At 63.1% G+C, this 81,365-nt stretch carries 74 protein-coding genes and 6 pseudogenes (1 of these 80 running past the window's edge); 54 read left to right on the top strand and 26 right to left on the bottom strand.

Features of this window, described 5'->3' with window-relative positions:
* Both ACSQ89_RS43120 and ACSQ89_RS43115 read left to right on the top strand, forming a co-directional pair.
* Nucleotides 1–1,534 (top strand): sialidase family protein (locus ACSQ89_RS43120; RefSeq protein ID WP_436298231.1); only part of this gene is annotated, 1,534 nt, incomplete at its 5' end.
* 79 nt (nucleotides 1,535–1,613) lie between these two features.
* Nucleotides 1,614–1,751 carry a hypothetical protein gene (locus tag ACSQ89_RS43115; RefSeq protein ID WP_436298230.1) on the top strand — a complete coding sequence of 46 codons (138 nt, stop codon included), beginning with the start codon at nucleotides 1,614–1,616 and terminating at the stop codon, nucleotides 1,749–1,751.
* A 212-nt stretch (nucleotides 1,752–1,963) separates the two neighbouring features.
* Here the strand turns inward: ACSQ89_RS43115 and ACSQ89_RS43110 are convergent, their stop codons facing one another.
* Together ACSQ89_RS43110 and ACSQ89_RS43105 are read right to left on the bottom strand one after the other, a co-directional pair.
* The gene (locus ACSQ89_RS43110) at nucleotides 1,964–3,151 is read right to left on the bottom strand and encodes a hypothetical protein (protein ID WP_436291898.1); all 1,188 of its coding nucleotides are present in this window, start codon (nucleotides 3,149–3,151) and stop codon (nucleotides 1,964–1,966) included.
* A gap of 165 nt (nucleotides 3,152–3,316) precedes the next feature.
* Nucleotides 3,317–3,712, bottom strand: coding sequence for a hypothetical protein (locus ACSQ89_RS43105; RefSeq protein ID WP_436298229.1), 396 nt, complete (start codon nucleotides 3,710–3,712; stop codon nucleotides 3,317–3,319).
* A gap of 585 nt (nucleotides 3,713–4,297) precedes the next feature.
* On the opposite strand from ACSQ89_RS43105, the gene ACSQ89_RS43100 reads away from it, so the two are divergent.
* From ACSQ89_RS43100 to ACSQ89_RS43080, 5 genes are all read left to right on the top strand, one after another.
* Entirely contained in the window at nucleotides 4,298–4,510 is a 213-nt protein-coding gene (locus ACSQ89_RS43100) for a hypothetical protein (RefSeq protein WP_436298228.1), read from the top strand.
* Nucleotides 4,507–4,995 carry a hypothetical protein gene (locus tag ACSQ89_RS43095; RefSeq protein WP_436298227.1) on the top strand — a complete coding sequence of 163 codons (489 nt, stop codon included), beginning with the start codon at nucleotides 4,507–4,509 and terminating at the stop codon, nucleotides 4,993–4,995. Before ACSQ89_RS43100 ends, ACSQ89_RS43095 begins: the two co-directional genes overlap by 4 nt.
* A gap of 26 nt (nucleotides 4,996–5,021) precedes the next feature.
* Nucleotides 5,022–5,285, top strand: coding sequence for a hypothetical protein (locus ACSQ89_RS43090; protein WP_436298226.1), 264 nt, complete (start codon nucleotides 5,022–5,024; stop codon nucleotides 5,283–5,285).
* A gap of 179 nt (nucleotides 5,286–5,464) precedes the next feature.
* Entirely contained in the window at nucleotides 5,465–5,893 is a 429-nt protein-coding gene (locus ACSQ89_RS43085; RefSeq protein ID WP_436298225.1) for a hypothetical protein, read from the top strand.
* 28 nt (nucleotides 5,894–5,921) lie between these two features.
* Nucleotides 5,922–6,212, top strand: coding sequence for a helix-turn-helix domain-containing protein (locus tag ACSQ89_RS43080; protein WP_436298223.1), 291 nt, complete (start codon nucleotides 5,922–5,924; stop codon nucleotides 6,210–6,212).
* Nucleotides 6,213–6,463: 251 nt separating this feature from the next.
* On the opposite strand, the gene ACSQ89_RS43075 is transcribed toward ACSQ89_RS43080, so the two are convergent.
* Complete coding sequence (locus tag ACSQ89_RS43075) at nucleotides 6,464–7,066, bottom strand: hypothetical protein (RefSeq protein ID WP_436298222.1); 603 nt, start codon at nucleotides 7,064–7,066, stop codon at nucleotides 6,464–6,466.
* 1,130 nt (nucleotides 7,067–8,196) lie between these two features.
* Between ACSQ89_RS43075 and ACSQ89_RS43070 the strand changes: the two genes are divergently transcribed.
* On the top strand, nucleotides 8,197–9,291 hold the full coding sequence (locus ACSQ89_RS43070) for a hypothetical protein (RefSeq protein ID WP_436298220.1): 1,095 nt from the start codon (nucleotides 8,197–8,199) through the stop codon (nucleotides 9,289–9,291).
* 55 nt (nucleotides 9,292–9,346) lie between these two features.
* Nucleotides 9,347–9,985: a hypothetical protein gene (locus tag ACSQ89_RS43065; RefSeq protein WP_436298219.1), complete on the top strand. Its 639-nt coding sequence runs from the start codon at nucleotides 9,347–9,349 to the stop codon at nucleotides 9,983–9,985.
* A 477-nt stretch (nucleotides 9,986–10,462) separates the two neighbouring features.
* Here ACSQ89_RS43065 and ACSQ89_RS43060 read toward each other — a convergent pair whose 3' ends face one another.
* The 5 genes from ACSQ89_RS43060 to ACSQ89_RS43040 all read right to left on the bottom strand — a co-directional run bounded on the left by ACSQ89_RS43060 (nucleotide 10,463) and on the right by ACSQ89_RS43040 (nucleotide 17,503).
* A complete protein-coding gene (locus tag ACSQ89_RS43060; protein WP_436298218.1) occupies nucleotides 10,463–11,827 on the bottom strand; it encodes an IS1380 family transposase in 1,365 nt (454 codons plus the stop codon).
* 79 nt (nucleotides 11,828–11,906) lie between these two features.
* Nucleotides 11,907–13,019 (bottom strand): hypothetical protein, encoded by a 1,113-nt coding sequence (locus tag ACSQ89_RS43055; RefSeq protein ID WP_436298217.1) that lies wholly within the window; start codon nucleotides 13,017–13,019, stop codon nucleotides 11,907–11,909.
* 194 nt (nucleotides 13,020–13,213) lie between these two features.
* Nucleotides 13,214–15,232, bottom strand: coding sequence for a hypothetical protein (locus ACSQ89_RS43050; RefSeq protein ID WP_436291913.1), 2,019 nt, complete (start codon nucleotides 15,230–15,232; stop codon nucleotides 13,214–13,216).
* 3 nt (nucleotides 15,233–15,235) lie between these two features.
* Entirely contained in the window at nucleotides 15,236–16,186 is a 951-nt protein-coding gene (locus tag ACSQ89_RS43045; protein WP_436291914.1) for a hypothetical protein, read from the bottom strand.
* 351 nt (nucleotides 16,187–16,537) lie between these two features.
* A complete protein-coding gene (locus ACSQ89_RS43040) occupies nucleotides 16,538–17,503 on the bottom strand; it encodes a TniQ family protein (protein WP_436298235.1) in 966 nt (321 codons plus the stop codon).
* A 1,259-nt stretch (nucleotides 17,504–18,762) separates the two neighbouring features.
* Between ACSQ89_RS43040 and ACSQ89_RS43035 the strand changes: the two genes are divergently transcribed.
* The 4 genes and pseudogenes from ACSQ89_RS43035 (at nucleotide 18,763) to ACSQ89_RS43020 (ending at nucleotide 22,265) form a co-directional block, all read left to right on the top strand.
* Complete coding sequence (locus ACSQ89_RS43035; protein WP_436291916.1) at nucleotides 18,763–19,059, top strand: helix-turn-helix domain-containing protein; 297 nt, start codon at nucleotides 18,763–18,765, stop codon at nucleotides 19,057–19,059.
* Nucleotides 19,032–19,508 (top strand): annotated as a pseudogene (locus ACSQ89_RS43030) (TniQ family protein); the annotation flags it as partial. The gene ACSQ89_RS43035 and the pseudogene ACSQ89_RS43030, both read left to right, overlap by 28 nt.
* 456 nt (nucleotides 19,509–19,964) lie before the next feature.
* Nucleotides 19,965–20,561 carry a hypothetical protein gene (locus ACSQ89_RS43025; RefSeq protein ID WP_436291974.1) on the top strand — a complete coding sequence of 199 codons (597 nt, stop codon included), beginning with the start codon at nucleotides 19,965–19,967 and terminating at the stop codon, nucleotides 20,559–20,561.
* 444 nt (nucleotides 20,562–21,005) lie between these two features.
* Nucleotides 21,006–22,265, top strand: a complete 1,260-nt coding sequence (locus ACSQ89_RS43020; protein ID WP_436298216.1) for an AAA family ATPase — start codon at nucleotides 21,006–21,008, stop codon at nucleotides 22,263–22,265.
* 346 nt (nucleotides 22,266–22,611) lie between these two features.
* Here ACSQ89_RS43020 and ACSQ89_RS43015 read toward each other — a convergent pair.
* A pseudogene (locus ACSQ89_RS43015) lies at nucleotides 22,612–23,067 on the bottom strand (ATP-binding protein); the annotation flags it as partial.
* A 94-nt stretch (nucleotides 23,068–23,161) separates the two neighbouring features.
* Between ACSQ89_RS43015 and ACSQ89_RS43010 the strand changes: the two are divergent.
* The gene (locus tag ACSQ89_RS43010; RefSeq protein WP_436291918.1) at nucleotides 23,162–23,785 is read left to right on the top strand and encodes a substrate binding domain-containing protein; all 624 of its coding nucleotides are present in this window, start codon (nucleotides 23,162–23,164) and stop codon (nucleotides 23,783–23,785) included.
* On the opposite strand, the gene ACSQ89_RS43005 is transcribed toward ACSQ89_RS43010, so the two are convergent.
* Both ACSQ89_RS43005 and ACSQ89_RS43000 read right to left on the bottom strand, forming a co-directional pair.
* Complete coding sequence (locus tag ACSQ89_RS43005; RefSeq protein WP_436291919.1) at nucleotides 23,782–24,504, bottom strand: SDR family oxidoreductase; 723 nt, start codon at nucleotides 24,502–24,504, stop codon at nucleotides 23,782–23,784. The two genes, ACSQ89_RS43010 and ACSQ89_RS43005, sit on opposite strands and share 4 nt — an antisense overlap.
* 85 nt (nucleotides 24,505–24,589) lie before the next feature.
* Complete coding sequence (locus ACSQ89_RS43000; protein ID WP_436291920.1) at nucleotides 24,590–25,261, bottom strand: peroxiredoxin-like family protein; 672 nt, start codon at nucleotides 25,259–25,261, stop codon at nucleotides 24,590–24,592.
* Nucleotides 25,262–25,599: 338 nt separating this feature from the next.
* Between ACSQ89_RS43000 and ACSQ89_RS42995 the strand changes: the two genes are divergently transcribed.
* The 5 genes from ACSQ89_RS42995 (at nucleotide 25,600) to ACSQ89_RS42975 (ending at nucleotide 30,538) form a co-directional block, all read left to right on the top strand.
* Nucleotides 25,600–26,709, top strand: coding sequence for an alkene reductase (locus ACSQ89_RS42995; protein WP_436291921.1), 1,110 nt, complete (start codon nucleotides 25,600–25,602; stop codon nucleotides 26,707–26,709).
* A 157-nt stretch (nucleotides 26,710–26,866) separates the two neighbouring features.
* Complete coding sequence (locus ACSQ89_RS42990; RefSeq protein WP_436291922.1) at nucleotides 26,867–27,484, top strand: TetR/AcrR family transcriptional regulator; 618 nt, start codon at nucleotides 26,867–26,869, stop codon at nucleotides 27,482–27,484.
* A gap of 96 nt (nucleotides 27,485–27,580) precedes the next feature.
* On the top strand, nucleotides 27,581–28,504 hold the full coding sequence (locus tag ACSQ89_RS42985) for a ketopantoate reductase family protein (RefSeq protein ID WP_436291923.1): 924 nt from the start codon (nucleotides 27,581–27,583) through the stop codon (nucleotides 28,502–28,504).
* An 83-nt stretch (nucleotides 28,505–28,587) separates the two neighbouring features.
* A protein-coding gene (locus ACSQ89_RS42980; RefSeq protein ID WP_436298215.1) for an IS5 family transposase occupies nucleotides 28,588–29,452 on the top strand; the annotation gives its coding sequence in 2 pieces (ribosomal slippage) (nucleotides 28,588–29,006 and nucleotides 29,005–29,452; 867 coding nt in all).
* A 36-nt stretch (nucleotides 29,453–29,488) separates the two neighbouring features.
* Entirely contained in the window at nucleotides 29,489–30,538 is a 1,050-nt protein-coding gene (locus tag ACSQ89_RS42975; protein WP_436291924.1) for an enolase C-terminal domain-like protein, read from the top strand.
* Nucleotides 30,539–31,017: 479 nt separating this feature from the next.
* On the opposite strand, the gene ACSQ89_RS42970 is transcribed toward ACSQ89_RS42975, so the two are convergent.
* Entirely contained in the window at nucleotides 31,018–31,938 is a 921-nt protein-coding gene (locus ACSQ89_RS42970; RefSeq protein WP_436291925.1) for a LysR family transcriptional regulator, read from the bottom strand.
* 122 nt (nucleotides 31,939–32,060) lie between these two features.
* Here ACSQ89_RS42970 and ACSQ89_RS42965 point away from each other — a divergent pair, with 122 nt between their 5' ends.
* The 4 genes from ACSQ89_RS42965 to ACSQ89_RS42950 all read left to right on the top strand — a co-directional run bounded on the left by ACSQ89_RS42965 (nucleotide 32,061) and on the right by ACSQ89_RS42950 (nucleotide 35,556).
* Nucleotides 32,061–32,813 carry an SDR family NAD(P)-dependent oxidoreductase gene (locus ACSQ89_RS42965; RefSeq protein ID WP_436291926.1) on the top strand — a complete coding sequence of 251 codons (753 nt, stop codon included), beginning with the start codon at nucleotides 32,061–32,063 and terminating at the stop codon, nucleotides 32,811–32,813.
* Nucleotides 32,814–32,864: 51 nt separating this feature from the next.
* Nucleotides 32,865–33,404 (top strand): carboxymuconolactone decarboxylase family protein, encoded by a 540-nt coding sequence (locus tag ACSQ89_RS42960; RefSeq protein WP_436291927.1) that lies wholly within the window; start codon nucleotides 32,865–32,867, stop codon nucleotides 33,402–33,404.
* Between the two features lie 25 nt (nucleotides 33,405–33,429).
* On the top strand, nucleotides 33,430–34,365 hold the full coding sequence (locus tag ACSQ89_RS42955) for a DMT family transporter (protein ID WP_436291928.1): 936 nt from the start codon (nucleotides 33,430–33,432) through the stop codon (nucleotides 34,363–34,365).
* A 96-nt stretch (nucleotides 34,366–34,461) separates the two neighbouring features.
* Nucleotides 34,462–35,556: a cupin domain-containing protein gene (locus tag ACSQ89_RS42950; RefSeq protein WP_436298214.1), complete on the top strand. Its 1,095-nt coding sequence runs from the start codon at nucleotides 34,462–34,464 to the stop codon at nucleotides 35,554–35,556.
* A 91-nt stretch (nucleotides 35,557–35,647) separates the two neighbouring features.
* Here the strand turns inward: ACSQ89_RS42950 and ACSQ89_RS42945 are convergent, their stop codons facing one another.
* Nucleotides 35,648–36,883: an IS4 family transposase gene (locus ACSQ89_RS42945; RefSeq protein WP_436291930.1), complete on the bottom strand. Its 1,236-nt coding sequence runs from the start codon at nucleotides 36,881–36,883 to the stop codon at nucleotides 35,648–35,650.
* Between the two features lie 147 nt (nucleotides 36,884–37,030).
* On the opposite strand from ACSQ89_RS42945, the gene ACSQ89_RS42940 reads away from it, so the two are divergent.
* The 3 genes from ACSQ89_RS42940 to ACSQ89_RS42930 all read left to right on the top strand — a co-directional run bounded on the left by ACSQ89_RS42940 (nucleotide 37,031) and on the right by ACSQ89_RS42930 (nucleotide 40,421).
* Nucleotides 37,031–37,543, top strand: coding sequence for a winged helix-turn-helix transcriptional regulator (locus tag ACSQ89_RS42940; protein WP_436298213.1), 513 nt, complete (start codon nucleotides 37,031–37,033; stop codon nucleotides 37,541–37,543).
* Between the two features lie 146 nt (nucleotides 37,544–37,689).
* Complete coding sequence (locus tag ACSQ89_RS42935; protein WP_436291931.1) at nucleotides 37,690–39,084, top strand: mercuric reductase; 1,395 nt, start codon at nucleotides 37,690–37,692, stop codon at nucleotides 39,082–39,084.
* 23 nt (nucleotides 39,085–39,107) lie between these two features.
* Nucleotides 39,108–40,421: a class I SAM-dependent methyltransferase gene (locus ACSQ89_RS42930; protein ID WP_436291932.1), complete on the top strand. Its 1,314-nt coding sequence runs from the start codon at nucleotides 39,108–39,110 to the stop codon at nucleotides 40,419–40,421.
* Between the two features lie 90 nt (nucleotides 40,422–40,511).
* On the opposite strand, the pseudogene ACSQ89_RS42925 reads toward ACSQ89_RS42930, so the two are convergent.
* Nucleotides 40,512–40,905 (bottom strand): annotated as a pseudogene (locus tag ACSQ89_RS42925) (peroxiredoxin-like family protein); the annotation flags it as partial.
* A gap of 285 nt (nucleotides 40,906–41,190) precedes the next feature.
* On the opposite strand from ACSQ89_RS42925, the gene ACSQ89_RS42920 reads away from it, so the two are divergent.
* Together ACSQ89_RS42920 and ACSQ89_RS42915 are read left to right on the top strand one after the other, a co-directional pair.
* On the top strand, nucleotides 41,191–41,940 hold the full coding sequence (locus ACSQ89_RS42920) for an SDR family NAD(P)-dependent oxidoreductase (protein ID WP_436291933.1): 750 nt from the start codon (nucleotides 41,191–41,193) through the stop codon (nucleotides 41,938–41,940).
* A gap of 20 nt (nucleotides 41,941–41,960) precedes the next feature.
* Nucleotides 41,961–42,256: pseudogene (locus tag ACSQ89_RS42915) on the top strand (SDR family NAD(P)-dependent oxidoreductase); the annotation flags it as partial.
* A 256-nt stretch (nucleotides 42,257–42,512) separates the two neighbouring features.
* On the opposite strand, the gene ACSQ89_RS42910 reads toward ACSQ89_RS42915, so the two are convergent.
* Both ACSQ89_RS42910 and ACSQ89_RS42905 read right to left on the bottom strand, forming a co-directional pair.
* A complete protein-coding gene (locus ACSQ89_RS42910; protein WP_436291934.1) occupies nucleotides 42,513–43,415 on the bottom strand; it encodes a LysR family transcriptional regulator in 903 nt (300 codons plus the stop codon).
* 112 nt (nucleotides 43,416–43,527) lie between these two features.
* A complete protein-coding gene (locus ACSQ89_RS42905; protein ID WP_436291935.1) occupies nucleotides 43,528–44,700 on the bottom strand; it encodes an MFS transporter in 1,173 nt (390 codons plus the stop codon).
* 497 nt (nucleotides 44,701–45,197) lie between these two features.
* Here ACSQ89_RS42905 and ACSQ89_RS42900 point away from each other — a divergent pair, with 497 nt between their 5' ends.
* From ACSQ89_RS42900 to ACSQ89_RS42880, 5 genes and pseudogenes are all read left to right on the top strand, one after another.
* Nucleotides 45,198–46,148 carry a DMT family transporter gene (locus ACSQ89_RS42900; RefSeq protein ID WP_436291936.1) on the top strand — a complete coding sequence of 317 codons (951 nt, stop codon included), beginning with the start codon at nucleotides 45,198–45,200 and terminating at the stop codon, nucleotides 46,146–46,148.
* A gap of 52 nt (nucleotides 46,149–46,200) precedes the next feature.
* Nucleotides 46,201–47,226 carry an IS30 family transposase gene (locus tag ACSQ89_RS42895; protein ID WP_436291937.1) on the top strand — a complete coding sequence of 342 codons (1,026 nt, stop codon included), beginning with the start codon at nucleotides 46,201–46,203 and terminating at the stop codon, nucleotides 47,224–47,226.
* A gap of 73 nt (nucleotides 47,227–47,299) precedes the next feature.
* Nucleotides 47,300–47,962, top strand: a complete 663-nt coding sequence (locus tag ACSQ89_RS42890; RefSeq protein WP_436298212.1) for a peroxiredoxin-like family protein — start codon at nucleotides 47,300–47,302, stop codon at nucleotides 47,960–47,962.
* 180 nt (nucleotides 47,963–48,142) lie between these two features.
* Nucleotides 48,143–48,907 (top strand): enoyl-CoA hydratase/isomerase family protein, encoded by a 765-nt coding sequence (locus ACSQ89_RS42885; protein WP_436291939.1) that lies wholly within the window; start codon nucleotides 48,143–48,145, stop codon nucleotides 48,905–48,907.
* Nucleotides 48,908–48,946: 39 nt separating this feature from the next.
* Nucleotides 48,947–49,699, top strand: a pseudogene (locus ACSQ89_RS42880) (IS1380 family transposase); the annotation flags it as partial.
* 171 nt (nucleotides 49,700–49,870) lie between these two features.
* On the opposite strand, the gene ACSQ89_RS42875 reads toward ACSQ89_RS42880, so the two are convergent.
* Nucleotides 49,871–50,827 (bottom strand): cupin domain-containing protein, encoded by a 957-nt coding sequence (locus tag ACSQ89_RS42875; protein WP_436291940.1) that lies wholly within the window; start codon nucleotides 50,825–50,827, stop codon nucleotides 49,871–49,873.
* 128 nt (nucleotides 50,828–50,955) lie between these two features.
* On the opposite strand from ACSQ89_RS42875, the gene ACSQ89_RS42870 reads away from it, so the two are divergent.
* The 12 genes from ACSQ89_RS42870 (at nucleotide 50,956) to ACSQ89_RS42815 (ending at nucleotide 62,762) form a co-directional block, all read left to right on the top strand.
* Entirely contained in the window at nucleotides 50,956–51,492 is a 537-nt protein-coding gene (locus ACSQ89_RS42870) for a carboxymuconolactone decarboxylase family protein (RefSeq protein ID WP_436291941.1), read from the top strand.
* Nucleotides 51,493–51,771: 279 nt separating this feature from the next.
* A complete protein-coding gene (gene arsS / locus ACSQ89_RS42865; protein ID WP_436291942.1) occupies nucleotides 51,772–52,770 on the top strand; it encodes an arsenosugar biosynthesis radical SAM (seleno)protein ArsS in 999 nt (332 codons plus the stop codon).
* Nucleotides 52,770–54,935, top strand: coding sequence for an FAD-dependent oxidoreductase (locus tag ACSQ89_RS42860; protein ID WP_436291943.1), 2,166 nt, complete (start codon nucleotides 52,770–52,772; stop codon nucleotides 54,933–54,935). Before arsS ends, ACSQ89_RS42860 begins: the two co-directional genes overlap by 1 nt.
* Nucleotides 54,932–55,759 carry a DUF547 domain-containing protein gene (locus tag ACSQ89_RS42855; RefSeq protein ID WP_436291944.1) on the top strand — a complete coding sequence of 276 codons (828 nt, stop codon included), beginning with the start codon at nucleotides 54,932–54,934 and terminating at the stop codon, nucleotides 55,757–55,759. The genes ACSQ89_RS42860 and ACSQ89_RS42855 overlap by 4 nt, the downstream gene beginning before the upstream one ends.
* Nucleotides 55,756–56,433 carry a TIGR04283 family arsenosugar biosynthesis glycosyltransferase gene (locus ACSQ89_RS42850; RefSeq protein WP_436291945.1) on the top strand — a complete coding sequence of 226 codons (678 nt, stop codon included), beginning with the start codon at nucleotides 55,756–55,758 and terminating at the stop codon, nucleotides 56,431–56,433. Before ACSQ89_RS42855 ends, ACSQ89_RS42850 begins: the two co-directional genes overlap by 4 nt.
* Entirely contained in the window at nucleotides 56,430–57,038 is a 609-nt protein-coding gene (locus tag ACSQ89_RS42845) for a TIGR04282 family arsenosugar biosynthesis glycosyltransferase (RefSeq protein WP_436291946.1), read from the top strand. Before ACSQ89_RS42850 ends, ACSQ89_RS42845 begins: the two co-directional genes overlap by 4 nt.
* Nucleotides 57,035–58,204 carry an FAD-dependent oxidoreductase gene (locus ACSQ89_RS42840; protein ID WP_436291947.1) on the top strand — a complete coding sequence of 390 codons (1,170 nt, stop codon included), beginning with the start codon at nucleotides 57,035–57,037 and terminating at the stop codon, nucleotides 58,202–58,204. Before ACSQ89_RS42845 ends, ACSQ89_RS42840 begins: the two co-directional genes overlap by 4 nt.
* Nucleotides 58,201–59,112 (top strand): phosphate/phosphite/phosphonate ABC transporter substrate-binding protein, encoded by a 912-nt coding sequence (locus ACSQ89_RS42835; protein ID WP_436291948.1) that lies wholly within the window; start codon nucleotides 58,201–58,203, stop codon nucleotides 59,110–59,112. Before ACSQ89_RS42840 ends, ACSQ89_RS42835 begins: the two co-directional genes overlap by 4 nt.
* 13 nt (nucleotides 59,113–59,125) lie before the next feature.
* Complete coding sequence (gene phnE / locus ACSQ89_RS42830; RefSeq protein WP_436291949.1) at nucleotides 59,126–60,016, top strand: phosphonate ABC transporter, permease protein PhnE; 891 nt, start codon at nucleotides 59,126–59,128, stop codon at nucleotides 60,014–60,016.
* Nucleotides 60,013–60,873: a phosphonate ABC transporter ATP-binding protein gene (locus ACSQ89_RS42825; RefSeq protein WP_436291950.1), complete on the top strand. Its 861-nt coding sequence runs from the start codon at nucleotides 60,013–60,015 to the stop codon at nucleotides 60,871–60,873. Before phnE ends, ACSQ89_RS42825 begins: the two co-directional genes overlap by 4 nt.
* Nucleotides 60,874–60,899: 26 nt before the next feature.
* Nucleotides 60,900–61,913, top strand: coding sequence for a hypothetical protein (locus ACSQ89_RS42820; protein WP_436291951.1), 1,014 nt, complete (start codon nucleotides 60,900–60,902; stop codon nucleotides 61,911–61,913).
* A 3-nt stretch (nucleotides 61,914–61,916) separates the two neighbouring features.
* A complete protein-coding gene (locus ACSQ89_RS42815; RefSeq protein WP_436291952.1) occupies nucleotides 61,917–62,762 on the top strand; it encodes an MTAP family purine nucleoside phosphorylase in 846 nt (281 codons plus the stop codon).
* A 160-nt stretch (nucleotides 62,763–62,922) separates the two neighbouring features.
* Here ACSQ89_RS42815 and ACSQ89_RS42810 read toward each other — a convergent pair.
* The 3 genes and pseudogenes from ACSQ89_RS42810 to ACSQ89_RS42800 form a co-directional block, all read right to left on the bottom strand.
* Nucleotides 62,923–63,370, bottom strand: a pseudogene (locus ACSQ89_RS42810) (transposase); the annotation flags it as partial.
* Between the two features lie 3 nt (nucleotides 63,371–63,373).
* A complete protein-coding gene (locus tag ACSQ89_RS42805) occupies nucleotides 63,374–64,183 on the bottom strand; it encodes an FRG domain-containing protein (protein ID WP_436291953.1) in 810 nt (269 codons plus the stop codon).
* A 55-nt stretch (nucleotides 64,184–64,238) separates the two neighbouring features.
* Nucleotides 64,239–64,790, bottom strand: a complete 552-nt coding sequence (locus tag ACSQ89_RS42800) for a MarR family winged helix-turn-helix transcriptional regulator (protein ID WP_436291972.1) — start codon at nucleotides 64,788–64,790, stop codon at nucleotides 64,239–64,241.
* Nucleotides 64,791–65,125: 335 nt separating this feature from the next.
* Here ACSQ89_RS42800 and nadC point away from each other — a divergent pair, with 335 nt between their 5' ends.
* The 4 genes from nadC to ACSQ89_RS42780 all read left to right on the top strand — a co-directional run bounded on the left by nadC (nucleotide 65,126) and on the right by ACSQ89_RS42780 (nucleotide 70,231).
* Nucleotides 65,126–65,893: a carboxylating nicotinate-nucleotide diphosphorylase gene (gene nadC, locus ACSQ89_RS42795; RefSeq protein ID WP_436291954.1), complete on the top strand. Its 768-nt coding sequence runs from the start codon at nucleotides 65,126–65,128 to the stop codon at nucleotides 65,891–65,893.
* Between the two features lie 5 nt (nucleotides 65,894–65,898).
* The gene (gene phnN, locus ACSQ89_RS42790; protein ID WP_436291955.1) at nucleotides 65,899–68,037 is read left to right on the top strand and encodes a phosphonate metabolism protein/1,5-bisphosphokinase (PRPP-forming) PhnN; all 2,139 of its coding nucleotides are present in this window, start codon (nucleotides 65,899–65,901) and stop codon (nucleotides 68,035–68,037) included.
* Nucleotides 68,038–68,102: 65 nt separating this feature from the next.
* The gene (locus ACSQ89_RS42785; protein WP_436291973.1) at nucleotides 68,103–69,017 is read left to right on the top strand and encodes a Bug family tripartite tricarboxylate transporter substrate binding protein; all 915 of its coding nucleotides are present in this window, start codon (nucleotides 68,103–68,105) and stop codon (nucleotides 69,015–69,017) included.
* A gap of 26 nt (nucleotides 69,018–69,043) precedes the next feature.
* Nucleotides 69,044–70,231 carry a porin gene (locus ACSQ89_RS42780; RefSeq protein WP_436298210.1) on the top strand — a complete coding sequence of 396 codons (1,188 nt, stop codon included), beginning with the start codon at nucleotides 69,044–69,046 and terminating at the stop codon, nucleotides 70,229–70,231.
* Between the two features lie 178 nt (nucleotides 70,232–70,409).
* Here ACSQ89_RS42780 and ACSQ89_RS42775 read toward each other — a convergent pair whose 3' ends face one another.
* Nucleotides 70,410–70,799 carry a hypothetical protein gene (locus tag ACSQ89_RS42775; RefSeq protein ID WP_436291957.1) on the bottom strand — a complete coding sequence of 130 codons (390 nt, stop codon included), beginning with the start codon at nucleotides 70,797–70,799 and terminating at the stop codon, nucleotides 70,410–70,412.
* A 16-nt stretch (nucleotides 70,800–70,815) separates the two neighbouring features.
* A complete protein-coding gene (locus tag ACSQ89_RS42770) occupies nucleotides 70,816–72,138 on the bottom strand; it encodes a vanadium-dependent haloperoxidase (RefSeq protein WP_436291958.1) in 1,323 nt (440 codons plus the stop codon).
* A gap of 221 nt (nucleotides 72,139–72,359) precedes the next feature.
* Between ACSQ89_RS42770 and ACSQ89_RS42765 the strand changes: the two genes are divergently transcribed.
* Nucleotides 72,360–74,096, top strand: coding sequence for a winged helix-turn-helix domain-containing protein (locus tag ACSQ89_RS42765; protein WP_436291959.1), 1,737 nt, complete (start codon nucleotides 72,360–72,362; stop codon nucleotides 74,094–74,096).
* Nucleotides 74,097–74,145: 49 nt separating this feature from the next.
* Here the strand turns inward: ACSQ89_RS42765 and ACSQ89_RS42760 are convergent, their stop codons facing one another.
* The gene (locus ACSQ89_RS42760; protein WP_436291960.1) at nucleotides 74,146–75,231 is read right to left on the bottom strand and encodes an IS630 family transposase; all 1,086 of its coding nucleotides are present in this window, start codon (nucleotides 75,229–75,231) and stop codon (nucleotides 74,146–74,148) included.
* Between the two features lie 454 nt (nucleotides 75,232–75,685).
* On the opposite strand from ACSQ89_RS42760, the gene ACSQ89_RS42755 reads away from it, so the two are divergent.
* Nucleotides 75,686–76,252, top strand: a complete 567-nt coding sequence (locus ACSQ89_RS42755) for a hypothetical protein (protein ID WP_436291961.1) — start codon at nucleotides 75,686–75,688, stop codon at nucleotides 76,250–76,252.
* A 378-nt stretch (nucleotides 76,253–76,630) separates the two neighbouring features.
* Here the strand turns inward: ACSQ89_RS42755 and ACSQ89_RS42750 are convergent, their stop codons facing one another.
* On the bottom strand, nucleotides 76,631–77,134 hold the full coding sequence (locus ACSQ89_RS42750; protein ID WP_436291962.1) for a hypothetical protein: 504 nt from the start codon (nucleotides 77,132–77,134) through the stop codon (nucleotides 76,631–76,633).
* A gap of 603 nt (nucleotides 77,135–77,737) precedes the next feature.
* On the opposite strand from ACSQ89_RS42750, the gene ACSQ89_RS42745 reads away from it, so the two are divergent.
* The gene (locus tag ACSQ89_RS42745; RefSeq protein ID WP_436291963.1) at nucleotides 77,738–77,953 is read left to right on the top strand and encodes a hypothetical protein; all 216 of its coding nucleotides are present in this window, start codon (nucleotides 77,738–77,740) and stop codon (nucleotides 77,951–77,953) included.
* A gap of 175 nt (nucleotides 77,954–78,128) precedes the next feature.
* Here ACSQ89_RS42745 and ACSQ89_RS42740 read toward each other — a convergent pair whose 3' ends face one another.
* Nucleotides 78,129–78,392 carry a hypothetical protein gene (locus ACSQ89_RS42740; RefSeq protein WP_436291964.1) on the bottom strand — a complete coding sequence of 88 codons (264 nt, stop codon included), beginning with the start codon at nucleotides 78,390–78,392 and terminating at the stop codon, nucleotides 78,129–78,131.
* A 242-nt stretch (nucleotides 78,393–78,634) separates the two neighbouring features.
* On the opposite strand from ACSQ89_RS42740, the gene ACSQ89_RS42735 reads away from it, so the two are divergent.
* Complete coding sequence (locus ACSQ89_RS42735) at nucleotides 78,635–80,008, top strand: amidohydrolase family protein (protein WP_436298209.1); 1,374 nt, start codon at nucleotides 78,635–78,637, stop codon at nucleotides 80,006–80,008.
* Between the two features lie 621 nt (nucleotides 80,009–80,629).
* Here the strand turns inward: ACSQ89_RS42735 and ACSQ89_RS42730 are convergent.
* Nucleotides 80,630–81,076, bottom strand: coding sequence for a hypothetical protein (locus ACSQ89_RS42730; RefSeq protein WP_436298208.1), 447 nt, complete (start codon nucleotides 81,074–81,076; stop codon nucleotides 80,630–80,632).
* A gap of 129 nt (nucleotides 81,077–81,205) precedes the next feature.
* On the opposite strand from ACSQ89_RS42730, the gene ACSQ89_RS42725 reads away from it, so the two are divergent.
* On the top strand, nucleotides 81,206–81,365 hold the 5' portion of the coding sequence (locus tag ACSQ89_RS42725) for a hypothetical protein (protein ID WP_436298207.1). 140 nt of this gene lie beyond the right edge of the window; 160 of the gene's 300 nt are visible here — the first part of the coding sequence; the start codon lies at nucleotides 81,206–81,208; the stop codon falls past the right edge of the window.

The following is an 81,365-nucleotide window of genomic DNA, read 5'->3' as shown; positions in this document are numbered from 1 at the left end:
GCGCGGATCGGCATTCCTCGGCGCGGCGGTGCTCGGCCTGATGCTCGCCGGCGCGCCCGATGCGGCGCGCGCGCAGGTGGCGATCAGCGGGTTGAGTCTCAACCCCGACGGCGGCAACCCGAACGACCCGCTCGCTGTCACCGCGTGCAACGGCGCGCCGCAGCTCGGCGTCGTCTATCGCAACAGCGAGACCGAACCCTACCTGGCGGTCAACCCGCACAATCCGAGCAACATGATTGCCGGCTGGCACCAGGACCGCTGGAGCACGGGCGGTGCACAAAGCCTCGGCGCCGCGTACACGTTCAACGGCGGGGCGACCTGGCAACAGGTGACCATCCCGTTCACGCGCTGCTCCGGAGCGGCGCGCGGCTCGGCCGGCGATTACGAGCGCGGCAGCGATCCGTGGATCAGCTTCAGTCCGAACGGCACCGCGCATTACATGGCGCTGGTCGAGGATACGTCGGTCAATGAGAACGCGATGATCGTGGCCCGTTCGACCAACGGCGGCGTGACGTGGTCTTCGCCCGTCGTCATTGCGCGCAATCCGGCCCGGGATCCGGTGTTGCGCTCGCTGTTCCACGACAAGAACACGCTCACCGCGGATCCCTTCGATTCCCAGCTCGTATACGCGACGTGGACGCTGTTCAGAACCGGGATCACCTCGCTCGTTTTCGCGCGCTCGGCCGACGGCGGGCAGAGGTGGTCGCCGGCGATCCCGATTGCCACGATGGGTAATGCAGCGCCTGCCGAGCAGGCCGTGTTCCGCCAGGGCGCGCAGATCGTCGTGCTGCCGGACCGCACGCTCGTGAACGCGTTCTTCCGCCTCCTTTTCGACGAGACCACGGGTCGCGTCACGTACGAGCAGGCGATTCTTCGTTCGACGGATCAGGGCCGGCATTGGACACGTGTCGACACGCGGGTCGCTTCATTCGCAAGCGTCACAGCGGTTGACCCCGAACTGGGCATTCCGGTGCGCGACGCGCAGGAGCTGCCGATCATCGCCGTCAACCGGGCGACCGGTCAGCTCTACATGACCTGGCAGGACGGCAACGCCAACAGCGGCGGCGGCGCCGGCATCGTCGTCGCGCGCTCGAACGACGGCGGCGCCACGTGGTCGACGCCGGTGCGCGTCAACCAGGGGACGGCCGCCGGCGTGCAGGCGTTCCTGCCGGTCGTTGCGGTCGATGCGCAAGGGCGGGTCGGCGTGCTCTTCTACGACTGGCGCAACGACGTGCTCGGCGACCCGGGGTTGAGCACCGACGTGTGGTTGTCGCTGTTCGACGCCGACCTGAACTACCTCGGCGAGCGCCGGCTCACGCCGCAATCGTTCGACATGCGGCAGATGGTCATCACCGGTCCGCGCGGCTTCTTCCCCGGCGACTACGTCGGGCTTTCGACCGTCGGCACCGATTTCGTCGCCGCCTTCACCGTTGCCAACAACCTAGGCCTGCCGGTCGTCTTCCCTCAGAACAACAACGGCGTGTTCGTCGACAGCCACGACCGCCAGAGCATCGTTTTCGTCCGGCAGCCCTGACGATGGCCGTGTGCGAACGGTTCGGGCTGTGCTTGCGATTGGGGCGTCGCGACAGCGGACCCGATCGTGAATCGGGCGCATGCATGGCGACGCGTTCGAGATGGACGATCTGCGCGCACAGGCCCTTCGCGGCGCTGAACAGGCCAAGCTGGGTGTCGATGAGGGCCTCTCTGCGTCGAGCGCGCGGATGGCATCCGTTGCAGGGCTGCAGAGCTGACGATCGACCCGCTTTCGTGTTGTCGCCCACGGCCCACGATGCAGGTCCGGCCTGGAGAAATTCCCACGCCCTACGTTGACGTATGTCTGCTGCACTCGGGCAGCGGTCGTTGCCTGCGGCGCCTTTGGAGCACACGGATGTCTCCTGATGGCCGACTGTAGCCTGTCGACAAACCACGTGCTCCTACAACATGGCCCACACCGTGCCCTTGTTCATTGGCTGTCGTCGATGAGTTCGCGCAACTCAGTGGGGAAGTACTCGATGCGGCCGTCCGTCATCTCATTGATGTAGAGAGAGCGCTGGTCCCACCGACCGATGGTCTCGACCTCGGCGATGAAGCCTTTGAAAGGACCACGCTTTCCTGGTGCAAACGGCGCGTAGATGTGAGGCGCTTGCACGTACTCGTCGCCAAGGTCATCGATGTCCAAGACATCTTCGAACGGCACCAGACCGACAACTTCGAGCCACGCTCGGTTCGCCTCCGGAATCTCGTTCCAGAACTCGTAGATGGTCTGCCGCCTATCGTCGTGCCGGTCGTCGCCCAGCCAAGGGTCGTCGTGTGTACGGCTTCTAGCGTCGTTCGCAGCCATCGCGGCATCCCACGATTTGCCGTCGTCCGATAGGTACGCGAAGTAGCGTTCTACGCAGAACTTAAGCCCGTCGTGCGACATGCCCCGATACGGCCACACCATCCACAGCGGGCTTTTCCTGAAATCAGCGAGGTCGCCCGGATCCGGGTACTCCGTGGCATCGGGCGAGCGCAGCAATAACGAGGCGTGGGACTGGTCTTTCAGCATGCGGTTCGCCTTCCTCTTCATCACCAAACGGGCCCGCAGGTCGGCTCGTTGTGAGCGCCGGCGGATGGTCAGTGAAAAGCCGAAGTAGGCGAACAAAAGGTGGTCGTTCTCAGGGCGGAAGAGCCGGTCCTCGAGCTCAGCCTTGCCCCAGAGGTGCCACTCCTCCAAATTCATCTCGCGGCACTTTTTGGCGAAGTCGTCGCGGGCTTTCTTCGAGAAATCGCAGGCCGCCGTGAACACAAGTCCGTGAAGCTTCTCATCCGGGCCGAGCACGGTGTCGTCCAAGTACTTGACCAAGGCCTTCGGCCCAATGGCCCGCTCGCGCTTGCACTGGATGAGCCAGAGCCTGTCATCGATGCCCTCGTTGAGGGTCGATGGCTCCTCGACCGCTTCGCCTTCTTCCGTTGAAGCAGAGGGCTGAGCCTCCTTGGCGACGATTTCGTAACCTCGGGCATCGAACCCATCGTCGCTGCCTGCGCGCCCCGTGGCCTCGAGTCGCCGCCAGGGCTTGAACTCGTACGCCAGCTGTCGCACGAGGTCTTCGAATCTCTTCGGGTCCAGGTCTTCGAAGTGCAGGGGTCCAATGGTGCGAGTGGTGGCCATGCAGCACGATAGCAGTTGCTCAATCCGGCTGAGGCGGTGCCGGCCTGCGCGGAAGCTGAGATTGGCCACCGACTTGTTGTGGCCGATTGTTCATGGCCACGAACGTCCGCCATCCCGAGAATGCTGAGGCGCTGCCGACCCGCTGCTTTTGGCAGCCGACTGTAGTCATCTTGGCAGCACTGGTTCAAATTTCTTCTCGTGCTGCCCCTTCTTGTCGCGCCATCTCAAAGTGAAGGATGGCTCGTGCGTATGCTCGAGGAAGCGAACGTAGGCATAAGTCAGCTTTTTTCCCGGCTCGATAACGGCATGAGGGAAGTGAGTGAGGGGACTCACGGCTCCCATGCCCTTTGCGAACTCGTTATCTGGGCCTTCAGACGTAAAGAACACGTCGACGGCGGGCGCCGCGCCCACGTTCTCAATTGAGAGCGAGTACTGCGGCGCCGCCCCCTCAATTTCTACCTGGAAGACGGCCCTCTTCGCGTCCTCTTGCTCGGCTTGCTTCTCCCTGATAAGCATCTCGTTCAGCCGCTGCTGCGTCCGGCTGAATCTGTAGGTGTACACGGCGGTACCTCCCGACACGAATAGAGAGATGAGGGAAATCCATGCTGAACCGTCCATGCGTCATCAACTCCAGTTGTGGTGATTCTTCTCGGATGCCCCAAGGGCCGGTCTTGGCCGCAAGCCGAGCTACGCATTTTCGGCCAAGTAGGAGTCATGGTACCGGCCCAAAGTACACGTCGATGGACAAGCTCATATCCGCCCCGAAGCGCACAAAAGGTGCCTTTGCCGCCGCCGCCCGAAACGCGTCGAAGTTTTCGCGGCAATGAACGCCCGGCGTGGCCTGCCGCTCCTCATCTGGCAGCGACGAACTTTCCGGCATTGTTGACCATCGATCGCGGGGCGCCGTGCGCAGGTTTCGACGAACTTTCGGTCGAGGTACTTGTCGGGACGGCTCGCGACGATCTTTATTCCAAGCCCTCATTGCGAAACCTTGCGCGTTTTTATTTGTCTGTGCGATAGTATCGGCACAAACTAAAGCGGCTCAAGGATGTTTTTTGAGTCCGCCGCACAGAACCCGGTGCGCCGCATCACCTCGAAACGGTGTGAGGCGCGACCGAACGAGTACGAGGGCTCCGATAGAGAACCATGCTTGCTGGACTGATTCACCTGGTCGCATGCCGCGCTGCAGCAGCATTGCGCGCACGCGCTTCCGCGCCGGGGGAATGGCCCGAGCTGCTGTTCCTGGTGCTCGTCGGCTGCTCCCTCCTGGTGCTCGCTGCGTTCGTGCTCTGGCCACTGGCCGCCGTGGCCATGCTCGTCCTGGCCGGGCTCATTGGTCGGGAGCTTCTGCGCAAATGACCGCGCCCACCCGACGCGTGCGCAAGCCCGTGCCCTCTATCCAGGACGCGCCGGTCTCCACGCGCCACCTCATCGCCGACGAGGACGAGTCGGTCGAGGACCGGGATGCCCGACGCCTCCGCAAGAGGCCGGCCCCTCACGGGGAGCCCGAACTGGACCTGGGCCATCACCAAGCCCCCATCGAGCGCTCTTTTCACGTCACGGCAGAGATCAACCAGGGGTGCGTTGATTTCAGGGTCTCAGGCAAGAGCGAACCGATCACCTTCGAAGAACTGGCCGCTGTCTGCGCCGAGCAGTTGCCGGGCGTCGTACTCGAGCGCCGGACGAAGTGGCTTCAGTACACGTTCGACCTCTGGTCGCACGCGGGCCAGTGCCTCTACTCGATCCCGATCGCGAGCCTGCCCGCGCCCGCGCCGGCGTCGCCTCCCTCCCGCAAGGCTCGCCGCCATCCATCCGAGCTGGCGGCCCATCACCCGCGGGGCTAGCCCGTCGGAAGGAAAGTCCGTCCCTCATGAAGAAGTTCATCGCCCTCCTCGCCCTCTGCCCGTGGATCGCCTATTTCCTACTGTCCTTCGTGGCCAGCCACGAGGACGCCAAGCAGTTCGTGAGCGCGAGCCTCTGGTTCGCAACCCCCGTCCTCGTCCTTGTCGCTGCGCTGCGCGCCTACGACGAAGGCATCCAGCGCGGCCGCAGCGGCGCGCGCGGACCTTCCGCCTCGGCCAACACGATTGACCACCCGGCCTTCCAAACAACCCAACTTGGACAACTGAATTGAGCTCCAGCGCCGCCACTCTCCTCTCGCGCCACCTATTCGGACGCTCACCCGTCGCGCCGTCAACCGCCTCCAGCACAGCCGGCTCTGAATGCACCATCCACAGCGCGGACGGGCTGCCAACGATAAGGCGCGAGCGTCCGGGCCTGCACCGCCACCCGGCCACCGAGATCACCCCAGCGATGCGCTCGTTGAACTGCGCGAGCGTGCGCAACGCCGGCGTCCCCGAGGCCGGTACCCAGATGAAGGTCGAGATCGCCCGGCTCTGGGCCGATGCTCTCGAATCCGGAAAGTACAAGCGCGGCGCGCGGCGCCTGAAGGACCGAACTGGCCGCCACTCGGCGCTGGGCATCCTGTGCGAGCTGCATCGCGAGCTGCATTCAGGCATGGCGCCTCTTCAGACGGAGGGCGCCAGCTACATGGGCGAGGGCCTGCTGCTGCCGCGCACGGTGCTCGCCTGGGCAGGCATGGATCTGTTCGCGAGCCAGGGTCCGCTGATTGCCGTCAAATCGAAGCTCACCCGCCAGTGGCGCGCCTACGCCGTCGACGTGCACGACTTCATGGGCGCGTCCTGGACTGAGATGGCCCGCGCGCTGCGCAGCCAGATCTGAACAGTCAAGCCCCTCCCCTCTCCCAGTCATGTCACGCCCGACCGATCGGCGCTCCTCCGGCGCCTTCAACTCCGCGCAGCTCGGCGCTTCACTGAAGCTGCGTCGCCTCTCGCGGAAGCTAACCCTGCGCGAACTCTCCGAGCAGACCGGCTTCTCCATATCGTCGCTCTCGGAACTGGAGCAGGGGGAGAAGCTGACTTTCCAAAAGGTCGCTCGCGTTTGCGCGACACTCGGCGTGCGGCTTTCGACCATCGTGCTCGAGGCCGAGCGAGTCGATCCCGCCCGCCGCGCTTCCACAGATTCCTCCACCAGGTTGTAGAGGCCCCGATGAATCGCGAATCTGAGGGATGTCCAAGGCCCTCCCTTCCTGAGTCCACGGAGCGCCACACCGGCCTGCTCAACGAGCGCGAACTAAAATCGCTCGCGTGGGCCGTCCGGCGCGCCGCCAGGTTCGGCGACGGATACGGCCAGAACATCAGAAGTGCAGAGCGTGCTCTGGCCAAGATCCGCGGGGCGGCCGCAGGCGAACAACCGACGTAGTCAGCAGATTGACGGGCGCGGCAATTTTCCCTATGACCCCCTCAGCTGAGCGCCCGGCATCCTGATACTCGGCGGCTTGTACGTGGAGGTGCTGATGTCGAGCTCTCGCTTGCAAGCGGCGACCTCTCGCCCCTCAACCTTAAGTGACACGCTGCCGACTGGGTTCCCGAACGTCACACCAGTCAACGAACCGTCGTAAAACACAAAGTCTGCCGCCTGCACGCGCAGCCGCAGGACTATGCTTAGCCGTACGGAGCACCAGTCAACCCCGTCTATCGTTAGAACGAGCCGCGGCTCAAGTGAGGCTTCCAGGTCGTGCTGAGCCAAGTGCGCGAGTTCGGGCTTTGCAGGGTTCCGGCTCTTGGCCACTGCCTCTCGAATCAGCCTGATCTGGCCCCAGCCGCGCGCCAGCAGCTCGAATGGATTGCCTGAGAGCGCCTCCGCGAGCTTCTGCTGGACGTCAACGGAAGGCAACTCGCGCACCTTCTTCCCCATGATCTTTGCGTCCTCGAAGTCGACGTCCTGCACGCATAGCTTTGCCCGGTTGTGCAGCTGCTCCAGGCCAACTTGGGTGGAATCGAAGCCGAGTATCTGGTAGATCGATCCATTCTCCTTGAGCTCAATCGATTTCATGATCGCGCTCCTCCTTGGCGTGTTCCTGGTCCGTGCACGGTCACCTCTGCTTCGGCTGGCACAACACGCCAGCCGGCAGCGAACGACCGACTGTCCTTGGCAGATCCCTTTTGGTTCGAGACGTGCACCGTCACCCCTGGCGCCGGGTCGCGTTCCAAGCGCCAGGCCGCAGTACTGTCCTTCGCCGCTGCGAGATTCCGCTTTGCCTCTCCCTTTTCACCCTTCCCACGTCTGATTAGCTTCGCCAGCAGGAATGAAATGACAAGCAATCCCAGTACTGCCGGCCATAGCGGGTTCGCGGACGACCGGGGATGCGATGGGGCTGGCGCCGAACTCTCGGGCGGCGCGCTCGGGGGTGTCCGCGTGGCCATAGTGAGGGTCACTGCTGACCCGATTGGAACCAAGTTGCCGGGGGGCGGCTCCTGCATTGCGACATACCGACGTTGATCGTCGAAATCGGCCGGAAGGTCGGGTTCAAATATCGGCTTGAGCTTTCTCCCTTCAATGCCGATCGCCGCCTCACGCCGGCCGCTGTCCCGCACGTCTGGCACTTCCACCATCCGGACCTGGTCGGGCTCTGGTGGGGCCACCGGCGGCAAAGGCTGAACTGTCGGAGGACGCTCCAGCTGAGGAGGCGCGGGATCCGGCGAAACAGGGGGCTGATCCGCCGGAGGTGGTGACGGGGGGCGGCGCGCCTGCCTCATTCGGCGCGCGGCGTCCTCGAGCGCGTCCCGAAGCTGCTGCTTTGCCTGCTCGACTTCTGGCGTCTCCTGGTTTTGGTCCCTTGGATTCGGCGGGGGCACTCTCTGTTGGCCCAGCGCTGGGGCGTTCAGGCAGACCACGACGAACCACGCAAGTGTGTGGCGGAAGAGGCGCCGGGCGTCAGTTCGGCATTCCATGCTGGGTATCTCTCCGGCAGCCTTAGATCGTGAAGGTCCCTCGGTCAGGATGGTCGACCGCTGCGCCGGGTCTGTACATCCACCAATGGTGAAGGGCACCATCGAACAGATGGCCGATCAACCGGCGTCGCGGTGGCGAGGTCGGACGCCTCATTGATGCGCGCAGGCAACGTCGCGGAGGGGTCTCCCGGCCGTCACGCATTGACGCGCAGTTATCCTCAAGACACCCCCATGTCCCGCACGATCGCCATCGCCGCCCCCGGCAGCCTCCCCTGGCTGTCAAACCCGCTGCAGGCCCACAAGCAGTGGCGCTCGACGCTGAGCTGGAAACGCGTGGAGGACGAGAACGACGCGAACGCGCCGCTCTATACGGACCACAGCAACAAGCTATACCAGTCGTTCTGGGGGAAGTTCTGCCGCTGGCTCGCTGGCCAGTCGCTTCGGCTCGACCAGGTCAAGCAGGCCCACATCGAGGCGTTCCTCTCATCACTGCGCGGGCGCAAGAACGCACCGGCCAGCGTCCGCACCATGCGTACCTACCTGGCAGAGATCAACCGCGTGTTCACGCACCTCCAGGCAATCGGTGTCCTTGGCACCAATCCGGCAGCGGTCGTGCTCGAGCACATGCGCAGTAAACACGAGACGCGGCTGGAAACCGATCCGCCGCTCCCTCCGGGCCCGACCTTCCTGGTCGCGTACGAGACGATGGCCGCCAAGATGTACGTGGAAGAGCGTGCCGTCCTCCGCCGCGGCTGGACGCCAGCACGCAATCTCGCGCTGCGGCTGATCGTCGCAGAATGCGGCCTGAAGCTGTCCGAGGTCTGCAAGCTCATCCCGCGGAACGTGTCGATCAAGGACGACGGCACTGTCGTGATTCGCTCACCCGGGCATCGGCAGGTCGCAGCTCGAGTTCTTGTGGGGAAGCGGGACCTGGCCGCGGCGCTGAAGCGCTGGATCGAGAAGCGATCCGGGTTGCAGATCGTCCGCTCGCGGCGCGCGATCGCCGAAGGCACCCGGACGTCGAATCGCCTATTCCTTGGCCAGGCCGACGTCGCGCCGTCGTCGGACCTGATCGGCGGCGGCCTGGGCGCAGCACGCAGCCCGATCGCGCCCGACCTGGCCGAACGGGTGGTCACCAGCTGCGTGAAGCGGACCTTGGAGGAGCTGGGGCACCAAGCCGCGTTCCACGGCCCGCAGTTCGTGCGCAACGCCTACGCGGCGCGCCTGATCTTGGGCGGGATGAATGACGCCGACTTGTCCGACCAGCTCGGGATGAAGACGACGTTCACCGCGCGCGCGATCAGGGAGAAACTGGGAACCCCATAGCAGCTGCTGGCCGCCATCGCTTGCCGAAGAGCGTCCTGGTGTGTAGGGTTCTCAAATGCAAGAGCAAACCCCATTTTTCGACGCATCCGTGGCGACACAGCAGGTGACCCTGGCCGGAGAGTTTCTTTTCGAGTCTGAGCTGAAGCGGGATTTTCTGTCTTTCAGAGTGGCTGTTCACCGGCGCACTCCGCCCAGCCCCATTGAATGGGGCGCCAAGATGGCCCAGCCCCTGGTTCATTCACGGCCCTTTGCTGAATTTGCAAGAGGCTACGTGCGTCTCGCCCATGCGGCCATGTGGAAAGACGATCCGGAGGACGTTCGCAAACGCTTCCTTGCGCGAGGAATAGAGGCGCATGCCGACAGCGCCGAAATGCTTGCCAGACTTCATCGTCGACTAGCGGCAGATCTAGAGTTCCCCGGCTGGCCGGCGGTCCTGTACGTATCGCTTGGAAGGGCGCTGTCGACGACCGCGTCCAAGACGTTCGACGCCAACGAGTGGACGGAGGGCGGCATGGAGATGATGAAGGCAGAGAGTCAATTCGTCGATGGCGAGGCGAAAGCTTTTGCCAGGCAGATATGTTCAAGCAAGGGCATTGACGTGAAGATTCTTCAGGAGCGGCTGGCGGCGGGAGCGCCGCTTGCATTGGCAACGATGGTGCTAGTGAATCCGGGCAGCGCGTTCTTCCAGCAGTGATAAAGATAAATCTAGAAACAGAATAAGGTTCGCCGCGCCACCCGCCACTAATTGCTTGCCGTACATGGGTTTTCTGGACGCTCTTCGACACATGAAAGTTAGCCCCGATTCTTAGCCCCTGGCGAAGAGAGGCCATCGGGCTTGGGGCGCCTCTTCGGCGCAAGCACACGTCTTGCACTTGCCAACAATTCTGCGGTGCTAGGCGTGGCACCTCTACTGCGAGCACGAAGCTGCTGCTTCTTACCTGAATCCGTGAGCTCAGTGACGAGCTGAGCGAGTCTGCTCGACTGTGATGCCCACTGCCACGAGATCGCGACCGATGATGCCCGCGCACACGGACGACGCCGGCAAGTTGGCTCCACGGGGCAAGCGGTTTGTGCCGTCGAACTTGGTTGGCGGCACATCACCGACGCCGCAACGTGCGTTGGACGCACGATTTTGGAATCCGTGGGGAGTAACAGGCGTCTTTGCGTCGCGCTATCCGCACGCGGCAAACAACTCGCCGTGTACGCGCGCGAAGGCCCTTGCTGCACGGTCATTGGCCCCCAGCCCGAGGATCAATTGCCGACCATGTTCGATGAGTCGCCCGGCGCGGTAAACGAGTTCCTGCATCACGGTCTTGATGCGCCGGCGCTTGGCCGCATGGCGCACCGGCGCATCCGGCCCATGCAGGCCGGCCTGGCCCATCAGGCGCAGGATGTTCATCGCCAACGCAGCCAGCTCGCACACGACGTAATTGGTGTCGAACTTGCCCGAGGGCAGCCGCTCCAGATCGAGGTCGGTCTTGAATTCGGAGTGGAACTGCTCATGCGTGCCGTGGTCGGCGTACAGCGCGATGACGGCTTTCGCATCGAACTGTTTGGCGCTCAGGCTCGTGCTCCAGCCCTCCAGCGTGAGCTTGGGCTCGATCAACAACTGGCCCTGCGCATCGATGGTGCGCTCGGTCAGGCGCAGCACGCGGCGCAGGGGCCGCTCGATGCCTTCGATCTCCAGCGCCTGTTCCCACAGCGTCACGCGTTTGCCCGCGCGGGGATGCTCCCAGAGCGTGGTGGCGTCGGCCTCAAGCCGCTCGGCCAGCGCCGCCACGTCGCTCGTGCGCGGGTTCCACTTGATCAGCCAGTTCAGCTGCGGCACGCCTGCGCGGTTGTACGACTCGATCTCGCGCATCAGCGCTGTGGAGTCGAAGCCCGCGTCCAGCCGCGCCAGGATCGGCGCCTTCGGACCGGCCGCACTCAGGCGCTGCGCCATCGGGATCACACGCTCGAAGTTGAATTGCGTCTCCGACGCCGAGTGCTGCACGCCCGGGCGCAGCGCCAGCTCCAGGCAGAACCCGTGCGAGCCGAGGTACGCCGCCAGCGGACAGTAGCCATCGACGCCTGCATAGGTACGGCCCACGCCGTCCTTGACAGTGCCGCCGTTGTCCATCGCGAAGGTGTCCACGTCCAGCGCCAGCCAGCCGCAAGGCAAGACGCCATAGTCGAGCCGCACGTCGGACAGCAGCGTCTCGATCAGCACTGGCAGGAAGTCAAACAGCTCGACAGCGCGGGCGTCCATGCGCTGGCGCAGCGTCGGGCTGGAGGGCAGCAGCTTGATGCCCAGCGCCTGCTTGAAGAAGGCATCGCCGCGGAAGTTCTCGATCGCATCGAAGTCCGACTTGCCTTGCACCAGCAGGCCCAGGTAGCTGCGCAGGATGTCGCTGTTGGCAACGCCACTTCTCACGGGCAATGCGGCATCGAGTTGCTTGAACACCGGTGCGAGTCGATTCAGATAATGACCCACCAGCGCCAGGCCGGCCACCGGCGTAAGGTCGTAGTCGAGTTGCTTGACGATGAAGGGGCGCATTCGAAAGATTCAGGGACTGCGTTTGCAACAGCAGCATGAACGCGCCGCACCTGTCTCGCGTTTACCAAACTACCTCGAATCACCCGCACCCGCACCCGCACCCGCAGGGTGAACCACTTTCGCTCGTGAGCTCACGGATCCAGGTCTTAGCTTCCTTCTTTACACTACCAAGAGCCCGAGTTTCATTTGGGGACAAACTCGCGAGGGTCACGATCTCCCCCAGCTGCTTGCGGTACGCCTCCGCGAGTGACTCCCTATACGCAACTTCTCGATCGGACTCAAAGGGACATAGCAAGTCCTTGAAGTCCTTGGAAGGCTCTTTACCGGTTGCTGAATACACGATCAGCTCTTCAACGACCTCGCGCGTCGTCGAGAACTTTGCGGAGTGATATGCCTCCACCACCGTCTCCCATGAGACCACTTTCCGTCTCCGGCGGTGCTCACGTTCGAACGACGTCAAGAGCAGCTCTTGAACATACGCCTTCACACCCGCGGAGAGAATCCAAAGTTCACGCGCCTTATCTACGAACTCGAAGCCAAACACACCAGGCACAGCGCGCTCCAACTCTTGCAAGTACCCCTCCCAGTCCGCTGAATCCGGAAGGTCCGGGACAATTACGACTAGCGACGTCAGAAGTCGCCTCTTGAGTTCCGGGCTTAAACGACGCTTGAGACGGCTACACAAACTGAAGTTCGCTCCGTACGCGCACGGCTTTCCCAGGTATGTCATGGCGAGCAGCGCCTTGCTGATCATTGAGATGGCACTGTCACTTTGCGTTATGAACTGAACCTCATCGATCATCGCAAGGCAACGCCCGGTCACATAGAAATGACGCGCCGAGGCGATCTGTGCTTTCCCGAACCCCGCACCGCTCTCATAAAGACCGGGTCCTGCCAATCCTCTGAGAATCTCTCCCGGGCTGCTCTGTCCCTCCACTCGGAAAAGGGAGCTTGACATCATGGGAAACGGCATGTACTCCGGCCCCATTGAAACAGTTCCGTCCGACGGAAAGACTCGACTAATCGCCTTGAAGAGGGCGCTCTTTCCAACCCCGGGCAGGCCAGTAACGCACATTGGGACGTACCGATCTTCAGCTTCGAAACTCTCCGCGAGGCAGCGGGTCAACACGAATGCTTTGCTCGGATAGGCCTTTCTAGCATGTGCCAAGGCCAAGCCTACAAGGTCCTGCATCGCATGGCATTCCTGCTCTCCGGGATAGTAGAACCTGGCCCACTCGTCACGAATCAGATGGCATGCCTCTTGTACTGAGACATTTTGCAGTCCAGTTAAAGGGCGAGCGGGGATCCTTGACCTCTTTCTGATTACATCGATTGAGGTTAACCCTCTGAACCTGCTGACCCAGATACTGGATGATGGCATCCCCTTTACTTTCCCCGCAGAATTTTTTTCAATGCAATCCCCTCACTCCGGCTCACACCCTTTCGCCGCTTGGGTGCGCCCTTCCTGCGACGCCCCGTACCTAACTTGACGCCGGTCGCAGCCTCAGCATCAATTGAGAGTTGTGCTGACGTTGCAAGCTTGTGCTCCTCCACCCTGCTGGTAGATTGAGAGATGAACCTCTCCCTCTCCTTCAGTTCTTCCAGCGAGACGTACAGTTCCTCGTCTCCGCAGCGATAGGGAACTTGCATGTCGAGCTGGATGACCTTTCCGTGAACATCAATCCATATGTGCCTCACACAGGTCTCTAGTACATAGACGTCGACCTTGGGAGACTGCTCGCGCGACACCCGATCTCGAACTCCCGAGGCATCGAACGCCCGAGACCCAAAGACTCTTCCATGAAGAACGATTCCATGTCGATCGAACTTCGCGTCGTCGACCTTCGTCAGAAACGACCGGAGGGCCTCGTCGAAAGTTATCGGGATCGCATCATTCCTTTCTAGCCGGTCCAGCTCGCGCCAGAGATTGATTGATGTCGGCGGATTGACTCTCGCGAGCAGGTCGTCAGGGACCCGGCTCTGGACGTCCATTTTTTCGTTGTCACTAACTGCACGGAGGATTTCCTCCTTGATCAGCTGACAGACGTTCTTCTTGCTCGGGATGTAAGTTGGCCCTTCACGGTCTTTGGATGACCTTGGGTGAGATGCCTCAATCACAGCCTTTGACTGAGCTGCCCCAGACGGTGCAATCGCGTTGAACACGGGTTGAAACTCCGGATCGCGCGAGAAAGCTTCATCGGATGAGCCAGGACCGCGATCCTGCACATCGTTTGGAGAAATCCCGCCCGGTACGCAACGCCCTTTGACGTCCAGACCGAAGAGCGCACCAAACGCGCCGATTCCAACGGCCTCACAGAATCGGGCGGTTCGATAGGCCGACGCGGTTTCTGAACCTAGAGAGAATCCGAGACCTGTGCACGTGCCGGATCTAACGTCCCTGCGCCGGACGACTCGAATCGGTTTCAATGGAAGTCCCTCGTTGAGAAAATCTATCGGTGCCTCTTTCATCACGTAGGCGTCAGTTTCCACTCGCTCCATGAGGTTGCTCACGTTTGCTGTGAAACTCCCGCGGAACGGCGCGTTCTCTGCCCGCTCTTTGGTCTTGCCGATCTTGTCCTCTCTCACACTGGCCTTTCCGCGAGATTTGTTGACGTGATACCAAAACTCATTGCGACTGGGAAAAGCGTGGCCGTCAGGATGAAAGAACTCTCGATATCCGCCTCGCAGGCGAGTATGGCACCCGAAATATTGGACGGCAGCATTTGTGTATATCTGGTTCTGTCCGACACCAAGTCCCTTCAGCTCTTCATACGCAACCATCATGTCCGGCGCCATTGGGTTTGCATTGAAGCCGTGGCCCTTTCCCTTTTTGCCAGGTGTGCCACGCTTGACCGCTGAGGTATTTTCATCCCTACTCCACTTGCCGAGATTTCCGGTTCGGTAGTGGAGCGCGAGTTCATTCTTTCCAAATGCGAGGTATGCATAGAACCACAGCCTGAACCTCACAGCCTTCACGCGTGGCTTGCATGCACGTGCAAACTTGTTGAGCAGGTGATCCGGATCCTCGCTGCGCAGGATCTCCTTCAGAATCTGAATTGCAGGACCAATCGAAGCCAACTTCGCCTCAATCCTGCCCCTATGCGCCTTCTTGGGCGCTCTTCGATGGGAATCGCTGGCTTTCAGATCTCCCTCCTCCCGCGGCGACAACCACGACGGAAGCCTCGCCTGTGGATGCTCTTTCACAAGCTCCCCGGTGTCGACTCCCTGCTCGAAGTAGGACCTCGTCATGAAATGTGGAAACGCCCTCGGTTCAGAGGAGTTCGTCTCGAAGCACACCAACGCGACCCTTTCAGTGGCCGCATCGTTCATCAACACGTGATATGTACACCCCTGCTGCAGATCCCGATACCCATTGGGGGCAACGTACTGAGTACCCAGTGACATGACTCAATTCCGGCTCAACCAAGATCTGTACCTATGAAGGACATCCTCATGCTGAGGCCGTAGCGGCCGGTCGACGAGGACGGGCTGAAAGAGGTCGACACGAAGCTGCCGATTCCAAATAGCGCGGTGCAACGCGAGCTTCAGTTGGTGTGTGTCGAGGCCGATTCCGCTCTTCTTCATCCGATAGATAGCATCAAGGGCCGACTCACCGCGGGCCATCGCCGCCTGATAGTTGCAGATGATCTCTGCGTTCTGTGCTTCGGTGTATTCCACGCGTCGCTTCTGCCAAGACAAAATCTGGCGAAGGTTCTCAACGACGTGCCAATCCAGTTCGTCTTCAGCCGCCACCTGAATGGTCTTGATGGCCCCTGCGGAGTATCTGACCTCTTCGATGAGATGCCTGGCTTGCGTTTTCGCGTCGGCCAGCATCTGATCAGCTGGGCTAAATCGCCGGCGGTCACGAGCGAAGTCTTCCAAACTTGGCTTGACATCCAGGTTTGTACAGAACGCTCCATCCACGTCCTCAAGGAACAGTAGGAAGTCTGCGTACCAAGCGGAGGGAATGACAACGAAATTGCCTTGACGATCTCTACAACTGACCAAAGGGTATTGCTCGATCAAGCCCAGCCACTCGGCCACCTGAAGTGCACCCGGAAGGGGTGGCAACCGAACCTGGCTCGCCTTTGCGTGGCCGCTTAGAGGATGAGGGCGTTCGTCAAAATGCAAAAGCCGCTGCTCTTGGATGTCAAACAGCCAAGGGCAGTAGAGAACTATGACCAAGATGCCAAGTTCGAGCTTAGAGAGCACATGGATGTATCTACCAATCTTGGGCCAGAACACCTTCAGCGCCCAGGAGCCCGTTGGCGCCTCCGCCGTAGTGGCAAGGATCGACGGGATGTAGTCTCGCCCAAAGGACGGAGGGTCCTGCCTTGAAAGGACCTTTTTGAGCCTCATCAGATTCAGAGGGTCAGATCTCCTCATCGCGACCTCGCTTAGCCGAAGTACGACATTGCTTCTGCAGCACTAGCGCCCTCGCAGGTCACGACACGCGAACCCTCCGCGTTAACGAACGCCACGCCCGCGCAACGGGGCGGCGAGCCAGATGTGCACGCTAGCACACTTCCACCACTCTCGCAAGTTAGGAGCGATTGCCCAATTTTAGCGACTGTTGCGCGCTATTTTTCGGCTCTTTCTCTCTGATATCTATTACCGCGCCAATAGTCCGACACGGATGTTTGCCGCTCAATGTTTGAACGCCAGAGGCAATTCGGCGAAGCTCTAGTTCTAACCTCCTAGCGCGTCAGTTCACTCCGATTGATGCCGCCCAGCGGGCGATATGGTACGAAGCACCGTACGACACGCGCTCCTAAGTTGCGGCCAGGATTCAAATGCCCACGCGATCAGCGGGATGTGCCAGAGCGGGTTGGTCGGAACGCGACCCATCGACAGCAGCGCGATCGCCACGGAAAGCGCGTGTTCACGCGCGCACCACAGATCTTTGAAGTCATGGAACTCAGAGAGGAGCGCAATGAATCGACCCAACTCTGTATCGACGTCCGATCGACGCAAGCGCATCGAGTGCGGACTCAACAGGCCCCGTTCGTTGAAGGCCCTCGCATAGGCGCGACTAAGGAGCCAGGGCTGCAGTCGGGCGCGTGCTCCGCACACCCCTATGGACCTCGCAAGCTCGGATGCCATTGAGCCGGCCTTGGCTACTTGGACGCTCACCTCCTGTCCGAAGTCCACCGTCTCTGGAGTCGGCAAGTACCACCAGGGGCCATTACCCTTGGGCCACGCATTTCGCGAACGTCCAAGCACCGTGCCATGTCGCACGCACATCACCGATCCCGGAAACTGGTGCGATAAATGCCAGTAGCCAGTCCCGAAGGTCCGCCGGTCATGTTGAATGCACGTCGCACAAGCTTTCAGCGAATGCGATGAACTCAACCGCCTCGATGTCAGACCTATCAGTGGGCGAAGCCCCAGACGCGAACCACGGCAGAGGATCTCCATCGCAGCAGTTGCCCTTCCCCTCGGAAGAAGCCAGAAGTAGAAGGGGACAAGGGTGTGAGCCAGAATGATCTCGTCCGCGGCTCCCAATATCCCGACCGATTGCTCTACAAACAAGTCCATCTGTGCTGGGAAGTCGTCCACCCTCGCACGGCCTGGGCGGCCAAACAGTTCAATGTATGTATCGAGAGAGCGACTATTCCCGGACAAGCGGTGATGTCGGCTGCACAGGCTAAAGAACGTCTCATCAGGCAGCCACATGCGGGGAATGATCATCTCGCCCCGGCGATTCACAGATGCGGCACGCGCCAAGCCTTGGGGCGCGGCGCGCACCATTCGATCGCTGTTCGCCACAGACCTTCGAGCCCCTCCTCTCCATGTACATTAAGGCTCTGTGGCTGGTGCAGACCACACAAGGGCAGCCTGCGCCCGAAATGCAGGTTGCTCTCTGTGGTCCGACCACATACTAGGCAAGACTCGGACATCACACGCTCGGCATCGACAACGATTGGGTCGATTTGCCTACTAAGCGCCTGAATCTCGGCTACAGGGCTGGTCACCACCTGTGCACACCTGGTCTCGCGCCCAACTTCGAGAGCGTAATGAGATCGCCCTTGCAGGAAGTAGATCAGATGCGCCGCCCCTTGCTCTTCCACAATCTGAACCCATTGGAAATATAGCGCCCTGTTCGGGACCAGCTCATGAATGGACTCGCACGTCCTAGCAAGTGCGGGCGCCCATCCACGGAAGACTGTCATCTCAAGGTGTGGCCCACCGAACATGTACGAAAGCCGCCGCCTCGTTGCAGAGAAGGAGCTGGGCCGGTCCGAGCGCTCCGACAATGGCAACTCTGGCACGGACGAATCAATCCGCGTCCTGGTCCGTCTGTGGGAAAGGCTATCGCTGGACTGCTCAGGCACGTCCAGCGAGTAAACGGCGGGAACGAAGTGAACGGCGGATACGCAACGCTCAGATGAATCTCTGGAGAGCTCGCAGAAGCGGGAAAGGCTCCTGGCCTGCGCTCTTACATCTCGCTTGGTCATCAGCGGGTCCTCCTACAAGAAGGGACATGTCCACAAATGGACACCCTGAGGACCAGATCCGCGTTCGCCAAGGTTTTGGGCCCCGCGAGCCAAGTTGACCCGCCCCACATCGGAAATGTCCCTGGTGCGGTCAAACGTCCCACCGGTGCGCACGTTCGGCGCCAGATTCGATTCGACCTCATTCGTATCATAGACGAGGGTCTTCGGAAGATCAAGCTGGCTCCAGCCGCCACTGTAGTGGGTCGTCACGTGCGCCTCTTCGCTCAAAGGAGCCCGCGCTGCCCCATTTGGCAACGAACCGACGGATCGAAGCATCGGCCCCTTCGTCGACCTCGACACGTCCTCATGCTCGAATTCGCCAGCCACAGCCGAAATCGACGCGTATAGACAACAGTGCTCCGAAGAAACACCGTCTTCATGTCGTTTTGTATTATAGAAACGGGTGTATGAAAGAGCCAATGCGGCGAGATTCGTCGCATGCGGTCGAATCAAGATCCAGCACTGCTTCAGGCGTTCGCGGCCGAACTAAAGGTCCGGCGGGCATCGCTCGGGATCAATCAGGACGAGCTGGCGTACGAGTCCGGCGTGAATAGATCGTTCGTTGCAAAACTCGAGGTCGGCACGTCGAGCCCTTCTCTAACGACCCTGTTCCGAATCGCAGAAGGACTGCACGCGCAGCCTGCGGATCTGATTCAGTCAGTTTCCAAGCGCTATCAGAAGGAATTGAGGGCCGCTCGTAGAAGCGCATGGGAGCGAGGCGCCAAGACCAAGTAGGTCAAAGTGGCCTGGGCGGTCTCCGTTTGCTTCCATCAACCCGAGCGCTCCTGCGCATCGTAGGTCGCGTCATGGGTGGCAAGACGACGACACGCCTGCCCGCATTCTTACCGAATGGAAGCTTGTTCGCTATTCGACCAGTGCCGAAAAGGGATGAGTCTCGCCTCGGATCATTCTTGAGACTCGTCCAGGTCAATCATTTGCCCGGCCTCAAACAACTTGCGCAACTGTTCGACCCAACAGGTAAGACGCTTTTCGCCCTAGAGCACGCAAACAGATGGGATGACGTCGTAGGGAATGCCAAACTCCACGCCCGCCCGCCAGGAAGACAATTTCCGACCCGCCGCTCTCCATACTCGCGCATCTGTGTTCAATGCCTCGCTGGGGATCCAAACCCATTCATTCGTTCATATTGGGATCTCCCCTTGAGTTTGGTATGTCAGAAGCACAACTCACTTCTGCTTGATACATGCCAGCACTGCGGCCGCCCAATCGACTACCTACGCCGAGAGATCGCGAAATGCTCGTGTGGGAGGGCATTCTCGGAAGTCCCTCAAGCATCGCCTCCATGGGTAGCTGCGATGCTGTCACTATTCGTCGATCTTGGCGATCCCACGAGATACGAATCGCATTCGCAGGCGACGTCGGATGAGAGAGTGGCCGCACTCAACTTGATCAAGTTTGCCACGGTCCATGCAACCGGGACAACGGCATTGGCCGGAGCATCGCCCAAGTCTTTCAGCCGTCCACTCTTGGTGAGGCGTAGGCATCTGGCCGATCTTGAGGCATGGTTTGCGGATGGGAGTCGCTCCTTTTTTACCCAATGGTCCCAATTGAGTGACCACGCTCCTTGGCACAGATCTCGGCACGTGCTTCATGCTTACATATTTCCCAGGCTGTCCGAGATGATCACCGCCGCGTTCAAATCGATTCCCCCTCAAGTACGAAAACAGCAGATGCATGCTCGAGGCCTACCCGTCTTCTACAACGGCAGTGATCTCGAGAGGATCTTTTCGGTTACTCCGGACACCATCACCTATTGGCGAGGTCTGGGCTTGATACCTTCAAAGGCTTCTCCCGACATGCCGAACCGCATTCCTTTCTTTGCCGTTGAGCGGATCAAAGCGTTGCACGATCAAGGGTGCACGCAAGAGCAAGCTTCTGCAATTCTTGGCTGTTCCAGAGATGCGTTGATTAAGCTCTTCCGGCTGAAAGCAGTCGAGATGACCGGGTTCAGGGCAAAGTACCTGTTTGATCGCCCCAGCCGTACTTCGCTCACGGCACTTTCGGAAAGTTTTCTTGCGCGCGCTTCCCCGCTGCAGACACGCAGCCATCGAATCTCCTTCGAAACGCTTGTGGACGCCATCAATACGCCGTTTCAGTGGAAAAGGTTCTTCTCTCTGGTTCGGGGGCCGCTGCATGTTCTCTTGAATCCCGGCGGCACACGCTTGGGCGATGTGAGCTTCCTGCGCAGAGAGCTAGCTGAGCACGGATATATCTAAACGAAGCGTTGTTCCGCGGTGCTCTACGGCGAATAGGACGGCGCAGAACGAATGAAGGTGCAGCGGACCGCAGCGTTAGCGTCCGTTAGCGTCCAGTGACCCGCCGACCCGCCGACCCGCCGACCCGCCGACCCGCCGACCCGCCGACCCGCCGACCCGCCGACAAGAATAGTCACAGGTCTAACATTACGTACCATAGAAAGGGGGACGCAATATTGCCATTTTTTCTCGGATCGCGCTAACCTGTTGGTCCGGTGAAGATCATGCGTACTGTCTCAATACTCCTTTGTGCGGCCCCCATCGCCATTCGCGTTGGGAAGTCGACTTCCGGCCAGCGTCGATCGGTCGAGAACAAGTCTCGAACCCGAATGTACCTCGCGCTGTCTGCGATATTGATCAAACTTTAGGAGCCTTGATCTACGGGGCTCCGTATCAGGAGCCATTGTGTTCTCGAGACTAGACGAAGCCCCGGCGGGCTTCCATCCCTTCGCATTGGGCCGCTCCTATCCCGAGAAGGGGGTCGAGTTGCTACTGCCGCTGGCCCTCGCGGACGAACTCCGCCAGAAACGGGAAGAGCGCGCGAGGATCGCGCAGGCAGCGCTCGACGCGGAAGAGAACCTGCGGCGCGAGGATCTTCGCGCACGGACGAGTCCGTCGGCATCTGCAGCGCCCCCTGTACCGAACCAGGTCGCATTCCTTAAGGCATTCGAGCGCGGAGTGGCACGTCGCCGCCGCGATCGACACCACCCAGTCCTTCGCGGCGAGGAACTTCTGCGGGTGATCGGGCGCATCGCGACGCTTCGAGACAAGGACTATCAAAAGCGCGAACTCGAGCTCACCAAGAAGCTCGAGCTTGCCGGCGCCCTGCGCGATGTTACGAATCCAGCATTCCGGCCGACGAAGTGGGCAAGCGCGCTTGAGTATCTGCGTGAGGCGCATCCGCATTTTGCCGAAGTGACGGACTTCGTGGCTCGCCGCGTGACGCTTTCGACGCACGGACGCCAGCCCTTGAAGATCCCGCCCCTCCACCTATGGGGCGATCCTGGGCTTGGCAAGACTCACTACGCCAACGATTTGGCACAGGCCCTTGGAGCGCCGATCCGTCGCCACTCCATGGAGAACGCTCAGACCACCTCGTTGCTTCTCGGTACCGAACGACACTGGAGCACTGCCACGCAAGGGCTGATTTTCGAGCAGGTCTGCCTTGGACGGGTGGCCAATCCCGTGTTCCTGATCGACGAGCTCGACAAGGCGCCAAGAGGTTCGCAATACGATCCGCTGGCTCCGCTCCATTCACTCCTCGAGCCGGTCACGGCCAGCAGGGTGAGAGATGCGTCGCTTGATATCGAGTTCGATGCGAGCTTGGCGATCTACATCGCGACCTCAAATGACCCGGACAGGGTGCCTGACTCGCTGCGCTCTCGATTTCGCGAGTTTCATGTCTTGCCGCCCACTGGCGCACAGGCGCTGCAGGCTGCGCGGGTGGTTGCAACTGCTGCGACGAACCAACTCGGCGTCTGCGGATTCGCCGCGCCCGACCCAGCGCTCTGCAACAAGCTCGCACACCTGTCGGCTCGGGAAATCTCTCAGACGGTACAGGACGCGGTCGCTCGCGCTGTGGATGCCGGTAGGCAACATCTCACACTGGCAGACCTTCCGGCTGACGTTCTGGATGAGAGCGTGATTCGAAGCACCCTTCATTGACTGAATGCGTCTCCCGGGATGCTGCCAGGATCGATCGCAAGAGCATCCTCTGGATCGCCCCTCAGGGAGCCGCCACTCTCAGCAGTTCGCCCCCGAGGCGCGGACTTCCAATCGCTTCGGCCAACGCCGGCAACCCTGCGTGAAGCTGCAAATTGCGTTCCACGTCAAAACGCCTGAGGTCTGACGACGGGGTGGCGTGCAGCGATTCCAAGGTGCGCTCCTTCTGTGTAAGTCGAGTAGATCTGTATGCGTCCGGGCATACCGTGTCTTGGCCCCGGATGGCCACTTCAAATACCCCCCCTGTGGCCGGCGCAAACTCCTCCAGGAAGGACAGTGGAATTATTGATCAGTCATGGTCGGTACTGAGCGCCAATCGGGCGGCGGCCTCCTTGAGTCGGTAGCTTCTCCCCTCGAACTCGAGCATGACTGCGCGATGCATGAGGCGGTCCAGGATGGTCGTGCCCATGGTGGCATCGCCGAGATACTTGCCCCAGTCCTGCACGACCCGGTTGGAGGTGACGATGATGCTGCTGCGACGTTTGTAGCGTTGATGGACGACAGACTGCAGCACCTCGGCGCTGGTGTCCGAGATGCGCCGCGCCAGGAACAGATCGTCCAGTACAAGGAGATCGGGTTCCACATAGGCGTTCGGCATAGCGGCCTGCTCAGCCGGCGTGGACAGCGCGAAACGGGCGAACTCGGTGTCGGCTTCGACGTAGCGCACCTCGTGCCCTTGCAGGGTCGCCTAGTAGGCCACGGCCTTGGCGACGTGGCTCTTGCCGGTGCCCGGCGAAGCGGCTACATAGTGCCCGCGAACAGCTGCAGAGCTTGTTCGCATCAACTACCCCTTCCATCCTCGTGCAGGCATGAGGTCGAAGTGCTCGGCCGATTGCGGCATGGCACAGAAGACTTCCAAGCGGGCCGGCTGCTCAATGAGCGGGCACGGCGTGCGGTCGAAGAAGCTAACGAGGCAGAACTCGCAGCGCGCGGTGCCGGCGCGAACCTCTCAGGCAAGTTGCGGGGTATGCGCAGCGGTCACGTTCGCGCGGCTGCACATCATTCCGGCCGTCAATGCTTTTCTGGTCATACACCCGGGCCTCAACCTGAAGGTGGTACTCGACGATCGCAACGTGGATCTGGTCGAAGAGGGAATCGACGTCGCGTTGCGCATGGATGAGCTCAGTGACTCCAGCATGGCGGCCCGCAGGCTGGGCGAGAGCCGACGTGTCGTAGTGGGTACGCCAGCCTACTTTGCCAGGGCCGGCATACCCCAGGCGCCAGCCGACCTGTCGGGGCATCAGGCCATCGTCTACAACCAGGGCGGTGGCGGCATTGCCTGGACATTCCGGCGCGGCAGTTCGGAATCCTCGGTCGCGGTATCCGGTCGGATGTCGATCAACGTGTTCCCGACGGGGCGCATGGTGAGCACCAAAACGCGAGCGTTCGTTGCCTTCGTTGAGGAAACATTGGGTCTCTCGATGGCGGCCAGCTCCGAGGAGCCGGAGGCCACCGTCAGCTAGAAAGCCGCCTTTCCGATCGATGCGCCGCCATCGGCAAACAATGTCTGCCCCGTCATAAACGCAGCGTCATCGGACAGCAGAAAACCGATCACGGCAGCAATTTCTTCCGGGCGGCCGAGACGCCCCATGGGCACGCCCGCCAGGTATCGCTTCTCGCCCGCGCTGCCGGGTGGGTTGTTGGCGCGGAATAGCTCGGTCTCCGTCGGACCCGGCGCAACGGCGTTGACCGTGATGCCGGTAGTGGCCAGTTCCAGGGCCCACGACCGCGTGAAGCTGATCAGCGCTGCCTTGGCGGCAGCGTAGGCCGTGCGCTCAACCATCCCAAGCACCGTCAGGCTCGAGACGTTCACGATGCGCCCGCGTCCCATCCTGCGCATGGCGGGCAGCAGCGCCTGCGCGCTCTGCAGTGCCGGATGCAGGTTGACGCTGAGCACTGCGTCCAGCGCTTCCAACGTTACCTCACCAAGCTGCTGCGGCCGAACAAGACCAACGTTGTTGACTACACCGTCGAAGCTGTTCCTCAGGCTAAGCTCTTCGAGCACAGCCTGCGTGCTGGCACGATCGGACAGATCGACGGACACGAGCGTGCCCGGAAAGCTGTCATCCGAAGCGTCGCGCGCCAAACCCACCACATGATTTCCATCGAGAGCCAGTCGCGCGGCCAATGCCCGCCCGATTCCTTTGCTCGCTCCGGTGATCAGGTAGCTTCTACGTGACATATCCTGCTTCCTTTCTCTGCGCAAAGTGGGCGTCATCCATTGCACACCCACCCCGCGTCTTTAGCGTCGTTCTGGAGAGCTTGATTCAGGCGGCGGCACGCGCCTTGCGAAGCACCGGCAGCATGTCCGACGGCTCCGGACGCCGCGTGTAGTCCGGGCTGACTTCGGAGTACAGGATCGTGCCGTCCTGACCGATCACATAGCGCGCTGGCATCGGCAGCGTCCAGCTGTCATCGCCATTGAACGCCGGAAGGTCGTTCTTCAGGCTCTTGTAGAGATCGACCAAGTAGTCCGGGAGCGCGAAGCGCAAGCCGAAGGCATGCGCCACGTCATTCATGGTGTCCGACAAGATGGGGAAATCAAGCTTATTCTGGCGCACCGACTTGCGGCTGTTCACCGGGTTCTGAGGCGAGATCGCAACCAGGCTCGCCCCTTCTGCGCTGAACGACGACAAGGCTTCCTGCAGCGCCTGCAGTTCCAGGTTGCAGTATGGGCACCACACGCCGCGGTAGAAACTGATGACCAGCGGTCCCTTGGTCAGGAGTTCGGTGGACGAGACGGTGTCGCCGTCCGGGTCTTTGAGGCTGAACGCAGGAGCCTTGTCTCCGGCCTTCAATGTGCGATTCGCCTGACCGGATGCAATCAGTGCTTTTGTCGCTCGCTCCATGACGGGATGGATCTCGGCTGGTGCGTTGTACGGCGGCTTTCCGGCCTTGAAGTCGGCCTTGAAGGCATCGAGCTTTTCTTGCAGTGACATGTTGGTTCCTTCGCAGTGAAATGAAGTTGCGGTTTGGGTCAGCCCCCAAACCGAAGCGAATGCTCGATGAGTCCGCATTCGTCCACCAGCCTTCAGCCACTCATAACACCTATTCCTCAAAGAGATAGAGCACTCCTGACTCTGGGACACAGCGGGTCGATGTCATCTATTCCTTTCGGGAACTAGACCTATCGCCATGGGGTACCTACCCTGCCTCACCTTTCAACAACACCATTGCTTCACGAAACATCATCATCCAGGTCCATCGCCGGTATGAAAGGGCTGCAGGCCCACGGAACGACACACCAACCTCATCTTCAAACTCAAGAAAACCAGCAATGAGCAAACTCTTCAGCAAAACCCAGATTGGACCCTACGAGCTGGCGCACCGCGTAGTTCTCGCGCCGTTGACGCGCATGCGCTCAGAGTCGGGCGATGTGCCCGGAGACCTCATGGTCGCTTACTACAGCCAGCGATCGACCAAAGGCGGACTGCTGATCGCCGAAGCGACTGCAGTCTCTCCGTCGGGCATTGCCTACGCAGGGGCGCCAGGCATCTACACCGATGCTCAAGTGAAGGGCTGGAAGCGGGTGACCGACGCCGTGCATGCGAGGGGTGCACGCATCTTCCTGCAGCTCTGGCACGGCGGGCGCCAGGCGCACCCCGACAACATGAACGGCGCGCTGCCCATTGCGCCGTCGGCGCTACGCGCAGAAGAGAAGTCTGTCGTCCGCGACAGCGCCGGAAATTTCCTCGAGGCCGATCAGGTTGTGCCGCGTGCGTTGCTGCTCGACGAGATTCCTGGCGTGGTCGAGGAGTTTCGACGCGGGGCAGAGCTTGCCAAGGCTGCAGGTTTCGACGGTGTGGAACTGCATGCTGCGAACGGCTACTTGCCGGACCAGTTTCTGCAGGACGGCAGCAATCACCGCAACGACGCATATGGTGGTCCGGTCGAGCGCCGCGCGCGCTTCCTCTTGGAGGTGGTCGAGGCGATGACGTTGGTTTGGCGTGGGGACCGGGTGGCTGTGCGGCTATCTCCGAGTGGCAAATTTGGCACGATGCTCGACAGCAATCCGACCGCGACCTTCGGCTACGTCGCTGAGCAGCTCAATCGATTCAAGCTGGCCTTCCTCCATGTGATCGAGCCTCGCATTCGAGGCTATGAGGACATCGAACTGGGTGCTTCCGCCGTGGCCTCGAAGAGCCTGCGCGGCATCTTCAAGGGCCCGATCATCGCCGCCGGCGGGTTCGCCAGGGAGAGCGCCGAAGAGATCCTCACCGCGGGAGATGCAGACTTGGTCGCATTCGGGCGTAACTTCATCTCCAACCCTGATCTGCCGGAACGCCTGCGCCTAGGTGTCCCCCTGAACAGCTATGACCGGAACACCTTCTACGGTGGCGATTCGCAAGGTTACACCGACTACGGTTTCCACCATGCCGAGAGCTAGTCGGCCCGAAGCGGATGGTTCGGCGCCGCCACACCGCGGGATCGTCGTTCGCCTTCTAGTTTTAGATCGATTGATACATAATTCGATCCTCGAATCGAGCAGCAACGGCACAACGCGAATGGCCCCGGTGGAACACAAGACAGAGTGAATACGCAACATGGCAAGACCGCGAGCCTTCGATGAAGCAGCTGTACTGGACGCCGCCGTCCAGTGCTTCTGGACGCGCGGCTACGCGGCCACCTCAGTGCGCGAGTTGGCCGAGGGCATGGGTATCAATGGCCCCAGCCTCTACAACGCCTTTGGCGACAAGCGGGCGCTGTACCGCCGTGCGCTGGAGCACTATTTAGACCAGAGCGTACGCGACCGCATCGCTCGGCTCGAGGGCGTGCTACGGCCGCGGGAGGCGATTGCTGCATTTCTGCAGGAGATCATCGATCGGTCGATGAGCGACCGCAAACATCGCGGCTGCATGCTGGTGAACGCTGCACTCGAGGTTGCACCACACGACGCCGAATTCCGCCGAGTCATCGCCAAAGAACTCAAGCAGATCGAAGGCTTCTTTCTCCGTTGCATCCAGGCTGGTCAGCAGTCCGGCGAGATCGCCCCCGCGCAGAACGGTGAGGATTTGGCGCGACTCCTTCTGGGCGTGCTGCTCGGGACGCGCGTACTGGCACGTACGCGACCGGAGCGCGCGCTGCTCGAAGCCATCGTGCGCCCCGCGCTCGCGCTCCTAGGCATGCCGGGCAAGCCTCGGCGGAAGCGTTCCGTCCATTGAACAGCAGGGCTCATCCGCAATGTCCCGATCCTCAAACCTGTACTCGGCGCGAGGCATGCGAAACATCGTTCAATCTCAATCGAAGGAGGAGGCATCATGAGAATCACGGTCATGGGCACCGGCGGCGTCGGTGGTTACTTTGGGGCACGTTTTGCGAATGCCGGGCATGACGTTACGTTCGTGGCGCGCGGAGGCCATCTCGCGGCTATTCGCGAGCACGGGCTGCGCGTGGAGAGTCCGCGAGGCGATCTGCACCTGCGCAACGTGAATGCTACCGACAGGCCCGCCGAGATCGGCACCACCGACATCGTGCTGTTCGGTGTCAAACTGTGGGATACCGCCTCAGCCGCCGAGGCCATCAGGCCCTTGATGAGCCCGCACACAGCGGTGGTGTCGTTTCAGAACGGCGTGGTGAAAGACGAGGTCCTGCGGCAGGTGCTGGGCGAGGAACATGTGATCGGTGGTGTTTGCTATATCGCCGCGACCATCGCCGAGCCAGGATTGATCCGACATTCCGGGGCCATGCAAAAACTGGTATTCGGCGAGTACGACGGCATTGCCTCTCCGCGTGCGAACGCCTTGCGTGATGCCTGCGTGGACGCAGGCATCGACGTCGAGCTTAGCGACAGCATCCGCCAGACGATCTGGGAGAAGTTCGTCTTCCTGGTTGGACTGTCGGGCACTACCAGTTTGGCGCGTACTCCCATCGGCCCCATCCGCAGCCACATGCGTTCGCGCGCCTTCCTGCACGACGTCATGGATGAGGTGGTTCAGGTAGCAAGGGCCGAGGGCGTGCCGCTGCCCTCCTCGTATGCGGACGATCGTCTCGCATTCGCCGACCAGGTACCCGCAACAATGACCTCTTCGATGCACAACGACCTCGAACGAGGCAACCGACTTGAAGTCCAGTGGCTCAGTGGCGATGTGGTGGCGCGCGGCGCCCGCCTCGGGGTTGCGACGCCCTGCAACCGGGCAATCTTCGACATCCTCTCCCTGCACGGCGAAGGAAGTCTCGCATGATTCGCCACAGCGGCCTTAGAACTTATCCGTAAATAGTAAACTACGCCTCCGAGCCGCATTGAGCGCGGTGTCGGAGCGAGACGATGACGGCAAAGCGAGTCGAGTCCTGGGTGGTGACGGATGAGTTCTGGCAGCGGGTCGAACCGCTGATTCCGGCGCGCGCCGCATTGCCGAAGAAGGCGTACGTTCGAAGTCCTGGCGCAGGACGACCGCCGAAGCCTGCGCGGCAGGTGTTCGAGGCCATCGTGTACGTGCTGCGCACGGGGTGCCAGTGGAAAGCATTGCCCAAGGAACGCTTCGGCAGCGCCAGCGCCATCCACAAGCGCTTTCTCGAGTGGGAGAGGGCAGGCTTCTTCGAGGCACTGTGGAAGGCAGGGCTGGCGGAGTATGACCAGATGCAAGGCATCGCCTGGCGATGGCAGAGCGTTGACGGGGCGATGTTCAAGGCTCCCTTGGCGCAAGAATCTGTCGGACCGAACCCGACGGACCGGGGGAAAAAAGGGGAGCAAGCGCCACCTGCTGGTGGACGGCCGTGGCGTCCCGTTGTCGTTCATCGTGACCGGGGCCAACGTGAATGACGGCAAGCGAATCGATGAGGTCCTCAGCGCCATCGTGGTCGAGCGCGAGCGCACGCCAATTCGACGCAGCAAACACCTGTGCGCAGATGCCGGCTACCGAAGCGCGGAGGCCCTTCACATCATTGAGTCGCACGGCTATATCCCTCATGTCGTGGACCGTAGGCAAGAGACTGAGGCCAAACGGCGCCAGCCGTGGAAGAAGGCTCGCCGTTGGGTGGTCGAGGTATGCCACAGTTGGTTCAACCGCTTCCGCAAGCTGTTGGTGCGCTACGAGAAGCTCGAACGCAGCTTCCTCGCACTGAATCATCTTGCCGCCGCAATCATTGCCTACCGAAAGGTGCCGCTGGCGGTGAATATTATTTACGGATAACTTCTTAGGGTACGGTCCGTCGAGGCCACGCTGGTCGTGGTACCGATGCGGCGAGCCCTCGATACGAGCGCAATGCGGATCACGCAGGCGCCGTTGTTGCTGATCGATCTGCAGACCAACGAAGGCATCACTGGGCATGCGTATCTGTTTTGCTATTTGCCAGCGGCCGGGTATGCGGCGCTTGCAATGGTGCGCGATGCCAATGCCCTATTGGCCGGGAACTCGGCCGCGCCTCTCGAGGTCCGAGGCCTGCTGGAGGCCCGCTTCAGGCTTCTGGGCGCGCGTGGCGTCGTCTCCATGGTGATGGCTGGCATCGACATCGCGTGTTGGGATGCGCTGGCTATTGCGGCCGGCCTGCCGCTGGCGCGCCTGCTGGGCGCGCCGCTGCGTTCGACACCGGCCTACAACAGCAATGGGCTGGGCCTCTTGAATCCGCAGGCTGCGGCAGACGAGGCATTGGAGCTGGTGGACGAGGGATTCCATGGCATCAAGATGCGCCTTGGAAGACCGACTGCGCAGGAGGACCTGGCCGCGGTGCAGGCCGTCCGTTCGGCGGTCCCCGGCGACATCGCGCTCATGGCCGACTTCAATCAAGGGCTGACCCCTCGCGAGGCGCATGAGCGGTGCCGGCTGCTCGACGACGAAGGTCTGTACTGGATAGAGGAGCCGGTGGCGCACGATGACTACACCACCAGCGCCGAGCTCGCTGCCCTGCTGCGCACACCCGTGCAGATCGGCGAGAACTTCGCCGGCCCGCGCCCGATGGCCCAGGCGCTGGAACGCCGGGCCTGCGATCTGGTCATGCCGGATCTGGAGCGCATCGGCGGCGTCTCGGGATGGATGCAAGCGGCCGCGTTGGCTGAAGTGGCGCGCATCGAGCTCTCATCCCACCTGTTCCACGAAGTCAGCGCGCATCTGCTGGCTGCCACTCCGACCGCGCATTGGATCGAGTACGTCGACTGGACCGATGCGATCGTGCAAGAGCCCTTGAAGGTGATCGACGGGCGCATCACGCCACCGCACCGGCCGGGCAATGGCTTGGCGTGGGATGCAGATGCCGTCAAGCGGTACAAGCAGTTGGCGTGAAGCGACCTTGTTCGCGGTCCCGCTCAGCCTGCATGGCGCAGCCTGCGCACCGCGGTTGACGGGCTGAGTCCCAACGCCTTGGCGACGCGCGCGTGCTGCCATGCTCGTTCAAGGCCTGCCGCAGCAGCTCACGCTCGTAGAGCTCGATACGTTCGCGAAAGGCGCTCGCCCCGGCCATGGAACTACTTGCAGGGGGAAAATCACCCGCACGTATCTCAATGCGTTGATCGCGCGCATGCGTGATCGTCGGGCGCAGAGCCAGCCCTTCAAGCTGCCGCCTGAAGACGTGTGCGAACTTCCGAAACGGACTACTAAGACTAAGGCTGCGTGCTGCATGCCTGTGCGGCGAAGCATCACTGTCTTCTCTCGGCCAGCCGGGCGACGTGCGCAATGCGTCGCATGCTTGCGCAAGAGCGCGACAAGCTGCTTGAGCGCCTTAGCTTGATGGCGCTCAAGCCCAGGGCTAGGTCAACAGCATCTCAACCTAGAGCCATCGCTTTCGCGACATGCTCGGCGAAGGCTTTCACCTTGGCAGAGTGCCGGCGCTCATGCGGACTCACCAGATGAATCGGCATGGTGACCGTTTCCCAGTCCGGCAACAGCCGCTGAAGTTCGCCGCTGGCGATCTCTTGATCGAAGAGCCATTCCGGCGAATAGCCGATGCCCATGCCCGAGAGGACCGAGGCCCTGATCACCTCGCTGCTATTGGTTTGCAGGTTGCCTTCCACATGCACGGTCCGCTTCGTGCCCGCCGGTTCCGGCGCTCCCGGACCGGCCGTGAAGCCCCAGGCGTTGCGCATCGGGACCTCCGTGTAGACCACGCAGTTGTGCCGGGCCAGGTCCTCCGGCACCTTGGGCGCCTTAGTCCCCTTCGGCAGCGAACGCAGATAGCTGCGGTGGGCCACCAGGACCCGGCTCGTCGTCCCCACGCGCCTGGCGAGCAGGCTGCTGTCCGGCAGATCGCCGATGCGCACCGCCACATCGATTCCCTGTTCCACCAGGTCGATGAAGCCGTCGTGAAGACGCAGGTCGATCTTCACGCCGCGATGCGCAGCCAGGAATGACTGAACCACCGGCATGAGCTTCAGGCGCCCGAAGCCCACCGATGCCGCGATGCGAAGCCAACCCGTGAGCTGCTGTTCGCCGCGTCGCAAGGCGCCTTCTGCCTCGGCGATTTCCGCGACAAGGCGCCGCGCCTGCTCGAAGTAGCGCGCGCCCTCTTCCGTCAGCGCGAGCGAGCGCGTGGTGCGCGTCAGCAGCTTCGCACCGAGTTCGCGCTCCAGAGCGGCGACCTGCTTGCTCACTGCGCTCTGCGTAGTGTCGGACTCGTGCGCCACCGCCGAAAAACTCCCCGCCTCGACCACACGCACGAAGGTCTTCATCGCCAACAGCTTGTCCATGGGTTCTCGATATATGCCTGTATGGACTCAATGATATGAGCGCCAACCGTCTATATCAAATCGCCGGAATCAATCAAAGTTCACCCATCGCAACAACCCTCAAGCAACGAAGGAGCCCTGAAATGAACAAGCAACCCGTCGTCCTGATCACCGGTGCACTCACCGGCATCGGCCGCACCACCGCACTCGCCTTCGCCCGCGAAGGCCATCGCATCGTCGTCAGCGGCCGTCGCGAAGAAGCCGGTCAGGCCCTCGCCGCCGAGCTGCGCGCTTTGGGTGCCGAGGCCGAGTTCCTGCGTGCCGACGTGCGTTTCGAAGCCGAGGTCCGCAGCTTGATCGAGCAGACCGTCGAGCGCTTCGGCCGCCTCGATGTGGCGGTGAACAACGCCGGCACCGAAGGCGAACAGGGCCCGATCACCGAGCAGACGGCCGCAAACTACGAAACCACCTTCGCGACCAACGTGCTGGGCACGCTGCTGTCGCTCAAGCATGAGATGCGCGTGATGCTGGCCCAAGGCTCGGGCTCCATCATCAACCTCTCCTCGATTGCGGGCCAGGTCGGCTTCGCAGGGGCTTCGGTCTATGCGGCCAGCAAGCACGCTGTCGAAGGGCTCACCAAGAGTGCCGCGCTCGAAGGCGCCGCCGCCGGGGTGCGCGTCAACGCCGTGGCGCCCGGGCCAGTGGCCACCGAGATGCTCGAGCGCTTCGTCGGCGGCAGCGAAGAAGCCAAGACGGGCTTCCTTTCGACAATCCCGGCCCGGCGCGCCGCCACACCGGAAGAGATCACTCAAACCATCGTGTTCCTCGCCAGCGACAAGGCGCGCTACCTCACCGGGCAGCGCATCGCCGTCGACGGCGGCTACACGGCGCAGTGAAGCGCCGTTCCATCCACCACCACCACGTCTTTTAACCCCAGGAGTATCAGCATGACCACCATCAACGTCCCCACTCGCGACGAAGTGTCCCCTGCCAACCAGGCGCTCTTCGACCAGCTCACCAAGAGCATCGGCAAGGTGCCGAACCTGTACGCCACCTTCGCGCATGCAGAGCATGCGCTGGGAGCCTACCTTACCTTCCAGAACGCCAAGAGCAGCATCACCGGCAAGGCGCGCGAGGTGGTCAACCTCGCGGTGAGCCAGGTGAACGGCTGCGAGTATTGCCTCGCGGCGCACACGGTGATCGGCAAGATGAACGGCCTCAGCGATGCGCAGATCCTGGAGATCCGCGGCGGCAGGGCCCGCTTTGATCCCAAGCTCGACGCGCTCGCGCAGCTGGTGCGCAACATCGCCAGCGAGCGCGGCCATGCTGACCCGGCGCTGGTAGACGCCTTCCTTGCCACTGGCTGGACGAAGGCCAACCTGGTGGACGTCATCGTGGCGATCGGCGACAAGACGGTGACCAACTACCTGCATGCAACCACGCGCGTGCCGGTGGACTTCCCAGCCGCGCCGAAGCTCTCCGTCTAAGCGCGGGGCAAACAAGGAGAGCGCCATGACTCTGCACAATCCGGCTTTGCCCCTCGTGGTCAAGGAAGATTTCAAACGGCTTGCCCACGGCGCGGCGGTCGGATTGCTGGCGGCGGGTATCGGCGCCCTCTACACTGTCTATGCTCGCTGGGGCATCGCCCGAGGCCTGGAGTCGCCCGATCTGACCGCACTGCGCTTCGGCGTGGCGGGCTTGGTGACCCTGCCGATTCTGGTAATGGCCTGGCGCAAGGATCGGCAGGTGCTGATCCTCCGCTGGAAGCTGTGGCTGCTCATTTCCTTGCTCGCTGGCACGCCCTTCGGCCTTCTGACCTTTGGCGCGCTGCAATTGGCGCCTGCGAGCCACTCGGCCGTGTTTCCGTTCGCGGCAATGAGCATCATGGGGATGTTGCTGGGCGCCATCGTTCTCGGCGAGAAGCTCACCTTGCGCAAGGCCGTTGGCATAACCGTCGTCGTCGCAGGCTTGATTCTCGTTTCGGGACTGAACGCGACCACCTTCACTGCTCGTGCCATGCTGGGGGATTCGATGTTCATCGCCGCCGGAACTCTCTGGGCTGGCTTCGGCATTGCGCTTCGAAACCATCGTCTCGACCCGCTGCTGGCCACTGCCGTGATCGCCTTCTCGGCTTTCATGACCTACATTCCCGTCTACTTGACCACGGCGGGGGTCCAACGATTGCTCTCGGTGACCTCCGAAGTCTTCTGGACGGAAGCTTTGGTGCAAGGGCTGATCGCTGGCGCGGGAACCCTGTTCACTTATGCCCGCATGGTCTCGCTGCTGGGTGCGGCCCGCGCGGCCGTGTTCCCGGCTCTCGCGCCGGGCCTGGCCGCCCTGATGGCCTGGCCCCTGCTCGGCCACAGCCCCACCGTCGCGGAAACCGCAGGCCTCGTCGTCGTCATGAGCGGCCTGATTTGGGCTGTGACCGGAGCCGCTCGCCGCTGACGTTGCGAAGAACCCGTCTCGACCATCAACTCGGCCATCAGCACCTTGGAATCAGCCGCAACGCGCGCCCACTTGCCGGACCACCCTCTCACTGCCATGGACTGGCTAAGCCATCTTCTCGACATGATCCCAGTAACCGGGCAGCTGGAAGTTCGCTGCCTCTACGGCATCCCTTGGCGCGTAGCGTACGAGCCCTCGAAAACGGGGGAGATCCCATTCCACGTGGTGCTCGGCGGCACGGCGATTCTTGAAGACCCGGACGGCGGCGACCCCCTGCAGCTCGGTGCCGGTGACATCGTGCTGTTGCCTCACGGCTCGGCACACGTCCTGCATGACGGCAGTGGGGCACCGCCCGCGCCGGTACTCGAACGCCGGAACCAGAACCTGACCATCCGCGAGAACGCCGAAGCCGGCGACCGCCTCGACATGCTGTGCGGACGCTTCATCCTCGCACCCGAGCACGAACGCATCATCCGTGGCTACATCCTCTCGACCTTGGTGGTGGTGCGCGGAGCGCGCGGCGATGTCGCCGGGCGATCCACAACCCTTGCGCAACTGGCAAGTCTCGTTGGTCTCATGCAGACCGAGTCGACCGCAGATAGCCTGGGCGGCCGTGCCATGCTGAACGCTTTGTCAGCGGCACTCCTCACGCTGACCTTGCGCCACGCTATCGATTCTTCGGAAGCGCCCGCCGGCTTGCTGGCGCTCGCAGCCCATCCACGTCTCGCGCCCGCGCTGAATGCCATGGTGTCCGCCCCGGCGCGCGCTTGGACCCTGCCGGAGTTGGCAAACCTTTGCAACATGTCGCGAGCAACTATGGCGCGCCACTTCCGCGAGAGGCTGGGACGCTCCGCCGCCGACCTCTTGACCGACATCCGCATCACGCTAGCGGCCAATGAACTGAAGAAGCCATCCGTCTCGATCGAAGGTGTCGCCGAGTCGGTCGGCTATCAATCAGCGCGAGCCTTTCGTCTCGTTCTCAAGCAACGCATCGGCATGTCGCCGGCGGAATGGCGCCGTGCATCAGCGTCTCAAGACCTATCAAGACCCAATACTGTTCGTTTATGGCATAAAGCTCCTGAATCGACGCGGTATGTGGGAATCGGCTGGCTTGGGTCGGGGTCCAGGCGGCCCGATGATCTCGGGCGTGCAATCCGTGGGCACGCGCGTCGGCGCGTGGTGGTCGAATGATGCGTAGGGCGAGTGGCGCCGCTTGAGCATCCGCGGCGAGCGCTTGTTCAGCGTGCGCGTGGCGCGGATCCGGGCGCAGGCTTCGAGCAGTTCATCGAACCATCGTCGTCGACGCCTCGGGCGCGCTGGGGGGAAAGGCCCCGGAGCGGGGCTGTGCGCGGCGTAGCAGCTGCACATGCCCTGTGAAGGACAGCTCGGCGTGCGGTATTCGGTGCCGCGTGGCGCCCTGATGCAACAGCCAGCGCACCGAGTAATGCGCCAGTACCCAGCCATAGAACTCCTGGCGCACGAGCTCCGCGGTCTTGCTGCGCAGCACGCGCCGGCTCTGGCGCAGGTGCGTCTTGAGCTCGTCGAACACGCCCTCGATCTCCCAGCGCTGGTGGTACAGCGCTGCCAGTTCCAGCGCCGGGGCGATTTGCGGGTCCAGCAACGTGGTCAGCAGTCGGTAGCGCGGTTGTGCATCGGTCAGTCCCGGCAAGGCGTATTCGATGACACGCACCACGATGGCTTGGCTCATCGCCTCGCTGCGGCTCACACCGGTGGGATGGATGGCACTGAGGTACGAACCGTCGTCGAGCATGCGATGCACGGGCAACTGGCGGTTGCCCACGCAGCGCCAGAGCAACTGCGCCCCGGTGGCTTGCGCCTGCTGCCAGTGCTCGAAGCCGTTGAACCCCCGGTCGGCCATGCACAGCATGCCCGGCTCGAGCCGGGGCAAGAGCGGCTGGAACAGCTCCCATTCGCCGCTGCGGTAGGGCCCCAGGTTGGCGCCCAGGATCGCGTGCGTGGCGCACTCCACCAGGACCATGCATCGTGCCTGCGGGTAGCCAGCGTGGCCGATGCGGCTGCCCGGGTAGCCGAACTGCGCCGCGTTCTCCACCTCGTCAGGCAGCTCGAAGGTGCTGCCGTCAATGGCCACCAGCCTCAAGCCGGCATAGAACGCGTGGGAATGCGCCTGGGCGTCGGCCATGGGCACACAGCAGCGCTCGACCAATTCACGCATCGGCGCCGCGCCGATCTTGCTGCGCAAGCCGCTGATCGAGGACTTGGTCACCCGGGGCGGCTCGGCAGCGCCGGCGGCCCACGCCAGGCCCTGCGACACGGCGGCGAACACCTCCTCGTAGGCGGCCTCGGGGTACAGGCTCAGGGCCATGCAGTAGTACGCCCCTGCCACCGCTGGAAAGCTGCGCATGCGCTGTGAGTTGCAGCCGTGGGCGTCGAGCACGGCGTTGACGACCTCGGCCGGCACCACCCGCGCCAACAGGCTGGCGCTCAGAAAGTCAGCCAGCCTTGCTCCGCTGCCCAGGACCGCCTTGGTTCGCGCCATGCTCAACTCCGTCGTTGCGACGGCAGCCATTATGCATCACAATTCTATATCCGAACAGTATTGTATCAAGACCGAACGTCCTTCCTTGAGAAGAGGGATGAGACGATCCAACCGTTAGTTGAGCAACATCGGTCTTAGCGATTCCGAATGGACCACGTAAAGTCTCAGCTCTTTTTTTCCTCTTGGATGAGTTCTTTACCCGGACATCCATGTCCCGGCAACGAACAGACAATGACCATGACAGTCCCCATGCGAGAGCCCGCGACTCGCAACAAAGAATACACCCCCGAAGTTTGCGCATCCGTCCATGAGATTCTGGCGCGCATCGGAGATAAATGGACAGTCGCCATCGTGACGGCGTTGGGGGACAGACGCATGCGATTCAAGATCCTCCATCGCTCGGTTGGTGGCGTCTCGCAGCGAGTGTTGACCACCTGTCTCAGGAACCTGGAACGAGATGGGCTGATGGTGCGAACGGCCTATCTCACCGTGCCACCGAGCGTGGAGTATGAACTGTCTGAGCGTGGTCGTTCCCTCAGAGACACTCTGGAGCCAATTGCCGTGTGGGTGCAGGCACATTGGCAAGCCATCGAGCAGTCTAGGCGGCGATTCGACTTCGAAACGCAAAAGCCATCAACCTCAATAGTTACCAATTGGTAAGTAACTGACCAATAAGTGCCTTCTTGCGGATTTATCCCGACAAGCAATACTTCCCCTCACCAAGACGCAAGACAACGACGGTCAACTAGTCATTGGCCTTGGAGTCGCTCGGCTTATTCACTGGTAGTCGTACGCAAAAGGAACTTATGTCCAACCCTGAGCATTTCGAAATTCTCATTCTCGGCAGTGGCGGAGGCGGCAAGTTGCTGGCCTGGAACATGGCACGTGCTGGGCGGCGGGTCGCCGTCATCGAACGCCGATGGGTTGGCGGGTCGTGTCCTAACATCGCCTGCCTGCCCAGCAAGAACGAGATCTCCAGCGCGAGGGTCGCACACCTTGCACGTCATGCCGCCGCTTTCGGCACGCTCACCGGTCCGGTCACGATCGATATGGAGAAGGTCCTCCAGCGCAAGCGCTACATGGTCGAGGGCGAAGTCGCCTTTCATCTTCAGGCGTACAAAGGCAGTGGCGCCGAACTGGTTATGGGAAGCGGGCGCTTTAGCGCGCGCAAGACGCTGGAAGTTCGCCTGAACGACGGCGGAACACGCGTGCTCACGGGCGACCAGGTCGTCATCAACGTCGGCACACATGCGTTGCTACCCGACATCCCCGGCCTGCAGGCCGCTCGGCCTCTCACTCACATCGAAGCGCTGGAGCTTGATTATGTGCCGGCGCATTTGATCGTGCTTGGCGGTGGCTATGTCGGTCTCGAAATGGCGCAGACCTATCGCCGTTTCGGCAGCCACGTCACAGTGATCGAATCCGGACCGCAGCTCATGGCCCGGGAGGATGCCGATATCTCGGAGGAGATGCTCCGGATCCTGCGTCAGGAAGGCATCGAGTTCGCGCTTGCAGCGCAGGTCGTCACCGTGCGAGGCCGCTCTGGTGAGCGCGTCAGCATGACCGTGCGCACGGCCTCCGGTGAGCGCACGATCGAAGGCAGCGATCTGCTAGTCGCCGCAGGTCGAGTTCCGAACACCGCCGGCATCGGCCTCGAAGAAGGCGGCGTCGAACTGGACGCCCGCGGCTACATCCGCGTAAACGAGCGATTGGAAACCAGCGCGCCCGACGTCTGGGCCATCGGCGAATGTGCCGGCAGCCCCCAGTTCACCCACGCCTCCGTCGACGACTTCCGAATCGTCAAGGAGAACCTGACCGGCGGGAAGCGCAGTACCAGCAACCGGCTCGTTCCCTATTGTGTCTTCACCGATCCCCCGCTCGCCCGCGTCGGACTGAACGAGCGCGAAGCCCAGCGCCAGGGCATCACGGCCCGCGTCGCCCGGCTGCCGATGAGCGCCGTGCTGCGGACCGAGGCTACCGGCGAGACACAAGGTTTCATGAAGGTTCTGGTCGGCACCGACGATCGAATTCTGGGTTTCACAATGGTGGGCTCCGAGGCCGGCGAGGTGATGTCGGCGGTGCAGATGGCAATGTTGGCCAAGCTGCCGTACACCACGCTGCGCGATGCCGTGATCGCGCACCTGACGATGGCCGAGGGGCTCGGCCCGCTTCTCGGGAACGTGCCGGCCCGGTCGGTTTGAAGCCCGCTGCACTTCGCCGGACCATGTTCCTCGAAGCCGCATTGTCTAGACTCATCAGGATCGGAACGCTGACGGTTACCTTTCCTGATGGATCGCAGCGAAGTTTTGGCACTGGACAAGAGCCACGCGCTGCATTCACGCTCCGGACCACGCGTGCTCAGCGCGGTCTTCTGCTGAATCCGGCTCTCGCCCTTGGCGAGGCCTACATGGATGGCGAACTCGAGCCCGCGTCCTGCAGTCTTTTCGAGATGCTGAATTTCCTGACCATGAACGCCATGGGCGGCGGCCGGCATCCCTTCGACAGAATCATGGAAAAAGTGCGTTGGTTTCGCCGCCACCTCGATCAGTTCAATCCCGAGGACCGCTCGAGGCGCAACGTCGCCCATCACTACGATCTCGATGCCCGCCTCTACGCCGTGATGCTCGATGAGGACCAGCAGTACTCCTGTGCTTACTTCCCAAGAGGCGATGAGACCCTCGAAGAGGCGCAACGCAAGAAGAAGCAGCACATCGCCGCAAAGCTGAAGCTCGATCGGCCCGGCCTGGAGGTAGTCGACATAGGCTGCGGTTGGGGCGGCATGGCGCTCTATCTCGCTCGCGAATTCGATGCCAGCGTCACGGGCCTCACGCTCTCCATCGAGCAACTGAAGGCAGCCACCCTCCGCGCGAAGGAAGCGGGACTGGACGACCGCGTTCGCTTCGAGCTGATGGACTACAGAAGATGGGAGCGGTCAGTGGACCGCGTGGTGTCCGTTGGCATGTTCGAGCATGTCGGCGTCAATCAGTACCGGACGTTCTTCAACACGCTTCGCTCCATGCTGAAAGACGATGGAGTCGCATTGATCCACGCCATCGGCAGGGCGGATGGGCCCGGAAGCACGAATCCCTGGATTGCGAAATACATCTTTCCAGGCGGCTACTCGCCGGCACTCTCGGAGGTCCTGTCAGTCGTCGAGAAGTCCGGCTTATGGACAACTGACATCGAGGTGCTGCGGCTTCATTACGCAAAAACCCTCGAACACTGGCGCCGGCGTTTCGACGGGCACCGCTCCGTGCTCTCAGAACTCTACGACGAGCGCTTCTGCCGCATGTTCGAGTTCTATTTGATTGTCTCGGAACTGGCGTTTCGGAGAATGGGCCTCATCAACTGGCAACTTCAGTTGACGCGCGACCTTGCTACGCTCCCGCTCTCGCGCGATTACATGGTTGATGCCGAACGCGCGCACCCAAAGAACTCAAGCGACCGGCCGTACGAGCCTGACATCCGGAAGAGCGAGCCGTTCCTCGCGCCATATTCGGCGGAGGTCACGGCCCCCGGCATGCCGAGCGGGAACTAGCTCGAACCGACACAACTCTGGTGCCAGTGGCTACCGCGAGCGCGGGCCCTGCGGAAACGAGGGTCAGCGCCCTCGCATAGGCTCATCGGCTTATTGCTTGGCCAGCTGCGCCTGCAGTACCGGAATCATGTCCTCCGGCTCGGGCCGCCGGGTGTAGTCGGGGTTCACCTCCGCGTACACGATCGTGCCGTCGGAGGCGATCACGTAGCGGGCCGGCATGGGCAGAGTCCAAACTGGTGTCGCCGTTGAAGGCCGGCAGGTTGTTGCCCAGATTCTTGTAAAGCTCCACCAGGTAATCCGGCAGCGCGAACTTCAGGCCGAAGGCCGTCGCCACATCATTGTTCGTGTCGCTCAGGATAGGGAAGGCCACGTTGTTCTGGCGCACCGATCTTCGGCTGTTGACGGGGTTCTGCGGCGAGATCGCCACAACGTTGGCCCCGAGTTCCTGGAACTTCGGCAGCGCCTCCTGCAGCGCTTGCAGCTCGGAAGCGGGCGGGCCAAAGCGGCACCCGCGCCGCACGCATACCGAGCATTCCGCATAGGAATTCGGTGGTGCTGCGACGTGCGCTTTGCGCTCTCGCATTCGAGGCGTAGCGGGACCACGTTCGCGTCGGAGCACGGCCATTCCGCAAGGGAATGCCTCGTATGTCCCTCAAATGGGATGCGCAGCCGCGCAGGCGATCCCATCATCCCGATTGCCGGAGGACGAACAGCGTTGGCCCTCCAGCGAATTCAGCATCCCCACAATGAAAGATCAAAGGAAATTCGTATGGGCAAACTCCAAGGAAAGGTCGCCGTGATCACCGGCGGCAGCAGCGGCATCGGGCTCGCTACCGCGCGCCTGTTCGTGAAGGAAGGCGCACACGTCGTCATCACCGGACGTCGCGAGCAGGAGCTGGCCGCGGCTGCCAAGAGCATCGGCGAACGTGTCACGACGGTAGCCGGTGACGTTCGCAACCTCGATGACCTCGACCGTCTCTACGACGTCGTGCGTCGCGAATTGGGCGGTATCGACGTGCTGATGGCCAATGCCGGATTTGTGGAACATGCGGCACTTGGCAACATCAGCCCCGAGCACTTCGACAAAACGTTCGGCATCAACGCCCGCGGCGTGCTGTTCACGGTGCAAAAGGGCCTGCCGCTTATGCGCAATGGCGGCTCCATCATCCTGGTGTCCTCCATAGCTGGCACGAAGGCGCTGCACGCCCACTCCACTTACAGCGCCACCAAGGCGGCTGTGCGATCGCTTGCTCGAACGTGGACGCTCGAGCTGAAGGACCGCGGCATTCGCGTGAACACAATCAGCCCGGGTCCTGTGGACACGCCCATCATCGACAGCCAGTTCGACACCAAGGAGAAGGCGGACAAGCTGCGCGAGCAGTTCGCCTCCGTGATCCCGCTGGGTCGCATGGGCCGGCCGGAGGAACTCGCTACCGCAGCGCTGTTCCTCGCCTCCGACGACTCCAGCTTCGTGGCTGGCATCGACCTTCCGGTTGATGGCGGCATGGCTCAAATCTGACTCTGAAACGCAAGAAAGACATCATGATCCTCAAAGGCAAAGTCGCTGTCGTCACGGGCGCATCCAAGGGCATCGGCGCGGGCATCGCCAAGGAGCTTGGCGCGCAGGGCGCCGCAGTGCAGTGAACTATGCGAATGACCGCGCCGGCGCCGAACAGGTGGTCGCAGCGATCGTGGCCGCCGGCGGCAAGGCCGTTGCCATCCAGGGTGACGTCGCCAAGGCTGCTGACGTGCAACGGCTGTTCGACGAGACGGAGCGGTCGCTCGGCACGCCCAGCGTCCTGGTCAACAACGCTGGGGTGTTCGCGTTCGAGCCTCAAGTCGCTGCACGTATTTCCCTTCGGGCATGCAAGCTATGCCCGCGCGCCGGCTGGTCGGAACACAAGGCCCATCACGCTGGAGAGGTGCGGGCTGCCGTACCAAGCGCATCCGGTGAACATCGACGTCTTGCGGACCTGCGCAAGCCGCTGACGGACGACATGGTCGGCGAGGTCCCTTTGGGAAGCGGCCAATACGAGCGGCGGTAGCCGTCGGACTGCGAGGCGGCGGGCCCCCTTGCTGCCTCGCCAAGGTTTAGCGAATCGCTTGAGAAGCCTCGCTGAGTACTGTCTGAACGAAGTCAACAAAGGCGCGGGCTTTCGCGCTGGACTTTCGCCCCGAAGGGTAGACTGCCCAGAGATCGATGACGGGCAGGTCCCAATCCGTGAGGACACGCCGGACCGTTCCGTTGGCCAGCTCTGGCGCGAACATCCACTCCGAGGCAATTGCGATCCCGAGGTCGGCGAGCACGGCAGCGCGTACACCCTCGGCCGCAGTGACCTGCACGCGGCCGGTGACCACCACGGACACTTCCGCACCGTCCTTGGCGAAGCGCCAGGACGCGCCGCCGCCACGCTGCGTGTAGATCACAGCCTCGTGCTGCGCCAAATCCCCGGGTGCCTTCGGCTGGCCGTGCGCGGCGAAATAGGCCGGCGTTCCCACTACGCAGCGGGGAGCCTGTGCGATCTTGCGCGCGGTCATTCCCGAATCAGGCAGGTCTCCCATGCGCAAGGCCACATCGATCCCCTCCTCCATCAAGTCGACGTTTCTGTCATCCAGCACAACGTCGACACTGAGCGCGGGATGTAGGTTTAGGAAGTCGCCCAGGCGAGGCACGATGTGCAGCCTGGCAAAGGTCACCGCCGCCGACACCCTGATGCGACCCGTCAGACTGGCCGATGCGCCTCGCGCGGCGAGGTCCGCCTCCTCCGCTTCATCAATGGCCCGCCGGGCATAGCCGTAGTAGGTTTGCCCCGCTTCGGTGGGGGTGAGGCTTCGGCTGGAGCGAAGCAATAGTTGCACGCCGAGGCGCTCCTCCAGCTGCGCGATCGACTTGGAAACCGCGGGTTGCCCGACATTCAGGCGGCGTGCGGCCCCAGAGAACGATCCGGTTTCGACGACAGCGGCAAAGGTTTCAATGGCGGCAAAGCGGTCCACGTGGTCTTTTTCTATTACACGGATGTGATGATAGTCGTGCTGTGCCGCTCGTCCAGCAGCCCAGGCAGCTGCACGTCTCGGTGCCCACTGCCATGCGCACCGTCGTTGAGAACTAAGTCTGACCCTGTCCAATCGGAAGAGACGAGGGTCGGGCGCGCGATAGCACACCACCGACCACCAGGGCTGCCACAGCCACGAGGCCGGCCGCCGTGCCGATGGCGGCAAGTCCGATGTGATCGATGACCTGTCCCCCGACCAGGGCGCCGCCGGCGATGCCCGTGTTGAAGAAGGTCACGCTCAGGGCTGCGGCTAGTGCTTCCTGGCCGACGGGCGCGGCCTTCATCACTCGCACATGGGTGGCAACGAAGCCCGCAGCGTGCGCAGTGCCCCAAACCGCCAGCACCAGTGCGGCCGCGAGCTTCCATTCCAGCAAGGGGGCGAACAGGTACATCGACAGTCCTGCGGCCGCCACGGCGACCAGCGCCACGCGCAGGGGCCCCACAGTGTCCAGCAGCCGCCCCGCGAGGGAGTTGCCCGCGATACCGACTGCGCCGAACCCCATCAGGGCCCACGCCACCGTGGACGGGCCCAATCCACCGAGCCGAGTCAGTGTGTCCGCCAGATAGGTGTATGCGGTGAGCAGCGCGCAGATAGACAACGCTGTCATCAGAAGATGGCCCAGGAACACAGGCTCGCGCAGTAGCGGGCCCGGCCTGAGACGCGGGGCGGCACGGTCGGGTTCCAGCCGAGGAAACACACGAAATATGACAGCGGCCATCACGACACACACGAGCGCGGACGCGGCAAAGGCCCATCGCCACGAGCTGGCGCTTGCGAGCAAAGTAGTCAACGGGGTTCCAACCACGCTGGCCACGGAGATCCCGCTGAAGACGGTCGCCACGGCTCGCCCGGCCCGCTCGGGCCCAGCGATGCGCGCAGCCGTTTCGCTGGCCATGCTCCAGAACGCCGGCAGGGCCAAGGCCGCGACGACTCGTCCGAGGGCCAGTATCTCGAATCCGGTCGCTGCGGCCGCGATGGTGTTGCCCGCCGCGGTAAGCAACAGAACCGCCGCGAAGAGGCGCCGCCGCTCGAAACGAGACGCTGCCATGGTCAGGAACGGAGACGTAACAGCCACAGTGAGGCCATACGCGGTCACCAGCAGGCCCACTTTCGACACCGGCACCTCCAAGTCAGCCGCGATCAGCGGGACCAAGCCCACGATGTTGAACTCGGTGGTGATCATCGCGAAAGCGGCCGCAGCCAGCGCCCAAACTGAAGCGCTCATGCCGTGCTCCCCTGCTGTCGGAATGCCCACCCGGCCCATTGGCGACATATGCAGGATGTGGTTTCGCGCTTCTGTGCTTTACGAAGGGCCACTTGGCAGTCGTTCGTCCTGCGTTTGCGCAGCGCAACGCGCTCGATGAGACGGAAGCGTAGGGGAACCGAGCTCCTGGAAGTCGGAGTTTCTCTTTCGGACATAGGGTGTTTCGGCACGGCTTGCGCGGCGCCAGCAATAGCAATCGCACGAATCTAGACACCCGCTGACCCGGCAACCAGTGACCGCGCACGACTAGCATGTATGCGCACGAGGAATGCTTCCGACCGGCTCCTCTTGTCACTGGTGGAACGCGCAGATCTGCGGGCACCCAGCTCTTGGACGTCGGACTTGCGCCGGCGCCTCCATTCCCCGCGGGAATTGCTCGTATGCGCCTGTGCACCTTCTTCTGGCACCGGCATTCATTCAAAGTGCCCCATCGGCACTCTGCCGCAAAGAGCCACACCATGACAGCCCGCATCTCAGACCAGAGCCACCTCGCAGCGCAAGCACCCGGGGTCAACACACCGAAGGGCATTGCCTATGGACTGCTGGCCGCGGGCATTGGCGCTCTGTACCTGGTTTACGCACGCTGGGGCGTCGAACGGGGCCTCAACGCGGCCGATCTCACCGCACTGCGCTTTGGCGTGGCCGGTGCACTCACGCTGCCGGTGCTACTGTCGATGTGGCACCGCGACCCTGCGGCCTTCACCGCGCAGTGGAAGACGTGGCTACTCGTCAGCCTGCTGGCGGGAACTCCGTTCGGCTTGGTGATGTTCGGCGCCCTGCAGTTCGCGCCGACCAGCCACGCCACCGTCTTCCCGTTTGCGGCGATGAGCGTCATGGGCATGCTGCTTGGCGCGGCGGTGCTCGGTGAGCGCATCAGCGCGCGCAAGGGCATGGCGATCGCTTTGGTGGTGGTCGGCCTGCTGCTCGTGTCCGGCCTCCAGAGATCCTCATTCGCCGGATCGTTGCTGGGCGACGCCATGTTCATTGCCGCCGGGACGCTCTGGGCTGGGTTCGGAATTGTGCTGAAGCGGCATCGCCTCGACCCGTTGCTGGCCACCTCGGTCATCGCCTTCTCCGCACTGGTGAGTTACTTGCCGGCCTACCTGGTTCTGACAGGCGCGCAAGGCCTTTCGAGTGCACAGAGCCATGTGCTGTGGCTGGAAGTGCTCGTGCAGGGACTGATCGCCGGCTGCGGCACCCTCTTCACCTACGCACGGGCGGTGTCCCTGTTGGGCGCTGGTCGCGCGGCAGTGTTTCCAGCCCTGGCGCCCGGACTCGCCGCGCTGCTGGCGTGGCCGATCCTGAATCACGCTCCCAGTTCACGAGAGCTTCTCGGGATCGTCGTCGTCATCGCTGGCCTTGCCTGGGCAGTCACCAGCCCGTCCAAGCCTGTGGACATCCAACACTAAGGAGGGCGGCCTCAACTCTGAAGTGCAACACCTCATCGCCTAAGGTGTGCACATGAATGAACGAACAAGGTACCAGCAGCTTCAACCCGAGGACCGGATGACGATGGCAAGCATGCGTCAGCAGGGTTCGAGCATGCGGGCCATGGCCCGCATGCTCGGGCGCTCGGCGTCCACCATCAGCCGGGAGTTGGGGCGCAACACGCTGGCCGAGTTGCCCTACGCCTCGCACTCGGCGCAGGTTTGCAGCCAGGGGCGGCGCCAGGCCGCACGGCCGACGCGCAAGCTCGACATGCAGGGTGTGAGCTGGGGCGTGGTGCTCACCCTGCTGGACTGGAAGTGGTCGCCCCAGCAGATCGCGGGTACCCTGAAGCGCGTATTCCCCAACGAGCCCGAGCGCCACGTGTCCCACGAGACCATCTACAACGCCATCTACGCCCAGCCGCGAGGCGAACTGCGACGTCAGCTCATCGCCTGCCTGCGCCGCGGACGCAGCACGCGCATGTCGCGTACCCGAGGCGACGATCGCCGTGGCCAGATCCCGGACATGGTGAGCATCCACGTGCGCCCGCCCGAGGTGAACGACCGCGTGATGCCGGGCCACTGGGAGGGCGATTTCATCAAGGGCGCGGGCAACCAGTCCTCGGTGGGGGTGCTGGTCGAGCGCACGAGCCGCCTTGTGCTGCTGGCCAAGATGGACGACGCCACGGCCGCCTCGGCGCTGGCGGGGTTTTCTGCCAAGCTGAATGCGATTGCCGAGCCGCTGCGCCAGAGCCTGACCTACGACCAGGGCAAGGAGATGTCGCGTCACGCCGATCTGGCGGCCCAGACGGGCGTGAAGGTGTACTTCTGCGACCCGCACAGTCCGTGGCAGCGTGGCACTTGCGAGAACACCAACGGGCTGCTGCGTCAGTACCTGCCCAAGGGCACCGACCTGAGCGTGTTCAGCCAGGACGAACTCGACGCTATCGCCGACAGCATGAACAACCGCCCCCGCGCCACGCATGCGTGGCACTCACCCCTGGAGGTGTTCGCTCAAACACTCGCCTCGTCCCATCAACCGTCAACTTCAATCCACTGACTCAACCCTGTTGCGCTTCAGACTTGAAACCGCCGAGAAATAGATGCACTCGGTCACGCAGTCTCCGGCCCTCTTGAATGGCGAACTGAACCCCGCGCGGGACGGCTCTCTCAGCACTGGGCGCGTCCTGGACGATGCCGCGGCGCTCTTTGAGGCCACCGGCATCGAGAGTCGCGCCAAACGTGTAGGCGATCTCGCGCCAGACGCCATACTCATGGACGCGCAGGACAAGCCAGTTCGCCTGGCGGACCTGTGGAAGCAGGCGCCGCTTGTCCTGGTCTTCTTCCGTGGCGGTTGGTGCAGCTACTGCAACGTCCATCTTCGGCGCTGGCAACAGCACCTCGGTGAGCTGATGCAGTTAGGCGCGAACCTGATCGCAATCTCCCCGCAATCGCCCGAGAACACCGAATGGACTTCGAGCGGCAACGGATTGGAGTACCGGCTTCTCAGCGACTCGGAACTGACGGCGGCTAACGGCTTCGACATTGCGTTCACGCTGCCGGCGGAACTGATCGACCTGTATGCGTCGGTGGGGACGAACGTGCCGATTCTCAATGGCAATGGCCAGTGGGTCCTGCCGGTGCCGGCAACGTACGTCATCGACCAAGCCGGCCGCATCCGCTATGCGCACGTAGAGGCAGACTACAGGCGTCGCGCCGAGCCCGATCACGTGATATCCGCGGTACAAGCGATCGTCCAAAGTCACGACGCTGGGGTCTTCGATCCCAGGGGCTGAGGGAGAGCCCAAAGCTGCTGCTGCCGAGAGGAACATGGACATTCAGGTTCGCCCCTTCCCCACCGTCATGGCAAATGCGAACTCGCTCGAAACAACGCGCTCCTCGAGGACGCCATCCCGGGCATCCGTTTGCAACGAGCGACGCCCGAGAGCATCATTTCCCCTCCAAGGAGGCTTACCATGACTGAATTCGCGAGTTACGCCGACAAATACGCCAATGCCAAGCTCACGCGCACGGCAGACGGCGTGCTCGAAGTCGCCTTCCACACCGATGGCGCAAAGCTGGTCTTCAACGGCCACACGCATGAGCAGTTCACCGATCTGTTCCACCAGATCGGTGAGGACTCGGACAATCGAGTGGTCATTCTTACGGGCAGTGGCGACGCCTTCATGGACAGCATCTCGCCCGACGGGTTCGACTTCTTTACGCCGCGAGGCTACGACAAGATCTTTCGCGAAGGTCGCAAGATCCTGATGAACATCCTCGACATTGAAGTGCCGATGATTGCGGCGCTCAATGGACCGGTGCTGCTTCATTCCGAGTACGTGCTGCTGTGTGACGTGGTGCTGGCCACGGCCGAGACCGTTTTCCAGGACATGCCGCACAAAGCTTTTGGCATTGCGCCGAACGACGGAGTGAACCTGCTTTGGCCGGAGGTCATCGGCAGCATCCGCGGACGCTATTTCATTCTTACGCAGCAGAAGCTCGGTGCGGAGGAAGCAAAGCAACTGGGGGTCGTGAACGAGATCGTGCCCGCTGGCCAATTGCTCGCACGTGCTCACGAATTGGCCGCTGGCATTGCCGCGCAGCCGCCGCTCACGACGAAGTACACGCGGATTGGCCTCACGCAGCGCCTGCGCCGCATCATCGACGAAGGCATCGGCTACGGGCTCGCTCTGGAAGGAATCACGGCGGCTGAGGTCGCCAGGGCTTCTGCTGGCTGACGGCGATCTGCTCGACCAGGTTCGGCGCGATGTCGAGCCATGCTCGCATGCGTCTTGCGGCGCAGCCGCATCGATGGCGCCAAGAACGCCGCGGCGGTGATCAAGCTGCTGGTGCAGCGGCTGCGCCAGGCGTGGCCCAACGCGCGGATCATCGTGCGCGGTGACTCGGGCTTCTGTCGCCAGAGATTGCTGCGCTGGTGCGAGCGCTCGGGCGTGAACTACATCATCGGGCTGGCGCGCAACGCGCGGCTGGAGGCGACCGTGCAGTACGCCGAGGCGATGCTCGCCGACGAGTACGCGCGATCCGGCGCCAAGCAGCGGCTGATCGACGAGTTCGTCTACGCGGCCGACAGCTGGGACATCGAACGGCGCGTGATCACGCGCCTGGAGCACGGCAGCCAGGGCAACAACCCGCGCTTCGTGGTGACCGATCTCCAGGGCGATGCCATACAGCTGTATGAACGGCTGTACTGCGCCCGCGGCGAGGCCGAGAACCGCATCAAGGAGGCTCAGCTCGATCTGTTTGGCACGCGGGCAAGTTGCCACCGCTTCGCGGCCAACCAGCTGCGCTTGCTGCTGGCCGCATTGGCCTACACGCTGATGCAACGGCTGCGCGAGTTTGCTCTCAAGGACACCGAGCTGGAGCGCGCCGCCGCGGCCACGATCCGCGTTCGCCTGCTGAAGATCGGCGCGGCCATCGTGCGCAACACGCGCCGTGTGCGGGTACTGCTGGCTTCGCACCACCCGCTGCGCAGCGTCTTCCTGAGCGCAGCGCAGGCCCTCGCCCCCTGAGATCCATCCAGTGCTGTCCCCGGCACGCTGACAAACAACGGGGGTAAGGGGGTCGTGTGCCCAAAACAGCCGCCACTCCATCCACTAGCTCACACTGCATGCAAGACCACGCTCAATGGCCCTCAGCAGGCTCGGTCGACGGCACATCGGCCTGCTGGTGAAATATCCGGGCTAGTTTTCCTGGGATTCCGATGCAGACAGGCGCGCTGCACGGCGCCACTCCGCGGGCGACACGCCCATGCGTTGCTTGAAGGCGAGTCTGAAGGCACCAACGGACTGGTATCCGACCATTTCCGCCACGACTTCGGTGGAGATCGATGGCTTCTTCAATTCATTGGTCGCGATGCTCATCCGGATGTCCGTCAACAGGTCGCTTGCGGAGCGACCCACTCTGTCCTGGAAGTGCCGCGCCAGGGTCGCCCGCGACATGTGGCAAAGGCGCGCCAACTCGGGCAAGGTCCATGGGCGCGCAGGCTCCCGCAACATTGCCGCGAGCGCGGGTGCCAGGCGCGGATGACCCGCCAGGGCGAGCAGTCCGACGGGCGCTTCATCCGATTCGCCGGCCATCCTCAACGTCAGCGCGAACAGGGCCGCGGACAGGGCATTCAGCATGGCGTGGCCGCCCAGGCTGTCGCCGGTCGACTCCGTGCGCATCAGCCCTACCAGGCTCGCCAGTTGCACGCCGGTCGCTCGCGCCGCGGCATCCTGGCCAGCGGAATGCACCACCAGGGTCGAGGGCAGGTAGCCGCGCATCAGCCGGTCCTGCTGCGGCTCGAGAACGAAGCGGCCGCACAGCATGTCCAGCCGATCGCCGGCGCCCGCGTTCTCGCTGACGACGAAGTTCTGGTTCTCGCGCTCGCGCACTTGTGCCGGCGCGGCGCCGCTGCCGTCGTGCAGAACATGTGCGGACCCGTGGGACAGCAACACGATGTCTCCCGCCGTGAGTTGCCTTGGCGGAGCGCCATCCCGACTCTCCAGGACGGCGGAACCGCTGAGCACGACGTGATAGGGCATTTCCCCGGCAGGTGACGGCTCGTAGACCACCCGCCAGGGCGCGCCGTAGAGACAGCGGAGCTCGAGCTGTCCGCTGACCGGGATCATGTGCAGAAGCTTGCTGAGCCAGTCCATGGGGAGAGTCGGCGAGGCCGCGTGATGAGACGAACTGATAGTATAATGAGATATTAGAGACTTATAAGTCTCAAGTGGCGCGCCTACAGTCACAACTCCTCAACAACCTTTGTTCACTGGAGTTTTTCATGACCCGTATCGCTACCCCTGCCATCGCATCAGCAACCGGCGCCACCGCCGAGGTGTACGCCCAGATCAAGAAGGCCGCTGGCGGCGTGCCCAATACCTTCGCGACGATCGGCGCGCATGGCCCGGCCGCGTTGAAGGCCGTCCTCCAGGCCGACGGGGCGCTGGCGGTGGGTTCGCTGAGCAAGCAGGACCAGGAAACGATCAAGCTGGTGGTCAGCAAGGTCGCGGGCTGCGACTATTGCGTTGCCGCGCACAGCCTGCTCGGCAAGCTCACAGGCCTGCCCCCCGAAGTGCTCGCGCAAATCCGCGCCGGGCTGCCCACGGGCGATGCCAAGCGCGATGCGCTCGTGCGCTTCGTCGGCAAGCTGGTGCGAACCAGCGGCACGATCAGCCAGGAAGAGTTCTCGGCGATCAAGGCGGCCGGGTACACAGACGCTCAACTGGTGGACATCAGCCTGGCGATCGCGGTGACTGTCTTCACGAACGTGTTCAATCGCATCAACGACACCGCCATCGACTTCCCCGCGGTCGCATAGAGACATTGGGCCATGGCGAACCGGATCTCGCGAATGCCGCGTTTTCGAGCGGGGCGGTCGCCAGTTCGGTTCGTGCGGTGAGCGCGATCAGGCTCGCCGCGCGCAGCCGTAGCCGATGCGGCATCACCATTTGCTACGACAACAAATCAAGCGGGGTCGTGACACGCCTGCGTAACGCAGCGACGTCCGCTCTCTGAATGCTACCCGTGTCGAACAGCCAAGTTCGCCTCCTCCGATCCGGCCATTGCCGGCACGGCACGTCCGAAGGAACACAACCCCATGCGCCCTACGCTACCACTGCTCATCGCCACCGACTTCCCGCCGATCCGGCGTGGCCGCCTCGATACGCTGCAAGTCAGCCTCGGCTACAAGTGCAATCAGAGTTGCCTGCACTGCCACGTCAATGCGGGGCCGAGCCGAACCGAGATGATGGCTGGCTACACCATCGACCTGGTCTTGGAGGTGCTTGAGAAACGCAAAGTCGCGACGTTGGATCTCACGGGCGGTGCCCCTGAACTTTCCGAGCACTTCCGTGGTCTGGTCCGCAGTGCGCGCGCCCTTGGCGTCAAGGTCATCGACCGCTGCAATCTGACCATCCTGTCGGAGCCGGGGCAGGAGGATCTCGCCGCCTTCTTGGCCGAGCAGGGCGTGGAGGTCACCGCATCGCTGCCTTGCTACTCACCGGCCAACGTGGATCGACAGCGCGGCGATGGCGTCTTCGATCGCAGTATCGCTGGCCTGCGCCAACTCAATGCTCTGGGATACGGGCAGGACGGGACTGACCTGGTCCTCAACCTCGTCTACAACCCTCAGGGCCCGTCGCTCCCTCCGCCGCAAGGAAAACTCGAAACCGACTACAAGCGCGAGCTGCTCTTGCACTTCGGCATCCGCTTCAACCGCCTGTTCGCGCTGACCAACATGCCGGTCCAGCGGTTCGGCAGCACCCTCATCAGCAAGGGCACGTTCAGGAGCTACATGAAGCTGCTGCGCGACTCTTATCGAGAGGAGAACCTCGATAGCGTCATGTGCCGCAGCATCGTGAGCGTGGACTGGCAGGGGAACCTGTATGACTGCGATTTCAACCAGATGCTCGGCTTGCGCGCGCGCTTGGGCGACCTGACGCATCCACATCTAAGTGACCTGCTCGGACATGACCCGGCAGGGGAGAGCATCCGCATTGCGGACCACTGCTATGGCTGCACGGCCGGGCAGGGCAGCAGTTGCAGCGGCGTACTGGACGCTGAGCCAGTTCTTGGTGCGTCCGAGGGCAACGCCTGATGTCGGCTTCCTCCAGGATGGCGCTGCGTGTCGGCGCCGGGATCGCTGCGCTCGTCGCTGTCGTGCTCTACCAGCAACTCGGCCTAGCGGAGCTACTGACGCTCGCCAATCTCAAGGCGAGCCGTGATGCCCTGCTGGGTGCTTACGAAGCACGGCCACTGCTGACACTGCTGTCGTTTTCTGCTGTCTATGTGGCCGCCACGGCCCTGTCGATTCCTGGTGCAGCAATCCTGACGCTGGCGGCGGGCGCAATGTTCGGCCTTGGGGTCGGGATCCTGGTCGTGTCGTTCGCCTCAAGCCTGGGCGCACTGCTGGCATTCCTGGTTTCGCGCTACCTGCTGCGAGACGTCGTTCAGGCGCGTTTCGCGAAGTCACTGGCGCCGATCAATGAGGGGTTCCGCCGCGATGGCATGTTCTACCTGTTGACGCTGCGCCTGGTGCCCGTGTTCCCGTTCTGGCTGATCAATCTCCTGATGGGCCTGACGCCTATCAGTTCGGCGCGCTTCTACGTTGCGAGCCAGATCGGCATGCTGGCCGGCACAGCGGTGTACGTGAATGCAGGAACCCGACTCGCCGCGATCCAGTCACCCGCGAACATTCTGTCGCCGGCCCTGTTGGGCAGCTTCGTGTTGTTGGGCGCCTTCCCCTTGGTCGCCAAGGCCGTGGTGGGATGGCGGCAGCGCCGCAAGGTGTACGCAAAGTGGAACCGGCCCAAAACCTTCGATCGCAACCTCGTCGTCATCGGCGCTGGCGCGGGGGGTTTGGTCTCGGCGTACATCTCCGCCACGGTGAAGGCCAAAGTCACACTGATAGAAGGCCACAAGATGGGGGGCGACTGCCTGAACTTCGGCTGTGTTCCAAGCAAGGCGCTGATCCGCTCGGCCAAGCTGGCCAAGCAGTTGAAGCAGGCTGACAGCCTCGGCGTCAGGAATGTCAGCGGAGAGGTGGACTTCGCCGCGGTGATGAAGCGGGTGCATGGCGTGATCCGCGACATCGAGCCGCACGATTCCATGGAGCGCTATAGCGCCCTTGGCGTGCAGGTGCTGCTGGGTCACGCTCGCATTGCCAGTCCGTGGAGCGTCGCAGTGGCGCTTGCGGACGGCACCACGCAAACGCTGACCACCCGGAATATCGTCATCGCCGCTGGCGGCAGCCCGTTCGTTCCTCCGATTCCGGGTCTCCAGGACACCGGCTTCCTGACCAGCGACACGGTGTGGGGCCTTACGGAACTGCCCAAGCGCCTGGTGGTGCTCGGCGGTGGGTCGATGGGCTGCGAACTGGCGCAGAGCTTCGCCCGGCTGGGGGCAAAGGTGACTCAGGTGGAGCTGGCGCCGCGCGTGATGACGCGCGAGGACCCGGAGGTCTCGGTGCTGGTGGAGGCCTCGCTGCGCGAGGACGGCGTCAACGTCCTGACCTGCCACCAGGCGATCAGGGCGGAGATTCTCGATGGACAGAAGCGCCTGATCGTGAGGCACGGTGAGCGCGAGTTCGCTGTCGAGTTCGACCAGCTGCTGTGCGCGGTGGGGCGCAGCGCTCGCGTCGCCGGCTACGGGCTGGAAGAACTGGGCATCCCGCTGACGCAGAGCAAGACCATCGAGACCAATGCCTACTTGCAGACGCTGTACCCCAACATTTACGCGGTGGGTGATGTGGCTGGACCGTTCCAACTCACCCACATGGCCGCCCACCAGGCGTGGTACGCCGCGGTCAACGCGCTCTTCGGACGCTTCAGAAAGTTCAAGGCCGACTATTCGCTGATTCCCAGCGCCACCTTCACCGACCCCGAGGTGGCGCGAGTGGGCCTCACGGAGACCGAGGCGAGGGAACGGGGCATTGCCCACGAGGTCACTCGGTATGGCATTGACGATCTCGATCGCGCCATCGCCGACGGCACCGCGCATGGCTTCGTCAAAGTGCTGACCGTGCCTGGCAGGGACAAGATCCTCGGCGTGTCCATTGTCGGGGAGCATGCGGGTGACTTGCTGGCCGAATACGTACTGGCCATGAAACATGGCCTCGGCCTGAACAAGATTCTCGGCACGATCCACATCTACCCCACGCTTGCCGAGGCCAACAAGTACGCAGCTGGCGAGTGGAAGCGCGCTCACGCCCCGCAGAAGCTGCTGGAGTGGGTGAAGCACTATCACGCTTGGGAGCGCGCATGAAGCCAACCCGCCGAACTGCCATGCGGGCAGGCGCCGGCGCAGCTGCCGCGATGATCGCTCCTTGGTCTCTTGCTCTGGACTTCGACCACGCCCACGCGGCCTGGACCTCGCTGTTGAGGAAGCATGTGGTTCTGTTGCGAGGCGGCGCGGCTTCCCGGGTGCACTACTCGGGATTCGCTTCGGACCGTGCTGCCTTGAAGCGCTACCTGGACGAACTTTCCACTGTGACCGAGTCGGCCTTCAGCGGCTTCGGCAAGCCACAGCAGCAGGCTTTCCTGCTCAATGCCTACAACGCGTTCACGGTCGAGCTGGTCCTCACGAAGTATCGAGGCCTGAAGACCATCAAGGATCTTGGCAACCTGCTCAGCAGCCCCTGGACGCCGAAGTGGATCCCGCTGCTGGGTACGAGCGTGTCGCTCGACGACATCGAACACGAGATGCTGCGCGCACGTGGCCGCTACGACGATCCGCGCGTGCACTTTGCTCTCAACTGCGCCTCGATCGGCTGCCCGATGCTGCGTGAAGAGGCCTATGTCGCTGAGCGACTGGACGCACAGCTTGAACAGCAAACACGGCGGTTCTTGAGCGACCGCGCGCGCAACCGGTTCAATGAGCAGCGCGATCGGATCGAGCTCTCGAAGGTCTTCGACTGGTACGGGGCGGACTCCCGACTCGGTCATCACGGCATCGGCTCTCTGACGGACCTTGCTGCGAGGTACGCCGAACTGCCGGCCGACTCGCCTGCCCACCGGGAGCGCATCCGCGGCGGCAAGGTTGGCATCGTCTTCATTGACTACGACTGGGCGTTGAACGACACCCTATGAAACCCACGCTCTCAATCGTCATTCCGGTGCTCAACGAAGCGGCTGGCATCGAAGGCACGCTCCACGCGCTGGCACCACTGCGCGCGCGCCGCGTCGAGGTGATTGTCGTCGACGGTGGCAGTCGCGATGCGACGCCGTCCCTGGCAGCTCCTTGGGCCGATGCAGTCGTCACCGCACCGCGGGGGCGGGCGCGGCAGCTCAACGCCGGGGCCGCGCAGTCGAGCGCCGATACGCTGCTGTTCCTGCACGCCGATACGCTGCTGCCGGAGAACGCGGATGCTTTGGTGCTCGGGGAGGTGGACCAGGGCGCGGGCTGGGGGCGCTTCGACGTGCGCATCGACGGACGGCCGCCGATGCTTCGTGTCGTGGCTGCCATGATGAATCTGCGCTCCCGCCTGAGCGGCGTCGCCACGGGTGACCAGGCAATCTTCGTGCGTCGCGCATGGTTCGAACGAGTAGGAGGGTTTCCCGATCAGCCCTTGATGGAGGACATCGAGATTTCGCGCCGGCTGCGCGCGCTCGCACGACCTGCCTGCCTGCGTGAGCGGGTGACGACCTCGGGACGTCGCTGGGAGAACAGGGGGGTGTGGCGAACGATTCTCCTGATGTGGCGTCTGCGCTGGCGGTATTGGCGGGGAGAGTCGGCTCATGCATTGGCGCAGGCGTACCGATGACCACGGCACTGCTGATCTTTGCCAAGGCTCCGGTGGCGGGTTTTGCCAAGACCCGGCTCGCGCCCGCGCTCGGGGCTGTCGGCGCTGCTGCGCTGGCCGAGCGGCTCCTGGAGCACTGCGTGGCACATGCCGCATCCGCCGGCTTCGATCATGTCGAGCTCTGCACGGCGCCCGATTCCAGCCACCCGTCATTCCAACGGCTGGCGGGCAGGTTCGGTTTGACGCTCAGTTCGCAGGGCGCGGGGGATCTGGGGGCGCGCATGGCTCGTGCGCTGTCGAGAACGCTCGCCACACACCGGCAGGCATTGCTGATCGGCACCGACGCGCCTGCGTTGGGAGCGGCGCGGCTGGGCGAGGCAAGGTGGGCCTTGCAGCAGCATGATGCCGTCTTCGTGCCTGCGCTCGACGGTGGGTATGCCCTGGTCGGTCTGCGCAGACCAGCCCCGGAGCTCTTCGTGGGCGTCCGGTGGAGCACGGCCGAAGTCATGGCGCAGACCCGAGACCGTGCGAAGGCGGTCGGTCTGACCTGGGTCGAACTGGAGGCGGTGGCGGACATCGATGAGCCTGCCGATCTCGTGCACCTTCCGGACGGGTGGGAGACATGAAGCGGGTCATCCTCGTTGGTGCCGGTCACGCCCATGCGCAGGTGTTGCGCCGCTGGGCGGATCATCCCCTTCCCGGCGTGGAACTGGTGATGGTGTCACCGGTGGCCTTGGCCCCGTACTCGGGCATGGTTCCCGGATGGCTTGCGGGCAACTACGCATTTGAAGAGATCTGCATCGACGTCCCGGCCCTTTGTGCGGCGTCAGGTGCCAGCTTCCTGCGCGATGAACTCGCGGCACTGGATGCTCCCCGACGGCGCATCCTTCTGAAGTCGGGCGTCGAGCTCGACTACGACCTTTTGTCGCTCAACGTCGGCTCCACACTTGCCCCTCCTCCAGACAGCGCGACGGCGGTCCTGGCGCTGCGCCCAATTGCCTTGTTGCGTGAGCGTTGGGAAGGCCTGCTGCAGCACTGGCGGATGCGTCCTTACAACGAGGGGCCATTTACCGTCACAACCGTTGGCGGAGGCGCCGCGGGCATCGAATCGCTGCTCGCCGTGCTGGCCCGCCTGCGCGCCGAACGCCCCGGAAGCATTGTGCGAGGGGCCTTGGTAACTCGCAGCGCAGCCTTACTGCCTGGCTTTGCACCAGCTGCGGTGCGTGCTGCTGGACGCACCCTGGAGCGCGCCGGCGTCAGCACCCGACTGGGCACGGCATGGCATGAAACGGTCACCGCCGACAGCGATCTCGTGCTTTGGGCTACCGGAGCCGAGGCTCAGCCTTGGCAACGCGATGTGCAGCAGCGAGGTGGCCTGGCGGCGACCGAGCGGGGCTTCATCCGCGTCGACACACAACTGCGCTCGCTCTCCCACCCGCAGGTTTTTGCCGTCGGCGACTGCGCCGAATGTGCCGAACCCTTGCCCAAGGCCGGCGTCTACGCGGTGCGCATGGGGCCGGTGCTCGACCGCAACCTGCGTGCGGCGCTGGGTCATGGTCGCGCTGCAGCGTACGCACCTCAGCGCCGCTTCCTTGTCCTGCTCGCCACCGGAGATGGCCGGGCGATCGCCTCTCGCGGTGGCGTCGGGCTCGAGGGCCGTTGGGCCTGGCGCTGGAAAGACCGCATCGACCGAGACTTCATCCGCCGGTTTGCCCTCGCTCGTGCTTCAGCCCCGCCGACGGTCAAAGCCGCCACCACGATCACCACCACTTCGACAGGAGATCCCTCATGAACCGAGTTACTCGACGCGCTGCCGCCCTCGGCGCGATATCCACCCTGGCGCTGGCCGCTTCCGGCTTGGCCGGCATTTCATCTGCCCACGCGCAGGACACACCGCTCAAGTTCGGTGTTGGGCTGTTCCAACCCGACAAGGAGCGCAACGACGCGACGTATCGGCCGCTGGCGCAGCACCTTGCGCAGCGCCTGGGTCGGCCAGTGGAACTGCGCACCGTGGACAGCTGGGAGGGCCTCGCCAAATCGATCGCCAACGGCGAGACCGACCTCGCACTGATGGGTCCTTGGGGCTACGTTCTGGCCAACCACTACTCTGATGCCCAAGTCGTCTCGACCATCCTCTACGACGACAAGCCAGAGTATTTCGCGATGATCGTCACCCACCCGGATTCAGGCCTGAACAACGTGCAGGACCTGATCGGGCCCAAGGGCAAGGGCCGGACGTTCGCCTTCGGAGACAAAGGCTCGACATCCGGCTACCTGATACCGCAGCACTTCTTCATGCAGCAGGGCCTCGATCCGGAGAAGCATTTCGCCCGAGTGCTCTACACCAAGCACCAGACCATCCAGACACAGGTCACGGCCGGCCAACTCGATGCGGGAGCGGACTACAACCGCAATCGCACCGCCATGATCGATCAGGGGCTCATCAAGGCGGATCGCAGCAAGATCATCTGGCAGTCGGCTCCGCTGCCCAATGACGCATTCGCGGTCAGCACGACGCTGTTCAAGGACAAGGCCTTCGTGAAGCGGCTGCAGGACGCATTGGCCGAAGTGGGCCCCATGCTGAAGGCCCAGCCCAAGTTGCTCCCCGCGCACTATACCGGCTTCGTGGCCAGGGACAACGGCTTCTACAAGCCAATCCGCGATGCGGGTTTCGCCACGGGCAAGCTGAGCCCCAAGTGAGAGTGCAGCCGCCATGATCGGATTCGTCCACCGTGCTTTGTCAGGAGTCGAGCCCGGGCGGGGGCGCTTCATGGGGGTGGCCCTGCTGTACCTCGGCATCGTCATCGCCTGTCTAGGCACGCTGGCCACCGCTGGTGAGCTGTCCCTGGGGCGCAACCCCTGGGACAACCTGATGAAGTCGTTGGCTGATTTCGCGCGGCCCAGCTTCCTCGATGTCTGGTTCGGCCCGCAGCGGCTCGAGTACCGCAGCGAGGACGGTACGCTGCTGCGCGCGGAGAACAGGCGCGCAGTCGAGACGGAGTTCATTTCTGCGCTTGGCCGGGCCACCTGGGTCACATTCCAGATCGCCACGCTCGGCTCGCTGCTGGCGGCCGTGCTGGCACTGCCGCTCGGGTTGCTCAGCGCCCAAAACCTGAACGCGCCTAGGCTGTTGGCATGGATGGCCAAGGGCATATTGAACATCTCCCGCGCCGTCCACACGCTCGTCTTCGGGCTGGTTCTGGTGGGCATTGTCGGTCTGGGGCCAACCGCCGGCATCCTGGCGATTGCGCTGCATTCGATGGGCACCTACGGCAAGCTCTATGCCGAGAGCATCGAAACCCTGGACATGGGGTCGATCGACGCGGTGCGCGCCACCGGAGCCACGCCAGCGCAAGTTTTCTTCAGCGCTGTGTGGCCATCGGTGCTGCCGCAGTTCGTCAGCAATCACCTCTATGTCTGGGAGTTCAACATCCGAGACTCCACGATCCTCGGGCTGATCGGTGCCGGGGGCCTGGGCCTTCTGATCTCCGAGGCGGCGAGTCTCTTCCAGTGGAGTCGACTGGCCACGATCCTGCTGATCGTGATCGCTCTCGTGACCGCGTTCGATCTGCTGTCTCGTCGCATTCGGCAGGCCCTGTTGTGAAGACCGTGACGCTGCAAGCAGCGGTTCATGTACGCGGGCTCATCGTGAAGGCTGGCGGGCGCACGTTATTGGACGTGCCGGAGGTTTCCATCCGCCACGGCGAGCGGGTGGCCCTCATCGGCCCCAATGGCGCCGGGAAGAGCACCTTGCTGCGCGTGCTCGGCGGCTTCGCTTCGGCGACGCGCGGGCGGATGTCCGTACTCGGCCGATCCTTCGGACCCGACGCTCAGCAAGCGCTCAGCCGCCAGGAATGGCGCGCCTTGCGCTCCGAGATCGGGCAGGCCATGCAAGGTCTTCATCTGATGCCGCGGCTGACGGCGCGCGAGAACGTGATCATCGGCGCGTTGGCGCGACCGGGCCACATATCGCGTTGGCGCAGTTGGACCCGCCTGTATCCGGCAAGTCTCCATGCCGAGGCCGATGCTGCGCTGGCTTCGTTGGGACTCGGCGAGCTTGCCCGCACTCGGGCCGACAAGCTCTCCGGCGGTGAACGCCAGAAGGTGAGCATCGCGCGGATGCTGTTGCAGCGCCCTCGATTGATCCTCGCCGACGAGCCCACGTCGGCTCTGGATCCCGGCGCCACCGAGCAGGTCTGCTCGGCACTGAGGACCGCAGCGCAAGCGGCCACGTTGATCACGGTCGTGCACCACGCCGGCCTGATTCCGCGATTGGCGGATCGGGTCATCGGACTGGCCAATGGACGGATCGAGTTCGACGTGCCGCGCGCCGAGGCCAGCACCGAGCGCCTGGCTCGTCTATATGCCTTGTCGGAGCGCTCCCCAACCGAGACCGCAGCAGCAAACCCTGCTTTTGATCGGCCGCACCTCGCGTGGAGCGCGGATATCACCGGAACCTGACCCTAGCACCCCTCATACCCATCAACATGCACGACTCACTCGAGACTCCCGCTTCACAAGGAAGCGTCGCGGGCGCCGACCACCACGCAGGTGCGGGACGCAGTTGCCCGCTGAACTACCGCTACGATCCCCGAGAATTTGCCGGTGAGGCGCCACACGAATTCCACGGCCTGGATGTGCTGTATGTGGTCGGAGGGCTCTATGGCAACGAAGTGGCACTGCACGAGGTGCTACGGCTGTTCGAGCGTGAAAGCGGCCGCAAGCGCCTCGTCTTCAACGGCGACTTTCACTGGTTCGATGTGGACCCCGGCGTGTTCGCCCGCGTGCAGCGAGAGGTCCTGGCGCACACCGCGCTCCGCGGCAACGTCGAAACTGAACTCGCGAATGATGCGGCTTCAGACGAGACTGGGTGCGGCTGCGCGTACCCGGACTGGGTAGGGGATGCCACGGTCGAACGCTCCAACCGCATCCTCCGTCGCCTGCGGGGTGCGACAACGGTGGCTCAGCGAGCCGAACTGGCGACTCTGCCCATGTGGCAGCGTGCGGACGTCGGCAACCTGCGCCTGGGCCTGGTGCACGGCGATGCGCAATCACTCGCGGGCTGGGGCTTTGCGCAGGAACATCTGCGTGACCCCGAGCACCGCGATGGTGTCCGCGGCTGGTTTCATGCGGCACGGGTCGATGCATTCGCCTGCACGCACACCTGTCTACCCGTCTTCCAGTCGCTGCGGCTGCCTGATCAGCGGCACGGTTGGGTTTTCAACAACGGCTCCGCAGGCATGCCCAACTTTCAAGGTGATGGAGCGGGGTTGCTCACCCGCGTAGCCCTGCGGCCATTCGACGGGCTTCAGCGGCGCTTTGGCGTCCGGCACGGTGAGACCTACATAGACGCACTGTCCATCGAGATCGATTCGGCGGAAGTTCAACGTCGATTCCTCGCGCAGTGGCCACTGGGCAGTGACGCCCATGACTCGTATTTTCATCGCATCGCGCGGGGGCCAGAGTACACCCCGAGCGATGCCATTCGTTTGGAGGACTAATTCATGCTCGCAATCATCGGAGGCACCGGCCTCTACGACCTGCCCGGCTTGGCCATCGACAAGCGCATCAGCGACGCGACCCCCTTCGGGGTGCCCTCTGGGGATGTTCTGCGCGGACGGCTGCACGGCCAGGACGTGCTATTCCTCGCACGACACGGAGCCGGGCACCGCCTCCTACCGCACGAGGTCAATTACCGCGCCAATGTCTATGCACTGAAGAGGGCCGGCGCAACCATGCTGCTGGGCTTTTCAGCCGTGGGCAGTCTGAAGCATGAAGTGCAACCCGGCGACCTCGCGATGCCTGAGCAGTATTTCGATTGGACGCGCGGCCAACGCGCCCGGACATTCTTCGGAGACGGAGTTGCCGCGCACGTGTCCACGGCCAAGCCGGTCAGCGCACCGCTGGTGGATGCCGTGGAAGCCGCGGCTGGGCGTATTGGTGTCAAGTTGCATCGCGGCATAACATATGCCTGTGTCGAAGGTCCGCGCCTCGGCACGCAAGCCGAGAGCCTGTTCCTTCAGCAGGCGGGATGCCAGCTGGTTGGGATGACCAATGTGCCCGAGGCGTTCCTGGCCCGGGAAGCGCAGATGGCCTATGCGACGGTCGGCCTCGTTACCGACTACGACTGCTGGCTCGACGATCCGGCGCAGCACGTGAGCGTGTCAGCGATCTTCGAACTGTACGGACAGACGCTGCTCAAGGCCGGCCAAGTGCTCGACGCGCTGTTGCGCGCCCCCTTGCCGGTCCCCGAGGCCGAGTCTCGTGCCGCCCTCGCGACGGCCATGCTGACTCCTGATAGCGCATTGAGCGCAGCGCAGAAGGAGTGGCTTGGAATACTGCGCCGCTAGTCTTGCGCCGCTCTTCTAGTCTAGGGAGATGGTGATCTATGAGCGTCGCAGCCCAAGTTGAGGACATCCCGCGAGCCAATGCAGTCGTGAAGCCCGTCGACATCGCGATGTGGAGCCTCAGCCAGGCGTTTTGTGCCTCTTGGGAGGGCACTTTCTGCATTCAAGACGCACCTCGGGCATGAGCGGCCAGCAGCGACCTCTTGGCGATGACCAGGTTGGCCAGCCCGAACAGGCTGAACAGCTGTGCCTCGTTCTTGGCCAGTCCCTTGTAGCGCGTCTTCTTGTGACGAAACAGGTTCTTGATCACGTGGAATGTGTGCTCGACCTTGGCCCGCACGCTCGCCTTCAGCTGCTCGGCCTTCTCCAGCAGGCGCGCCCACTTGCGCGTCGGGTCCAATTGCCGACGCTTGCCCGGCTGCATCGCCACGTTCCACTTCGGGCCCCCGCGCTTCTTCGCGTTTGTCGACACCCCGATAGCCAGCATCGCCGAAGGCCACCGTCTCCTCGCCGTGAAGCAGCGCGCCGGCTTGCGTCACGTCGTTGACGTTGGCTGCCGTGGCGACCACCGTGTGCACAAGGCCCGATTGGGCATCAACACCAACATGGGCCAGCTACGGCTTCTGAACGTTAGCGCGCTCGTGGTATTCCGCGATCAGCCGTTCCCAGACGACTTCCAATTCGTAGGCCATGGAACGGGCCAAACCATCGAGATCCGGAAAGAGCGTCGAGTTCGTGACGTTCATGCGATAGAGGGACTGCATCGCCTGTGCGCGCATCTCAAGGGGCAGCACGTATTTGACGATGACCGGCTCGTCTGCCACATAACCGTCGAGAATGCGGTGAAGTGGCTGATCCAATATGCCTGGCAAGACGAACAAGCCCGACTGCGCGACCAGTCTCTGATCCATCTCCAGCGGTTCGCCGAACCAGACGATGGGCAACTGGTTCACCATGAAATACTTCTCGAAGTTGCCCGCGACGCGCGGATCGATCACTTCACGCGTCAGCGCTGGATCGAATGTCGGCGATGCCGACCACAGAGCGGGCGTGTTGAGGGCATAGACCGCCGCGTCGGTGACCGCATCTTCGAGCGCGAAGAATGCTGCGACGTAAGGCGACTTGGTGAAATCGAGCAATCGCGTGGGCGCACCATGGTGCTGCATGAGCGCCAGGCAGCGAAGGTCGTCTTGCAACGCGGCGGGAGAGGTGCGATAGATGTGCGCCTTGCGGCGGAACACGCGCAACGAACGCTCCTCGCGCAGCGGCCAAAGCGAAGAATCAGGTGCATAGACCTGCAGTCGCCGAGTGAGCGAACTCACCAGAGGCCACTGCGCCGAAACTTCCCCGCGAAATGCCCAGCCCGTCTGAGCCTCCGTCAGTTCGACGAACTCGTTCCACTTCGACAACTTTCTGACTTCCATCGTTTGTCCATTCCGTTGTTGCCGCACACGCCCCGCGAACGGCGCATTGGCGTGGCTAAGTGGCCGTGGGCTCGATGCGCGTGAGCCGGTTGCCCAGCTCGCGCGTCGAAGGCACGCGCCGCTTCGTGCCTTCGGCGGCAGCTTCGTCCTCCGCCAACGCGGCGGTGATGGCCAGCAAGACCCGCCGGGTGGTTTCCACATCCTCTGCCGGGATGCCACGCACGCTGATCTCGTTGACCTCCTCTGCCAGGGGGACGAGCTTGCGCTGCAACTGCTTGCCCAGTTTCGTCAGATAGACATGGACCTTGCGGTCGTTGCCCGGCAGGTGCATGCGCTCGACATAGCCGAGCGTTTCGAGCGCCTTGACGGCGGTGAAGGTGGTCGGTTCGGTGATGCCGGCGCGAACGCTGAGTTCTCGCTGCGACAGGCCGTCACGCAGCCAGAGCACGCGGAGAACAGACCAGTGGCCGTAAGAAACCGCGTGCGACACCAGTCGCATCTGCAATGCGCGCACGTAAGCCCGCGCCGCATCCTTGACCACATGCGCCAGCCGCTCTTGAGTGTCCTCGGGTGAATCGGCAAGCGGTGGGGGCTGTCTGTCTCTCATGGCATGCAGGACGAGGGTTCTGGAAGGCAGTGGGATGGCGGCGGCGCACGTCCCGGGGGGAACGCTGCGCACATGATAGATGCTGATCCCCATCGCTTCGTTGCTGCACCCGCACTGTCTCCCGCCACGGCAGCATAATCATATTAGAGATCAAATATTGTGTTGACAACGTCGGCGTCTGATCTAGACTAATGAACTTCGATAGCTAATTTTATTGAGTTGATTCCAACCCAAAAGGCCGCCGAGGCCGCATCCAGGAGCGCGATATGTACGACCCGTTCATGACCGATCGCCTAATCGATCAATGGCTGGCAGAGGACGTCGGAGGCTGTGACTTGACGGTTCAGACCATGATCGACAAGGACGAGCGCGGTGCGTTCTGCATGAATGCGCGGGAAGCCGCGATCGTGGCGGGCGTCGACGTAGCGGCGCACGTGTTCAAGCGCTACGACCCTTCGCTGGAGGTGGACGTCCTCGTGTCCGATGGAGAACGCGTAGAACGCGGCGCGATACTGATTGCGGTGAAAGGCTCGGCGCGCAGCGTACTGACGGCCGAGCGCACCGCGCTGAACATCATGCAGCGGCTGTGCGGCATCGCCAACGAGACGGCGAAATACGTGGACGCCATCGCGGGCACCCAGGCCAGGCTGATCGACAGCCGCAAGACCACGCCGGGCCTGCGCATGCTGGAGAAGCACGCCGTGCTCTGCGGCGGCGGCCTGAATCACCGCCTGGGCCTGGACGGCGGCGTGATGATCAAGGACAACCACATCGCGGTCTGCGGCAGCATCGAGGCGGCAGTCGCCCGCGCGCGCCGCTCGCTGCCGGTGCTGACCAAACTGGAAGTCGAATGCGATCGCCTGGACCAGGTCGCGCAGGCGCTGAAGGCGGGCGTGGACGTGATCATGCTGGACAACATGTCGGTGGGCGATATGCGACAGGCCGTGCGCATGGTGGAGGGCCGCACCAAGGTCGAGGCCTCGGGCGGAATTCGCCTGGAGACGATTCGCCCGATCGCAGAAACCGGCGTCGACTACATCTCGACGAGCCGCATCACGCAGGCTGCGATTGCCGTCGACATCGGCCTCGACGAAGCCCGGTAGCCGAAATGGAAAGCGGCACCTTCTTCCTCGTCGTCGGCCCGAGCGGCGCGGGGAAGGACTCGCTGATCGACGGCGCGCGACAGCGGCTGTCGGCGCAGGCGCGCCATGTCTTCGCCAAGCGCACGATCACGCGTCCGGCGGCGGCGCCGGGCGAAGACCATGAAAGCGTCTCGGCTGCGGAATTCGATCGACGCGAAAGCGCCGGGGACTTTCTGGTGACGTGGCGCGCGCACGGTCTGTGTTACGGCTTACCCGCGTCGTTGCGGACTGCGTTGGAGGCTGGGCAGCACGTGATCGCCAACGGTTCGCGCAGCGTCATCGCGCAGCTGTCGCAGTGCCTGGCACGCTTGGTCGTGATCGACGTAACGGCCGCGCCGGAAGTGCTGGCGAGGCGCATTGCCGCCCGGGGGCGCGAGCGTGAGGAAGAAACGCACCTGCGGCTGGCCCGGCGCGGCGAGTCGATTCCGGCATCGGTGCGCTCGCTCGGGGTGGACAACGACGCAAGCCTGGCCGAAGGCATCGACCACTTCGTTGAAGCGCTCGAATCGTTTTGCGGCTGGGCGACGATCCGGTGCCTGGAGATGCGCAGCGGCGCGGATCGGGTGGTTCATTTTTCATCCGTCCTGCCCGCATGGCACGGCGGCGAGCAGGTGGAACTGTCGGCCGTTGGCGGTCGCGGTATCTCGCGCGTGTGGGCCCGTGTCCATGTCGGCGGCGCCGGCACGGCGCTGGCGGCAGGCGAAGCCGGCTTGTCGCGCGAGACCTTCGAAGCGCTCGGTGCACCACAAGGCAGCCAAATCGCAGTGCGCGTGATTCCTGCAGCTCGAAGCCACGACCTGCTGGTGCGCAAGATACGCGGCGAAGCGCTGGGCGAAACGCAATACCGGAGGCTTCTGCGCGACATCGTGGAGGGACGGTACGCCGATCGCGAGCTGACGGCGTTCCTCGTCGCCGCGACGCAGCACCTGTCGGACGCGGAGGTCCTGAGCCTGGCCCGCGTGAGGACAAGCCTGGCGCATCGCTTGACGTGGAACGAGCGCATCGTCGTCGACAAACATTCGATGGGTGGCGTGCCCGGCAGCCGCATCACTCCGATCGTGGTCTCGTTGGTGGCGGCGCACGGCCTCACAATGCCGAAGACCTCGTCGCGCGCCATCACATCCGCTGCCGGAACGGCCGACGTCATGGAAGCCGTGGCGCGGGTCGATCTCACGGTCGAGGAGGTGCGGCGCTGCGTCGCAGAGGCACGCGCCTGCATCGCCTGGAATGGCCGCCTCAATCATTCAGTGCTGGACGAAGTGATGAACGCCGTGACCCGGCCGCTGGGCCTCGATTCGACCCGCTGGTCGGTGGCGTCGATCCTGTCGAAGAAGAAGGCGGCGGGCGCGACCCACGTCATCGTCGACCTGCCCTACGGTCCGTACGCGAAGCTGCGCACCGAGCACGCAGCGCTCGAGCTGGCGGCATTGTTCGAAGCCACGGGCGCTGGAATCGGCCTGCACGTGCGCGCGCTGGCAACCGACGGCAGCCGGCCCATCGGCCGGGGCATCGGTCCGGCGCTGGAGTTGCGCGACGTGCTGCTCGTGCTCGACAACCACGCGGACGCGCCCAACGACCTGCGCGAAAAGGCCTTGCGCTTTGCCGGCCAAATCCTGGCCTGGGATCCGTCGGTGGGCTCGGCAGAGAAGGGATGCGCGGCGGCGCAGGCGCTGTTGCAATCGGGCGCGGCGCGGCGCACCTTCGCACGGATCGTCGAGGCGCAGGGAGCGCACGACGAGCCGGCGCGTCCGAGCGCGCTGACCTATGCCGTGCGCGCGGAGCATGGCGGGGTGGTGAGCGGGATCGACGGCTGGACCATTGCCGGCATCGCGAGGCTGGCCGGTGCGCCGGTCGACAAAGGCAGCGGCATCGACCTGCTGTGCCAGGTCGGCGAGGTGGTGCGGGTCGGCGATCCGCTGTATCGCATCCATGCCGCGACCTCCGACAGCCTGGCTGCGTGCGTGGCGCTGGTGCAAAGTGCGTATCCGGACGGTGAATCCGCGAGAGCGATTGAAATTGCAGCCGAGCGGCCGCAGGCTCAGGCAGTGCGCGGCGGCAGCTCGGCAGCGGCATCCAAGTGGGTCAACGAAAGGAATCGGGCATGAAGCAATGCAACCGTCTGGTCGGGCTCGCAACGTTCGTCGTCGCCTGCCTACAGGTGCCTTTCGCGATGGCCGGCGAGAGCAGCGAGGCGGCGGCAAAACCGATCGAGCTCACCGTGACCTTTCCGCCGGGCGGCGGCACGGACGTGCTCGCACGGCTGATCGGCAACCACACGGCCGACAGCCTGGGCAGGGCCTCGGTCGTCGAGAATCGTCCCGGTGCGAGCGGCAACCTGGGCGCCCGCTATGTCGCCGGGCGGCCGGCGGACGGGGGTTCCCTATTGATGGTGAACAGTTCGTTTGCGATCAATCCCGGCGTGTTCAGGACGCTGCCCTTCAATCCGAAGACCGACTTCGTCGCCATCATCAACGTGGCCTACGTCGCCACCGTGATGGTCGTGCCGGCGGATTCGCCCTACAAGACCTTCGCCGACGTCATGGCGGCGGCCAAGCCGAAAGAAAACACGGTGTCCTTCGGCTCGTGCGGGAGCGGCACGCCGCAGCATCTCGCAGGCGAACTCATCAACCTGCGAGCCGGCGTCCACATGCTGCACGTCCCGTACAAGGGCTGCGGACCGGCGCTGAACGACATCGTCGGCGGCCAGATTCCCATCGCTCTCGTCACTGCATCCAGCGCCATGCCACTGGTCAAGGGCGGCAAGCTGAGAGCACTGGCCATTTCGTCGAAGGAGCGATTCAGCCAATTGCCCAACGTTCCGACGGTCGCGGAGCAAGGGCTGCCGGGCTACGAACTCAACCAATGGCACGGCCTGCTCGCACCCAAGGGCACGTCCGTCGACGTCCAAAAGCGCCTCTACGAAGGATTCGCAAAGATCCTGATGCGCAGCGACGTGCAGAAGGTCCTGAGCGACCTGGGCTACACGCCGGCAAGCGATGGGCCCGAGGCATTCCAGAAGATCGTGAACAGCGACATCGATCGATTCGCCGAGATCGCCAAGCGCATCGGTTTGACCGCCGACTAGCCGACTACAACTCCGGAGCTACTTGAATGGGAAAAAAAATCGTCTCGCTCACGGCCATGGCTGTCGCCGGCGCCGCGTCGGCGCAATCTTCAGTCACTGTGTTCGGGCTCGTCGATGCGGCGGTCAGCGGCTTCTCGAACCGCTCCGAAGACGCGCGAGGCGCCAGAGGCAGCGTCAAGGTCAGCCGAACCGCGCTCACGAGCGGCGCCTACAACAGCAGCCGGCTCGGTTTCCGGGGAACCGAAGATCTTGGCGGTGGATTGGCGGCCGGATTCTGGCTCGAGGCTCCCATCACCAACGACGACGGGCAGACCGGCGTTGCATTGTTCTCGCGGCGTTCGACCCTGAGCTTGTCGGGCGGCTTCGGCGAAATCAGGCTGGGTCGCGACTACACGCCCATCTTCTTCAACGACGCAGCGCTCGACCCGTTCGGCGCGGTGGGTACAGGAACCAACCTCCTCTTCACGGCGAACACCACGAACCCAGCGGGCGGTGCAGGCGGATTCGGGAACAGCACGAGCTACAACCGCGCCAGCAACAGCATCGGTTACTTTCTTCCGCCGAAGCTGGGCGGGTTCTACGGGCAGGCCATCTACGCCTTTCACGAGCAGACGAAATACGCGCCGAGCACCCTGACGCCGGCCGCCGCGAACAATTCGCGCACGGGCCGCTATGTCGGCGCGCGATTCGGCTACGCGTCGGGACCCGTCGACGTCGCATTGGCCTTTGGCAACGCCAACACAGGCGACCAGTTCTTCGCCGGCACCACCGATTCGGTCAAGACGCTCAGCCTTGGCGCCTCGTACGACTTCGGACCCGCGAAGCTGTTTGGCGAAGTTTCGCGTTCCAGTTTCCAGCGCGATGTCGAAGTGCCTCCACTGGTGCCGTTCAATGACACGAAGCTGCGCGGCTATCTGCTGGGCATCACCGTTCCGATTGGCGTGGGTCTGATCCGGGCCTCCTATGCCAGGGTCAGGTACGACCAGGCCTCCGGCGCGAGGCACACATCTCCCGGTGACCCACGCACCAGCAAGGTCGCGCTGGGCTACGTCCACAACCTGTCCAAGCGAACCGCCCTCTACGCGACACTGGCCAGAGTAAGCAACAAGAATGGCTCAGCGCTGACGACCGGAGGGCCCGCATTCATCAGCACTTCGCCCTTCACCCCCAGGGCCTCGACGGGCTACGACCTGGGAATTCGCCACGCGTTCTAGGCTTGGGAAACGTACGGTTGGGGCCCCTTCGCGCCCTTCGACTACCAGACCTGAACTTCGGCTTCGCAGCGGAAGCCGTCCTTCGCAACGCAACGCCCTACGACTTAGATCGGCCAAGAACGGACATTCCGGTGTCGAGCCTGCTGAAGGCCGCGCGAGTCTGACTGGACACCTTGGGCTACTCAAACTCGATCTCGGCCACCAGCGGCGAATCAGGGTCCTTGCTGATCGCATTCGCGAGTGCGCCGCCCTGACGAAACCAGTAGCGGCAACCCGTGCGGGCGAGCATGGTCACGCACATCAAGCCGTCGGTTCGAACGATCCAGGTTCCGGAAGCGCTGCCCGGCCCGCTCTTGTTGGCGAACTCGACACTGCCATTCGGTAGGAAAACCCAGTGCGACACCATGCCGGTCGACAGATTCCTCGACTCGAGGCCCTTGCCAATGAGAACGCGCTCGATGTCGACCTTGCTGAGATAGATGCGCTCCTCTGCAGCGGTCACCTCGCCGGATGGCGGGAAGAGCCCCATCCAGCTGAACAACATCGACGCGAAGATTCGGGTTCGCATGGCTCAATCCAATTGATCATCGCGCCAGAAAGTTCCGTTGCAACGCCCACTGGGCCACGCTGGTTCCAAGCTCTGCGCCACGAAGCGTCGAGTTTCGAAAATGCATTCCACCGTAGACGCGGGCGTCGCACACCTCGTCCACCATGGCGTGAGTCGTCTTGAAACGGCGCGTGGTGCCGGTCACCGTGCTGTCGAGGGTGAATTCGACCTGGTCGGTGCGGTAGTAAGTCTTGAGGGTTTCGGCCATTGCCGCCGTGATGCAGCCATGGGCTGCAGGGTATTCAGGGTGATTGGGGGTCGGCACCACGGGCGTCCATGTCGCGTCGGGCGTCGTGGCCGGGTTGCGGTCCGTGTCAGCCAACGGGATGGCGCTTTGCGGCCGCCAGAATTCGTAGTGGTACTTCGACTCGAAGCAGGCGATGCCGGCATCGGCCTCGACCACGAACAGCATGGCCAGCAAACGCGCCTGATCGACCAGGCTGGCGTCGCTCATGGCAAACCGGCGCAGGTTGCGCTGCCAATAGCGTGGCGGGGCCTCCGTGTAGAACCTGGCGATTTCAAGTTGGACGTCGGTGCGCGAGCTGCCGACCGCGGCGCCCAGCAAGCGCGTTTCATTGAGATCGATGGCGTAGACCTCGCTGTCGAGCGCGGGCGGCGGAGGCGTGCGGAACTGCGAGGCACTGGTCATCGCAAACGGCTTGATGAACGGCCCGTTGCGGTTGATCGGGTTCACGCCCCGAAAGCGCCCTGGTTCCGTGCCCGGCACATAGGGTGCCAGCGCCACCGAGCGACCGTCGTCGCCACGCAGCGCAAGCATCGCGCTCGCCGCTCCGGTGCCCACGGCGACGCCCTCGGACTTGGCCGCGTCGTCAGGGAGCGACGCCAGGAAGCTGTCGTAGGCTGCTTGATACTGGGCCGATCTGTTCGGGAACATTCCCTTCAGCACACCGTGGGCCGCCGCGCCGATCGCTGCTTGCTGGGACACAACCGAGCCGGAAACGACTTGCGTCAGGCCCCCGTATTGTTGGTATTGCCCGGTGATCGCAGCGAGCGCGTTGTAGATGGCCAGATGAACCACGGCAAGGTCCACTGCATCGGACGGCCGCTGTTCGGCCGGTGACCCGGTGGCAGTAGCGGGGAGGTTGACGGTGTCGCTCGCCACCTCGTTCCAGTAGGTCACCGCGTTGGGTCCCGTCACGATGACCTTGACGGGTGGCACCGCAGAGAATCCCGCGCCCCCGCCGGCCGAGCCGCCGCCGCCACCGCCACCGCAAGCCGGGACCATGGCAAGGATTGCGGCCAGCGCACCGGCCATCACGCCCGTCAGGTGTTTGTTCATTGACTACCCCTTCGCGGACCCTGCGAACTTGAGCGGGCGCCGCCAGGCCACCTTAGGCGCGGCGGGTGGAATCACCACGATCAAACCCCGATGAACAGCCGATGAATCGCCGAGGAGGCGACGCCTGAAAGCCTTCCACGTCGACGTAAACGGGAGGAAAATCCCCTGGCGGATTGCGGCACCGACATGACGGGCGCCTGCGGATCCGAGAAGGCGGATCCATGAACGACGGGCAATCGACCATCCATGAGCGAGTTCCGCCCGCGCCCACACCATCGCGAGCTCGAGTCGGGATTCCGGCGGTCGTTCAATTCGCCAACTTCGAGTTTGATTTCGAGCGCGACCGGTTGCGACTGGACGGCTCGCCGATACCGCTTAGCCCCAAGCCAAGCGCGCTGCTGCGCTATTTCCTGGCGAATCCCCAACGCCTCATCAGCAGGGCCGAACTGATGGAGAGTCTGTGGGCGGACGTCGTGGTGACGGACGACTCGCTCGTGCAGTGCGTCGGCGACCTGCGAAGCCGGCTGGGCGATCAGGGCGCGAAGTTGATCACCACGATGCCGCGGCGCGGTTACATGTTCGAGGCGGACGTTCGGCCTGCCGACCTGATCGAGCCCCGCCATCCCACGCGAACGACAGACACGACAGTGGCGGCGCCAACCGTGCCGGCAGCATCACCCAGGCGTCATGGCAAGCGCGGCCTTGTGGCAGCCGTCGCGCTGGGGGCGTTCGTGATCGCCGGCGGCTCCATCTATATCGGATCGGCGTCGCCGCCGCTTCGCATCGACGAAGAGATCGCAAGACGCCATTCCATTGTCCTGATCCCGTTCCAGGACAACGGCACAATGCCCGCACCTGCGAATGTTCGGAACGGGCTCGTGGATGAGATTGCCGCCCAGCTTTCAGAGCGGCAGAGCGCGAAGGTCATTCGCTCGACATCGCCCGCCGGCGCGCGGTACGCGATGAGCGGTCGAATCGCCGCACACGGGCGTGGCGTCGCGATCGACACGCAGGTCAAGACGATTCCCGAAGGGGACATCGTTTGGTCGGAGCACTTCGAGTATGCCGATGCGAATGATCCGGGGCTGAACGTCGACGTCGCTCTTCGTGCCGTCAGCAGCCTCAGGCTGCGTCAGTCGGAGATGCACAAAGCGAGGGTGAGTCGGCCCGGCTACCAGTTCGACCCCGCGGACCTCGCGATGTCGGGATGGGAGGACATTGACCGGCGCCAGTCCATGGAAGACGTCAAGAGAGGTCGGGAGCGTTTCGAGGCGGCCTTGCGCGCCGACCCGGATTCCGTGGTCGCACTGACGGGCCTGGGTGCAGCGCTCATGTCCGAGCGCTTTGGCCATTCCGGCGAGGCTCCGCTTGAAGATCTTGCCGCCTCCGAGCGCGTTGCTGCACGCGCCCTGGCCATCGCACCGAACAACACTGTCGCGCTCATCAATTGGGCCAATGTGCTGCTGTTTCGCGGCCAACCGGACTTGGCGCTCCCTGTTTACGAGAAGGCGATGCTGCGTTCGCCTTCAAACCCGAACGCGCGCCTGAGGTATGCGACGGCGCTGCAACTCAACGGCCGTGCCGCGGAGATGCAGCCGCACATAGACAGCGCCATGCGGATTGGCTATCGGGACTCGCGGATCATGGCCTCGGCATTCTTCGTGGCGTCGAACGCCGCATTCACACTGGAAGACGACGAAAAGGCCTATGCGCTCGCACGACGATCATTGGCGGAAAGGCCGAACTTCGGTCTTTCCTATGCAATGCGGGCGTCGATCGATGCGCTGCACGGCCGCCAGGCAGATGCTGAGAAGAACATGGCGGAGCACCGCAAGCTGATGCCGCACAACACGATCGAGCGGTACGTCATCAATAATCCTGCCGGTGCCGACAGCTACCTGGCCAGCCGCAACAGGTTTGTCGCAGGCATGCGCGCGGCAGGCCTGCCGGAGCGATAGCGTTGACACATCCACTATGCGCATCCGGCTCTGTCGGAGCCGCCGCCCGCTAGTGTAGTGTTCCATTCTGTTTGGAACTTAAGCGGCGATTGGCACGAATGACCTTCTGCAGGATGTCGCGAGCGCTCTTGGTCCAGATAAACGGCTTGGGCTTGATGTTGTGATGCGCGACATACTCGTCGATGGCAGCGACGAGTTCGGGCACGCTGGTGAACACGCCTCGGCGCAGCCGCTCGGTGGTGATGTCGCGGAAGAACCGCTCGACCATGTTCAGCCACGACGCCGAGGTGGGCGTGAAGTGCATGTTGAAGCGCGGGTGCTTGGCCAGCCACTCCTGCACGGCCGGATGCTTGTGCGTGGCGTAGTTGTCGGCAATCAGATGCAGCGTCTTGCCCTTGGGCGTTTGGCGATCGATTTGGCGCAGGAACTTCAGCCACTCGATGTGGGTGTGGTGCTGCTGGCACTGGCCGATGACCTGGCCGTCCAGCACGTTGAGCGCGGCAAACAGCGTGGTCGTGCCGTTGCGCTTGTAATCGTGCGTCATGGTGGCCGCGCGCCCCTTCTTCAGCGGCAGTCCGGGCTGCGTGCGGTCCAGCGCCTGCACCTGGCTCTTCTCGTCGCAGCACAGCACCAGGGCGTGCTCGGGTGGCGACATGTACAGCCCCACGATGTCTTCGAGCTTCTGGACGAACAACGGATCGCGCGAGACCTTGAAGCCGCGCACGATGTGCGGCTTCAAGCCGTGGGCGTGCCAATGCCGCATGACGGTGCTGGCGCTGACGCCCAACTCGGCGCCCATCTTGCGCGTGCTCCAGTGCGTGGCCGCCTCGGGCGTGCTCTGGGTCGTCAACGCCACCAGGCGAGCAACGTCCACCTTCACCGGCGGCACCCCGCGTGGCAGATCGCGCTCGATGCCCGCAAGCCTCGACTCGAGATAGCGCTCACGCCAGCGCGACACCTGCACCCGGCCCACGCCCACCTGCGCGGCAATCTCCTTGTTCTGCAGCCCCTGCGAAGCCAGCAACACGATGCGCGCGCGCAGCGCCAGCCTCACGCTGGTGAGCTTGGAACGAGCCAGCCGCGTCAACTCGGCTCGCTCCTCATCGGTCAGCACAATCTCGGGGGCCACTCGCACTTGCGTTCTCCACTCTGCTTCGTAGTAGAGCATCGGAGACCCGCCCTTCAATTAAGTTCCCACAAGCGCGCAACACTACACTAGCCTTCGGTAGACCGCGACGCAAGCAGTGAAGTACTTCTTGGCAGGACATTCCGCGCCGTGGTTGAGCGGTTCCTTCGTCGTTCGGGAGGGACAGCAGAAGCCCGCCAGTCCATGCCCTGACCCCGCGTTCAACTGCCACTGAAAATCTGCTTGCCGCAGACGTCAACTTCCGGTTGGGGCCCCAAGCTCCCCGGTAGCGACCGGCTACAGTCGGCCAGCACCGGACCTTGGGTGCAGGAGCTCAGCTGGACGCGACAACCTGACATTTTGGTAGGTACGCCCATCGCCCTCGCCATCGGCGCGTACCCACGGTAAGCTGGCGTCCGGCGCTCGCCGTCACTATCAGCACCTTAGAAGCCAAGGAGTCCCGATGGCCGCGTCAGACGTTTCCATGCTCGCCGCAAAGCTTGATGCGACGCAGTCAGATCTAGCTCTGGCGCGCGGCAAGATAGAGAAGCTGGACGAGCGGCTCGGGAAGTTGGAGCGCTGGCTCATTGGGCTAGCGATCGCGGCAGGAATCATGGGGCTGGCCGGTGCGTTCGGCTGGAACATCGTAAGTGCTGCTCGGAGTGAACTCTCCGAGCTCACGACCCGGATCCAGACCGAGCGGACGGCGGTAGATCGGTTGGTCGCGCGCGTGCAGGGCGATTTGGCCAACACTGCAGACGCGGCTATTCGTGAAGCCTTGCAGCGCAGTGATGTCGGAGGCCGCCTGATCAGGGTCGAAGGGCGGCTTGCCGCTGTTGGGACCGAAGAACGGCCGGCTGATGCATCCGCACGATTTGGCGGTCAAAGCGCGACTCCCATGGACGCCATTTGCCCAGCCGGTCATGTGGCAAAGGGCTTGAAGATGCTGGCTGGAGGAACGTGTGGGGGTTCGTGCAATTCGGACGGCAGGCCAATTTCCTTCTTTCAATTGATATGCGTAAAGCAGTAGCGCTGGGTTCTAACCCCTCCCAGTAGACGTTCCAAAGGCGCTTCGCGCCCTTTGCCCCGCTGCTCATGTCGAACGGTAGACGGCTGTCGGCCAGAAGCGGCCGGTCGCTCATCCATCAGCTATGTCCGCTCAAGGACTGGCAGCCGCCGGTCATCGCCGGTCGTGTTGAGGGGGAGAACCGGCTCCTGCCGAACCCCTGATGAGATAGTCTGCGTCCGAGACGCGCCCCTTCAAAGGCTCGCGACCGTGCCTTCGGAAAGCTTCGCGGTTGTGGAGAGGGTCTTCGAAAAGTGGGAGGGCGAACAAACCTGGCGCAACGGCGTCGCCGGGTTCCGACGGCTGCGTCGAAATGGATGATGTGAGGGGTGGCTTCGAGGTTTAGTCCACGGTCATTTCGATCACAAACTGACCGGCTCCGATGCTCCGGTACGTGGAGGTGAATGACTTGCCGGCAAGTGACGACGCCGTGCCCGCTGCGACCTTGTAGACACCCTTTGCAGTCCCAGAAAAGCCCGTCACTTTGCCGTCAGCCATGGTCAACGACGACTTAGCCTCAGTCAGCACATAGACCGCCGACATGCCCGGCTTGCGAATCACGCCGCCCCCTGTCAGCATCACGGAGCTGCCCTTGTCCGCCTCCCAGATGTTCGTTCCTGTCGAGACGGAGCCATCGAAGGGCCCTCCCTGGTTCTGACAGATGTATTGGATGACCGAATAGGTGTGCCCTTCACGGTCGCCGACAGGTTCTGGTGGAGCTACTCCAATGGACATGCACGTAGATTTTTGCGTGATCTTCGTCGGCGTCTGCGCAAACGTACCGGCAGAAAGCATCATCACCACGATGAAGGCTGACAGCTTTGTCATTCGCAATGCGTAGTTCATGGTTGTTCCTTCTTTCAGCAAGGCCACATGAACGCTGCGCTTCAATGCGGCCTCAAACTGTCATCCACTTGCGCAGCGCTCACCATCATCCGCTTGACCACGCGCGTGCTCAAGGGTGAACTCGGCAACTGTCACTCCGGCGTTACGCCGCCGCGCCTAGCGTGCGCTTTCTCCACCTGTGGGCAAACCAAGGACCACCGGCGCCAAATCTGGGGGTCGGGCCAACATCAAAGACCGCTTCCGTGCGTTCCGGAGATTCACCGCGAGACCTTCAAGGACTGCAACGGGCCCTACCCGGCCCTACGCAAGCGGCCGTCGTTCGGCAGATGTGCAGCGAATGCGGTCCTCCGATCCGGTGCACGCGAATGCCCTCCAGCGGCGAATCGAAAATGTTGTCGTCAACCGTGAAGTATTTCCTATTCGGAGGTTGCTGCGCAGCCCTCGGTGCGTTGGGGTGTTGTAGAGCGGCGCTGACGCGCCCATGATGAAGTCTCTCGTGGGAACCTTTTCCAAGGAGGTCGACCACCGACCTATTGCCCCGACTGGAAACAGCCGGGGCTTTTTCTTACGCGTTGCGCCTTCGGCTGGTCGTAGAGTGCTCCAATGAACCGCTTCACAGATCTACTCAACTCAATTCCCGTCGGCCGAGCGTTCTCGCTCTATGCCAAAGACATCGGCATGGAGCCCGAAGAGTTTCACGACTTTGTGAGTTCAAGCCTCAACACCAGCACGGTGGGCTACACCGCGTCGAACCCCCACCAAGAGAACGAATCTGGCTTCGGGCGTTATGACCTGGTGGTGATTACGCGAACCGAATAGGGCTCTCGTCCATTGCCCCGCGCCGCCCCTTGAGGCGATTTTCTCGTTCTGTAGTCTCTGAAACTATGGCTCAGTTGAGGGCCCTAAGACTTAGCGCTTCTCCAAGGTCGGCCAGCGACCTTGTTGCCCCGACTGCAACGGCCGGGGCTTTTTCGTTGGGTCTTCGCGCAGCGTCTCAGCGCCTGTCTGCAGCTTTCAACCAGTCATTCCCGAGCGGTGTCAGATGACCCGCCTTGACTGTCCACGGTAGTCCGCGTGTGTCGCGCCCTTTGGAGGGGGTTACAACGGTCCCGATGGTGTAGCCCTGTCGTTCGGCACGGAAGGCAAGTTCTGCAATCTCGTTCAGCTTTGCTTGAGAGCCAGGGTCGTCAGTATCAAGCGAGTAGGCAGTTTTTCCGGCCGCGATCGCGCCCAAGAATTCGCTCAAATTGGTAGGCATAGAAACCCTCTCGGTGAGAAGCCGTCATCTTGCGCTGAATTCCGCAACTTGCGACTGCGGCCCAATTTCGCCGTGTAGCTCGCAAAAGGCAGAGCGACGGGTTACCGCGGGCGTACCAGCTTGTGTTCGTGGGCCGAGCCCCGCGGCGCGGAGCAGAATCGGGGAGGTCTCGTCGAAACCAAGGGGGCTCATGGCGCCGTTGGCGGGCCGGCGGGGCTTCTTGATCAAACCGGGGGACCACCATGCATGACAGCGACCCTGAGGGCAAGCGCCTTCCCATCAAGCTCGACAGCACCTCGAATGGCGAGTTCGCACCGGTGTCGCTGTGGCCGGCGAACATCGAAGCCAACCGCCTCGCACACGAGGCCGCGGCAACGAACGCGAAGCGGCTGGGATGCTCGAAGCGAGCGTTCCTGACCTCGTCCTGTGGCGCAGCCAGCACGCTGCTGGCCTTCAACGCGGCCAACGCCGCTGCCGGAAGGACCGGCGGCTTCTTCGAGCTGCCCCGCGACACCGCGCTGGATATGCAGCTCGCGCGCACGCAGGTCGGCCCCGCCAGGCAGGAGTTCATCCTCGACGTCCAGGGCCACTTCATCGACACGCCGAAAGGCAATTCGAAGAGCGCGGAAGTCTTCCTCAAGGACGTGTTCATGGACAGCGACACCGACGTGATGGTGCTGTCCTTCGTGCCCTCCGCTCGCGACACCGAACCGGTCACGATCCAGGCCGCCGATGAGGTCCGCAGGCTGGTCGACAAGCTCGAGGGAACGCACCGGCTGCTGCTGCATGGACGCGTCAACCCGAACCAGCCCGGAGACCTCGAGGGCATGGACGAGTTGCACGAGAAGTGGGGCATCAGCGCCTGGAAGACCTACACGCAGTATGGACCGAACGGCAAGGGCTACTTCCTGCACGACGACGTCGGCATCCGGTTCATCGAGAAGGCTCGCGCACTGGGCGTCAAGAACATCTGCATCCACAAGGGCCTGCCGTTCGGACCACGCTCCTACGAGCACAGCCAGTGCAGCGACATCGGCGTCGTCGCCAGGCGTTACCCAGACGTGAACTTCCTGATCTATCACTCGGGCTTCGTCAGCACGGTGACCGAAAAGGCCTACGACGCAAGCGGCAAGAGCGACGGCATCGACACGCTGATTACGTCCTTGCGCAAACACCAGGTCAAGCCGAACAGCAACGTCTATGCGGAGCTGGGCAGCACGTGGCGCTTCCTAATGCGTGACCCCGAACAGGCGGCTCACGCCCTGGGGAAACTGATCGTCGCGTGCGGCGAGAACAACGTGCTGTGGGGCACGGATTCGATCTGGTACGGCTCACCGCAGGACCAGATCCAAGCCTTCCGGACGTTCCAGATCTCGGCCGAACTGCGCGAACGGCATGGCTATCCCGAGATGACGCCTGCGCTGAGGGCCAAGATATTCGGTCTCAACGCCGCGAACGTGTACGGCTTGACGCCGACGGAAGTGAAGCGATACACCGCCCGCGACTCGGTCGCCCGAAAGCGCATGGCCTACCTGGAGAAACCCGATCCTCACTTCAGGACCTACGGGCCAAAGACGCGACGCGAGTTCCTCAGGGTGTTCGATCCCGCTGGCTGAGCAGCGCAGGGGAGACTGTTGGCGGAAGACGCTCTCCCCCGGTACGTCTCAACGACTGGTTTCCGCTCGAACCGTCGTTCGACCGACGCCGCGCGAGGGGCCGCAATCAGTCTAGAGCGGCAGTCGCGGTCGTCGGCGTGGCCAAGGATGGGAGATCTGGCGTGCGACTGACCTTGATGTGAACTAGGCGCGAGCCCTTACCAGAACTCCACCAGGGCCGCGAACGCGCCGCCAGTGGCGTCAATTCGAGCCGGGCGCTCAAGTCGTCAGCGGTCGCGTTCGGCGACGAATTTCGATCTCGTATTCATGGGCGTAGCCCCGTGCGTTTAGCGCACCCTGGAGGTGCCTGCCGGCGCCAGTCGAGCGCACGCTCCCGCAGATGGGCGTCGGAGAGTGCACCGGGCTCAGTCATTCGGACGATTTTGCCGTGGCCGCCGCTTCTCTCGCGTGAGCGTATGCGTTCTTCGGCGGCTTTGCGCGCCGCGCGCGGCGCACCGGCATCAGCGCCCCCGCCTGCCGCCCCAACCGGCGTGCGAACGCGGCGGACTTTATTGTTTCGCTCGGCGGACTTTATTCTTTCCGACGAACTTTATTGTGTTTCAAGATAAAGCTGCCACGCCATCAGCCCCGCGGCCTGATCCCCACTTCCGGGTCCGCGTCGTACGGCCAGCCCAGCTCGTAGCTGCCCAGCGGCGCCGGCGCTGAATCGTTCGCCGCACGCCGATCGCCGGCCCTGCGCACGATCGGCAAATACGCATCCCACTGCACGGCCGTCAGCGCTAGTTCGTCGATCTTCTCGCGGGTCGCGCTGGCCGGTACCGACAGCTTAAACCGCTCAAGCGTCCGGGATTCCATCGCTTCCGAGTTCGACATTTTCAGGAAGGCGCCGTCGGCCTCGGCCGCCGTCGGAAACCAACAGGCCGACATGCTGCCCGAGGGCGAGCCTGGGTCCACCGCAATGCAGTGCACAGTCTTCAGGATCGGCGTAGGGCCGGACGCGGCAGACCGCGTTTGTCGAGGAACGTCGCGGCCCGTGGTGTTTGAGAATCGGTACATTGTCTTGCGCATTTAATCTCAGTATCGGTATTCTGTTGCGAACTAAACATTTCTCAACAGATTTCTGATATCGAGCAGAATCCTCTCGGAACTCGACCCGATCAAGCCACCTCCCCAGTACGCATCGCATCGAGCGCCACCATGACCATCTTCGACTTCACCATCAGCATGGATATCGTCTGCGCCGCCATCAGCATGATCGGCAGCCTGCTTGTGGCTCGTTACGACCGGTGGTCCTATCTCGGTTGGCTGTGCTGGCTGGCTGCGAACGTGCTCTGGATCGTCTGGGCGTTCACAACGC

Source organism: Variovorax sp. LjRoot175 (assembly GCF_964253805.1).
In the GTDB taxonomy this organism is placed as follows: Bacteria; Pseudomonadota; Gammaproteobacteria; order Burkholderiales; family Burkholderiaceae_C; genus Variovorax.
The sequence above is the reverse complement of the archived record's forward strand: the minus strand, read 5'-3'. Positions and strand labels throughout refer to the sequence as shown.

Coding starts and splice junctions, on each gene's coding strand:
- ACSQ89_RS43115 (WP_436298230.1), top strand. CDS start 1,614: ATGCATGGCGACGCGTTCGAGATGGACGATCTGCGCGCACAGGCCCTT.
- ACSQ89_RS43110 (WP_436291898.1), bottom strand. CDS start 3,151: ATGGCCACCACTCGCACCATTGGACCCCTGCACTTCGAAGACCTGGAC.
- ACSQ89_RS43100 (WP_436298228.1), top strand. CDS start 4,298: ATGCTTGCTGGACTGATTCACCTGGTCGCATGCCGCGCTGCAGCAGCA.
- ACSQ89_RS43095 (WP_436298227.1), top strand. CDS start 4,507: ATGACCGCGCCCACCCGACGCGTGCGCAAGCCCGTGCCCTCTATCCAG.
- ACSQ89_RS43090 (WP_436298226.1), top strand. CDS start 5,022: ATGAAGAAGTTCATCGCCCTCCTCGCCCTCTGCCCGTGGATCGCCTAT.
- ACSQ89_RS43085 (WP_436298225.1), top strand. CDS start 5,465: ATGCGCTCGTTGAACTGCGCGAGCGTGCGCAACGCCGGCGTCCCCGAG.
- ACSQ89_RS43080 (WP_436298223.1), top strand. CDS start 5,922: ATGTCACGCCCGACCGATCGGCGCTCCTCCGGCGCCTTCAACTCCGCG.
- ACSQ89_RS43075 (WP_436298222.1), bottom strand. CDS start 7,066: ATGAAATCGATTGAGCTCAAGGAGAATGGATCGATCTACCAGATACTC.
- ACSQ89_RS43070 (WP_436298220.1), top strand. CDS start 8,197: ATGTCCCGCACGATCGCCATCGCCGCCCCCGGCAGCCTCCCCTGGCTG.
- ACSQ89_RS43065 (WP_436298219.1), top strand. CDS start 9,347: ATGCAAGAGCAAACCCCATTTTTCGACGCATCCGTGGCGACACAGCAG.
- ACSQ89_RS43060 (WP_436298218.1), bottom strand. CDS start 11,827: ATGCGCCCCTTCATCGTCAAGCAACTCGACTACGACCTTACGCCGGTG.
- ACSQ89_RS43055 (WP_436298217.1), bottom strand. CDS start 13,019: ATGCAGGACCTTGTAGGCTTGGCCTTGGCACATGCTAGAAAGGCCTAT.
- ACSQ89_RS43050 (WP_436291913.1), bottom strand. CDS start 15,232: ATGTCACTGGGTACTCAGTACGTTGCCCCCAATGGGTATCGGGATCTG.
- ACSQ89_RS43045 (WP_436291914.1), bottom strand. CDS start 16,186: ATGAGGCTCAAAAAGGTCCTTTCAAGGCAGGACCCTCCGTCCTTTGGG.
- ACSQ89_RS43040 (WP_436298235.1), bottom strand. CDS start 17,503: ATGTGGCTGCCTGATGAGACGTTCTTTAGCCTGTGCAGCCGACATCAC.
- ACSQ89_RS43035 (WP_436291916.1), top strand. CDS start 18,763: ATGCGGTCGAATCAAGATCCAGCACTGCTTCAGGCGTTCGCGGCCGAA.
- ACSQ89_RS43025 (WP_436291974.1), top strand. CDS start 19,965: ATGATCACCGCCGCGTTCAAATCGATTCCCCCTCAAGTACGAAAACAG.
- ACSQ89_RS43010 (WP_436291918.1), top strand. CDS start 23,162: ATGGCACAGAAGACTTCCAAGCGGGCCGGCTGCTCAATGAGCGGGCAC.
- ACSQ89_RS43005 (WP_436291919.1), bottom strand. CDS start 24,504: ATGTCACGTAGAAGCTACCTGATCACCGGAGCGAGCAAAGGAATCGGG.
- ACSQ89_RS43000 (WP_436291920.1), bottom strand. CDS start 25,261: ATGTCACTGCAAGAAAAGCTCGATGCCTTCAAGGCCGACTTCAAGGCC.
- ACSQ89_RS42995 (WP_436291921.1), top strand. CDS start 25,600: ATGAGCAAACTCTTCAGCAAAACCCAGATTGGACCCTACGAGCTGGCG.
- ACSQ89_RS42990 (WP_436291922.1), top strand. CDS start 26,867: ATGGCAAGACCGCGAGCCTTCGATGAAGCAGCTGTACTGGACGCCGCC.
- ACSQ89_RS42985 (WP_436291923.1), top strand. CDS start 27,581: ATGAGAATCACGGTCATGGGCACCGGCGGCGTCGGTGGTTACTTTGGG.
- ACSQ89_RS42970 (WP_436291925.1), bottom strand. CDS start 31,938: ATGGACAAGCTGTTGGCGATGAAGACCTTCGTGCGTGTGGTCGAGGCG.
- ACSQ89_RS42965 (WP_436291926.1), top strand. CDS start 32,061: ATGAACAAGCAACCCGTCGTCCTGATCACCGGTGCACTCACCGGCATC.
- ACSQ89_RS42960 (WP_436291927.1), top strand. CDS start 32,865: ATGACCACCATCAACGTCCCCACTCGCGACGAAGTGTCCCCTGCCAAC.
- ACSQ89_RS42955 (WP_436291928.1), top strand. CDS start 33,430: ATGACTCTGCACAATCCGGCTTTGCCCCTCGTGGTCAAGGAAGATTTC.
- ACSQ89_RS42950 (WP_436298214.1), top strand. CDS start 34,462: ATGGACTGGCTAAGCCATCTTCTCGACATGATCCCAGTAACCGGGCAG.
- ACSQ89_RS42945 (WP_436291930.1), bottom strand. CDS start 36,883: ATGGCGCGAACCAAGGCGGTCCTGGGCAGCGGAGCAAGGCTGGCTGAC.
- ACSQ89_RS42940 (WP_436298213.1), top strand. CDS start 37,031: ATGGACCACGTAAAGTCTCAGCTCTTTTTTTCCTCTTGGATGAGTTCT.
- ACSQ89_RS42935 (WP_436291931.1), top strand. CDS start 37,690: ATGTCCAACCCTGAGCATTTCGAAATTCTCATTCTCGGCAGTGGCGGA.
- ACSQ89_RS42930 (WP_436291932.1), top strand. CDS start 39,108: ATGTTCCTCGAAGCCGCATTGTCTAGACTCATCAGGATCGGAACGCTG.
- ACSQ89_RS42920 (WP_436291933.1), top strand. CDS start 41,191: ATGGGCAAACTCCAAGGAAAGGTCGCCGTGATCACCGGCGGCAGCAGC.
- ACSQ89_RS42905 (WP_436291935.1), bottom strand. CDS start 44,700: ATGAGCGCTTCAGTTTGGGCGCTGGCTGCGGCCGCTTTCGCGATGATC.
- ACSQ89_RS42900 (WP_436291936.1), top strand. CDS start 45,198: ATGACAGCCCGCATCTCAGACCAGAGCCACCTCGCAGCGCAAGCACCC.
- ACSQ89_RS42895 (WP_436291937.1), top strand. CDS start 46,201: ATGAATGAACGAACAAGGTACCAGCAGCTTCAACCCGAGGACCGGATG.
- ACSQ89_RS42885 (WP_436291939.1), top strand. CDS start 48,143: ATGACTGAATTCGCGAGTTACGCCGACAAATACGCCAATGCCAAGCTC.
- ACSQ89_RS42875 (WP_436291940.1), bottom strand. CDS start 50,827: ATGGACTGGCTCAGCAAGCTTCTGCACATGATCCCGGTCAGCGGACAG.
- ACSQ89_RS42870 (WP_436291941.1), top strand. CDS start 50,956: ATGACCCGTATCGCTACCCCTGCCATCGCATCAGCAACCGGCGCCACC.
- arsS (WP_436291942.1), top strand. CDS start 51,772: ATGCGCCCTACGCTACCACTGCTCATCGCCACCGACTTCCCGCCGATC.
- ACSQ89_RS42860 (WP_436291943.1), top strand. CDS start 52,770: ATGTCGGCTTCCTCCAGGATGGCGCTGCGTGTCGGCGCCGGGATCGCT.
- ACSQ89_RS42855 (WP_436291944.1), top strand. CDS start 54,932: ATGAAGCCAACCCGCCGAACTGCCATGCGGGCAGGCGCCGGCGCAGCT.
- ACSQ89_RS42850 (WP_436291945.1), top strand. CDS start 55,756: ATGAAACCCACGCTCTCAATCGTCATTCCGGTGCTCAACGAAGCGGCT.
- ACSQ89_RS42845 (WP_436291946.1), top strand. CDS start 56,430: ATGACCACGGCACTGCTGATCTTTGCCAAGGCTCCGGTGGCGGGTTTT.
- ACSQ89_RS42840 (WP_436291947.1), top strand. CDS start 57,035: ATGAAGCGGGTCATCCTCGTTGGTGCCGGTCACGCCCATGCGCAGGTG.
- ACSQ89_RS42835 (WP_436291948.1), top strand. CDS start 58,201: ATGAACCGAGTTACTCGACGCGCTGCCGCCCTCGGCGCGATATCCACC.
- phnE (WP_436291949.1), top strand. CDS start 59,126: ATGATCGGATTCGTCCACCGTGCTTTGTCAGGAGTCGAGCCCGGGCGG.
- ACSQ89_RS42820 (WP_436291951.1), top strand. CDS start 60,900: ATGCACGACTCACTCGAGACTCCCGCTTCACAAGGAAGCGTCGCGGGC.
- ACSQ89_RS42815 (WP_436291952.1), top strand. CDS start 61,917: ATGCTCGCAATCATCGGAGGCACCGGCCTCTACGACCTGCCCGGCTTG.
- ACSQ89_RS42805 (WP_436291953.1), bottom strand. CDS start 64,183: ATGGAAGTCAGAAAGTTGTCGAAGTGGAACGAGTTCGTCGAACTGACG.
- ACSQ89_RS42800 (WP_436291972.1), bottom strand. CDS start 64,790: ATGAGAGACAGACAGCCCCCACCGCTTGCCGATTCACCCGAGGACACT.
- phnN (WP_436291955.1), top strand. CDS start 65,899: ATGGAAAGCGGCACCTTCTTCCTCGTCGTCGGCCCGAGCGGCGCGGGG.
- ACSQ89_RS42785 (WP_436291973.1), top strand. CDS start 68,103: ATGGCCGGCGAGAGCAGCGAGGCGGCGGCAAAACCGATCGAGCTCACC.
- ACSQ89_RS42780 (WP_436298210.1), top strand. CDS start 69,044: ATGGGAAAAAAAATCGTCTCGCTCACGGCCATGGCTGTCGCCGGCGCC.
- ACSQ89_RS42775 (WP_436291957.1), bottom strand. CDS start 70,799: ATGCGAACCCGAATCTTCGCGTCGATGTTGTTCAGCTGGATGGGGCTC.
- ACSQ89_RS42770 (WP_436291958.1), bottom strand. CDS start 72,138: ATGAACAAACACCTGACGGGCGTGATGGCCGGTGCGCTGGCCGCAATC.
- ACSQ89_RS42765 (WP_436291959.1), top strand. CDS start 72,360: ATGAACGACGGGCAATCGACCATCCATGAGCGAGTTCCGCCCGCGCCC.
- ACSQ89_RS42755 (WP_436291961.1), top strand. CDS start 75,686: ATGGCCGCGTCAGACGTTTCCATGCTCGCCGCAAAGCTTGATGCGACG.
- ACSQ89_RS42750 (WP_436291962.1), bottom strand. CDS start 77,134: ATGAACTACGCATTGCGAATGACAAAGCTGTCAGCCTTCATCGTGGTG.
- ACSQ89_RS42745 (WP_436291963.1), top strand. CDS start 77,738: ATGAACCGCTTCACAGATCTACTCAACTCAATTCCCGTCGGCCGAGCG.
- ACSQ89_RS42740 (WP_436291964.1), bottom strand. CDS start 78,392: ATGCCTACCAATTTGAGCGAATTCTTGGGCGCGATCGCGGCCGGAAAA.
- ACSQ89_RS42735 (WP_436298209.1), top strand. CDS start 78,635: ATGCATGACAGCGACCCTGAGGGCAAGCGCCTTCCCATCAAGCTCGAC.
- ACSQ89_RS42730 (WP_436298208.1), bottom strand. CDS start 81,076: ATGCGCAAGACAATGTACCGATTCTCAAACACCACGGGCCGCGACGTT.